This is a genomic window from Acinetobacter sp. YH12140, from assembly GCF_013418475.1.
GTDB lineage: Bacteria > Pseudomonadota > Gammaproteobacteria > Pseudomonadales > Moraxellaceae > Acinetobacter > Acinetobacter amyesii.
Map to the genome: position 1 here is coordinate 230,686 of NZ_VPBZ01000005.1, position 114,786 is coordinate 345,471.

Annotated in this window: 126 protein-coding genes and 4 pseudogenes (1 of these 130 only partly in view); 40 read left to right on the forward strand and 90 right to left on the reverse strand. The window is 37.8% G+C overall.

What is annotated here, in order from left to right; all coding sequences use genetic code 11:
• Window positions 1-61: 61 nt before the first annotated feature.
• The 12 genes from FTU75_RS08095 to FTU75_RS08150 form a co-directional block, all read right to left on the reverse strand.
• Complete coding sequence (locus FTU75_RS08095; RefSeq protein ID WP_180115663.1) at window positions 62-1,690, reverse strand: long-chain-fatty-acid--CoA ligase; 1,629 nt, start codon at window positions 1,688-1,690, stop codon at window positions 62-64.
• A 399-nt stretch (window positions 1,691-2,089) separates the two neighbouring features.
• Window positions 2,090-2,836: an OmpA family protein gene (locus tag FTU75_RS08100; protein WP_257223752.1), complete on the reverse strand. Its 747-nt coding sequence runs from the start codon at window positions 2,834-2,836 to the stop codon at window positions 2,090-2,092.
• A 20-nt stretch (window positions 2,837-2,856) separates the two neighbouring features.
• Entirely contained in the window at window positions 2,857-3,816 is a 960-nt protein-coding gene (tagF, locus tag FTU75_RS08105) for a type VI secretion system-associated protein TagF (protein WP_078190765.1), read from the reverse strand.
• A gap of 57 nt (window positions 3,817-3,873) precedes the next feature.
• Complete coding sequence (tssM, locus tag FTU75_RS08110) at window positions 3,874-7,704, reverse strand: type VI secretion system membrane subunit TssM (protein WP_180115665.1); 3,831 nt, start codon at window positions 7,702-7,704, stop codon at window positions 3,874-3,876.
• A gap of 28 nt (window positions 7,705-7,732) precedes the next feature.
• Window positions 7,733-9,178 (reverse strand): hypothetical protein, encoded by a 1,446-nt coding sequence (locus tag FTU75_RS08115; protein ID WP_180115666.1) that lies wholly within the window; start codon window positions 9,176-9,178, stop codon window positions 7,733-7,735.
• Window positions 9,179-9,180: 2 nt separating this feature from the next.
• Window positions 9,181-10,173 carry a type VI secretion system baseplate subunit TssG gene (tssG, locus tag FTU75_RS08120; protein WP_180005370.1) on the reverse strand — a complete coding sequence of 331 codons (993 nt, stop codon included), beginning with the start codon at window positions 10,171-10,173 and terminating at the stop codon, window positions 9,181-9,183.
• A complete protein-coding gene (gene tssF, locus FTU75_RS08125) occupies window positions 10,137-11,945 on the reverse strand; it encodes a type VI secretion system baseplate subunit TssF (protein ID WP_180115667.1) in 1,809 nt (602 codons plus the stop codon). The genes tssG and tssF overlap by 37 nt, the downstream gene beginning before the upstream one ends.
• A gap of 15 nt (window positions 11,946-11,960) precedes the next feature.
• Window positions 11,961-12,437, reverse strand: coding sequence for a type VI secretion system baseplate subunit TssE (gene tssE / locus FTU75_RS08130; RefSeq protein ID WP_078190770.1), 477 nt, complete (start codon window positions 12,435-12,437; stop codon window positions 11,961-11,963).
• Window positions 12,438-12,507: 70 nt separating this feature from the next.
• Window positions 12,508-13,011, reverse strand: coding sequence for a type VI secretion system tube protein Hcp (locus tag FTU75_RS08135; RefSeq protein ID WP_078190771.1), 504 nt, complete (start codon window positions 13,009-13,011; stop codon window positions 12,508-12,510).
• 48 nt (window positions 13,012-13,059) lie between these two features.
• On the reverse strand, window positions 13,060-14,544 hold the full coding sequence (tssC, locus tag FTU75_RS08140) for a type VI secretion system contractile sheath large subunit (RefSeq protein ID WP_180064163.1): 1,485 nt from the start codon (window positions 14,542-14,544) through the stop codon (window positions 13,060-13,062).
• Window positions 14,537-15,040: a type VI secretion system contractile sheath small subunit gene (gene tssB / locus FTU75_RS08145; RefSeq protein ID WP_078193364.1), complete on the reverse strand. Its 504-nt coding sequence runs from the start codon at window positions 15,038-15,040 to the stop codon at window positions 14,537-14,539. Before tssB ends, tssC begins: the two co-directional genes overlap by 8 nt.
• A 15-nt stretch (window positions 15,041-15,055) precedes the next feature.
• Entirely contained in the window at window positions 15,056-15,751 is a 696-nt protein-coding gene (locus tag FTU75_RS08150; protein WP_111885475.1) for a hypothetical protein, read from the reverse strand.
• Window positions 15,752-16,124: 373 nt separating this feature from the next.
• Between FTU75_RS08150 and tssH the strand changes: the two genes are divergently transcribed.
• From tssH to FTU75_RS08180, 6 genes are read left to right on the forward strand one after another with little or no spacing between them, the layout of a single operon-like run.
• Window positions 16,125-18,797 (forward strand): type VI secretion system ATPase TssH, encoded by a 2,673-nt coding sequence (tssH, locus tag FTU75_RS08155; RefSeq protein ID WP_180115668.1) that lies wholly within the window; start codon window positions 16,125-16,127, stop codon window positions 18,795-18,797.
• A gap of 19 nt (window positions 18,798-18,816) precedes the next feature.
• Window positions 18,817-19,947, forward strand: coding sequence for a type VI secretion system protein TssA (gene tssA / locus FTU75_RS08160; protein WP_111885477.1), 1,131 nt, complete (start codon window positions 18,817-18,819; stop codon window positions 19,945-19,947).
• Window positions 19,948-19,952: 5 nt separating this feature from the next.
• The gene (tssK, locus tag FTU75_RS08165; RefSeq protein ID WP_180115669.1) at window positions 19,953-21,317 is read left to right on the forward strand and encodes a type VI secretion system baseplate subunit TssK; all 1,365 of its coding nucleotides are present in this window, start codon (window positions 19,953-19,955) and stop codon (window positions 21,315-21,317) included.
• A 9-nt stretch (window positions 21,318-21,326) separates the two neighbouring features.
• Window positions 21,327-22,130 carry a type IVB secretion system protein IcmH/DotU gene (gene icmH / locus FTU75_RS08170; protein WP_078190778.1) on the forward strand — a complete coding sequence of 268 codons (804 nt, stop codon included), beginning with the start codon at window positions 21,327-21,329 and terminating at the stop codon, window positions 22,128-22,130.
• A 12-nt stretch (window positions 22,131-22,142) separates the two neighbouring features.
• Entirely contained in the window at window positions 22,143-22,814 is a 672-nt protein-coding gene (locus FTU75_RS08175) for a hypothetical protein (RefSeq protein WP_180102271.1), read from the forward strand.
• The gene (locus FTU75_RS08180) at window positions 22,811-23,767 is read left to right on the forward strand and encodes a M15 family metallopeptidase (RefSeq protein ID WP_078193371.1); all 957 of its coding nucleotides are present in this window, start codon (window positions 22,811-22,813) and stop codon (window positions 23,765-23,767) included. The genes FTU75_RS08175 and FTU75_RS08180 overlap by 4 nt, the downstream gene beginning before the upstream one ends.
• 43 nt (window positions 23,768-23,810) lie before the next feature.
• Here the strand turns inward: FTU75_RS08180 and FTU75_RS08185 are convergent, their stop codons facing one another.
• The 5 genes and pseudogenes from FTU75_RS08185 to FTU75_RS08205 all read right to left on the reverse strand — a co-directional run bounded on the left by FTU75_RS08185 (window position 23,811) and on the right by FTU75_RS08205 (window position 26,937).
• Window positions 23,811-24,572, reverse strand: a complete 762-nt coding sequence (locus tag FTU75_RS08185; RefSeq protein WP_180115670.1) for an alpha/beta fold hydrolase — start codon at window positions 24,570-24,572, stop codon at window positions 23,811-23,813.
• Window positions 24,573-24,748: 176 nt separating this feature from the next.
• Window positions 24,749-25,430 (reverse strand): annotated as a pseudogene (locus FTU75_RS08190) (MBL fold metallo-hydrolase); the annotation flags it as partial.
• 218 nt (window positions 25,431-25,648) lie between these two features.
• Entirely contained in the window at window positions 25,649-25,843 is a 195-nt protein-coding gene (locus FTU75_RS08195) for a hypothetical protein (RefSeq protein ID WP_180115671.1), read from the reverse strand.
• Between the two features lie 74 nt (window positions 25,844-25,917).
• A complete protein-coding gene (locus tag FTU75_RS08200; protein WP_257223739.1) occupies window positions 25,918-26,673 on the reverse strand; it encodes a zeta toxin in 756 nt (251 codons plus the stop codon).
• 3 nt (window positions 26,674-26,676) lie between these two features.
• Window positions 26,677-26,937 (reverse strand): hypothetical protein, encoded by a 261-nt coding sequence (locus tag FTU75_RS08205; protein WP_180023738.1) that lies wholly within the window; start codon window positions 26,935-26,937, stop codon window positions 26,677-26,679.
• A 167-nt stretch (window positions 26,938-27,104) separates the two neighbouring features.
• Between FTU75_RS08205 and FTU75_RS08210 the strand changes: the two genes are divergently transcribed.
• The gene (locus FTU75_RS08210; RefSeq protein WP_180023739.1) at window positions 27,105-27,296 is read left to right on the forward strand and encodes a hypothetical protein; all 192 of its coding nucleotides are present in this window, start codon (window positions 27,105-27,107) and stop codon (window positions 27,294-27,296) included.
• A 224-nt stretch (window positions 27,297-27,520) separates the two neighbouring features.
• Here FTU75_RS08210 and FTU75_RS08215 read toward each other — a convergent pair whose 3' ends face one another.
• Together FTU75_RS08215 and FTU75_RS08220 are read right to left on the reverse strand one after the other, a co-directional pair.
• Entirely contained in the window at window positions 27,521-27,913 is a 393-nt protein-coding gene (locus FTU75_RS08215; protein ID WP_180115672.1) for a hypothetical protein, read from the reverse strand.
• Window positions 27,914-27,916: 3 nt separating this feature from the next.
• On the reverse strand, window positions 27,917-28,285 hold the full coding sequence (locus FTU75_RS08220; RefSeq protein ID WP_078190788.1) for a hypothetical protein: 369 nt from the start codon (window positions 28,283-28,285) through the stop codon (window positions 27,917-27,919).
• Between the two features lie 1,118 nt (window positions 28,286-29,403).
• Here FTU75_RS08220 and aroQ point away from each other — a divergent pair.
• Genes aroQ through accC form a run of 3 tightly spaced genes read left to right on the forward strand, consistent with a single transcriptional unit; the run spans window position 29,404 to window position 31,670 of the window.
• The gene (gene aroQ / locus FTU75_RS08225) at window positions 29,404-29,859 is read left to right on the forward strand and encodes a type II 3-dehydroquinate dehydratase (protein WP_180022653.1); all 456 of its coding nucleotides are present in this window, start codon (window positions 29,404-29,406) and stop codon (window positions 29,857-29,859) included.
• A 15-nt stretch (window positions 29,860-29,874) separates the two neighbouring features.
• A complete protein-coding gene (accB, locus tag FTU75_RS08230; RefSeq protein WP_078190790.1) occupies window positions 29,875-30,291 on the forward strand; it encodes an acetyl-CoA carboxylase biotin carboxyl carrier protein in 417 nt (138 codons plus the stop codon).
• 17 nt (window positions 30,292-30,308) lie between these two features.
• Window positions 30,309-31,670: an acetyl-CoA carboxylase biotin carboxylase subunit gene (gene accC, locus FTU75_RS08235; RefSeq protein ID WP_111885487.1), complete on the forward strand. Its 1,362-nt coding sequence runs from the start codon at window positions 30,309-30,311 to the stop codon at window positions 31,668-31,670.
• A gap of 74 nt (window positions 31,671-31,744) precedes the next feature.
• Here the strand turns inward: accC and FTU75_RS08240 are convergent, their stop codons facing one another.
• On the reverse strand, window positions 31,745-32,227 hold the full coding sequence (locus tag FTU75_RS08240) for a hypothetical protein (RefSeq protein WP_168379494.1): 483 nt from the start codon (window positions 32,225-32,227) through the stop codon (window positions 31,745-31,747).
• Between the two features lie 251 nt (window positions 32,228-32,478).
• Here FTU75_RS08240 and FTU75_RS08245 point away from each other — a divergent pair, with 251 nt between their 5' ends.
• Entirely contained in the window at window positions 32,479-33,909 is a 1,431-nt protein-coding gene (locus FTU75_RS08245) for a GGDEF domain-containing protein (protein ID WP_180115673.1), read from the forward strand.
• Between the two features lie 24 nt (window positions 33,910-33,933).
• Here FTU75_RS08245 and FTU75_RS08250 read toward each other — a convergent pair whose 3' ends face one another.
• Together FTU75_RS08250 and FTU75_RS08255 are read right to left on the reverse strand one after the other, a co-directional pair.
• The gene (locus tag FTU75_RS08250) at window positions 33,934-35,094 is read right to left on the reverse strand and encodes an MFS transporter (protein WP_180115674.1); all 1,161 of its coding nucleotides are present in this window, start codon (window positions 35,092-35,094) and stop codon (window positions 33,934-33,936) included.
• Window positions 35,095-35,351: 257 nt separating this feature from the next.
• Window positions 35,352-36,155, reverse strand: a complete 804-nt coding sequence (locus FTU75_RS08255; RefSeq protein WP_257223740.1) for a Bro-N domain-containing protein — start codon at window positions 36,153-36,155, stop codon at window positions 35,352-35,354.
• Window positions 36,156-36,307: 152 nt separating this feature from the next.
• Between FTU75_RS08255 and FTU75_RS08260 the strand changes: the two genes are divergently transcribed.
• The 3 genes from FTU75_RS08260 to FTU75_RS08270 all read left to right on the forward strand — a co-directional run bounded on the left by FTU75_RS08260 (window position 36,308) and on the right by FTU75_RS08270 (window position 38,511).
• On the forward strand, window positions 36,308-36,757 hold the full coding sequence (locus FTU75_RS08260; protein WP_180115675.1) for an Arc family DNA-binding protein: 450 nt from the start codon (window positions 36,308-36,310) through the stop codon (window positions 36,755-36,757).
• Between the two features lie 123 nt (window positions 36,758-36,880).
• The gene (locus tag FTU75_RS08265; RefSeq protein WP_180115676.1) at window positions 36,881-37,558 is read left to right on the forward strand and encodes a hypothetical protein; all 678 of its coding nucleotides are present in this window, start codon (window positions 36,881-36,883) and stop codon (window positions 37,556-37,558) included.
• Between the two features lie 2 nt (window positions 37,559-37,560).
• On the forward strand, window positions 37,561-38,511 hold the full coding sequence (locus FTU75_RS08270) for a hypothetical protein (RefSeq protein ID WP_180115677.1): 951 nt from the start codon (window positions 37,561-37,563) through the stop codon (window positions 38,509-38,511).
• A 64-nt stretch (window positions 38,512-38,575) separates the two neighbouring features.
• Here FTU75_RS08270 and FTU75_RS08275 read toward each other — a convergent pair whose 3' ends face one another.
• Complete coding sequence (locus FTU75_RS08275) at window positions 38,576-39,235, reverse strand: hypothetical protein (protein WP_180115678.1); 660 nt, start codon at window positions 39,233-39,235, stop codon at window positions 38,576-38,578.
• A 187-nt stretch (window positions 39,236-39,422) separates the two neighbouring features.
• On the opposite strand from FTU75_RS08275, the gene FTU75_RS08280 reads away from it, so the two are divergent.
• Together FTU75_RS08280 and FTU75_RS08285 are read left to right on the forward strand one after the other, a co-directional pair.
• Complete coding sequence (locus FTU75_RS08280; RefSeq protein ID WP_180115679.1) at window positions 39,423-39,644, forward strand: excalibur calcium-binding domain-containing protein; 222 nt, start codon at window positions 39,423-39,425, stop codon at window positions 39,642-39,644.
• Entirely contained in the window at window positions 39,623-40,732 is a 1,110-nt protein-coding gene (locus tag FTU75_RS08285; protein ID WP_180115680.1) for a hypothetical protein, read from the forward strand. The genes FTU75_RS08280 and FTU75_RS08285 overlap by 22 nt, the downstream gene beginning before the upstream one ends.
• A gap of 34 nt (window positions 40,733-40,766) precedes the next feature.
• On the opposite strand, the gene FTU75_RS08290 is transcribed toward FTU75_RS08285, so the two are convergent.
• The 39 genes and pseudogenes from FTU75_RS08290 to FTU75_RS08480 all read right to left on the reverse strand — a co-directional run bounded on the left by FTU75_RS08290 (window position 40,767) and on the right by FTU75_RS08480 (window position 73,884).
• The gene (locus FTU75_RS08290; protein WP_180115681.1) at window positions 40,767-41,051 is read right to left on the reverse strand and encodes a HigA family addiction module antitoxin; all 285 of its coding nucleotides are present in this window, start codon (window positions 41,049-41,051) and stop codon (window positions 40,767-40,769) included.
• Window positions 41,052-41,075: 24 nt separating this feature from the next.
• Window positions 41,076-41,357, reverse strand: a complete 282-nt coding sequence (locus FTU75_RS08295) for a type II toxin-antitoxin system RelE/ParE family toxin (protein ID WP_120368046.1) — start codon at window positions 41,355-41,357, stop codon at window positions 41,076-41,078.
• 79 nt (window positions 41,358-41,436) lie between these two features.
• A complete protein-coding gene (locus FTU75_RS08300; protein ID WP_180089470.1) occupies window positions 41,437-42,024 on the reverse strand; it encodes an N-acetylmuramidase family protein in 588 nt (195 codons plus the stop codon).
• An 80-nt stretch (window positions 42,025-42,104) separates the two neighbouring features.
• A complete protein-coding gene (locus tag FTU75_RS08305; protein ID WP_180115682.1) occupies window positions 42,105-42,245 on the reverse strand; it encodes a hypothetical protein in 141 nt (46 codons plus the stop codon).
• Between the two features lie 738 nt (window positions 42,246-42,983).
• Complete coding sequence (locus FTU75_RS08310; protein ID WP_180115683.1) at window positions 42,984-43,382, reverse strand: hypothetical protein; 399 nt, start codon at window positions 43,380-43,382, stop codon at window positions 42,984-42,986.
• Between the two features lie 460 nt (window positions 43,383-43,842).
• Entirely contained in the window at window positions 43,843-44,016 is a 174-nt protein-coding gene (locus FTU75_RS08315; protein ID WP_180115528.1) for a hypothetical protein, read from the reverse strand.
• Between the two features lie 90 nt (window positions 44,017-44,106).
• Complete coding sequence (locus FTU75_RS08320) at window positions 44,107-44,493, reverse strand: hypothetical protein (RefSeq protein ID WP_078190808.1); 387 nt, start codon at window positions 44,491-44,493, stop codon at window positions 44,107-44,109.
• Window positions 44,494-44,779: 286 nt separating this feature from the next.
• The gene (locus FTU75_RS08325; protein WP_180115684.1) at window positions 44,780-46,798 is read right to left on the reverse strand and encodes a hypothetical protein; all 2,019 of its coding nucleotides are present in this window, start codon (window positions 46,796-46,798) and stop codon (window positions 44,780-44,782) included.
• 13 nt (window positions 46,799-46,811) lie between these two features.
• Window positions 46,812-47,207, reverse strand: coding sequence for a hypothetical protein (locus FTU75_RS08330; RefSeq protein ID WP_180115685.1), 396 nt, complete (start codon window positions 47,205-47,207; stop codon window positions 46,812-46,814).
• Entirely contained in the window at window positions 47,204-47,557 is a 354-nt protein-coding gene (locus FTU75_RS08335; protein ID WP_257223741.1) for a carboxypeptidase regulatory-like domain-containing protein, read from the reverse strand. The genes FTU75_RS08330 and FTU75_RS08335 overlap by 4 nt, the downstream gene beginning before the upstream one ends.
• Entirely contained in the window at window positions 47,550-48,770 is a 1,221-nt protein-coding gene (locus FTU75_RS08340; protein WP_257223742.1) for a hypothetical protein, read from the reverse strand. The genes FTU75_RS08335 and FTU75_RS08340 overlap by 8 nt, the downstream gene beginning before the upstream one ends.
• Window positions 48,771-48,830: 60 nt before the next feature.
• Window positions 48,831-50,447, reverse strand: coding sequence for a hypothetical protein (locus FTU75_RS08345; RefSeq protein WP_180115688.1), 1,617 nt, complete (start codon window positions 50,445-50,447; stop codon window positions 48,831-48,833).
• Window positions 50,448-50,456: 9 nt separating this feature from the next.
• Window positions 50,457-52,427 carry a hypothetical protein gene (locus FTU75_RS08350; RefSeq protein ID WP_180115689.1) on the reverse strand — a complete coding sequence of 657 codons (1,971 nt, stop codon included), beginning with the start codon at window positions 52,425-52,427 and terminating at the stop codon, window positions 50,457-50,459.
• Window positions 52,427-52,831, reverse strand: a complete 405-nt coding sequence (locus FTU75_RS08355) for a hypothetical protein (protein ID WP_180115690.1) — start codon at window positions 52,829-52,831, stop codon at window positions 52,427-52,429. The genes FTU75_RS08350 and FTU75_RS08355 overlap by 1 nt, the downstream gene beginning before the upstream one ends.
• A complete protein-coding gene (locus tag FTU75_RS18435) occupies window positions 52,828-56,385 on the reverse strand; it encodes a tape measure protein (protein WP_257223743.1) in 3,558 nt (1,185 codons plus the stop codon). The genes FTU75_RS08355 and FTU75_RS18435 overlap by 4 nt, the downstream gene beginning before the upstream one ends.
• Window positions 56,386-56,472: 87 nt before the next feature.
• Entirely contained in the window at window positions 56,473-57,039 is a 567-nt protein-coding gene (locus FTU75_RS08365; RefSeq protein WP_180115691.1) for a hypothetical protein, read from the reverse strand.
• 58 nt (window positions 57,040-57,097) lie between these two features.
• Entirely contained in the window at window positions 57,098-57,688 is a 591-nt protein-coding gene (locus tag FTU75_RS08370; protein WP_180115692.1) for a hypothetical protein, read from the reverse strand.
• A 72-nt stretch (window positions 57,689-57,760) separates the two neighbouring features.
• Window positions 57,761-58,495 (reverse strand): hypothetical protein, encoded by a 735-nt coding sequence (locus FTU75_RS08375; RefSeq protein WP_180115693.1) that lies wholly within the window; start codon window positions 58,493-58,495, stop codon window positions 57,761-57,763.
• Between the two features lie 4 nt (window positions 58,496-58,499).
• Window positions 58,500-58,658: a hypothetical protein gene (locus FTU75_RS08380; RefSeq protein ID WP_180115694.1), complete on the reverse strand. Its 159-nt coding sequence runs from the start codon at window positions 58,656-58,658 to the stop codon at window positions 58,500-58,502.
• A gap of 9 nt (window positions 58,659-58,667) precedes the next feature.
• A complete protein-coding gene (locus tag FTU75_RS08385) occupies window positions 58,668-59,090 on the reverse strand; it encodes a hypothetical protein (RefSeq protein WP_168377672.1) in 423 nt (140 codons plus the stop codon).
• Window positions 59,065-59,580 carry a phage virion morphogenesis protein gene (locus tag FTU75_RS08390; protein ID WP_078193407.1) on the reverse strand — a complete coding sequence of 172 codons (516 nt, stop codon included), beginning with the start codon at window positions 59,578-59,580 and terminating at the stop codon, window positions 59,065-59,067. The genes FTU75_RS08385 and FTU75_RS08390 overlap by 26 nt, the downstream gene beginning before the upstream one ends.
• Window positions 59,581-59,587: 7 nt before the next feature.
• On the reverse strand, window positions 59,588-60,028 hold the full coding sequence (locus FTU75_RS08395) for a gp436 family protein (RefSeq protein WP_180115695.1): 441 nt from the start codon (window positions 60,026-60,028) through the stop codon (window positions 59,588-59,590).
• Window positions 60,029-60,035: 7 nt separating this feature from the next.
• Window positions 60,036-60,392 (reverse strand): hypothetical protein, encoded by a 357-nt coding sequence (locus FTU75_RS08400; RefSeq protein WP_180115696.1) that lies wholly within the window; start codon window positions 60,390-60,392, stop codon window positions 60,036-60,038.
• 10 nt (window positions 60,393-60,402) lie between these two features.
• Complete coding sequence (locus FTU75_RS08405) at window positions 60,403-61,479, reverse strand: major capsid protein (RefSeq protein ID WP_180115697.1); 1,077 nt, start codon at window positions 61,477-61,479, stop codon at window positions 60,403-60,405.
• Between the two features lie 3 nt (window positions 61,480-61,482).
• The gene (locus FTU75_RS08410; RefSeq protein ID WP_180115698.1) at window positions 61,483-61,866 is read right to left on the reverse strand and encodes a hypothetical protein; all 384 of its coding nucleotides are present in this window, start codon (window positions 61,864-61,866) and stop codon (window positions 61,483-61,485) included.
• Entirely contained in the window at window positions 61,866-62,837 is a 972-nt protein-coding gene (locus FTU75_RS08415) for a hypothetical protein (RefSeq protein ID WP_180115699.1), read from the reverse strand. Before FTU75_RS08415 ends, FTU75_RS08410 begins: the two co-directional genes overlap by 1 nt.
• A 54-nt stretch (window positions 62,838-62,891) precedes the next feature.
• On the reverse strand, window positions 62,892-63,047 hold the full coding sequence (locus FTU75_RS08420) for a hypothetical protein (RefSeq protein WP_180115700.1): 156 nt from the start codon (window positions 63,045-63,047) through the stop codon (window positions 62,892-62,894).
• Window positions 63,048-63,520: 473 nt separating this feature from the next.
• On the reverse strand, window positions 63,521-64,372 hold the full coding sequence (locus FTU75_RS08425; RefSeq protein WP_180115701.1) for an ORF6N domain-containing protein: 852 nt from the start codon (window positions 64,370-64,372) through the stop codon (window positions 63,521-63,523).
• A 92-nt stretch (window positions 64,373-64,464) separates the two neighbouring features.
• Complete coding sequence (locus FTU75_RS08430; RefSeq protein ID WP_180115702.1) at window positions 64,465-64,719, reverse strand: hypothetical protein; 255 nt, start codon at window positions 64,717-64,719, stop codon at window positions 64,465-64,467.
• Between the two features lie 155 nt (window positions 64,720-64,874).
• On the reverse strand, window positions 64,875-65,636 hold the full coding sequence (locus FTU75_RS08435; RefSeq protein ID WP_180115703.1) for a hypothetical protein: 762 nt from the start codon (window positions 65,634-65,636) through the stop codon (window positions 64,875-64,877).
• A gap of 362 nt (window positions 65,637-65,998) precedes the next feature.
• Window positions 65,999-66,757, reverse strand: a pseudogene (locus tag FTU75_RS08440) (phage head morphogenesis protein); the annotation flags it as partial.
• A gap of 939 nt (window positions 66,758-67,696) precedes the next feature.
• Window positions 67,697-68,155 (reverse strand): annotated as a pseudogene (locus FTU75_RS08445) (phage minor head protein); the annotation flags it as partial.
• Window positions 68,156-69,616, reverse strand: a complete 1,461-nt coding sequence (locus tag FTU75_RS08450; protein ID WP_180115704.1) for a DUF935 family protein — start codon at window positions 69,614-69,616, stop codon at window positions 68,156-68,158.
• Between the two features lie 12 nt (window positions 69,617-69,628).
• On the reverse strand, window positions 69,629-71,305 hold the full coding sequence (locus tag FTU75_RS08455) for a terminase (protein ID WP_180115705.1): 1,677 nt from the start codon (window positions 71,303-71,305) through the stop codon (window positions 69,629-69,631).
• On the reverse strand, window positions 71,302-71,796 hold the full coding sequence (locus FTU75_RS08460; protein WP_078190830.1) for a DUF2280 domain-containing protein: 495 nt from the start codon (window positions 71,794-71,796) through the stop codon (window positions 71,302-71,304). Before FTU75_RS08460 ends, FTU75_RS08455 begins: the two co-directional genes overlap by 4 nt.
• Before the next feature lie 57 nt (window positions 71,797-71,853).
• Entirely contained in the window at window positions 71,854-72,495 is a 642-nt protein-coding gene (locus FTU75_RS08465) for a putative metallopeptidase (RefSeq protein ID WP_180115706.1), read from the reverse strand.
• A complete protein-coding gene (locus FTU75_RS08470) occupies window positions 72,464-72,892 on the reverse strand; it encodes a hypothetical protein (RefSeq protein ID WP_180115707.1) in 429 nt (142 codons plus the stop codon). Before FTU75_RS08470 ends, FTU75_RS08465 begins: the two co-directional genes overlap by 32 nt.
• Window positions 72,893-72,960: 68 nt before the next feature.
• Complete coding sequence (locus FTU75_RS08475; RefSeq protein WP_180115708.1) at window positions 72,961-73,623, reverse strand: hypothetical protein; 663 nt, start codon at window positions 73,621-73,623, stop codon at window positions 72,961-72,963.
• 75 nt (window positions 73,624-73,698) lie between these two features.
• Window positions 73,699-73,884 (reverse strand): hypothetical protein, encoded by a 186-nt coding sequence (locus FTU75_RS08480; protein ID WP_180115709.1) that lies wholly within the window; start codon window positions 73,882-73,884, stop codon window positions 73,699-73,701.
• A gap of 192 nt (window positions 73,885-74,076) precedes the next feature.
• On the opposite strand from FTU75_RS08480, the gene xseA reads away from it, so the two are divergent.
• From xseA to FTU75_RS08495, 3 genes are read left to right on the forward strand one after another with little or no spacing between them, the layout of a single operon-like run.
• Entirely contained in the window at window positions 74,077-75,339 is a 1,263-nt protein-coding gene (gene xseA, locus FTU75_RS08485) for an exodeoxyribonuclease VII large subunit (protein WP_180115818.1), read from the forward strand.
• On the forward strand, window positions 75,332-75,526 hold the full coding sequence (gene xseB, locus FTU75_RS08490; protein ID WP_180115710.1) for an exodeoxyribonuclease VII small subunit: 195 nt from the start codon (window positions 75,332-75,334) through the stop codon (window positions 75,524-75,526). The genes xseA and xseB overlap by 8 nt, the downstream gene beginning before the upstream one ends.
• Before the next feature lie 54 nt (window positions 75,527-75,580).
• Complete coding sequence (locus FTU75_RS08495) at window positions 75,581-76,636, forward strand: hypothetical protein (protein WP_180115711.1); 1,056 nt, start codon at window positions 75,581-75,583, stop codon at window positions 76,634-76,636.
• 53 nt (window positions 76,637-76,689) lie between these two features.
• Here FTU75_RS08495 and FTU75_RS08500 read toward each other — a convergent pair whose 3' ends face one another.
• From FTU75_RS08500 to FTU75_RS08540, 9 genes are read right to left on the reverse strand one after another with little or no spacing between them, the layout of a single operon-like run.
• Window positions 76,690-77,193, reverse strand: coding sequence for a hypothetical protein (locus FTU75_RS08500; RefSeq protein WP_180115712.1), 504 nt, complete (start codon window positions 77,191-77,193; stop codon window positions 76,690-76,692).
• Between the two features lie 29 nt (window positions 77,194-77,222).
• On the reverse strand, window positions 77,223-77,600 hold the full coding sequence (locus tag FTU75_RS08505; protein WP_180115713.1) for a hypothetical protein: 378 nt from the start codon (window positions 77,598-77,600) through the stop codon (window positions 77,223-77,225).
• On the reverse strand, window positions 77,600-77,842 hold the full coding sequence (locus FTU75_RS08510; RefSeq protein WP_180084044.1) for a hypothetical protein: 243 nt from the start codon (window positions 77,840-77,842) through the stop codon (window positions 77,600-77,602). The genes FTU75_RS08505 and FTU75_RS08510 overlap by 1 nt, the downstream gene beginning before the upstream one ends.
• A complete protein-coding gene (locus FTU75_RS08515) occupies window positions 77,839-78,609 on the reverse strand; it encodes a hypothetical protein (RefSeq protein ID WP_180102182.1) in 771 nt (256 codons plus the stop codon). The genes FTU75_RS08510 and FTU75_RS08515 overlap by 4 nt, the downstream gene beginning before the upstream one ends.
• Before the next feature lies 1 nt (window position 78,610).
• A complete protein-coding gene (locus FTU75_RS08520) occupies window positions 78,611-79,498 on the reverse strand; it encodes a replication protein (RefSeq protein ID WP_180115714.1) in 888 nt (295 codons plus the stop codon).
• On the reverse strand, window positions 79,495-79,803 hold the full coding sequence (locus tag FTU75_RS08525) for a hypothetical protein (protein ID WP_180115715.1): 309 nt from the start codon (window positions 79,801-79,803) through the stop codon (window positions 79,495-79,497). Before FTU75_RS08525 ends, FTU75_RS08520 begins: the two co-directional genes overlap by 4 nt.
• Window positions 79,800-80,057, reverse strand: a complete 258-nt coding sequence (locus FTU75_RS08530; protein ID WP_257223744.1) for a hypothetical protein — start codon at window positions 80,055-80,057, stop codon at window positions 79,800-79,802. Before FTU75_RS08530 ends, FTU75_RS08525 begins: the two co-directional genes overlap by 4 nt.
• 55 nt (window positions 80,058-80,112) lie before the next feature.
• Window positions 80,113-80,559: a phage regulatory CII family protein gene (locus FTU75_RS08535; protein WP_180089401.1), complete on the reverse strand. Its 447-nt coding sequence runs from the start codon at window positions 80,557-80,559 to the stop codon at window positions 80,113-80,115.
• 21 nt (window positions 80,560-80,580) lie between these two features.
• A complete protein-coding gene (locus FTU75_RS08540; protein WP_180109393.1) occupies window positions 80,581-80,784 on the reverse strand; it encodes a Cro/CI family transcriptional regulator in 204 nt (67 codons plus the stop codon).
• 100 nt (window positions 80,785-80,884) lie between these two features.
• Here FTU75_RS08540 and FTU75_RS08545 point away from each other — a divergent pair, with 100 nt between their 5' ends.
• Genes FTU75_RS08545 through FTU75_RS08565 form a run of 5 tightly spaced genes read left to right on the forward strand, consistent with a single transcriptional unit; the run spans window position 80,885 to window position 84,772 of the window.
• The gene (locus FTU75_RS08545; protein WP_180115716.1) at window positions 80,885-81,532 is read left to right on the forward strand and encodes a LexA family transcriptional regulator; all 648 of its coding nucleotides are present in this window, start codon (window positions 80,885-80,887) and stop codon (window positions 81,530-81,532) included.
• Window positions 81,533-81,549: 17 nt separating this feature from the next.
• On the forward strand, window positions 81,550-82,629 hold the full coding sequence (locus tag FTU75_RS08550) for a hypothetical protein (RefSeq protein ID WP_180115717.1): 1,080 nt from the start codon (window positions 81,550-81,552) through the stop codon (window positions 82,627-82,629).
• A 6-nt stretch (window positions 82,630-82,635) separates the two neighbouring features.
• Window positions 82,636-83,736 carry a hypothetical protein gene (locus tag FTU75_RS08555; protein WP_180115718.1) on the forward strand — a complete coding sequence of 367 codons (1,101 nt, stop codon included), beginning with the start codon at window positions 82,636-82,638 and terminating at the stop codon, window positions 83,734-83,736.
• Complete coding sequence (locus FTU75_RS08560; protein WP_180115719.1) at window positions 83,733-84,416, forward strand: hypothetical protein; 684 nt, start codon at window positions 83,733-83,735, stop codon at window positions 84,414-84,416. Before FTU75_RS08555 ends, FTU75_RS08560 begins: the two co-directional genes overlap by 4 nt.
• 26 nt (window positions 84,417-84,442) lie before the next feature.
• Window positions 84,443-84,772 (forward strand): hypothetical protein, encoded by a 330-nt coding sequence (locus FTU75_RS08565; RefSeq protein WP_180115720.1) that lies wholly within the window; start codon window positions 84,443-84,445, stop codon window positions 84,770-84,772.
• 3 nt (window positions 84,773-84,775) lie between these two features.
• Here the strand turns inward: FTU75_RS08565 and FTU75_RS08570 are convergent, their stop codons facing one another.
• The 3 genes from FTU75_RS08570 to FTU75_RS08580 form a co-directional block, all read right to left on the reverse strand.
• On the reverse strand, window positions 84,776-85,117 hold the full coding sequence (locus FTU75_RS08570; protein ID WP_180115721.1) for a hypothetical protein: 342 nt from the start codon (window positions 85,115-85,117) through the stop codon (window positions 84,776-84,778).
• A gap of 305 nt (window positions 85,118-85,422) precedes the next feature.
• Window positions 85,423-85,590 (reverse strand): hypothetical protein, encoded by a 168-nt coding sequence (locus tag FTU75_RS08575; RefSeq protein WP_180115722.1) that lies wholly within the window; start codon window positions 85,588-85,590, stop codon window positions 85,423-85,425.
• Window positions 85,591-85,650: 60 nt separating this feature from the next.
• Window positions 85,651-86,226, reverse strand: a complete 576-nt coding sequence (locus FTU75_RS08580; protein WP_180115723.1) for a hypothetical protein — start codon at window positions 86,224-86,226, stop codon at window positions 85,651-85,653.
• Between the two features lie 289 nt (window positions 86,227-86,515).
• On the opposite strand from FTU75_RS08580, the gene FTU75_RS08585 reads away from it, so the two are divergent.
• The 4 genes from FTU75_RS08585 (at window position 86,516) to FTU75_RS08600 (ending at window position 89,219) form a co-directional block, all read left to right on the forward strand.
• The gene (locus FTU75_RS08585; protein ID WP_180115724.1) at window positions 86,516-86,941 is read left to right on the forward strand and encodes a hypothetical protein; all 426 of its coding nucleotides are present in this window, start codon (window positions 86,516-86,518) and stop codon (window positions 86,939-86,941) included.
• Window positions 86,941-87,618 carry an ERF family protein gene (locus FTU75_RS08590; RefSeq protein WP_180115725.1) on the forward strand — a complete coding sequence of 226 codons (678 nt, stop codon included), beginning with the start codon at window positions 86,941-86,943 and terminating at the stop codon, window positions 87,616-87,618. Before FTU75_RS08585 ends, FTU75_RS08590 begins: the two co-directional genes overlap by 1 nt.
• A gap of 15 nt (window positions 87,619-87,633) precedes the next feature.
• Window positions 87,634-88,815: a hypothetical protein gene (locus tag FTU75_RS08595; protein ID WP_180115726.1), complete on the forward strand. Its 1,182-nt coding sequence runs from the start codon at window positions 87,634-87,636 to the stop codon at window positions 88,813-88,815.
• Window positions 88,816-88,955: 140 nt separating this feature from the next.
• Window positions 88,956-89,219, forward strand: coding sequence for a helix-turn-helix domain-containing protein (locus FTU75_RS08600; RefSeq protein ID WP_180115727.1), 264 nt, complete (start codon window positions 88,956-88,958; stop codon window positions 89,217-89,219).
• Between the two features lie 12 nt (window positions 89,220-89,231).
• Here the strand turns inward: FTU75_RS08600 and FTU75_RS08605 are convergent, their stop codons facing one another.
• Window positions 89,232-90,503, reverse strand: coding sequence for an integrase family protein (locus FTU75_RS08605; protein ID WP_180115820.1), 1,272 nt, complete (start codon window positions 90,501-90,503; stop codon window positions 89,232-89,234).
• A gap of 480 nt (window positions 90,504-90,983) precedes the next feature.
• Window positions 90,984-92,381, reverse strand: a complete 1,398-nt coding sequence (locus tag FTU75_RS08610; protein ID WP_180036229.1) for an iron-containing redox enzyme family protein — start codon at window positions 92,379-92,381, stop codon at window positions 90,984-90,986.
• A gap of 247 nt (window positions 92,382-92,628) precedes the next feature.
• Between FTU75_RS08610 and FTU75_RS08615 the strand changes: the two genes are divergently transcribed.
• The 5 genes from FTU75_RS08615 (at window position 92,629) to FTU75_RS08635 (ending at window position 96,955) form a co-directional block, all read left to right on the forward strand.
• Window positions 92,629-93,102, forward strand: a complete 474-nt coding sequence (locus tag FTU75_RS08615; protein WP_180036228.1) for a CinA family protein — start codon at window positions 92,629-92,631, stop codon at window positions 93,100-93,102.
• 189 nt (window positions 93,103-93,291) lie between these two features.
• On the forward strand, window positions 93,292-93,633 hold the full coding sequence (locus FTU75_RS08620; protein ID WP_180036227.1) for a hypothetical protein: 342 nt from the start codon (window positions 93,292-93,294) through the stop codon (window positions 93,631-93,633).
• 90 nt (window positions 93,634-93,723) lie between these two features.
• Window positions 93,724-94,014, forward strand: coding sequence for a hypothetical protein (locus tag FTU75_RS08625; RefSeq protein ID WP_218948340.1), 291 nt, complete (start codon window positions 93,724-93,726; stop codon window positions 94,012-94,014).
• A 40-nt stretch (window positions 94,015-94,054) separates the two neighbouring features.
• Window positions 94,055-94,750, forward strand: coding sequence for a DUF421 domain-containing protein (locus tag FTU75_RS08630; protein WP_180036226.1), 696 nt, complete (start codon window positions 94,055-94,057; stop codon window positions 94,748-94,750).
• 126 nt (window positions 94,751-94,876) lie between these two features.
• Window positions 94,877-96,955, forward strand: coding sequence for a catalase (locus tag FTU75_RS08635; RefSeq protein ID WP_180115728.1), 2,079 nt, complete (start codon window positions 94,877-94,879; stop codon window positions 96,953-96,955).
• A gap of 44 nt (window positions 96,956-96,999) precedes the next feature.
• On the opposite strand, the gene FTU75_RS08640 is transcribed toward FTU75_RS08635, so the two are convergent.
• Window positions 97,000-98,970: a choline BCCT transporter BetT gene (locus FTU75_RS08640; RefSeq protein ID WP_180036224.1), complete on the reverse strand. Its 1,971-nt coding sequence runs from the start codon at window positions 98,968-98,970 to the stop codon at window positions 97,000-97,002.
• A 585-nt stretch (window positions 98,971-99,555) separates the two neighbouring features.
• Here FTU75_RS08640 and FTU75_RS08645 point away from each other — a divergent pair.
• Together FTU75_RS08645 and FTU75_RS08650 are read left to right on the forward strand one after the other, a co-directional pair.
• Entirely contained in the window at window positions 99,556-100,080 is a 525-nt protein-coding gene (locus FTU75_RS08645) for a lipocalin family protein (protein ID WP_306669983.1), read from the forward strand.
• Window positions 100,081-100,255: 175 nt separating this feature from the next.
• Window positions 100,256-100,489 carry a DUF2171 domain-containing protein gene (locus FTU75_RS08650; RefSeq protein ID WP_078193451.1) on the forward strand — a complete coding sequence of 78 codons (234 nt, stop codon included), beginning with the start codon at window positions 100,256-100,258 and terminating at the stop codon, window positions 100,487-100,489.
• A gap of 770 nt (window positions 100,490-101,259) precedes the next feature.
• On the opposite strand, the gene FTU75_RS08655 is transcribed toward FTU75_RS08650, so the two are convergent.
• The 8 genes and pseudogenes from FTU75_RS08655 to FTU75_RS08690 form a co-directional block, all read right to left on the reverse strand.
• A complete protein-coding gene (locus FTU75_RS08655) occupies window positions 101,260-101,469 on the reverse strand; it encodes a cold-shock protein (RefSeq protein ID WP_180115730.1) in 210 nt (69 codons plus the stop codon).
• Window positions 101,470-101,836: 367 nt separating this feature from the next.
• Window positions 101,837-102,106, reverse strand: coding sequence for a hypothetical protein (locus FTU75_RS08660; protein WP_078193453.1), 270 nt, complete (start codon window positions 102,104-102,106; stop codon window positions 101,837-101,839).
• 142 nt (window positions 102,107-102,248) lie between these two features.
• A pseudogene (locus FTU75_RS08665) lies at window positions 102,249-102,622 on the reverse strand (hypothetical protein); the annotation flags it as partial.
• A 54-nt stretch (window positions 102,623-102,676) separates the two neighbouring features.
• The gene (locus FTU75_RS08670; protein ID WP_180115731.1) at window positions 102,677-102,889 is read right to left on the reverse strand and encodes a hypothetical protein; all 213 of its coding nucleotides are present in this window, start codon (window positions 102,887-102,889) and stop codon (window positions 102,677-102,679) included.
• Window positions 102,890-102,892: 3 nt separating this feature from the next.
• Window positions 102,893-103,108: a cold-shock protein gene (locus FTU75_RS08675; RefSeq protein ID WP_180023751.1), complete on the reverse strand. Its 216-nt coding sequence runs from the start codon at window positions 103,106-103,108 to the stop codon at window positions 102,893-102,895.
• 123 nt (window positions 103,109-103,231) lie between these two features.
• Entirely contained in the window at window positions 103,232-103,453 is a 222-nt protein-coding gene (locus FTU75_RS08680; protein WP_067766975.1) for a transposase, read from the reverse strand.
• Between the two features lie 932 nt (window positions 103,454-104,385).
• On the reverse strand, window positions 104,386-104,595 hold the full coding sequence (locus FTU75_RS08685; protein WP_111883693.1) for a cold-shock protein: 210 nt from the start codon (window positions 104,593-104,595) through the stop codon (window positions 104,386-104,388).
• Between the two features lie 1,192 nt (window positions 104,596-105,787).
• Complete coding sequence (locus FTU75_RS08690) at window positions 105,788-106,018, reverse strand: hypothetical protein (RefSeq protein ID WP_078190858.1); 231 nt, start codon at window positions 106,016-106,018, stop codon at window positions 105,788-105,790.
• Window positions 106,019-106,254: 236 nt separating this feature from the next.
• On the opposite strand from FTU75_RS08690, the gene FTU75_RS08695 reads away from it, so the two are divergent.
• Together FTU75_RS08695 and FTU75_RS08700 are read left to right on the forward strand one after the other, a co-directional pair.
• A complete protein-coding gene (locus FTU75_RS08695; protein WP_168379808.1) occupies window positions 106,255-106,731 on the forward strand; it encodes a CinA family protein in 477 nt (158 codons plus the stop codon).
• A 78-nt stretch (window positions 106,732-106,809) separates the two neighbouring features.
• Complete coding sequence (locus FTU75_RS08700; protein WP_180115732.1) at window positions 106,810-107,427, forward strand: aminotransferase; 618 nt, start codon at window positions 106,810-106,812, stop codon at window positions 107,425-107,427.
• A 65-nt stretch (window positions 107,428-107,492) separates the two neighbouring features.
• Here FTU75_RS08700 and prpC read toward each other — a convergent pair whose 3' ends face one another.
• Both prpC and prpB read right to left on the reverse strand, forming a co-directional pair.
• A complete protein-coding gene (gene prpC / locus FTU75_RS08705; RefSeq protein WP_111883699.1) occupies window positions 107,493-108,629 on the reverse strand; it encodes a 2-methylcitrate synthase in 1,137 nt (378 codons plus the stop codon).
• A gap of 2 nt (window positions 108,630-108,631) precedes the next feature.
• Complete coding sequence (gene prpB / locus FTU75_RS08710) at window positions 108,632-109,516, reverse strand: methylisocitrate lyase (protein WP_180034832.1); 885 nt, start codon at window positions 109,514-109,516, stop codon at window positions 108,632-108,634.
• A 239-nt stretch (window positions 109,517-109,755) separates the two neighbouring features.
• Between prpB and FTU75_RS08715 the strand changes: the two genes are divergently transcribed.
• The 3 genes from FTU75_RS08715 to FTU75_RS08725 all read left to right on the forward strand — a co-directional run bounded on the left by FTU75_RS08715 (window position 109,756) and on the right by FTU75_RS08725 (window position 112,009).
• Window positions 109,756-110,409: a TetR/AcrR family transcriptional regulator gene (locus tag FTU75_RS08715; protein ID WP_078188637.1), complete on the forward strand. Its 654-nt coding sequence runs from the start codon at window positions 109,756-109,758 to the stop codon at window positions 110,407-110,409.
• A 112-nt stretch (window positions 110,410-110,521) separates the two neighbouring features.
• On the forward strand, window positions 110,522-111,442 hold the full coding sequence (gene argF / locus FTU75_RS08720) for an ornithine carbamoyltransferase (protein WP_078193464.1): 921 nt from the start codon (window positions 110,522-110,524) through the stop codon (window positions 111,440-111,442).
• Window positions 111,443-111,532: 90 nt separating this feature from the next.
• A complete protein-coding gene (locus FTU75_RS08725; protein ID WP_180115733.1) occupies window positions 111,533-112,009 on the forward strand; it encodes a hypothetical protein in 477 nt (158 codons plus the stop codon).
• A 47-nt stretch (window positions 112,010-112,056) separates the two neighbouring features.
• Here FTU75_RS08725 and FTU75_RS08730 read toward each other — a convergent pair whose 3' ends face one another.
• The 3 genes from FTU75_RS08730 to clpS form a co-directional block, all read right to left on the reverse strand.
• A complete protein-coding gene (locus FTU75_RS08730; RefSeq protein WP_111883867.1) occupies window positions 112,057-112,410 on the reverse strand; it encodes a YnfA family protein in 354 nt (117 codons plus the stop codon).
• A 77-nt stretch (window positions 112,411-112,487) separates the two neighbouring features.
• Window positions 112,488-114,764 carry an ATP-dependent Clp protease ATP-binding subunit ClpA gene (clpA, locus tag FTU75_RS08735; protein ID WP_180005564.1) on the reverse strand — a complete coding sequence of 759 codons (2,277 nt, stop codon included), beginning with the start codon at window positions 114,762-114,764 and terminating at the stop codon, window positions 112,488-112,490.
• A gap of 12 nt (window positions 114,765-114,776) precedes the next feature.
• A protein-coding gene (gene clpS, locus FTU75_RS08740) for an ATP-dependent Clp protease adapter ClpS (protein ID WP_180115734.1) crosses the window boundary here: on the reverse strand, window positions 114,777-114,786 show its end. The gene runs 404 nt beyond the window's last position; only the last 10 of its 414 coding nucleotides appear in the window; its start codon lies off the right edge, out of view; it ends in the stop codon at window positions 114,777-114,779.

The following is a 114,786-nucleotide window of genomic DNA, read 5'->3' on the forward strand; positions in this document are numbered from 1 at the left end:
AAAGGCATGTTACCTTTACGTTTTGCTCCTTACCAACATTTAGTTAGTGACTTATATTAAGTTAGCTTTCTAGTAATACAGCACCAAATTGCTCACGCAGATCTTTTTTCAGCATTTTACCTGTTCCGCTCAAAGGAATAGCATCCACAAAAATCACTTTATCTGGCACCTGCCATTTAGCGACTTTATCTGCATAATAATCCAAAATTTCTGTATCAGATAAATCGACATCTGGCTTTTTAATTGCAATCAATACAGGACGCTCATCCCATTTCGGATGGGTCGCTGCAATCACTGCCGCCATAGCAATTTTAGGATGTCCCATAGCTAAATTTTCTAACTCAACGGAAGAAATCCATTCACCGCCCGATTTGATCAAATCTTTTGAACGGTCACTAATTTTTAAGAAACCATCTTCGTTCAGGGTTGCAATATCCCCGGTATCAAACCAACCATCTGAGGTTAATGCAGACTCTGTTTTGCCAAAGTAATTGCCAATAATCCAATGCCCTTGGATCTGTAAATTACCAGTCGTTTCGCCATCACGTGCAACTTCGTGTGTACCGTTTTCTTCATCGGTAATACGTAAATCGACCCCAAATGGCGGACGACCTTGAGACAATCTTACTTGTAATTGTTCTTCTTCAGATAATAATAAATGTTTGGCTTTAAACTGGTTTGAAGAACCTAATGGACTGGTTTCGGTCATTCCCCAAGCATGAATCGTTTCGCAGTTAAATTGTTCTTTAAACACTTTTAACATCGCAGGCGGGCACGCAGATCCACCAACCACATTACGCACTAAACTTTGGAGCTGACTACCCGCTTGCTGCGCAGCATTGATTAATCCCTGCCAAATCGTTGGAACACCCAATGCAACAGATACTTTATAATCATCAATCATTTGCGTCAGGCTCGCACCATCTAAACCTGGGCCTGGTAGCACTAAAGTGCAACCTACCATAGCCGCAGCATATGGCGTACCCCATGCATTGACATGGAACATCGGCACAACAGGCATCATAATATCTCGCGCTGAGATATTTAATGAATCCGGCATACAAATCGCATAACTGTGTAAGACTGTTGAACGATGACTATACAACACGCCTTTCGGATTGCCTGTGGTACCCGAGGTATAACATAACGAACTAGCCGATAATTCATCTAATTCTGGCCATGTATAGTCTGCAGATTGCGCCGCGATGAGTTCATCATAAAACTTCACATCGGGCACCGCTTCAACAATCGCTGCATCTGGTCCATCTAAACAAATAAAATGTTCAACAGATTTTAATAAAGGTTTTACTGCTTTGATTAAAGGCAAAAAGGTTTTATCAAATAACATCACGCGGTCTGCGGCATCATTGATGATAAAAATTAATTGTTCTGGAAATAAACGCGGATTAATGGTGTGACAAACATAGCCGCTACCTGAAATAGCGTACCAAGACTCTAAATGACGGTGGTTATTCCAAGCGATGGTCGCAACACGATCCCCTAAATTTAAACCGAGAGATGCAAGAACATTAGCAAATCGTTTTGAATTTTTATGGACATCACCCCAAGTGGTTTTCGTAATCGTCGTGTCTGTATTTTTTGAAATGACTAAACTATCCCCATGATAGCGACCCGCATGTTCAATCATGCTACTAATCAAAAGCGGTTTAAACATCATATTACCAAGCATTCTTTGCTCCCACATTCATCCATATTGAGTTGTTGTTTTTCCGCACTGTCCTGCAGATTTTTTAAAACTTTGCACCATGTCAAAAATGATTATTATTCATCGACAAGGTTAAAGCAGTAGATATGAAACGCATATCCAAAACTGATTCTTATGTTTTAACCTTAATTGATTTTAGAATCCACTGTTTTATTGCTCAAAATATGAATGCTTTAGTGGTATAAAATGCAAAAATTAATGCTTGAGCCCTATTCAAAATATAGTCTTATTTAGTTATAACACTGCTGCTTTAAAAAATGTCGTTTTCAGTTATCAAATAATCGACTGAGTCAATTAGCATAAAAAAACCCAGTCTAGATACACTGGGTTCATTCGTTGCATTAGCCGTTGTAGTTACAATAGTTACAGTACTTCAAACTCAATACGACGGTTTTTCTTACGACCTTCAGGCGTAGCATTGTCTGCTACAGGCTTGTTTGAGCCCATCCCTTCAGTACTTAAGTTCGCCGCTGCAATATTTTTTGAAATCAGGTAGTTTTTAACCGCATTAGCACGATCTTGGCTTAAACTTAAGTTTTTCTCAGGATTCCCTGAGCTGTCTGTGTGACCAATAATTCGTACTTTTTTCCCACCGACGCGATTCAGTGCGATAACCATTTCATCTAAGATCTGTACCCCAGATGGTGCTAAAATCGCGCTTCCAGATTCAAATTCAATAATACGATTACGTAAAGCCGCATCAATAATGGCCTGTTCAGCCTGATTGACAGAAAGCTGTGCATTGAAACGAAAAGGTGCTGTGACCAAAGACTGAAACTTGGTGGTCGTGGGTTGGATATCATCTTGATTTGACATCTTTCCACTTAAATCGACTTGCGTTCCGCGTACAGAGAGTTTCCCCTGTTTTACTTTTTTTAAGTCGTCATTAATCATTTGGCTTACGCTATTACCCCAACCATTAGGTGCTGTAACCGCTCGAACCTGAATTTTATCAACCACATTTGCCTGACCATAGGTCAAATAGGCTTTATTTAATATTTCTTGCTTGGTTGCTTCATTCGGTACAGCACCTTCAATCACAATAGGCTCTGCCCAAAGCAAAGTCGAACAACCTAAAATGCATACACTCGCAATAAATTTGGGCAACATTGGTAAGATTCTTTGCATCATTATTCTTCTATAAAAGTCTGTCTAAAAAGTTTAATGCCATGAATAAGGCTGATCTGACGCTCACTCAAAGACTGTTCCAAAACGGCTAAGCCTGCATTTTGTTCAAGATAAGGATCAATCCAACTGGCATCGATCAGGGAAACCCAATGATCACTTTGCATATTTTGGGTAAAAACATCACTGAGTGCAGTAATATCAGCACCTTGAAAACCAAACAGTAAAACAGGTGAATCACTGTGTAGGATGCCAATGAGTAACTCAGCATCTTGGTTTTCGACAAAACGACTAATTAAATTGACCCAAAAAGCCGCAATTTCATAGCAGTAACTAATATTATTGATTGGTAAGATCAGCACTTTATTCAACCGAGACGTACCCTGATGAATAATCGGTTGTAGCAGCAAACCGAGACCAATCATGCTTTGCGCCAACTGATAAGGCGTAAAATTCAATAAACGTGCAAATGAATGCAACGTATGATGCTCATAAAAAGAAGAGGTTTCTTCTGTCCCGAACACTTGAATTTCGTTATTCAGTTTGCCTAATTTATCGAGCAAAATATCGGGATCGCGAATAGAACGCATCACTCGGTTACGCTGATATAAGTCAATTAAGGTTTGTTTATAACGATATGGTGCATACAAAATATTATCGAAAGGATCATCGATTTCTAGCAGATGAGCGAGCACCATTGGAAATTGACGCTTTGAACTGTCTTCACTGCTAATCAAATTGGCAACCAAAAAACGCTTATCTTTTGGACTGGCAATAAAGAAATCTAATGAAGGCAGTGAGTTATACGCTGCATTAAAATTGTCTGAACGCATAGCGAACTCAAGCGCCTCCGTGATCCACTGATCGATTAACTGAATCAGTGAATATTGTTCACGGCTCTTTAAGAAGTCACCACGAGCTGGACATTTCCCATAATACAGCGGTGTCGTTCTCACTTCATACATCGTCACACTCCTTGTTCTTTTGCACGAATGCCACCGCTCTCATTTTTAAATTCATCATCATGGTGTTGCTGTTCCTTGTACAACACTCATCGGTGAAGTCGCTGGCGCTACAGGCGCTTGTCCTGCAGGCATCGTTTGCGCTGCGACGACACGAACACCTTTATTCGTCACCACTTGATCAACAAGAGTCATACCTGAATAGCCTGAACCTGTAGTTGGGCCAGATGCGTTACCACTAATTAAACGGAAATTCACTTTAACAAACACTTTTGGATTTTGTTTGCTACGCCACACCATTTCAAATGAATTACCATTTTGTGTACGCTGAGCGCCTTCAACCAATCGGTTAATACCATATTCACCCGGCTCATCAAAAATCGTATGCGTTTGACCTTCCAAGTCAATTGCAGTAATACGTGCACCTGGAATTGCCCCTTTATTTGGCCAAACGAAGTTCACCCATTGCTGAACACCGTTTTCATACACCATACGCTGACCATCAATATCAATGGTATATGAAAGCAACTGTGTATTTTCTAATGGGAAGAACTGGAAGTTCGATTGATTGGTTGCCGCAGGTGCTGCTTGACTCAATTCCCCTGTAGCAACGCCATTACTTGGCGCAACATAGCGTTGGAAATTCGCTACGAATTGTGGATTTAAACCAATGCCCAAATCTTTCCATGTTTTCGTGGTTAAGGTATAGCCACGACGAATCACCAATGGATCTAAATATTCTTTTACAAAGCGAGCGATACTTCCGTTTTCACCAAAAATTTGGCTAATTTCATTACTGGTCGCTTGTAAAGTAGCATTGCTATTAAATGGATATTTAGGCGCAAGATTGGTTGTAAATGGTTGATACGCCTGCATTGCCCACAACTTATTAATTTCGTTTTGCGCTGGGATCAAAAGAACTTCAAATGACTGTGTCACCGGCTGCATAAAGAGTTTTTGAATCAACTGTTGATCTAATTCATTCAGACCGACAGACATTTTTTCATCCACAAATTTTTGCGTGCTATTGAAGACAGAGCTTTGATCATTGATGGTTTGTTTCACCAATGTCATGCTTGCAGGTCCCATATCACCGCCACTCTTCAAGTCATTGAACTTGCTGCGCACTTGACTCAAAGACAGCATGTATTCATCTAAAATAGATTTGTTTTGCTGATCATCACGCTTACGAACCAATTGATAGAACACATCAAACTCTTTTGCAATAACACCTTGACCGGCTTTAGAAGCAACTTGCTGTGCCTGCTGCGCATCATCACGGCTGAGGACTTTACGTTTAAACCACGCAATAAAACCTTTCTGAGGCGCAGCCAGTTCTGCTTGAACAATTGGATTATCCCAACTGGTTTCTTTCGCAATACGGTCCACCACTTTACGAATTGGCGAATTCTCAGGTTCACCTAAAATATCGATAAAACGTGACTGCTGAGCAACATCTGCACCTTTTCCATAATGCACAGCATTTAAAAATTTACGCCATTCAGCGATATATTCCTGCTTATAAAGTTCGGTTAACTGTTTACTGATCTGGTCTGGACTACCACTAAACGTCAGGTCATCAGAACGATTGGAATTGAGTACCCAGTCTTGGGTATCCGTCGGATTATTCGCAGCTTGGTTAATCGCATCTTTTACATAATCATTCCAAGCTTGGTAAGTAAAGATACCCGGCAAGGCGTAACTACCCAACATGCTGTTTTGGCCTGTTTCACCTAATATTTGCTTCACTGTCACCGCAGGGAAACGTACCGAACCACGCATTTTAATTTCATTATAAACGCGGTCACGTGCAGGAATACCCATGGTAACAGCCGTCAATAATTGACGTGTTTGATCTACCAATAAAGGATCAGATTCCATTTGCGGAAACGCAGGATCAGCAGCTAAAGTCATCGCATAAGATAAAACTTGTTCGGCTTTTTGAATCATTTCCCCACGTGGCATTTGACCACGATTTGAATCTAACCACGAACGCCAGAAACGAGTAACTTGGTCACTCAAATGGCTCGATTCCATATATTTATGATTGCTCATCATCAAATACGCCTTCAGTGCATTGTAGGCATCCTGAGGATTAGTATCCGATGGTTCTAAATAGGGCTGATTTGATTTCACCGCTTGAGTGATTTGCACATTGACGTGATTTTCTTTCAACGTCGCTTCATTGGCTTTGACACGTTGTAAGTACTGCGCCATATTTTGCTGAGATGGTGCTAATACAATTTGTTGAATGCCACGTAAATACTCAACTTTGAGTTTTTCACGGATTTTATTCCCTTGGTATAAACCAAAACTATATTTCAATGGACGATCTTCATCAAAATGATCGAGCTGCTGTAAATGTCCTTGTAATATCAGCAATGCATCCAATTGAGTCGAAAGCTCACTTCCGCTACGGCTTTCCATTTGCACAACTTTGTCTAAGTCAGCTTGAACTTCCGCCACGAGTTGTTGGTTATTACGATACGACCAAACCCATAACCCAAGCACCACAGCAACCAATAACAATGCAGCAATAAATGCCATAAAGCGCTGACGTTTACGTGCAGGATTGATATGTTGTTTAACTAGATTTTTATCTTTTAAAATGACGGTTGAAAAGAGTCCTTTTAAGAAATAACCATGGTCTTGCGAAACAGAATTCGTAGGAATGCCAAACTCACTATCCGTACTTTTCACCAAATGAAAGTCTTCAGCGATTTGCTCGGTCATTGGACTTTCAATCACACCTTCTTGTAACGCACTGGTGAAATAGAACCCACGGAAAACTGGTTTAAACTGATAAGGGTTGTCTTGAAACAACGTACCAATAAAAGTTTTTAACACTGGCTTTAAACTTTTAAACTCAAGTGGAAATGTCATTACACTTGGAGAAATATTTTGCGAATGACGACGACTCAAGTGCGTAGTACTGACGCTCTTCAAACCATCGTATAAAATTGAATAATGCTTTTCGAACATCTCAACGGCATGCTCAGATGAGTCTGGATCATAAGGCAGTGTTGCACCCCAAACTTGATCAAATTCATCCTTATCATAACAATCAAAAAATTCAGTAAAGCCGGCAATCAAATCCATTTTTGAAAAAACGATATACACTGGCGCAAAAATTTCTAAACGTTCAGTCAAATCCTGTATACGTGCGCGTAAGTTTTTGGCTAATTTGATTGATTTTTCAGGGCTTTGACTGACAAGCTCAGCCACAGAAACAATCACGATTAAACCGTTAATTGGTGCTTTAGAACGGTTTTTTTTGAGAATATTTAAGAAACCTAACCATTCTGAATGGTCTTCGGCATAAACAGAATATCGACCTGCGGTATCGAGTAAGACACCATCTGTAGAGAAAAACCAATCGCAGTTACGAGTACCACTTAGACCTGCCGACACCATTTTCTGATGAGTTTCTTCAAATGGAAATCTAAGACCAGAATTATAAATCGCTGAACTTTTACCCGCTGCTGGGTTACCAATCACCATGTACCAAGGTAATTCATATAGGGCTGCATTACCCTTTTTGTCGCCGAGTTTTGATTTACGGATAAGTTGAATCGAGTCTTTCATTTGCTGATTGATCAGCGCAAGTTCTTCTTTATTCTTTTGTTTGCCGTATTCAGCTTCATTATCTTTGGCAATCGCCTCAGCTAGCTCTTCGCCTTGCTGTTTATGACGATAATGCTGCACTAATTCATAAATACCCCACAGAATTAATCCGAGAATATAAACAGCAACCACAATGTAAAAAGTCTTTTGCGGAATCGAATTATGCATGGCAACAATGGCCACAAAAAATGACAAAGCCACCATCGCTTTAGGATTGGTGACGTACTGCCAAACATAACCGAGGATCGTATAAAATAGTGTGTTCACAATGTTCTCAATTTCGTCTTAATTCTAATTAAACAGTTTCTTGTTCAAGTTCATCTTCCACTGAAAATGCTTGAATAAAAGCAAATGTCGATTCTTGGTCTGTGCTATAAATCATGGCAGTTAACTCTTCTGGCAAGTGCATACCCAACATGAATCCAAAAATTTTTGCCAATTGCTGGGTATTTCCAAGATTCTGTTTTGTATATAAAAAATGATAGGTTTCAATAGCTGTTTCATTAAATTTATGCTGTAATTTTTTCACCACTTTCATATCTGTAGCATCATCTAACATCAATAAAAAGGGTTGTTCTTGATCATACTGATCTAAATTATTCAGTGCTTTAAGCTCTAAATTACGTTTCAACTCAGGCTCATGTGCCACCACTTGTAGCACTTTATTTGGAGTTAAACCTCGAACTTGAACGTCTGAAGCAGCCAAACACCAACTCGATGCAAACTCTGCAGCAATGTATTTTTCTTGTAACCACATCTTTTCATCAATCCATTCTTGGTCGATTTCAGAGTCAGCATTGAGAATCAAACTGACTTCAAACTTTTGTTTTGAAATCATCTCTAAAATGCTTAACCATTCTGAATAAGCGACTTGAGTGCCGATAAAATGTGGCTCGATATTAATTTGTTCGGGAATGATCGAAAATCCGTCAGATAGATACTGCTGAATAATTTGAGCATAATCATCATTCCATTGATGAATCAAATTATCAGCAAGCAAAATATGGACATTTAAACGATTTAAACGTGAAACTTGCTGTGCATTGTTCGCCAAATGTTCTGGATGTTCATCTTGCGTATAATCTGGATCCACCCAACCCGGATGCATACGGTACTGATATGCCAATTCACTATCATAAAAGAGTGCTGATTGTTTCAGATGCTCAGCAATTAAAAATAGACTTTCAACGTGTTGCTCTAGTTGTTGCTGAATAAGTGACTGGATTCGTTTTTCACGCATGGTGATGGCACTATATTCATCATCTGCTTCTTCATTAGTGAGTTCATCCAAATCTTTGATTCGAAATGAAAGAACAGGCAAACCGTATGCATTGAATAATTTATCATCGAGTTCAGGACTTTTGAATTGCTGAATTTCTTGGATGATTTGTTCATTTTCACCAAAACTATGCCAAGCCGCTGAAGAATAAACATTTAAACGAAATTGCTGTACATCAATAGGCTTCGGTTTTGCTTGTTCAATGGCATCAAGTTGTTGTTGCTCAGCTTGTTCTTCTGCACGTTTTTCAGCTTCAAGTTTTTTTTCTTTTTGATGTTGAATGCCCTTATAAATCAAATAAGGCGATAAAATAATTGCACATAAAGCGACAGGAAGAAGTATAAAATAGGTGACCAGATCAAAAGCTGTAGGGTCATAGCCTGTATCTCGCCAGTAAAAAATCACGAAAGCAGTACACAAAACAAAAAGCGTACTAAAGGTTCCAATTATTAATTTCAGCATTATTATAAATTCCCCATTAAGGCATAACAGGTTTCTGTATTATCGACCTGTTTATTCGGCTGTAAAAATGCTCCCTGAGCTAGACCAATTCCGCTCAAAGAATTTAAACACACCGGTTTTATTTCTTCTTTTTGTAAAATTAAGCGCACATCCACCATTAATGTTGGACTGCACCAAGTTTGAATCATTTGTTTTAATTTTAGGCTGCGTGCCTGATTCGGTAAAAATGTTAAATAATCTTCATGATTTAAAGGTCCAATCACGATTTCAATTTTTTCGTCAATCTGTTGAATCTTCTCACCACAAAAAGTATTCAGCCCCAATAAGCTTGGCTGAGATCCACCTAAACATGTTCTCTGATCTTCTTCAAATACAAAAGTTTCAGGGATAAATTCTCGAATATCAAATTTCTGCTTAAAGATACAATTCAGCATGGTTTTTAATGCATAAGCTGTATTGTTTTGCCCCTGCATTAAACCTGAGAATTCAGCAAAATAATCATCTAAATCTGGCTGATCATGCTGGCTACGGATATAACCATTTAATGCATGTAAAATATCAAGATAGTGATTATCCTGCTCGATTTCATAACGAATAGGTAAATGATAATTTAAACTGGCATCAACATAATGTGCTGTTAATTTATGATTAAACAGCCCTAAAAACTTTTGTGTTTCGTGTCGCTGATGTCGCCCGCTGAGCTTAATCTTATTGGTATAGCTATAAGGTAATGCACCTTGAATACCCGTTAAACCCACCATTAAATTTGTCAGTTCAACTTTCTCATCGTTGAACTCTAAACTTTCAATTTCAGTGTTCGGGAAGTTCAAATTAAGTGAACTATTAAACTCAAAGTCATTGGCCCAATGGACCTGAGCTGCTCCATAAGGTGCATGTCTTAATAAACGAGTAGCTTGAACAAACTCGTAGGCTTTCGGTTCTTGGAAAAGTCCGTCAATTACAGAGCTTTCTTGCCACCAACGTTCTGCACGCATTGGTATAACTCCTGTTGACTATTTGCATCAAAAACCGAGACATCGACAAAGCTGTTCATATTGACTTTTAAATTAAAGATATGGGCTAGCAATTGACTAAATATATACAGGCTATGCCCTCTAAATATATCCGCATCGATATCGAGCTGTACTTTTAAACCTCTGACAAATAATGGAAACGGTTTACTATCCACAAGTTTCTGCGTGGTAGAAAATTGAATATTTTTTATAGAGTCGATAATAATTTGGTTTTCTTTCGATTTAGGTAAATTATACAATTCCAAAAGTTCTTTAATATGAGAGACCACATCGCCTTTCATTAAAGACATATTATTCAAAGATAAATGTGAAATGACCCGCCACTGTTCTTGTTTATTTTGCTCAAAATAATATGGAATCGATGGTCGTTTGAGCATCAGAGCACGACGGGCCAAATTACTATCATTCAGAGTTAAGGCATTCTGATCTTTATTATAACTTTCGTAAGGTAACTCACGATTACTACACAAAAGTTCAGTACTAATAAAATCGGACTGAGTACTATGTGGGTCTAAAGCACGAGATATGATTGAATAGTTTAATTCCTGATGTTTATTCTTCATCTGCTGCGGATTTAAACTATAAAAAAACTGGACTTTATCCTGATGATAATGACTCATTGCAAAAAAAGGCAGTACCGGATAATACACTTCATCTTGGTTACTTTTTTCACGCACCATATTCATTTTTAAAATGCTATAGGCTTGAAAATATTCAGGATGGTGTGCATCTGTCACCAATGGATATTCCATTCGCTTATGATTAATCTTTTGCGGCTCTGCTTGTTTATTGAAAAGATTAACAATTGGTGTAGCAAACAATTTAAAATTTGCCGCATTTAATTCTGAATAATTTCGAATCGCCGCTTGATCATTTAAATTGAGTTTAAAGTGCATTTGAACATCAAATTCACTATGTTCTAAACTTAAAAACTTAATGAAATCTAGATTTAGATTTAAAAAATTGAATTTTTCAGGAACACAAAAATATTCCATCAGTAAACGATATGCATGATGTGTATGTTGATCGATAGGTAGAACACTTTGAACTTCATCAAAGCCCATAATTTCAAATGGATTGGCAATATCAAAAATGTGCTGCCCCACACGAATCGAAAAACTTGTAGTCGATTTAAAAATACTATCTAAAACCTGCAAAGGAAAATTAGAAATAGCGTCTAAAAATATCGGCAAAGTTTCATTTTTGAGTAAAGCGTGCTTATTCGAAAAAATTTCAAATCCTAAGCTCAATGTAGCATTTTGATTTAAATGCATATGTGCCGATGGATGAGTTTTGAAATTGAGCTGTTTTAATTGAATCGGTAATAATGTGACTTCTTGTACCGTCTGATATTCACATTGAACACCGCGCGTACTTTTGGCTTTTAGACTGGTCGCCTTTGGAATAACGTGTCGATCTGTTAATTGCTTAATTTTATTTATATCTTCGAAGCTCACCACAGAACATGCAGGAAATGGTTTTAAATATTGAGGAAACATCACCTCAAAAATTGAACGGGTAAAAACGTCATAACTATCTGCAAGTTTTTTGTCAATCCGTGCAGAAATTAGAGAAAATGCTTGAATTAAACGCTCAATATGCGGGTCATCTATTTGTTCTTGGTTTAAAGACAAACGCTGGGCGATTTTGGGGTATTTACTGGCAAACTCACGGGACTGTTGTCCAAATTCCTGTAGTTGTTTTTCGTAATACGGTAACAGCTCTTCAATCACAGATAACCCACTTCATTAAGCTCTTGGAGAAATAACATATTGTTGTGTTGTTGGTTTTAATAAGGCATCAAAAATAACTGGCTCATATAAAGGATGAATATTTAAATATGCTTGAATACTTAAACATAGTGCCCCCATATTATGACCATCCATGAGCATTTCGACTCGAATCTGCTTTAAACGCGGTTCATGTGCAGCAATCGATTGTTCAATTGACTGACAAATTTTGTCACGATCCGATGGATTTGCAGTTGATAAGCCAACAAAATCGATAATGCCAAATTGCAAAATAGATTTTTTTGCTAATGGAAAGTCATCAATCAGTTCATCTAACTTTGCCACACGACTATTGAGGAGATCCTCTAAATCGGAAGCAACAGATTCACGAAGTTCTTGCAAAGACAGACCTTGAGTCTGCTGAGCATCTGCTGGTAATAAGCGGTCAAATAAAGTCGTTCTAAAACCATAAGGATAAAGCTGATCGAGATTCATATCTTCTTATAAATATTTAAAAAAATGAAAATAGAGGCTACCCAAGTAAGCCTCTATCTGAATCCATCTATTACGCTGCGTATGAAGCAGTGTTGTTAGATAATGACCACTTCTTAGTAACAGCACCTTTCGCAGTACCGTTAATATCTTGTTGGTTATATGTCCACTCTACTGCAGCATATTTCAAACCAAATGATTCGTGTGGAACACCTTCATCATTTACAGTTGGTGTCACGCTAGAAACCAACACATGTTTCAGTTTGATTTGAAGATATTTAATGCGTTTGTCGCCATTCGCACGGTAAAAATCAATTTGAACTTCATCAAATGTATAACCTGCTGAACATGCTTCCCAAAGTTTAGGGCTTGTCGCATCTAAATCTTTAACAAAAACCATATCAGAATGTTCTACACGTTCTGCAGTGTGACCACCCACACTGGAAGAAGTCGCAGATTTAGGTTGACGGATGTTATGCGTCCAAGAGTTAACTTCTAACCAACTCTTGTGCTCTGCATCACGAGATTCGCCGTCTACTTTGTACTTACCACGAAATTGAATGTATATATCTTTCATTGTTCTGAATACCTATTTATTTAAAGTTATTATAGTGTTGACCCAAAATTAATTTGAGGACTGAGGTAACTCGGTCACAAGTCGTAATGAAACAGACAACTCATCCAACTGGAAATGTGGTCTTAAGAAAACCACAGATTTGTAGTGACCAGGCAAAGCTGGATTTTCTACAACTTTTACAGAAGCTTCACGCAATGGATACTGAGCTTTAGCTTCTTGAGATGCACCATCATCAAGTAATACATATTGCGACAACCATTCATTTAAGAAGGTCTCAACATTACCCGCTGATGCAAAACTACCCACTTTGTCACGCATCATTGCTTTTAAATAATGTGCAATACGTGAAACTGCCATGATGTATTGGATCTGGCTAGACAATGCAGAGTTGGCATTTGCTGTATCGCTATCATATTTTTTAGGTTTTTGCGTCGATTGCGCACCGAAAAATGCTGCATAATCCGTATTTTTGCAGTGTACCAACGGAATAAAACCAAGGTCACTCAGTTCTTTTTCACGACGGTCAGTAATGGCAATTTCAGTTGGGCATTTAAAGACCACTTCGCCATCATTGGTTTTGAACGTATGGACAGGCAAGCCTTCAACTAAACCACCACCTTCTACACCACGAATCGCAGCACACCAACCATGCATATCAAATGCATTGGTTAAACGCGTACCAAAGGCATAAGCCGCGTTCATCCATAAATATTCATTATGATTTTCACCTGAAACTTCTTCAACGAAGTTAAATCCTTCAGTGGCAATGCCTTCTTTTGGATCATATGGCAAACGACCCAATACACGTGGCATTGTCAACGCAACATAACGCGCATCGTCACTTTCACGGAATGAACGCCATTGTACATATTCTGCTGTTTCAAAGATTTTAGACACATCGCGTGGACGATCAATATCTGTAAAAGATTCTAGACCCAACATATTTGGGCTTGCAGCCGAAATAAACGGTGCGTGTGCAGCCGCCGCGACATGTGAAATTTGCTCAAGCAAATACATATCAGAAGGTGTACGGTCAAACTCAAAATCACCAATCAGTGTTGCATAAGGTGCACCACCGAATGATCCATATTCTTCTTCATAGATTTTTTTGAACAATGTGCTTTGGTCAAAATCGGTCGCACCTTGGAAATCTTTAATCAGCTCTTTTTTCGTCGTATTTAACATACGAATTTTTGTTAAAGAATTTGAAGGTGTTTCTTGGCAGAAATAATACAAACCACGCCATGTCGATTCAATTTTTTGAAATTCAGCATGGTGCATGATTTTACTTAACTGAGATGAAATCAACGCATCAATTTCAGCAATACGCTTATCAATTGATAAAGTCATATTGTCCGAAACGGTGATGGTACCTGCCATGACTTCTTTGGCAAGTTCACCGATCAGACTTTTTGCACGATCATGTTCTTGATCTGTACGCGCAATACGACTTTGTTCAACAATTGAATCTAAAAGCGAATATTCTTCAGTTGCTTCAAGGTTTGCAGCAGTAGCAGTATTATAATTACTCATTTTCTGCCTCCACGCTCAACTTACGAATTTGATCAGTGTTATGTAACACTTCATCCAATAAATCTTCTAAGCGTTCATTATTTGAAATTTTATTACGCAAGTCAGACAGACGCTCGCGCGCAGCAACTAACTTTTGTAGTGGATCAACCTGTTGTACAACTTGCTCAGGAGTAAAATCGGCCATGCTCTTAAATGTAAGATCTACCGACATTTTTCCACCATCTTCAGTCAAGGTATTTTCAACTTGAAAATTAGCACGTGGCGCTAAAGACTCCATGACTTCATCAATATTATCTAAATCAACATTAATGAATTTCTTGTCTTTTAATTTGGTTTTCTCTACTTCAGATGCCGCTGAGAAATCACCTAACACCCCTACAACGAATGGTAATTCTTTAATTTCTTTACCGTCGCCAACTTCAACATCGTAAGTCAATTGAACACGAGGAGGACGAATTCGTTGAAGTTTTTTCTGTACACTTTCACGTTTTGCCATGAGTGCTTTTCCTTGTTATTTATTTTTTAATGTATCGAAAGGTGAACCACTGGCAGCAGGTTTTTTCGCTGTAGTCTGCGTTTTTGCTGTCGTGGTAGTTTTCTTTTTGCTTGCTGCTGTAGTCGTTTGTTTAGACTTGGTAGACGCTGTATTGGTTCGTTTTTTAGCTGGTGTTGTCTGTTTAGATTTCACATTGCTCGAAGATTCTGTACTTTTTTCACGAACATCTGCTGCAGCAGACGTAGATTTATCAATCGTCGGCTGAATATAACGAATATTATCCGACAACACTTTGGCAGGAGAATAGGTCTGTTCATCTAGAGTACGATTTTCATTACTCCGCATATGATTCAGCGCATTATAAGAAATAGCGATACCTGCTAAAAAAGTAACATCAGTAAGTTCAGGCGACTGATAGTTCTTTTCTCGCAGCAGATTGACCGCTTGCAATGCTTTTAAATTGTAACCATTAGCTTGATATTTTTTGGCAATATCTACAAAAATTTCATTTTTTAAGTTCTCATTTTTCTTATTTTTTTTGTCACATAATTGATTATAAAAACCAATAATCTCTGGATCTGTATCACCTACTGCCAGTGGATAATCCTTTAAACAGGATTTTTTCACAGATGCCGCTTTATCTTTTGCAAAAACGGTTTGTGTTAAACTGGCTGCTAAAATTATAGGTAATAAAACACTAAATTTATTCAAAATTGCCTCTGTATTTCTACGTGCTAAAACTTAATTTATGTGGAGAAATCACCACTTATTTTCCCGCGGGTTTTCTCTTCATTTATCAAAATTAAAAATATGCTGCAGATTTAACAAAAAATAAGCACATAGAGTCAATACAAAAATGTGCCAAATACTCCAAAGTTTGTTGACTATTTGTTTTTTTTTGTTTCATTTTATAAAAAAATCTTTTTCCTTTTTTTATTTAGTCTGTATTATATCGCCTAAAGCAAGACACTAATAATATATAAGGTGTTGATTTTAAAGTTTTTATTTTTATAGCAAGAAAAAAGAGATCACAGTCAAACTTGTAAAATTTTGTACTGTGGATTCTAAATTTGATGAGTTATTTATGAATAATTTAAAAGTTTTAATTACTAAACTTTCACCTCACGCCCGCATTTCACTCGAAAAGTCAGCCAATACATGTATTTCACAGCAAAATTATGAAATCGAAATTGAACATTTTTTACTCGAATTATTAACCTATAACAATAAAAATGACCTTCAAATACTCTTAGAAAAATACAAAGTTTCTGCAGATGGTTTGGCAGATGACCTCAAAGAAAGTATTGCTCAACTTCCAAAAGGAAATACGCGCACTCCTATTTTTGCCCAATCCATTGTGCGCTTACTTGAACAAGCTTGGTTATTAGCATCTGCTGAACAAGATCCACAAATTCGTAGTGGTCATTTACTTGTTGCGCTCCTTACCGCGCCAGATTTATACCAAATTGCAGCAAGAGCTTCTTCTCTTTTCGATTTATTACCTATCGATACGATTAAACATAAATTTTTAGATCTTTGCCTAAAGAGCATTGAAAATGAAGATTTAGCAACTGCATCACCAGATGAAAAATCAGCAGCACAAACGAATGCAACTACGCCAGTTAAAACACCAGCTCTAGACCAATACACCATTAATCTTACTGAAAAAGCTAAAAATGGTGGCATTGACCCTGTGATTGGTCGTGAGTTTGAAATCCGCTTAATGCTCGATATTTTGATGCGTCGTCGTCAAAACAATCCGATTTTAACGGGTGAGCCTGGTGTTGGTAAAACGGCCGTTGTTGAAGGTCTTGCATTAAAAATTGCAACCAACCAAGTTCCAGATGCTTTAAAAAATGTCAGCATTCATACTTTAGATATGGGCTTACTACAAGCAGGTGCCAGTGTTAAAGGTGAATTCGAAAATCGCTTAAAACAAGTCATTCATGAAGTTCAAGCCTCTGCACATCCAATCATTTTATTTATTGATGAAGCACACACGTTGATTGGTGCGGGTGGTCAAGCAGGTCAAAATGATGCAGCAAACCTGTTAAAACCGGCGCTTGCACGTGGTGAGTTAAGAACCATTGCCGCAACCACATGGGCTGAATATAAGCAGTATTTTGAAAAAGATGCCGCATTAAGCCGACGCTTCCAAGTAATTCAGGTTGAAGAACCGACTGAAGAAGTCGCAATCGATATGCTGCGTGCCATGATTCCAGTGATGGCAAAACATTTCAATTTACAAATTGACGATGAAGCTATCGTTACTGCAGTCCATGCTTCGCACCGTTATATCACTGGCCGTCAATTGCCTGATAAAGCGATTAGTGTCTTAGATACAGCTTCTGCGCGTGTTGCGTTAACGCAAAATGCACAACCAGTAAAATTGGATCAACTTCAAGCTCAATTACATAATTTGAAGCTTGAATTGGCGATTCTTGAAAATGAACACAAGAATATTCCGATTCACCACGAACGCATTGAAAGTGTAAAAACACAAATATCCGCGCTTGAACAAGAGATTCAGTCAACAGAAACGCAGTGGAAAAAAGAACTCGAAATCATTCAACAGATTAAAACGCTTGAACAAGAGTCCGAGCAAAAACCAGAAAATATTGAAACTTTAAGCAATATTCGTAACCAACTGGCAACTTTACAAGGTCAAACGCCGCTGGTTTTTGAACGTGTAAATGCTCAAATTATTAATGAAATCATTTCAGACTGGACCGGCATCCCCGTTGGTAAAATGGTGAATGATGAAATTCAGCAAATTTTGAAGCTTGAAGCACAGTTAGAACAACGTGTGATGGGTCAAGATTATGCACTGCATCAACTGGTACAAGGCATTAAAACCTCTAAGGCAAAATTGGAAGATCCAAATAAACCTCAAGGCGTTTTCATGCTGGTTGGCCCAAGTGGTGTGGGTAAAACCGAAACTGCACTTGCGTTAGCAAACGAGTTATATGGTGGTGAGTCTCATTTAATCACCATTAACATGTCTGAGTATCAAGAAGCACATACCGTCTCGTCTTTAAAAGGTGCTCCTCCAGGTTATGTCGGTTATGGCCAAGGTGGCGTACTGACAGAAGCAGTTCGCCGAAATCCATATAGTGTGGTTTTGCTCGATGAGATTGAAAAAGCACACAGCGATGTTCAAGAGCTATTCTACCAAGTATTCGATAAAGGTACTTTGGAAGATGGTGAAGGTCGTGTCATTGACTTTAAAAATACCACGATCTTATTGACTTCAAATGCAGGTTCAAGTGCCATTATGCAGGCTTGTTTAAATCAGCCAGTAGAAGAATGGCCGTCAGCAGAAGAACTTCTAGATGTATTAAAACCAGCTTTATATAAACAATTTAAGCCGGCATTTTTAGGTCGTATGCGTATCGTGCCGTATTTCCCATTGCACGATGATCTGCTCGTACGCATTATTCAGCATAAATTAGGCAAAATCACCACGCGTATTGAAAAACAATATGGTACGCAAACACGCTATACCGATGATTTAGTCGAATTATTATTAAGTCGCTGTACTGAGGTCGATAGTGGTGCGCGTAATGTCGACAACATTTTAAATGCGACGGTCTTACCTGCTTTAGCCACTGAATTGTTGATGGCGATGAGTGAACAAAAGATTCCATCAGTCATTGAAATCGATGTCAAAGACGATGAAATTATTTATGTTTTAGATCCTAAAAGTAAACCTGCGAAAAAACGCAGCAGCAAAAAGACTAAAACCTTAGAAGCATAAGTTAGGAACGATGTAGAATATGAGTTTAGAGCTCGACGCTTTATTGCAACCGATTACGGATGATTTACCTTGCGGTAGTGATTTTTCATTTTCAAATGATTTTCATGCAATTAAAAAAGCTAAAACACAAGATGACCCGCTCTTGGATCAAGGCGACTGGATCGCAGAACCAAAACAGGCAGATTGGGGCTTTGTGCACCAAAAATCGTCAGATCTACTTCGCGAACATACAAAAGATATTCGCTTATATGGTTGGTTGCTTGAAGCGTGGACTCACATTCATGGTTTCGAAGGGATTGCCAAAGGGATTGAACTTACACAAAAAAGTTTGCAAGACTTTTGGCTACAACTTCATCCTGAAATTGAAGATGATGACCTTGATCAACGTCTAGGTTTATTACAAGGGATAATTAATCAAATCCCAACATTAATTAAATCAGTTTCAATCGTTCATGGCGCGGTAGCTTATTCCCTATCCGACTATGATCGACTACTTCATGTTCAAAACCAAAGACGTAAATCCAACCATGAAGATGATGATCAAGAAGAGTCTTTTAATGGTATGGAACAGTTTGAACATGCCTTGTTCAATACGTCAAAATCAATTCAATACCAGTATTACCAACAGTTTTTAGATATTTTAAACCATTGGGAAAACTTAAAAACGACTCTTGATGATTTGATGGGTTTAGATGCGCCAAGCTTTGCTGGCATTGACTCTCAAATCGAAATGATTCACTTGAGCTTAAAAAAAATCTATAAAGCAGATGCTTTTATCAATTCATCGAGCGCTGAACAGGTTCAATCAAATTCTCCAATTGAAAGCCAAACACTTTCCACTGTAACTTCCGTGCAGAATGATATGCAAATAATACAACAACAGCATACACAGCAATTTAAACCTCAAGTGCAAAATCATCTTGAAAACCGTGAACAAGCCATGAAAGTCTTGCAAGATATTGCGGACTATTTCCAAGTGAATGAGCCGCATAGCCCTGTCAGTTATATGCTGCAAAAAACCATTAAATGGTCACAAATGCCACTGCATGAATGGTTAACTCATGTGATTAAGGATGAAAACCCTCTTGAAGCTGTACAAGAAATGTTAGGTGTTCAGCAACAAAGTAATGAATCGAATAGCGACTGGTAAAAACAATGTTTAAAGCAGAAAAAATTTTATGGGGTGAAGGATTATTTTTACGCCCGCAACACTTTCAATTACAAGATGCTTATCATGAACAGCGTTTAAACCATACGGTTCGCGCAACAATACCGTTCGCTTATGGTATTCAAAGTTTAATTTTTGATGAATCGCAACTCACTACCAACACATTAGCTTTGAATAAAGTCGAAATGATTTGGCAAGATGGTGAGATTTATCAAGCACCTGCACAAGACTTATTACCTGAGCCTGTACTACTTGATTCATTAAATTTACGCGGTGAAATGCAAATTTATTTAGCATTACCGATTGTTCAACCGAATAAACGAAACGTCAATTTTGAAGAAAATACCCAATCGAGTCGCTATCATTCACATTTGACTGAAACTCATGATTTGTTTACAGATGCGACGGCTGCTGAAATCACTTTATTACGCCGCCGTGCAGAGTTTAAAATCTTTGAATTAGGCCAAGAACCACAGCACAATCTTGATGGTTTTCTTTACATGCCTATAGGCCGAATTAAGCGCCAAAGTTCAGGTAATTTTGTTTTAGATTATCAATTTATCCCACCAATATTACATATTAGTTCGTGTGATTCACTGATTACTGGGCTTAAACGAACGCTCAATATTATCAAAGCTAAAATTAAAACTATTCAATCGAATAATCGTGAAAACGAACAAAAGTTAATTGAATTCCGTTCTGGTGATATCGTTTCATTTTGGTTGGTTAATGCGCTGAATACTGCACATGCGACCTTAAATCATTTATTGCAATATCCACTGATTCATCCTGAACGTTTGTATTTTGAATTATTGCGTCTGACAGGTTCTTTACTCACCTTCTCTACAGCTTATGAAGTAGATCAACTCCCACAGTATCAACATCATAATTTGCAAGAAAGTTTTGCTCAATTAGATGTGATTTTACGTGAGTTGCTCGATACGATTATTTCAAATCGATATATCAGTATTAACTTGAAAGAAACCCGTCAATCCTACTGGGTGGGCAGTCTTGAAAGTGACAAAATTACTCGCGATTCGCGCCTGTATTTAGCTGTTTCAAGTAGTGTGATGCCTACACATGACATTATTTCTTATGTACCACTGCGCTTTAAAGTCGGTAATACCGTTGATGTTGAACAGCGTGTCATGGCAGCATTACCTGCTGTTCCATTGCAACATATGATGCAAGTGCCAACAGCAATTCCAGTTCGTTCAGGTGTGAGTTATTTTGAAATTGAGCCAAATAATGATTTGTATCAGCGTATGCTTGATTCTGAATCGATCTGCGTTTACATACCAGCTGGCTTCCAAGATATCTCGATTGAACTTATTGCAGTGATGAATGGTTAAGGAGCAATCATGAATATTTCAAATAATGCCCCTTCACTTTTTGACGACGGTCAAATTGGATTAGGCTCTTCAAAACCAAGTGCTGAACCGAAAATCAACAGTTCAACCAATTTAGTTGATCTACTGCATGATGGTTTTTACATCGTATTCTTACTCAAAAATCAATATGTTCCATCCAGCCCTGAAAGTTTCAGGACAAAAATTATGGATCTATTAAACCGATTTGAAAGCCAAGCCCGTAAGCTTCAATTCAGCAATGAAGATATCACGGACGCAAAATATGCCTATTGCGCTTTATTAGATGAAACCATTGTCACCCAACAAGATGCACGTTTTTTTGATTTACAAAATAATTGGATGATGAATCCACTGCAATTAAGTCTTTTTGGTTCACAGCTAGCAGGTTATCGTTTTTTTGAAAATTTAGAGCAAATTCGTTCTAAGAATAAAGATCGCTTAGCAGCACTTGAAGTTTATCATTACTGCATGCTCCTTGGTTTTCATGGTAAATACCGACTTGAATCGATTGAAATGCTCAATTCACTCGTTGCACGTGTCGGTGATGAAATTGATTATATGAAAGGTAAAAAGGCGTTTTCGCCTTTCGCGGCACTGCCGGATCAAATTAAAAACATTATTCACCGTGAATTACCATTTTTTTGGATCATTATCTTTTGGGCATTGTTTGCTGTATTAGCATTTGGTGGACTGAAATATATGTTATCCAGTCAAAATAATCAGGCGTTATCACAATATCAAAATGTCATAACTGCACCATCGGAACAGGCTTATATCACCATTCATTTACCATAAGACTTAGACACCATGGCAAACGAAAAATCGAATAACGTTAGAATTTTACAGTCGACTCAAAAGAATAATTTACCGCCTTTAGCTCATGCTGCGATTGGCTTTCTTGTTGGTGCAGCGGTCATTATTGTTGCTGGCCTGGGATATTTTTATCTAAGTTCTGACGATCAGCCTGCAAATACAGAAATGACTACTTCTGCCCCAACTGAAGATAAAGCTGAAACTGAAGCAACCACTGCACCCCGTCAAAGTGAAAATGAGCAATCTTCAGCTGAAAAAGCACTGCAAAGCGTTCATGCTATGGACGAAAAAGATCAGGATAATGGTTTATATTCGAATGATTTAGCTACTGCTTTCAATCATGGCAATACGGCTAAAGTGACTCAGCCTGTTCAAGCTGTAGCGAATAACCGTTCGCCTTTTGAAATTACCCAACCGCAGCGCCCTGTTGTAGCTGCTACAACAACCGTTAAACAACATATTCCAACTACATTAGTAAAACCAAAAGCTGCGCCAACAACAGCTAAAGTGACCAAACCTACAGAGCCTTCTACGAAAGCAGCAAAAGAAGAAGAATACTTTGAAGAACCGATGGGTGGAACGCAAATTTCTGAAACCAAACGTCCGAAAGTGGTTGCTGCAACAAACACTGCTAATGCGACTGTGAGCGCTACAGTTTCCCCATGATCATCTTTTTGGTTAGTTGTTTCTTTGTCTTAGCACTGGTGACAGTGCTTTGTTTTTCTTATGAACTCAGAGTTAAAGTTCAGGATTTTTTCTTTCAAATCATTCCACAAAGTAAAAAAAGAATTCAGCACGCCAAAAATTTTGCTTATGAACTGAACTATGCAGCAGCACCACAACAAATTCAATCACACTGGCATTTACAACAATGGTGGATTTTATTTGCAGGCTTCTTACTGTTTGCCAGTATTTTATTATTTGCTTTTACTCGCCCGATTACTGCAAGTAAAGTGGAAGCTGATTATTTGCGTAAAGTCGACCCACAAATTTACGCCATGCTTGATGGACAGGTTTTAGATGCGCCTCCTGAGGTTGAAGAATATCTTGTTCAAGAAGCGATCGCTGAAGAAGCAGCAATGATTGAGCAGCCATCTGTTATGGCCTCAAGTTTCAATCCAGAAGTTCAAGATATACATACGCATTCATATTCTACAGATGTGCCTTCAGCAGATCGTAAATGGCATAAAATGAACCCTCGTTATAAGCAGCGCTTATTAATGGTATTTAAAATTATGCGTGAACAGCATGGTTATGAAATGGTTTTGCTTGAAGGTTATCGTAGTCCTGAACGTCAAAATAATTTAGCCACCAATAAAAATACCACTCGTGCCCGTGGTTTCCAAAGTTATCATCAGTTTGGTTTAGCAGCCGATGTTGCATTTAAACGCAATGGTAAAGTGGTCATTACTGAACGAGACCCTTGGGCTATGCGTGGTTATCAACTTTATGGTCAAGCCGCTGAGTCTGTCGGTTTAACATGGGGCGGACGCTGGAAATCTATTCAAGATTATGGTCATACAGAATATCGAATGCCAGGGCTGAAAAAAACAGCAGAGATGGCTGCATTACTCACGTCTGAAGGTCAACTTCAAGCCAATAATATTTCGATTGAATAATTTCGATGTTGTGCCTTCAGAATATCAGTGAAGGCGCACTGTATTATTCTAGATAATTTTGTATTTCTTCTACAACTTTAGCTGTTTTTTCAGCATGTAACCAATGGCCTGCGCCTTCTACCTCAACAATTTTCGCTTGTGGAAATTGGTGTTCTATAGCCTTAGTATGTTCCGCTTTTGAAATATAAGGTGACTCTCCACCTTTGATGAATAATACAGGCTGTTGCCAAATATTTCCGATATTTTCCCAACCAATAATTTGGTCATACTGTTGATACAACGCATCTACATTAAACAACCATTGTCCTTTACTAAACGACTTGAGTAGAAACTGTATCACCATATCCGAATGAATATACTCACGCATAATTTCAACCGCTTGTTGTCTAGATTGAATTTGCGCATTATTTACGGCGATCAATGCTTTAAAAATTTCATCATGATGACGTTCTTGATATGCAAAGGGCGCGATATCCAATACAACAAGTTGCTCTACCCGCTCTGAGATTAAAGCCAATTGCATTGCGACCTTGCCTCCCATGGAATGGCCAATCACTGAAAACTTATCGATGCCAATCGCATCTAATGTTTCGAGTACATCGTTTGCCATCTCACGATAATTCATTTCTGTACTTTGAGGTGATTTACCATGATTTCGTAAATCAAGCTGAATGACAGAATGTGAATTTTGAAAAGCTCTGGCAAGCATCCCTAAGTTACTGAGGCTGCCAAATAAACCGTGAATAAAGACTAGCGGGTACGTTTCGCCTTCTAATTTTTGATGATATTCGTAATTTAGGATCATTTTTGAATACTTTGCGATGTTGACATTATGATGCCTAGTTGATGGAATGAAATCAAATGACAGTTAAAATTTATTACCCTTACTTAGGCTATTTGTATGTGTCAAATATTTAAATTGCTTAGGCTATTTTTAAAAATGAAATAGCCAACCGCATTCAACCTAAAAGATCTTTGTCTTTAATTTGCAGATTTAAAGTGATTAAAAGGAATTTTTAAATAGCGGATACCATTCCCTTCTGGTTTTGGAAATTTACCTGCATCCATATTGATTTGTATGGTAGGTAAAATGAGTTTGGGCATAGCCAAATTTGCGTCACGCTGAGTTCGCATTGTAACAAAATCTTCTTTTTCGTATCAACGTGGATATGAATATTCTGCTGTTTTTGTGCATGCACACTGCTTTCGCAGCAGTATTTTGACCGGTTTTCTGGTAAATAGACATGACATAAAAACACGCGCATTTCAGGTGCTAACTGATAAATCTTTTGTACAGAGTCGAATAATTCTGCCGCACTACCCTTGGGAAAATCACAGCGTGTGTGCCATAATCAGGCATAAATAAGGTATCACCGACAAACACAGCATCACCAACAACCACATAGCTCAGACAAGCAGGTGTATGTCCAGGCGTTGGAATGTTATAGGCATTTAACTCACCGATTTTAAATGCCTCATGATCTGCAAATAAATAATCAAAAGACTGATGTGAATTAAAATATTTCACATCAAAATTATAAATGGCGCTGAATGTTTCCTGCACAATCTTGATGTTATGGCTCATCGCAATTTTACCACCAAGAACTTGTTTTAAATATTGAGAAGCGGTTAAGTGATCTGCGTGCACATGCGTTTCTAAAATCTATTATATACTTAGGCTATTTTATTGAAGTAACCAACTGCCGCCAGTCTAAATATTCATTCTGACATGCCTTTCCTGATTGAAAAATTCAACGTTTCAAGAGTGTTTGATTAATTTATTTAGAAATAATTTATAAACTTGAAAAATCACGAAATATATCCTCGGAGATTTTTCAATATAGGCTGTTTATTATGAAGTTAATTGAAATAATAGATAATTTATAGATCAATACTGATATCGCTGAGTGCATCGCTCACCCACATTAAAGCATCTGAACCCAATTCTATAATATTCGAACCAATTTCAGCTAAGTCAGTCAAATCTAGAGAAGATAAAGGATCAGATGATGTACTATTTTTTTGCTGTTCTTGTTCAACTTGCGGCTCAATGGCTTGATCAAGATGAGTTTGCATGTTGTTGTAATTTATAGTCGTTATTTTGCATAGGTTCATCCTGTTATTTTGTTTTATATTATATTCAGTTGATATTAATTTGGCTCAAACTCTTTAAGCACCTTATCTACAAACCACCACGGTAAACGCTGAATACCTGAATTCATCTTTAAAATTTCAGCCTGTTCAATTTCCGCAATGAAAGAAGCATGCTGTCCATCGGCAGAGTTATCAAATAAATAACTACGATCCGTTGCTTCTACCGCCTGCATTAACAGATCCATACTTCGATAATAACGTTCGCGAATTTTTTGTTCTGGCACACCATGTCCACCCGTTTTTACGCGGTACTGAACACGTGAAATATTGATAACAGGATCAATAGTGGAAACATAATATAGATAGGTTCTAAAGCCTTTTCTTTTTGCTTCGCGTAGAAATTCCACCTTGGAAATATGGGACATCACTGTTTCAAAGGTAAAACTAATTTTTAGTTCTAAAAACTGCAAACGAATGTAATCGATAATTCTTGCACAAAGATATGAGTCAATCTGGTCTGGATGAAACTCAATTTTCCACGGATCTAATATCTGAGGTTTACGTGCTAATAGCGGAATAAATTCTCCATTCGCGGGACGTTTTTTCGTATATAGAAAGTCAATTAATGCTTCGGATTTTAAAGCGGAATGGTAATCCAACAAATTGAGCCGGTGTGAATGTTTCAGTTGAGCTTCGAGTTCATCCGCATTTAAATATGCCCCAATATGATGGGGCAATAAATATTCTTTAACTGTGCTTTTACCTGAACCATTTGGACCCGCGAACATTCTAATGCGAGGTTGTGGAGGCATGTATTAAACAATTTCCTCTGTTTTCTTTTTACGTTTTAAGATTTTTGGTAGATCATCCACTTGTACAAAATCGGCTGATACATCTTTTAATTGTACTTCTTGACCATTTTGCAGACGTTGAACCAGTTGTAAACCTTTTACATAAACCACAGTGGATGACGCACTTGCTTGTTCAAAAGCATGGCGAAATGCATTGATAGCAAGGCTCGGGATCATATCGTCCTCATATTGGCTTGCTTTCATTACTGAAGTATAAGCTGTCATGTAAACAACTCCTCAAACATCAAAAATAATGTGTTCAATTATCTTATCATACTTGCAATATTTGTCTATTTATCCATCAGTCATACCGAGAGTGAAATGATAAAATACAAAGTGATTTAATCATTTGATTGTATTCCTCGAACCAAACTGCACATATGAGTCAATGTATGGGGATGCCACATCATGAAAAATTTAAATTTTATCCAAATTCGATTTATAATCTGATTAAGCATTTAATTTTTCACAAAAAAATAGCCACTTATTCAGTGGCTAAAAGAGAACGACATCAACAAGTTGATGTATTAGGACTGACCTATGCAACAGGACCAGGGATGTTTGTTGCATATAAATCGTTCTAACTTGATCATAATAATGTGATGGACTTATCATTTTAAGCATATTTCATATCATTTCCTGACAATCTGCATTTTCAATTTCTAATATTATTAGAAACTGCACCTATAGTGAATAATGCTGTAATAATTTTGAAATATTAGACCATTTCGAATTATGAAAAATAGAACAAAATGAAAGAAAGTTAGACGAGAGCCCAAAAGTTTAAGCAGAGAAATTTAAACCTAAATTATTTTGTAGGACTCGAACAAAATGCACTTTCGTTTAAGCCAGATGACTGCATACTCTGTTGCTGTTGTTGTAAATAGTGCTGTGAAGCCACTCGCATTAGATTGGCCATTTCAAGAGCTGAGTTTTGCTGAGAAATTTCTAAAATCTGTCGATATGCATTCAATCTTAAACAAAAAGCTTGAGTTTGCTGCTGACCCGTTGCAGTAGATGTAGGGTCATCTAAAATGGCTTTGGTTGAATTAATTTGCTCAGTATATGTATGTATCTGAGCATTATATTCAGCTTGAGTCAGTTGTGGAGTAACCGCTTCTTTCACATTTGCATGTATTACAGAAGCAGTAAACACAGAAAAAATAAAGACATAAGGTTTATACATCAATGGAGAATGCATAAATTAAGCCTCATCACCTTCTTTCCAGACATCTTCATAATCATCAGCATCGATCATAAAACGATAGCCCACATCCAAAGCTAAATACGGTAGCACTTCAGGCACAACATCTTGCAGTTTACGCACAGTCATTGTTTCAAAGTTATCTGCGCCTTCAAGCTCGCCGCCATAAATATACCAACTGACATTTTCATCACCTTCTGCAGGCTTACGAATACCAACAATTGGATCTTTATTTAAGGTATGGACAGCCACAGCAATTACATCATCGCCCTGCACTTCTACATATGCAGAACCCACTTCTTCACATAAAAGTTTTTGTTCTGCAATCAGTTCTGCCAAAGGTGATGAATTTTGCGTATGTTTTGCCATGTTTGTTCTCAGGCCATATAGGTTTCGGGCATTCTACCGTGAATTACACTTATATAGATAAATTTTTTCCGTGCGAAAGCATTCGTGCCTTGTTTTATTAATTCATTTATAGCAAAAGACTCAATGCAGTAGATTACACCTAAAAGTATAAACAAGAAGAAAGGAAACTAATTCAACACATATACCGCTAAAACAGAGAAATAGACGAAAAAAAAATAGAATCAACATTCAAACAGCAAGCTTCTTTACCACCACAGATTTAACTTTTGCCAATGCCTGTGCAAATTTGGACAAATACCCGATTTTCCAAACTTACATGATTTATGAAAGAAATCGTCAATGCCTTGCACGTTTCATAGATTCAAAACACTGACTAGAAAATACACAGGATGGTTAATACGCTTATATATAGGTCTATAAAGTATGACTTAGCTAGGCAATAAATGTTCATCATATCTAAAGCTGCCTACTTATAAGGAAATGCTCCCACAGAATATTTAATTCGCTAAGGCAAACAAAATATCTAGCTTGAGCCCTATCATCTATGAAAAAAATTTCATTGGCCTAGAAATATGCTTTATAAACCATAGAAAAAGTAACTATCTTTTAATTTTTATATACTTAGCACACAAACCTGATTTATTCTTTCAAATAACTCGATTGAAAACTGAGAACAATTTAGATTCCTTTACGCGTGAAATAAGTTAAACCTTAGAATTTTTAATACGCTGAATAAATACTATCTTTACGACTATGCATGCGTAGGCAGTTCAACTGACGATCTATAAGACAAATGTACAGGCCATCTCACCTTTCAGATCATTTGTACTGATTATTGCTAAACGTACGCACCACGATAAAGCAAGTTTACACAAAAGATATCAACAGTTTTAGCCAATTGGGTTTAAAATGATGTCCTACAATATAATGATAAAAATGTAATCTTTTAACATTGCCAATTCTCTGCAAAGTTCGCATTATATAGCCCATTCTCGGCACATGCTTTTCACGTCAATTCAAAGAAATTATAAAAAAAATGTGGAATTTTATGCCATAATGAGCAAACTTTGCAGGTATCTTGCAAAGTAAATTTGCAACTTTTTATTGGAGCAGGCTGAATGAGCTCGACCATTTTGGTCATTCATGGACCGAATCTCAACTTACTGGGAAAACGTGAACCCGAAGTTTATGGCTATCTAACACTTGATGATATCAACCAAAAACTGATTTCACAGGCTCAAAACGCTTCCATTTCTCTCGACACTTTCCAAAGTAATTGGGAAGGCGCTGTTGTCGACCGAATTCATCAAGCGCAACAAGAAGGCGTTCAATTCATCATTATTAATCCAGCAGCCCTAACACATACTTCGGTTGCTGTGCGTGATGCCCTTCTAGGTGTAGCCATTCCGTTTATCGAAGTACATCTATCAAATGTCCACGCTCGCGAAGCATTTAGACATCACTCCTATCTATCTGATAAAGCCGTTGGCGTTATTTGTGGTTTAGGTGCAAAAGGTTATGCCGCAGCACTAGACTTCGCCATCGAAAAAATTCAACCAACTTCTCAATCTTAATTAGGAATACTGTTCATGGATATCCGTAAAATCAAGAAACTCATCGATTTGATGATTGAATCTGACTTACAGGCGATTGAAGTTAAAGAAGGCGATCAATCGATTGCTCTAACTCGTCGCAATCCAGTAGTTGCTGCCGCTGCGCCTGCTATGGCTGCACCTGCCGCTGCGCCTGCTGCACCTCGTTCACCACGTGGTGCTGTTGAGCCGTCTCCTATGGTTGGTGTGTTCTATGCTGCGCCAAATCCAGGTGAAGCACCATTTGTTAAAGTTGGTCAAACTGTATCTGCTGGTGAAACACTCGGTATCATCGAAGCAATGAAAATCATGAACCCAATTGAAGCAACTCAAAGCGGTGTGATTGAAGAAATTTTGGTTAAAAATGGCGAAGTGATCCAATTCGGTCAACCATTATTCCGCTATCGCGCTTAAGACCACGGGGAATCACAATGTTGCAAAAAGTTTTAATTGCAAACCGTGGTGAGATTGCGCTCCGCATCACCCGCGCTTGCAAAACTTTAGGAATTAAAACCGTAGGGATTTATTCCGATGCCGACAAAGACCTAATGCACTTACGCTTCTGTGACGAAGCAGTGTGTATTGGACCAGGTGCCAGCAGCGAAAGTTATCTTAATATCCCTGCCATTATTACAGCAGCTGAAATCACCGGTGCAGATGCCATCCATCCAGGTTATGGTTTCTTATCTGAAAACGCTGAGTTTGCTGAAATTGTAGAAAACTCAGGTTTTATCTTTATCGGTCCGCGTCCTGAACACATTCGCTTAATGGGGAACAAAGTTTCTGCCATTATTGCCATGAAAAAAGCCGGCGTACCGACTGTTCCGGGTTGTGACCATGCTGTAACGATTCACAATGCATTGGCAGAAGCCAAAGAAATTGGCTTTCCATTGATTGTAAAAGCTGCCTCAGGTGGTGGTGGTCGTGGTATGCGTATCGTTGAACGTGTAGACACGCTACTCGAATCTGTACAAGCTGCTCAACGTGATGCGGAAATGTGGTTTGGTGACGACACCGTTTATATGGAACGTTTCCTTCAAAAGCCACGCCATGTCGAAGTGCAAGTTCTTGCAGATGGTAATGGCCATGCAATTCATCTTTATGATCGTGACTGTTCATTGCAACGTCGCCATCAAAAAGTGCTTGAAGAAGCGCCTGCACCGGGTTTACCTGAAGAAGCACGTGCGCATATTCTTGAAGCGTGTGTAAATGCTTGTAAATTAATGCAATACCGTGGTGCTGGTACATTCGAGTTCTTATTTGAAGAAGGTGAATTCTTCTTTATTGAAATGAATACTCGTGTACAAGTAGAACATCCTGTTACTGAGCAAGTGACTGGCGTAGATATTATCGAGCAACAATTACGCATTGCTGCCGGTTTAGGTTTGGATCTTCAACAAGAAGATATTCAACTTAAAGGTCATGCGATTGAATGTCGTATTAATGCGGAAGATCCATCTACATTTATGCCTTCACCGGGCAAAATCGATCATTTCTATGCACCGGGCGGCGCAGGTATCCGACTAGATTCTCATATCTATCAAGGATATAGTATCCCGCCATACTATGATTCAATGATTGCAAAACTCATTGCGCATGGTAAAGATCGTGAAACCTCTATTGCGCGCATGAAACAAGCTCTAGAAGAGATTATCTTAACTGGCGTGAAAACCAATATTCCGCTACATAAAGATTTGATTCTTCAAGATAAAAATTTCTGCGAACAAGCAATGGATATTCACTATCTTGAAAAGCATCTATTAAAGAAAGTCGAAGGACATGAAGATAAATAAATCTTCAACGTCAAAAAAACCACTCAAATGAGTGGTTTTTTATTTTTATAAGAAGAAATATCAATATGTCATACTTAAGGCAAAACTCGACGCAATGTCGCAAAACACTGCTGAGCCTGATCATTGGCACAGAAATTAATAACCGATGGACTTTTCCACTTTACAAAGTACTGTGAAATTTCGCCGGTTTGATCTTGAATATTGCCCGAACAATCCATCTGATTATTGTCATATTTTACTTGTAAAATCAGTGCTGGAATTTGCACATTCGGATCTTGCGCAGGTTGATAGTCATATACCCCAGATGACCACTCTTCACCACTTTTGATCACTACATCATTATTGCTCTTAAAATTATAATATTCGACGCACTTTTTGTTGGTCGGAATTTCCATGCCCCATAAGCCAACCAATTCAGAACGTGTTGTCACCCTAAAGCTATTTATAGCTTCAACTTGATTTTTAGCCTCTGAATTTTGAGTTGTATTCTTATTATCTGCCGCCATCACCAACGATGAACTCAACATGAGTAAAACTGTAAGATATGCTATTTTCATACATTTAATCAGTCATATAAATCATGCTCTTAAAGTAACACATTTTTTTACAAATCCGCGGTTTATCACATTTTCATAACAATCATTTTTCATCTTTATCCAGAAAATGAATCTCGGTTAACGAAACTACAAATCAGCTAAATGCCAAACAAATCACACTATTTACAATAAAATAATATAAAATCTTTTTTATCGTTTAATATACGAAAAAAACGAATTCTCCCATATTTAACTTAGGCTTACATAAGCTAATGAAACTGCATTCGAATAGTCTTGCTCCGCTTAATGCACGCCACAGCATGGCTTTTGTCATAGTCGCTGCAGTTATTCTTTGCTGCTGCTTAATCGGTATTTTCACCCGCCCATTAAGCTATTTAGCGATTTTTTGGCCTGCGAATGCAGTATTGTTAGCATTATTCTTAAGGTTTCCCAAACTCAGTAATCTAGGGGGATGGTTAGGTGCATTTACCGGTTATATGCTCGCAGATTTAGTGACGGGCAATTATTTCCAACTCACTTTATTTCTCACTTTTTCAAATTTAACCAACAGCATGGTATCGCTATTTTTTATGCGATATTTTCAGGTGAACTATCAAAACTATAATAAAGGTTTCACTTTTCTGACCATGATTGTCATCATCGCCTGCGGTGGATGCCTTGCGGGTGCTCTCTTTGCTATTTTCACCGTGCCTTATATTCCCAATACGTTTATGTCGACCGATCGATTGTCGATTGATTTTGGTATGTGGTGGATTACCGAAATATTGAATGCGCTGATTATATTACCGCTTATTTTGTCTTTTCCTAAACTGGCCGATCTTAAACTTCATTTCAAAGATCGACGCCATCAAAGCTTTCAGATCAATAAAATATTTCCGGCTATTGCTGTTGTCTTCTGCGTATTTTTAACAGCCGTTTCTACAGGTCCAGGGGCAATTCTCTACCCTTTGGCGGCTTTGATTTGGGCAGCATTAACCTATCGCTTATTTACCTTATCCCTAATTAATGCCGTGGTAATTTTAGCGACCTATTACAATTTAAATGCGTTCTACTTACACGATTCTTCATTAGCCTATTTATCGACAGCAATTTCGGTCCGTATTGGCCTAGCCATGCTGATTCTCTCGCCGTTGATTCTTTGTATTATTAGCCGAAATCGGCACGAACTATATAAAGAGGTTTTATACCTTGCAAATCATGATAGCTTGACTCATGCGATGAATCGTCGATATTTTTTCGAGCAAGGTGAGCTTTACCTACAAAACCAAATTCAACTTAACTTTTCCATTATCATGATAGATATTGATCATTTTAAAAAATTGAATGATCAATATGGGCATTATGTCGGTGACCAAGTTTTACAAGAATTTTCGAGCGTTGTGCGTAAGAATTTACGTGAAACAGATTTATTTGCACGTATTGGTGGTGAAGAGTTTAGTGTATTACTCACGAACATTGCAGCAGCTGAAGCTCAAGGTATTGCTGAGCGTATCCGAAAAGTCGTTGAAACTACGCCTATTTTCATTGATGAACAAAATACGATTTATATTACGGTGAGTATAGGTCTGATTCATCAGTCTTTGCCCAATGCTCCAAGTTTGCAAAGTATGATAAATCAAGCCGATCAGGCCTTATATCAAGCCAAAGAGCTCGGCCGTAATCAGGTGGTTTTAGTTCATTGAGATTTATCAAAATACTGAATTGTTTTAAGTTGGCTTTTGGATCGTTTTAGGCAAGCCCACGACCAAAAACATGGCAGGTATAACCGCCAGTCCTGCAATCATAAAAATAACGGGTCCCGAAAGCATGTCCCAATATCGACCTGCTAAAATACTGCCACTCGCAACACCTAAGCCCCACATGGTACTGTATAGCGCTTGACCACGCCCTTGTTGACTTGCGGTAAAATTTTGAAAAATGATTCGCATAGCGATTAAGTGGAATAATCCAAAACTAAAGGCATGAATCGTTTGCGCAGCAAATTGAGTGATAAACACCGTCGGATATAAGCCTACAATCAACCATCGCATCCCTGTTAGCCCCAAACAAATGAGCACTAAGTTACGCCAAGAATATCGTTTAAAAAAGACATTGGCATAGGCAAACATAATGATTTCCGCAATGACTCCGACAGACCATAAAAAACCGATTTGGCTCGTCGAAAAATCAGCCTGCTTAAGGTAATTGCTATAAAAACTATAAAACGGCGCATGCGAAAAAAGTAGAAAAAATTCAATGATAAAAAAACTAGCTACAACTGGTCGTTTTAAGATAGGCCAAAGTGGTTCAAGTTTTTTCTGTGAAGATGGTGCAGTAGCGGGCTCTTTAATCGTAAATGACCAAATGAATGCGAGAAATGCAATGCATAACAACATGATAGGCAGCATGGAAACAGGTATTATTTCTAGCAAAGCCCCTATTCCAAATACTCCAATAATGAAGCCAACTGATCCCCATTTTCTGACTTTTCCATAAAGTTCTGCACGCCGCTCAGCTAACCAAAATAAAGTTACTCCTTCAAACTGAGCCAATATAGCATTTTGAAAGAAACTAAAAACCAGCATGAGTAATGCAACAGATTGAAAACTGTTGGGAATTATAAAAATCAGAAACCAAATACAGGCTTCCATCCATGTTGCGATTCGAACTAAAAGCATGCGCTTGCCGGATTTATCTGCAATCCAACCCCAAATAAACGGTGCAAAAAAACGTGTGACAATTGCAATCGAAGATAAAATACCTATTTCTTGATAATTAAACCCTTGATCCTCTAGATACAAACTCCAATACGGCATGAATGTACCCACTATTGAATAATAGAAAAAGTAGAATCCACCAAGTTTTGTTTGGATTGGAATGTTAAGCATCAAGCTGTATTCCTTAGTATTTACAGTAGGTTATAAACTTTTCAGAGTTGTATGCTTTTGCATCTAAAAGGCTTAGTTAGGATATGGCGAGTATACAAATCAGTATACAAATTTATTTTAATTAAATTATTTCAAAATTTGTATACTTTTATCAAAAAATTATATCTTTTTAATATTTTTCTTATTAAACAATGTTTTATTTTTACTCGTTAAAATTCTCATATTTTAATAAAAAACCGCCCGAAGGCGGTCTATTTTTACTTGAGCAATCTATATCTGGCATGCGGTAGTGTCTGAAGTTCAAACATGTGGTCGTAATCATAATGTGGCATTTTGAATCCGCATTTTTTACTCACGTCTGAAATAGCACTGCTCATAGAGAACATATTGTCGTTGAGCATGCTCACCAGTAATGGATTGAGTTTGGCCAATGCTGGGCTATGTGTGGACCACCACGCTTGAAAGAAGCGAGCATGTACGCAGAGCATTTCTAGGGATTGTTTTTCATCTATATAGATACTCCCTTTTGACTTAACTTCTAGAGTTTCTAGATAATTCACAGCATCTTGGAAATGGATGGCCAATAGATCGCTATAACGAGTGATACGGAAGTGTTTGTTATGACGTGACCACATTTCTGCATGAAGTCTACGTTCACCTTGCGCACGTCGATCGACGATTTCTTTAAGTTCAGCTTGTTGCTCTGCGTTGATTTTTACTCGAGTTTCGATTTGTTGCTGTAGTGATTCTTTGTCCAGTACGTCGAGCACCCATTTGCGGAATTCTTTAGCTACTGGTGTTTTTGCAAACATAGCGATCAAATGACAACCGCGCAAAGAAAAGACTCTAACTTCACGTGTTTGACCCTGTAACGTCATTTTGACGTTACAGGTCATTCCATTAGAAAATTCATCTGCCTTTCTTTCAAATACTTTATTAACTGCATCTTCTCGCGCATAACCTAACATTTGACCAAGTTGACGCGAGCTAATCCATGGCTTTTGGTCATGCATAATTACATCGAGAGTTGTATCCCTAAAACAAAGTGATAAACTAGTCATATCAATATCCTTCATCTGGTGTTGGTAAATACCCCGTCTTCCGCCAAGAATGTTCGGGGTATTTTTTTATTTAAAATAATGTCCACTGGACATATTGCAAATATATATGTCCACTTGATACCATGTCAACTGAATTTTTTCAGGATGAAGTCATGGGTAAACATTTAGGTGTTGCATACAATTTACGCTTACCTCAAGAACTAAAAGATAAAATTGCAGAATCTGCTAAAGAGCTGAATCGCTCGATGAATGCTGATATTGTGGCGAGGCTGGAAGAAAGTTTTGTAGCATCATCAAGTATCACCAATTCCCAAGCTGATATAAGAATTATCCCATTACATGATGGGAAGAAGCGTGTGATTTACGGGAAGCTACTGAATACACTAGATTTGGACTACACCCAATCACTGAGTAATTTGAAGGTTGATATTGAGCTTGCACTTGAAACTTTAAGCCGCTCATCCATCTGGAAAGCTCTTCAATTTCTAACTAAAGATGTAATTGTCGCTCAAGGCAATAATCATCTAAACATCGTTGATAATGGTAAGAAAGGTTTAGGTTGGCTCGTTGTGGAAGATCATTATGTAGTTAGCGATAAATAAGTTTATAAATCTTAGCATTTTGGTCTTTATTAGGATTGAAATCTAATACCAAACCTAGTTAAAGTAACTCATTCTCTTTTCTTACTACTAGTTTGTAAAAGTCTTTAAAGTATGGAACAAAAAATGACCCTTTCAGATCTGCAATTTGCCTTCTTTTTTGCAAATCCACCTGTAAACTTTAAATTCGATGAATTTTCAGTTCATTTAAGAAAAAAAACTATTTTCACAAACAATAAGTTAGATTTACAAACATTTATATTTCCAATACCTAATGATGTTCCAGCAGAAATTCCGCGATGCCAAATCTCATCATCAGACCAAAGCTTTAACCTAACTGTATCTGGTGTTAGATGTGATATTAATTTCAAATACAGTCATCAAAACTCAGTACAAGTATTCAACGATATATTAATAGCAATTATGGAACTTTTTCAGCAAGAAAAAGTCGAAATTATTCGTGTTGGCTATGTAACAAGACATATTCTTAAGCATCCGAATCCAGATTCGGTAGTTAGAGAGAAATTTTTAAAAATTGATGAAACCAACTTGTGTGAACCCCTAATTCGTTTTGTTATTAAAACTGAAATTGGAGATATAACCTATAATGATGTTTACCAAATAGAAGTTGCTAAACAAAGAAATTTCTCAACTGGCAATGAAGACAACATTATATTGATTACTCAAGATTTCAACACTTTACCTGACGATACTGACATTATTACACTTAGTGATTTAAATACTTTTGTTCAGAACATCCCTAATAGTTATATTCAAAATTATATTCAAATGCTTAGTGAATAATAATGTCCGATAAAGAAATCAGAAAATCTCAAACAAAAAAATTAGAGGATGGAGAAGTTATATATCCATCTTCTAAATCTTCAATTACCTCAATAAAATCTAATAATACAACCACTTTTTCAATCCCAACCATTGAAGAATTAAATTATAAAAAAAAATCTACCAATACGTTTGAACAGCCTCCTATATCTCAAACTACTCCTAATATTAATTCACAAGGCCCTTTTTCTACTGCAACAGCAGCAATTACAAATGATACAAAATCATCTTCAACTAACTCACAAAAAAACAATAAAACACCAACAATGCATTTTGGTTTTCAAAATAATGAATTTGAAAAATTACGAAATTTAGAAGCAATTCTTGAAAGCAAGGCTGATGGTATAGAGAAAGCCTTGCTAAAAAAGCAAAATACAGCTCTAAAATCACTTAATACCTCTTTAGATAAAGCCCTTAAGGATATCGATGGACATAAAATTGAAACCAAAGAAGAATTAAAAGAAACTCGAAACTCAGTACTAGGTACTATCGCTTTATTTGCTGCTTTTTTTACATTTGTTTCAGTGAATGTTAATATTTTCACAAAAGCAGAAAATGTAATGCAATCTATTATTTTTATGCTGTCTTTTTGGTTATGTATTATTGGTTTTATATCTTTATTTTTTCTTTTTCTAAATAAGAATAAAGATACTATTATTTATAAAACCGCTGAATTTATAACAACTGTAAGTTGTATCCTACTATCAGCGGGTCTAATGTTTTTGTTGTTTAACAAATCTGATTCCGAATCTTATAAAAAAATTAATGATAAATTAGTTAAAATTCAAAAAGAAAATGATACTTTAAAGAAAGAAAATACAGAATTAAATGAGAAAATAAACAAAAATTTAAAAGCATTGGATGAACAAATCATTGAATTGCGAAAGAATCAATATCAATTGAATCAACAATAATTGGAGAAAAAAAGTGCCATTAGGCGCTTTCTTCTACTAGTTTAGGACGTATTGGAATTATAATCTATGTAACCTTATCTATTTCACCAATATCCTGTTCTTCAATATTCTCAACCCTAAAAGCATACTTATAAAAGTCATTCATGAAAATACCTGCATCAGCACACCTCTCAACATACTTAAGACATAAAATTGCAGCAGCTAAACAAATAGCATGTAATCCAACTATGACAAAAATACTTAAAAGCATCCCTTTGTCATAGTAACTTATGATCCAATCCATATACTTCTGGGCTTTATAAAAAGGGATCAATCCTACAAAAGCAAAAGCGATATACCCAAAAAGTGCTAGCACAATCGTGTACCACTTAGCCCTAGTTTTAAACTCTTTTAAACTCCCGTCAGCATCCCTTTCACGTTTCAGCCTATTCCTTACTTTTACGTATTCGCCTACCCACAGATCTGCATTTTCATACTTGGTAAAGAATTTAGCCTCACTATATGTAAGAGCTTCATTATTAAAAAGTGATTTAGCTAGCCTATCTTTATACAAAGTCGAACGCTTTTCTAATCCTGAGGATTCAAATTCATCTGCCAGCTTTAACGCTTCGGCCTTACTTTCTTTGGAATGCTTTAGGTGAGCTAATCTATTATTTAAAAATGCCAATATAATTGGCACAACGAGAACAGCCAATACCCCACCAATTTTTAATAATATTTCCATGACTATGTTTTTTATAAAATAAAAGTTTGATTTAGGACTATTTTTAAAATTTGTCAACCAACTTTTAGGACTCAAACTCGGATTTGTCAACCAAATTCACTTTTATACGACTTTCTAACTAGATTCATTGAGCAAACAAGCTGAGAGTTGCTAGACTTCGGCTAATGCTTTGACTTTAAAATAATTTATGAAATTTTTACTTATTTTCGCTCTGGGGTTCACTTCAATCCAAGTTTATGCAAAAAAGTGCGCTGACTTTTCTACGCAACAGCAAGCACAAAAATGGTATGAGCAAAGAAAGAAATCAGGACAAACAGGCTGGAAAGGTCTAGACCGCGACGGTGATGGCCAGGCCTGTGATTGCCTGCCGGGTGGAAATGGGAAGAAGTGCCCGAAGAAGAAAAGATAAACATACCGACTTTAAATTATCACTTTAAAGAATTGACCAACTTAATAACTAATGAGAACTCCATGAGTAGCTACCAAAATATTTTAAATGATTTTCTGGAGCATTGGCCTTTAGAAAAGGTTGAAGCAATATCTCTTGACCAATACGTCGATATACAGAACCGTGCCACATTTACACAGTGGGTTGAAAATAGAACTATTGAATTAGGTTCTATTAGTGGCTTGTTTGGATCTAGAATGTTTGGCATCTACAAACGAAAAAATTCAGATCCATTAGATGGATATGCAAATGATGAGCTTTACACATGGAATAAAAAATACGGAAATAACAGAAATGTAGCATTTTCAGAGATCAAGAAGCATTTAATCGATATCATTAATTATTCTTTAACTGGAAATTTTTCACAAATTGATGCTATCCCTATTCCTGATATTTTTAAGTGGAAAGTTGCTTACCTCTATTCTAATGAAAGACTCATTCCTATTTTCCAACGAGAAGTTTTAAAAGAAATCGGTACCCACTATGGCTTGTCTGTAAATAATAAAACGACTGTATCAGCTATTCAAAAAGTACTTATAGAGAATAAACCACTAGAGCTAAACACTCATGAATTTATGGTTGATCTTTGGGGTAAGTTTCGCCCACAAAAGAAAAAACCGAACGGTATAAGTGAGACCCAACAAGATCAAGGGAAAAAGAGTACAGATGATCAAGAACGTTCAGGAGCATCGTCTTATATTGCCAAGCAAACCCACAATAAAATACAGAATAAATTGCGTAATATGCTCATAGCTGAATATGGGGAAAGTTGTGTTGCTAGTGAAAAAAATTACGTAGATTTAACGCTAACTTATAATGATACTATCACCCTTTATGAGGTTAAATCCGATGCCTATGCTGCTGTATGCATACGACAAGCTTTAGGTCAAATTATTCAATATGCACATCGACTAGATCCTGCGAAGAAAGTAAAACTTTATATAGTTGGGCAATACCCCTTAAAAGATAATGAGAAACCCTATCTAGACTACATTCAGAAAAACTTTAAAGTCGATCTTAACTATATGAATATTGATCTTACAAAGTAGTTTTATCACGGTAGAGCGCCACACGGCGCTTTTCTTATACAAAATCCTGAACCAATTTCTTAATGACAGGTCGCTGACGCTGACTCGCAATCCATAAATCATGCTGCATCTGCAAATTCAACCAAAACTCTGGTGAAGTTTCCAAAGCCTCACTTAAACGGATAGCCATGTCTGCAGAAATACCTGTATGGCCATTCAAAATACGAGATAGATTTGCCCGCGTTACACCTAATGCAAGAGCAGCTTCAGTCACTGGGGTTTCACCAATATACTCGCGAAGCATTTCCCCTGGATGAGGTGCATTAAACATCATATTCATGATTAGTACTCCTGAGCTGAAAGCCTAGTGATAGTCCAGATAATCCACGATGTAGACATCACCATCTTCAAATTTAAAAATAACCCGCCAATTACCATTTACAGTTAACGACCATTGTTCTTGCAAATTCCCATTCAGCTTATGTAAGCGCCAATTGGGCGGTGTTCTTAGATCATTCACTGTAGATGCAGCATGCAATGCAGCAAGTATTAAACGTAATTTAGAAGAATGTGCTGCTTGAATACCTGCTGTTGTACCAGTTTGGAAGAAAGCCTGAAGACCTTTATGTTTAAAACTCTTAATCAAGCTTCAGCATCCATTCGTATAGCGTATATATACAATATACAACAAATTGGAAAATATGTATAGAAATCTAAAATGAGGTTTATTGAACCGACCACTTTTTGTAAGCATTGGCCAGTTTCACATCATAAGAGTTTTTAGCGTATGCGACCCCGTTATAGCCACGTGCAAAGGCTTTCCAATCTTTATTTTTTAATGCATTGACTAGGCCATTCACTTGAATGTATCGACACATGGCATCAAGTTGCGAGGCTTCATCTTTATACATGGCATTTATAAATGCTTGTAGAGATGCATATCCTAAAGCCTTCCAGTGATAGCCCATGACCTGCCCAATCCCCCAACTCGCCGACTCTAAGGCTGAAGCCCGATGATATTGTGCTGCAGCATTTAAGCGACCGTGTTGAGCTGAATACAGACCATATCCACCTGTACTTTTACTGCATAGATCCGGTCGCTTGACCATCATAAGTTCTACTGTCTTTGCTTGGCCATTGGCAATCAAGCGCTGCCGCATCACATGACGCTCAAATAGAATCACTGGTGTGTTGTCAGCATTAAAGCCTGATCCTTTACATTCAACTTCTATCACAGCCCGCAATGCTGCAGTTTCAACCCCTAGCAATTTTGCTTGGGTTGCAATTTGTGCTGTTGTTAATTTTTTACTCATTTCACTTTCCTTTAGGCATAAAAAAAGCGCCTTATGACGCATACACTGACAATAAAAAACCGACCTTGTATTGGGTCGGCTTAAGCTTTGATTGCTGATACCAATTCAGGGGATTTCCATGCCAGTATCATTAATATGATGATGAGTGTTACCTTCCAGAAACCATATTTATCCATGATTGCCTCTACAAATTTAATAATCACTGTTATACTTTCAGGCATACATCCTTTTCCTCTTTTCTCGCTCTGTGGATTGGGGAAAAACAAAACCCTGATGTTTGCCTCATCGGGGTTTTCTTTGGGTATAAAAAAGCGCCTTATGACGCATACACTGACAATAAAAAACCGACCTCTAAAAGAAGTCGGTTTAAGATTTGATAGCTAAAATAATTTCAGGCAATTTCCATAATAGAATTGGAATGGAAAATAATACCAAGAAGGCAAAAATAGTTTGCCATAATCCATGTTTTTCAATAGGCACTTTTATAAGCTCCACTATTGGTTTAGAATATTCGAACATAGATTGATCATGTCTCCTTTCCTTTGGGTTGATATGAAAAAAAACCCAGTGCTCTAACACTGGGGTTTTTCTTTAGGCATAAAAAAAGCACCTTTCGGTGCTTATGTAATAGAAATGGACTATCAGAGCCGATTTACATTCTCCAAATATATGTACAGACAATGATCGTGAAAATAATTGCTATAAATCGCCATGCTGACATTTTCCTTAACTCCATTAGACAGAAATTAGCCAATTTGATAACATCATCCATACGAAATGTTTCTCCTCTTACTTTTGTCGGTGGGTTGAGATTTAAAAAGCCCGTGATTGCCGTCATGGGCTTTTTGCTTTTCTAGGCCACTATATCGGCCCAAGCTCACACTTAAATGTGGAACTATTTCCTAAAATTCAGGCATAAAAAAACCACCTCAATGGGCGGTTTTTTGTATCGTTTAAAGTTAATCCATGCAGTCGATGTAAAACTGGCTTGCATACTCAGATGCGGCAGAAATTAACCCATCTTCGCTATACATAATTATTGGGTATTTGAAACTATCAACAATTATTGATTGCATAGCTTTTTTTACTGAAGGCTCATCCTTCTCACTAATTACAGAGAACATTTCCTCTGCGCTAGCACCACTTTGTCTTGCTTTAAAGGAGTTTTCCGCAAATCTAAAAACCGCAGAACATATTTTGTTTTTTAATCCTGGATCGCTCTCTACATCAGAATTGGTTGTTATTGGTTCTGGGTAGTACGCTCCCTCTTTAAGCACTTTAGTATGTTTATCTATTAAATCAGCATGAGCTATTGAGTAAGAAAATAAGGTTATAAAAACAAATAGTTTGGATTTCACACCCAACCCCCAATTTATAATTTAGAACAAGATACTAATATTGTGGGCAAAAAGAAACCACCACTTGAAGTCTGACTTTTATTTCAGGACTTCAACAAGTGTTGCAATTGCATTCAATATTGGTGCGGTCTGCCATACAATTAGGCCAAATACCACAAAACAAGCAATTATGTATGTCCAAATCCTTAGCGTTTTGCTTTCAGAAATTTTATTCACTGCTTTATCAACCTTTAAATCTAGGTTAAGATTCATATATGTTCTGATCCTCAAGTCTGCGTTGTGGGTTGGAATCAAAAGACCTCAGTGCTCTAACACTGGGTTTTTTGCTTTAGGCATAAAAAAAGCACCTTTCGGTGCGTATGTAATAAAACCAACCTCTCAGTAGCCGATTCACATTCTCGAAATAAATGTACAGACAATGATCGTGAAAAGAATTGCTATAAATCGCCATACTGCCATATCACACAAACCATTTCATTAATGCTGTTATGGCGACTATTGCGCCTGTAAGACTACCAACCACCAGTGAAATAGACTTACCCCACGCCATAATGATGGCTACTTTTCCTATATCTTTTTCGCTCATTTTTCCCTCTATGCTGATATCGGGTTTGGTGTTAAAATTATCTGACATGAATATTTTTCTGATCCTTTTATTAAAGTTTTGGAAATAAAAAAAGCCAAGAATTGCAGTTCTTGGCTTTTTACTTTTTAAAATTTTTGATTATTTTCTAAGATCATTTCTCGCATCTTTCAGCTCTTTCACAACTTCAATAATCGTCTTACCTTCCTGTTTATTGATGAAGTTAAATGTCCAACGCACGATAGCCCAACCGGGTAAACCACAGATAAAGAAGAAACCACCTAGGGCAATCATTCCCCATATATCAGTTACCCATTCATGTAAGCCCCATTTCACGATAATAAATGCACCGCCTGTAAGGCTGGATACCACAGTACAAATTAAGCCAACAGCCCATTCCTGTGGTGAACGCGGTAGACGCATCATAATGACGACTGTTGCAACCAAGCAGATGGCCAATGTGACTGCAACTGCAGCACCGTAAAATTTTAAAAAAGCTGCGAAACCACTTGTAGAGACAGGCTCCATTAAATTCCCCTAATTTTTAGGCATAAAAAAAGCACCTTTCGGTGCCATTGTTTAAATGATTCAGACTTCTATCTGACTGTGTTGACCTGATGGTGCTGGCCGTAAAATTTGTTGATTTGAAATGAACACACGTTGCCCTATGTTGTAGGCTGTCCCGCTAGTACAAAGTACTGGTCCAGATCCTCCATCCACTTGAACACGATATTCAGGATGGCGTGCAGAAGTAATTATTCCAATTAATTCTGTATGAGTTGGATTCAACAGTTTACGAAGTTCAAATAAAGGATTAGTCACGATGGATGCGCTCCACTTTGATGGATTCCGTCACTTTGCCATGACTAAATGAACCACTTACAGAATCAATGACTCCCCACCACTGTCCGTGGAATGCCACGGTTTTACCCGGCAGCATTTCTCCAATTTCTTGAGAGACCGGTAAACCTGACAAGGTGTGGAATTCTTGAATATTGGCTTTGATTAACTCCATCTTGCCAAAGCTTGCACCTGACACGACATCAAACATTGGACCACTCACAGCTTCAAGAGGAACATCACCTGCAGTATTGCGCTGTTTCACAGTCAGGCTGTCACCACTTCGACTATTCAGGACATTAATGGCATTGAAGTCGGCTATGTAATCCTTGTTTTGTTCAATGACTTGTTGAATCACGAAACTCTGTGAAATGAGGATATCGTAGTCATCCACAGTCATTGCGTCCCAATAGCCTTTTTTATAGCGCGGTAAAATTGAAAGCGTATTGCCTGATTTTTGGCTAAAGATGAAACCACCACCAGCCTCGACCACTTGTTTAATCGCGTCCATTGGTGCAAGTTCGGCATAGCTCAGACTCTCAACCGGCACGATCCAGCCGACGTCATCAATCAACTTCCAGTCCAGCTCGGTACCAGATTGTGCTCGATCAATTTCTGCTTGCACGAGCTGTACAGACGTTCGCTCATTGTCTTGAATGAATGATCGTTTAGCTGCGTAATCCGCTGCATTGAGTGCTGTGATACTTCGACCATCATAGGTATATGATTTATTTGCAAACTTAATTGTCTCTGTTTCAGACTCAAGTAACACATGATGTTCAAAACCATTGATCATCAATTTCAAAATCATCGGCTGATCATTGATTGGCTGTAGTTTTTCTTTCTCCGTATGTGCCACGGTAATTGAATAAGACCAACACCATGTACTACGGCTACAGTTGTATGTACCGCTAATCACTTTAATCGGCTCACCATTATCTAAGCGTTCCGCACTTAAATCATTCACGATATACCACCAGTTTTTCTTTGGTAGTGCTGGGATACAATCATCCGCACCAAAATTTAAAATGACATTGTGAGCATCTACTTCAGTGCATGAACAAATGAAGTTGAGATTTCCATCGCCCACATATTTGGGTAATTCAGGCTTTGGCCAAGGCTGAACCGGATGCTTGCGATAATGAATGGATTTGGCTTTATCCCAAGGCAATTCGTTCTTCGTAATAATCTCTAAGCCTTTATCCCATTCAAACGAAAAGAGTTTTTCAAATTGCTCAGCCACTTCATGTAAATATGTGAATTGCTTACGTCTGCGAATCATTTCTTGCCATTTTGATTCGCGGTTGTGTCGCAGCTTGATTGTGTCCTGATGTACATAACGTTGGTGAATAAAGCGCGCCACGCCTTGCTCCCAGACCATCTGCACATCAGCACTTAAACCAATTGCTTGCTCATGCAGTATGCGTACCGCTTTGCTCAGCAATGTCGCCTCATTAAATTCAACATTTGAAATGCTTGAGACCACTAAACTCTTATCAAAAAAAAGAGCCTCATTTGAGACTCTTAGTATTGGTTTTGACCATGAATAGTCTTGGGGTCTAGATCTTGTTGCTGCTTGTTCAAAGAGACTAATCAACGCTAGGCTCACACCCAGCTGATGGTTCATATTCAGTTTGAAATGTGCATCAGGTGAAATAGCGCAATCCACAATAAACTCAATCGTACCTAATTGATCAATGCCCACAACATTGAGTGCAGGATCAACAGATGTTAGCGCTATGAAATCAACTTGGGCTATTTGGCCAACCAGTGCTGTTACTTCAATATTTACTGCAGTATTAGTAACTACATCAATCTGATTAAACGAAGATTGGTGTGCAAATACTTCAGCCAAGATTCCAACATTAACTGTGAAATCAATTTGCGCTGATACCTGATCCTGATCACCAAAATTAAGGTTGCTATCACCAGGGATTAAATCTTCGAAATTCAGAATTACATGATGCGCATCCTGAGGGATGTAATTAGACACATAAATCCCCTCATTAAATTGATGGTCGGATCTTAAAGCTGTTAATCATTAAAGTACTTCCAAGGGGTAAATCTGGGTTCGCTAACGTTATATGAGTCCCAACTTCAAGATCTACATATACTTTGCCAGTACCACTATAAATACGAGCCCACGTCGCTACCCCTGCTTTAGTAACCAAAGCTGCATCAGTTTGATGAAGTTCGATAAAGTCCACTCCAATCGACTTAAAACATGGCTTAGGCAAAGTTAATGTTACCAATTTCGCAGATTGATTTATGGGATCTGTTACATCTGTAGGTTTTAGATCGTCAAAAAAGACAACGGTGGCATTTTGAGTACCACCATCGAGAAAATTTACGTGTGCCTGAATTGCGGCAAGCCCAGCTTCCAGAGAGGTATTTACACTCATTTCGCCACCACTTTGTCAGAGATTACGGCATTGTAGTTTTGCTCTGGATCTAAACCCACAACAAAGCATTCAAGTCCTGCTGCAATATTTCTAAATGCAAATGAACCATCTTGTTTAGATCGTACTGTCCACAAGTGAGTTTTATCACTACGTTTAAATGCCGAAACTTCAACGCCTGGGTAAATAACACCCTTTTTTTGGGTTACACCTTTAATTAGACCAAATCCCTGATCAGGTGAACTGATTGTCATTATTGGCTTTGTTAGCAGCATAACCTTATAGCCCATTGCAGCCAGCTTAATGTAGTTAGGGGTATAACCACCCCAAAATACACGAGAGATTTTAAGCAATTTTAATCTCCTCAATTGGAAATGCATAAAAAACTGCATATTGTGCTGAATTTCCTCCCGACAGTGAATGAACAAGGATATTTGAATTTAAGTCAATATCAGAAGTTAAAGATGGGGTTAAGGTTGGTGTGATTGACGGGGCATTGGTTGCAGCATATTTTAGCCGATAAGCTCCAGCAGCAATCATTCCTAAAAATTGGCCATTGTTGCGCATGTACAATGGAATTGGCTCTGCGGTTGTTGTGTTGAAGCCATCAAGAGCTGTTGACAGAAAAGAGTTAATTGCTTGTGGATAGGCATCTATATATGATGCTGTCCCACTAGTTGTACTTGTTACTTGAAAAATAACAGGTGTTGAGGCAATAAAAGCTTGAGCATATGTCAGTGTTGTTCCATTGTTGCCGGCACTTATCGACCCATAAGTGGAGCCAATCAATATCGGATACCTTAAAGAATCATAATCATGAGTAAGTGTGGGTAAAATGGCATTTATAGATCCGTAGCCTGCTAATGGACCAGTATTTGATAAAAAAGCAAGATGATATAGGCTCCCAACTACCTGTCCTTTACCATATGTACTATAGCCTTGCGCGTATGTATAGTCGTTATATATAGCACTTGCATGTACTTGAAATTCCCATTTAAATCCATTATCAGGCACCGTAATTGCTTTATTTTCATCAATCGCATTTAAATCAATAATAAACCCTGTTGCTGGATCAAATGACTTCCCAATGCACGGACTAAGGCAATTTCTCCGCGCACTTTGATTTTGAAAACAGACGCGCAAATAAATATCTGACTCATCAAGCTGTTTAAACTTATAAACTTGAATATTTGTCTTTTCATAAACCAACTCCCATCCCAAGGGCGCGACAATTGTTGTAAATCCTCCTGCTATTGAAATTGGCGCATCGTCAATTGTGACGGTCAACGAGGTTGCGGTAACACTATCAATTACAAACTCCCCACCGTGGATTGCCGCTAAAGGCCCAGAGCCAACCTTCAACACACGATCAGCGACATAACCATGGGAGACTCCATAGTTAAACGTCACTTGATTGCCAGCTACAGAAACACTTGCCACTGTTTGTGAGTTGTAACCCAGAGCCAACATGCGTTTAAAACGATCAGGAAATAAGTTTTTAGACCCTGCACAAAAATCTAATCCCACATCAGAAAAATCAAATAACTTAGTTTGTGTTTGCTTCATCACCATATTCTTTTACTCATAAAAAAGACCGCATAAAGCGGCCATATTTGAATTTATTTATTAAGCAACACGGTCAATATCACCGCGCAGCATGATCTGGAATGCATCAGATATTTCTGTAGGCTCAGACTGCTTCACCGTACGAATCACCCAGACTGGAAAATTACAAGCAATGGTGTTAAATCGAAGAACATTGCCATTAGCCCAACCACTAGCCCAGCCTTCTTTCTTAATTGTGAAATATGGTGCTGCAGTAGTTGGATTCATCGGACTGAAATCTGAATTAACATTTCCTGTCGCAATTTGACCTGTATATTCACCCACGCATTTAAAGTTCGTTGCATCAGTAAACTGCAAATACCAACGCTCTTGAATTGCACCTTTGTTCGTGACTTGAATCGGATACAGCGCATCATTGTAATTCGCACTGATTAACGTGCCTGTTGCCTCATCCAACCATTGATTCGACCAGGCCTGCTGCACGAATTTTCGAGTGTACCGTGCCTGCATGTCATTAATGACCAATGCTGATCCAACGATCGTATTGTCTGCATCGTAGCTGTGGGTTAATGGCTTGGTAAAAGTGACTTGGCCATTGATTTGAACATCACGGATCTGTCCCATATCTTGATAACGATATTTTGCTATTAATGGCTCAACCAAGTCCACCAGCGTAAAATCACCACCAAGCGTCACGCGACCATAATCATAGTCAACGGTGTACAAGTCATAACCCACTTTTACACCGTTTGCATCTTCAAGTTCACACCATGCAATACGCTGATCACTTAAATCGTATGTCGTACCGGCAATTGCACTCGGCAATTCCTGTGACTTAGTTGAGCTGACAATACCAATGCCACCAACTCGGAAGATTGGTACACGACCATCGATCGGCAAACGTGTTGCTGATAAACCTAATAACTCAGAATCAATCGGCAGATAAGTGTAAGCAATAGCGTTATAGCGAACGCTTGAAGCATCCACCCATACCGGCACATTGATATAGGATTTACCTGATTCTTCATATTCTAGTAGTGGATCATACCACTCATGTGCTTCTAACTCTGCACGATTAGCAGTTGTGATTTCGGTCTTGGTATAGAAATAAATCTGCACAAAACCGTTATCCCAATTCACTTTACCGTGAGCACGTGATGTCTCAATTACCCCGTTTTCATCGGCAGTAAGAGTGAGCTGACCATGTTTAAGCGTGCCCACAACCACAGTTAAAGACTGTACCCGAAGTGGAATAACCGGTGTGCGAAATGCAATCTTATTGACTGGTGGTAGATCCGTTGTCGTGGTCAAGGACTGCAATTGAATACTGTTGTCGGCATTCGGCGTCCAACTATTAATTTCAACAACACCTGTACCATACTGAATCAAACCTGACTGAATACCTGAATTAGTGGCAGGATCCACATTGCGATACAGCAAACCAGAACGATCTAAAAAAGTATCGCTCCCCACCTTGAAGCGAGCAGAACCCGTAAGGATCTGTTCATCAAAACCTGAGGACAAATCAACTTTGAGTTTGTCTGCAGTAAACGTATGTGTAGTTGAATTTGAACCCGTGGTATCGCGATACTTTACTTTCACATCAACAGTATTAAAGGCTTTTAAAGTGGTCTCACTACCAACAATACTAGATGTTTGTGGACTATAAAAAGTCATAGAAATCCCCTAAGCGGTAACATAAGTAACAGCTGCTTCAAATTTGGTAATAAACTGCTTGTAAACGGTTTGTGGTGTGACTTCGCATAAGCCAGTTGAATAGTTAATTGAACCTTGAACTACACCACGACTATTCACTAAATTACCCTGCGTGCTGGTTACCGGTACATCCGTTAGCAATACATGTGTTGCAAAGTTTCCTGTCTCAGTAGATACAGGAATTTCTAACTCAACACTATTCGGCTGAATGGCTGAACCTGTACCAATTGTGAATACCAACTTTTGACTCGAGTCCGGGATAACATCATTCTTGGTTTGTGTAATCGAAGTACCGAAGTTATAGATCACATTAAAAGTTGTCGATTTCTGTGGTAACTTATTTGGGATGATCTTGCCTGTGCCTAATGCATAATTAATTGAGCCCGTAGCATCACCAGTAAATTTTCCTTGAGCATTGGATGTTGCCGTTTTGGCTTCCCCTTCAAGCAACCAATTAATCGTCACGCCCGGTAATACCCCTAGATGACCTAGATCAAACTCAAAGGCAGCTTTTTCAACACTCAAATTTGAGCGTACAAAAGTCACAATCGGTGTACCCCAATTCAGCAGAATCACGCTATCCACATCAGGCAATGCACCTGCAGTTAAAAGCCATGATCCTGTCTCGTAATTAATCATCCCCGACCCAAAAGAACTGTTTGCCGCTTTTAGCTGACCAGAGCCATCATCTTTGAGCTCGTAAAACTTACCCTGAGCCATGTAAGAAATAGACAATGCACCGGGTGCAGGGATCGGAATCAATACGCCCGACCAGTTAGTACTTTGATTGTTTTGAGTCACTGGTATGGCACTACTCTGGTAATACTGATTCGGTGCGGCTGCCGGCTTAAAGGCAATGTTTAAACTCATGGTGCCGGTTGGTGCAGCAGAGGTCCATTTCACTAGACCTCGCTGATAGTCGATCGTACCGACTTGTGTACCAAGTGAGTTCTTTAAGAGCCCACCTTGGTCAGTAATAGATTGACCTTGCATGGTAAATGACACAGAACTTGGCATGACTGCAGAACCAATATATAAGTTCTGATTTTCACTCACGACTTGCGATGGATAATTCACAGTGATCAAACCATCACTACCTGGCACTAAAACAACGCTTTCACCTGCTGCATTGACATCAATAATCGGTGTTTCACTTTGTGCAGATGGTATCAGTTGGGTAAACATTGAATCCGCATTAACCGTGTATTCACCCACGTTTGCATCAGATGCCAGTTGAGTCGATGAATAATACAAACCAGTATCTGCTACAAGCGTATCGCGGAGAATAGTTTTAGACGGTGTATTACCTGCATACCACTGACGCGCCGACAGACCCACAAAATCACGCTCTAACGGATCGTTGATTTGGTAAGTAGCAACTTTGTATTCAACTGGTTTACCATCAACAACCATCACTGCCGTGCGGGTATCAACCTTAGTAATCCGCACATACTGTTCAAATTGAAGCGCTTTGCCTTCATCAGAAATCAATACAATCGTGTCACCGACACTGGATTCCGTTTCTTGTGGAAACATTATGACTTGCAGTGATGACATACCCTGCCAATGTGTGTCTAGAGGTGTACCGGCAGTCTGGCCACCTTTGGCTGAGTAATTTTCAACTCGGTTTTGTGCAGCCTGGCGTTCGTCGGTCCATGATTCAGTGCTGAACAATAATGCTGATACGTTTGAATCCTTAGGAAGCTCTGAGACGAATACTGTGGCACCCATAAGTAAATCTGTGTCATTGGTCGTGACAGCTGGGAAGATCTTACGCATCGATACATCACCAACTGTACGATCCAGTTCAGATATGTCATTGAACAAGTTATTACTTAATCCGTCTGCCACAATCTGACCGTTATATTTCCCACCACCATCGCTATTATCGGTGTCACGCTCAGCGTGATAGATCACTAAATCTTTAGTTTCAATTGGCATTACTCACTCCAAAATCTGAGCGTTAAGTTCATGTGGTCATCCAGTGATACTGGTGGAATACCTTTCACCGGTGTTGCCTCTAAAGCACCATCTACATGATTAAAAACCACGTTAAACTTCCGTGTGTCATGCGCCCACTCAAATTGCAGTTCAAACTTTTCATTCAACACTGACCAAGCTTGCAACTTACGGACGACACCTAATGAAGCCCACCCCATGCCACTGTCCGCCGGCTGCAAAGTTATTGGCTGACCTGAGAGTTTGGTGCCTTCCTGAATAATTGGCGTGCCATCCATGGCATATTCCAAAGATTGCTCCTTGGCTTTCCAGCTAAATTCATCAGACCAAAAAAAACCGTCTTCAATAGAGACGGTTTCTGATGTTGAGATGCGTTTTATTTTCATGTTGATTTACTCAATGTACCTAACTGCTTAAGCATCGCCTCAAGGCTTGATTGACTCTCAGGCGATCCTGTTAGTTGCACTGTTTCATTACCTAGTTTGAGTTCATATGAAATACTCTTTGATGAAGATCCTAAGCCACTAGCTTTGGTAGATACATTATTAGGCGCATATTGCTGCATACGCTCTAATTCTCGATTCACTTGCTCTACGTTGCTTAAACCACCAAAGAAACCGAAGCCTGATGATTTATAGCCATTCACACCTTTGGTACCTTCATAGATATCTTTTGCATACTGTTTAGCAGCCGCATCTGAATATCCCATGGCTTTAAGCTCAGCTTCGATATCCTCGGCATTTTTAGCCATCTTGCCTTTGGTACCTTTTCGAGTCTCATGCATACCACTCGAAGCAGCACTAACGGCTTCTTCCCACGCGCTTTTAACTGAATCCGCTTCATCTCGACCAGTTTGGCCAAGGTTGCGAAATCCATCTTCAGCGCTACTTGAAGCACGGCGCACGCGGTGAATGGTTTCTTCAAGCTCACCATAGCTTTTGACTGACGCTTTACCTGATGAATCAATTTGTACTTCTAGGCCAAGTGAAGCTGCTTTGGCTTGTGCTATTGCAATCTGAGCTTTATCGCCTGTAGCAATAGTTGCATTGAGCATTTGCGTATAAGCCTGTTTAATGGCATCTGCTGTAGCCTGACCACTTTTACTCACCACATCAAAATTACGCTGAGCACTTGTCGCAGCATCGTTTAATTGCTCTTTAGTTTGTATCCCAAGTGCACTAAAGGCTGCTTGAACTGGATTTAATGCTGCTAGCAATTGTCTGGCTTTTTGCTCTATCTTAGTTAAGCCAAGAGCAACCTGCTCGCCAGTAATTAAGCCTTGCTTTTCAAGTTCAATTAATTTACTTTTCGCATAATCCAATTCAGCACGTGTCTGTGCAGTATCAATTGCTCTATTTAGATTTGTGGATAATGCCAGGCCTGTATCAATACCCTTTTGTTTGTACTGTTCAAGGTTACCAATGATGATCTGAACATCATTAGCAGCAGATTGAAATGTTGCAGAAAATTTGCCTTTTAATTGTTCGGTGCTTAAACCTGTACGCTCTAAAGAGGCTTTCATCACTGCCTCAGTTAATGCGGCTGTTTTTTCTGCTTCTTTGGATGTGCCTGCAAATGCAGCTTTAGCATTAGTTTCAAAGACCAACAGATCCTTACCATCCAAGGCCTGGCTAAGCCTTAACTGAAGATCTTCACTGGTGATCTTTCCCTGTTCTTGCAGAACGATTAGCGCAGTTACCGAATCATTAATCCCTTTAGTTGAATCAAACTTCATAGCATTGGATATTTTTTCCAAAGCCTCTTTGATTGGTTCACCTTTTTTGATTAATTCATCAAATTCAGCAACTAATTTTTTAGATTCTTCTGTTAGTTGATAGGTTTTGTCTCGTGCCTTTTCAGCTGCAGCAGCCTGCTCCGCTTTAATTTCTGCTGATACTTTTGCTCTGGCAGTTTCTAACGCAGTTTGACGTTCAAGTTCTTCAAATGCTTTACCATACCCTTGAAGCTTAGCAATACCTTCGCCAATTGCTGTGCCAATAGGTACCGCTACAGTACCCACCAATACGCCTATAGCAGTCACAGCCACACCTAAAGCACCAAGTCGACTAATGAGAGTCATAACTGATCCGCCAGTAGCGGCCATCGATGTGCCTGCAGCTGCTGAATTGGTGGCAAGCTGGGTTTTGGCAGTTGCTGCACCCCGTGTAGCTGCAGCATTCGCAATTTGAGCTTGTGTATTTGCAATTACAGATGTTGTCTCCTGTGTAATTGCTGCTGATGCTGCTCTTACGCCAGCTGCTTTATCAAGGAACACGCTTGCAATATTCAATGCCTTATAAGCAATGAAAGCTTGACCAGCCAAAGTCAATGTAGAAACAATGGTATCTAAATTTTCTGCAACATATTTGATTGCACCGGCTACTTTTTCACTTGCTCCAGTTGCTGCATCAGCTTCACCAATATACACAGTCCATGCTGTTTTCAAGTTTTCAATGGAAGCACCTATCGTTGCAGGGAATTTGGCATATTCGGAACTAATCTTTTCCGATTGGCTCAGCAAGGCCTTAGTAACAACATCAGTAGTAAGCTGTCCTTCATTTGCCATTTCACGCAATTGACCAGTAGTCACACCAAGACCATCAGCCATTGCTTGTGTTAAACGAGGTGATTGTTCAACCATTGAATTAAACTCATCGCCACGAAGTACGCCTGAACCTAATGCTTGGTTTAACTGAGTAATTGCAGCCTCATTGGATGCTGCTGATCCACCTCCAACCTGAATTGCTTTATTAATGGTTTCAGTAAGAGCTAAAGCCTGCTCTTGGGGCCATTTCATATCCTGACCAATTTTAGTTAATCGAGAATACAAATCACCCGTAGCTGTTAAATTTGAATTTGTCGCAATAGCTGTATTTTTAACATCGTCCATGGCTTTTTGCAGATTGCCATGTTCACCAATCGCAATATTTATACGCCCAGATAGATTTTTATATTCATCGGCAGTCTGAGCAATTTCCATCGCAGATGTACCAATACCAAGAGCAGCAAGCGCACCGGTTAACGCCGTAAAGCCTGTTTTTAAACCTTGTATTTCATTTGATACGCGCTGAGATGCTGTTTCAGTTTCATTCAACTCTTGATTTGCATGACCAAGTGATTGATCCAAATTATCAACTACAGGAATGGCTTGTTGCGAAGCTTGGCTAAAGTCATGCATCGATGCTTCAGTTAATTCTAGCGCTTGCTCTAAAGCTAATACCTTTGTTTTCGCGGTAGTTAATTCTTCCAATGAAACATCATCTGATGAATCCGCCAAAGCCTTCCAGGCCACATTAGCCGCAGTTAATTCTTTTTGTAGTGCATCAATTGCCGTTACACCTAACTGCCCAATTCGCTCCACCTCTTTAGTTGAAACAACTGCGCCATCCCCCATACTGTCAATTGCACGAGTGGCGCTCTGAGCTTCAGAAACAATATTGGTTAAATCTACTGACGTAAATTTTTGAACTTCAGAAATAGTTTTATTTGCGGCTTTATCTACACCAACCATTGCATCGGTGGCAGTTGCTTCATAAATACCAAATGCAGCCTCAACACTTTGGATAGATGCTTTAAGGTCAGCAACGCGATTAACGGCATTTTGAATATCTGACGGCGTAGCTTTTGTTTGTGATAGTTCAACAAGCTCGGCCTGGGCAACTACAAGCTCAGTATTCAATGCTCCAATCATTTGTTGGCTTTGCGTCGACATATCACGAAGCTGACTTGCGCTAACTGTACTTTTATCGCCGAGGTTACCGATTTCTTTAGTGGCTTTATTGAGCTCACCAACCAATGCATCCACTTGAACATTCTTTGCTTCTGTTCTAATGGTTTCGAATACTTTCTTAGTAACATCTTCAGACTGCTTTGCAGCAGCTACCAAACCTTTGCTATCACCATCAAGGATTAATTTAAAAGTAAGATTTTTACCGGACATGGCAACCTCAAATTTTTGGCAATAAAAAACCCACTCAACGGTGGGTATATATCAAATATACAAAAAGCACCCTAGGGTGCTTTTTTATTATTGCAATATTGTGCAATTTTTCTTCTCTCTTTCAGCCATTTCCAACTGCTTACTGTAATCAGTCAATAGTGATGCCGCCTTAAATTCATATTCTTTACCCTTCATAAATTCAAGATATGCATCAATATTTGTGGTCATAGCATCAGCATAAAGTAAGCGCGTGGATTCTGCACATCCCTGAAACTTCATTATGGAAATATTTCTCTTAATTTCCTGAAGCTTTGCCACGGGCTGAGATAATGCAATTCTACTGGTGGCACCAGCTACAGTTGCTGCATCTGTCCACTCAAGAATAATTTTATTTAACTCTTGTGCTTGCTGTGGAGTAACCTCCACTGTTTTTTCCATCTTGGCATCAACAATCTTATTAATAGTTTCTTCTTTAATTGGGGAGCCACCATATTGCTCATTTAATTCCGCAGCTTTTTCCTTCTCCAGCTTCTGCTGATGTGCAACCTCGGCTTGTTTAAGCCTTTCAACATCCGCTTTATTGCTCTCATTTATGAAGTAAAACAGCCCACCAACAATCAATATAGCAGCCACAATCAAAACTTTTAAGTTCACCCCAACACCCTCAATATATATTTATTGAGCACATATTAAGTGAAAACAGTAACTTACATCAATGTTTACTTAGCTCATCTTGGAACGTTATAAAGCCTTTTTTATCTGCATGGTGTGCTGCCCGAATGATATTTGAATCAAACTTGCCTCGGTTTCGTTGATACTTTTCAGCCGCTCTTAAGTAGCCAATAAAAGCCCCATAGGACATTTGCAGAATATCGTCTTGTCTATGTCCATATGCTATCAAGTACTGGAATGAATCAAACCAAGTTTGTTCAACACCACCTTTCTTCTTACGAATTTTAGGGCCTGGCTTAACGTCTTCATTGAAATATGCACCATTTACTTCGATCACATGTTTAAGAAGATGGCTAAACTCCAACGGATCTGATTCAGCGAGATCTAATAGCGTCTCTATTTCAGTGTTTGTACACATTGAGCAAAGTTGAAATACATGCGCGCCATAATCTTTAACCAGGCCTGCGCCGATTAAATCTGAATAATCACTTTGCTTTAGTCTGTCACGAATAACTGATGCAATCGGTGACCAGATATCAAAGTTTTGCATCTGCAGCTGCTTCACTTCCACATCATTACCAAGCACCTTAATTGTGATCGAGCGATTATTCGCTAAAAAGAAATCATTCATGATTGAATCTCTAAAACTCAGGCACAAAAAAAGACGCTTATGCGCCGTGGAGTTCTTTGTGCCTGAATAGGTTTAAGCTTTCGGAATTGTCACAACGTGGCCATATAGACCGAGTGTTGCATCCGTTCCTTTGGTCACATCAGATAAGGCTTGACCTGAAATTTCATATTGGCCAAGGTCTTCATGAATTAATGGGAATGTAGTTTCTGGTGATTTTTTAGTACGCCATAAACGAATAGCCATACTGTCTCCAGTTGCATTGTTAATCCCTTTAAAGAACAATTCATATTCTTTATTGAAATCACTCGCAATGGTGGTGCGACTTACTGCACCAGTGGTGTAAGTGGCTGTGACTGGCTCTGCAATCGTTTCTTTAAAAATCACGGTACCAAACACAGCATCAAGCTCATATTTCGATTCATCAATAGCTGCAGATCCAGCTTTAAACGAAACTGTTGTAAGGCTATAGCCGTTGAGCTTAATTTCTTCACTGACTTTCACGGTACCCAGTGCTTGATCCGTCACTGTATCGCTAGCAACTTCTGACTTCATACCAGAAAGGATGTACTGAAGGTTGGCATCATCCACTTCTTCAAGTTGTCCTGAAAAGTTCACACCAGTGGTCTTTGTAAGCACAAAGTCTGTTGTACGCTGACCGGATGTGCTTTCTGTGTGCTCAACCTGATCAGTTGTAATTTCAAGCTCAAATTCAGGCACGTTACCAATATGGCGCATCGCACCTGCAACACCATTTGCAATCTCAGATAAATAGAATTTACCTTGGAGTGAAATATAATTTTTAGCCATCGGTTTATACCTCTTTAGCGGGTTTATTTGGAGCAGATGGCTTCACTTCTTCAATGATTTTATCTGCAAGTAATTTGCTGATTTGATTCTCTGTCAGCCCACCAACAATATCGCCGGCAGAAAAACGCCCGACGGGTTGCCGGGCTTTATATTGTTTTGCCATGAATGTCTCCTAAATAAATTTTTGTGATTCAAAAATAATAGTGATGTATGCAAACCCAGGACTATAACCATCACGCACAGAAATCAGGTCTAATTCATTGCGAGAAGACTGCGGCTTCCAACCTGAAAGAAGCTGAATTACTTTTTCAGTTAAAAGCCCCGCTTCATCGCTAACTGCTCGACCATCATTCTTCTGTGACTGGGCATTGCGACACGCCACAGTCACCGCCCACTGCTGACCAATCTGATTAATCCCCCCTTTACCTGCGCTTGCTTTCTTGTCTATGCGTACAAAGTTGATATGCGCCGATGGAGTGACCTGCGACATTTCTGTGACCACTACTGAATTTAGCGGGGTATAAATCTGCTTAAACTCTGAAATTTCTTTCAGTTTTTCTGCAATCTCATCACGTACCGCGAAGAAGGTACTCATCTATAAAACTTCCTACGATATTTAGGATCATTTCTTCATCTGCAGAATTGATACCTAATTGTGTCCTTGGAGGATTAACCACCTGTTTTACTTTTCTGTATTGACCACCAACAGCAAAGGTAATGTATTGGCTTGTCTTTGGCAGAATCGTAGCACCGAAGTGAAGGTATGGCGCATAAAAGACGTTTGTCCCAACCTCAACACCATTCGAAAGAACGTTGTATGTGTAAGAATTCATCAAGCGCCCAGTATCACGTAGCGTTTGACCACCTTGCATACCCTCTCTTCCCTGCATGCTTGCACGCCAAGATATCTTCCATGGGTTACCATCAACATCAAACCCACCAATGAATCTTTCTTGAACACTGGTTGTTAATGCCAGGCCAATGTCTTCATAAAGTCGAGCTTTTTCAGCATCAATATCCAGCAATTGACTCATTACCGCCTCAATTGCTGAACTATTTGAATCAATCTTGATTGCAAACGCCATAATTGCCTCACTTGATGCTAGGCATCATATTTAAGACATCATCACCAAATACCCCACCACGATAAGTACTACCAATAGGTAAAGTACTTGGCTTCTTTGTAGGCTCATCATCAATAATCTCGTCCGATTCCTTAGACTGGATCTGTAAATGCGCCTTGTTTTCAGCCACGCGCTTTAAGAATGAGATTGCATCCTCATAGCGCTTTCGGACTTCTTCCGTTGGTTGCTGGAAATACAAGCGATAGCGTGCAATATCACATGCCATACGTTTCAAGTTACTTGGCACGTTAGGTAGCGGCAAAGAATAACGGCCACCTATGTGACCGTTAATTTCCTCTGTCGCGTCCTGAATGGCATCATCTACAGCGGTGACATTGGGCAGCATCATTAACAGTTGTTCTAGCTCATCACCAAATCGCACCACCAAGTCAGATTTAGTCGCATACATGGATCACCTACTTGGCTTCTGTAGTAGCCTTCTTCGCTTCGGCAGTTGCCTTTTTCAGGGCAGTTTCAGATGCAGCTAATGCTTTTTCAAGCTCTGCAACCTTCGCTTTAAGCTCACCATTCTCCTGATCTGATTTGACCTTTTCATCAGTCATCAGCTTATTTGCTGTAAGAAGATCAGTATTGGCTTTTTCAAGCTCAACTAAGCGTGCGGCTGTACCATCAGCCTTGGGTTCTGCTGGAGCTTTTTCTTCTTCAATCGCCCCAGATGCTAAAAGGGCCTGAAGTTGTTTAGCTTCAAGCCCTGTGATTTCTTGGCCTGGACGAAAGTGTCCAAGCGACTGCTTTGCAATGTACTTCGTCATAATATTTTCCTTATACGAACCCGCGACCGCCTACCAGGCCATTCTTATTGTTTGGAATCGCCAGTGGAGATGATTCAGCAAGCATTTGAATGCTTGAAGGGTTCTTTTCTTGCCATTGGCTTAGATAGAACTCTAGAGCTTGGCCAAAAGCCTCTACGTTTTGGATAGCACAGTGAGCGATCCAACCATTAGCATCAGAGATCAGTCCAAAGAAGTCTTCTGGAATAAATCGTTCCGGTGTACCGCCACCAATACTGTGTTGAACGTCATACGTCCAAATTTCAATGTTGTCGACCGTACCACGGAACTGCGGTTTATCCATTTGATCAAAGGTTGGAGTCAAAGGAACACTAATACCCGCATATGGTGCAATGAACTTCTCTTTAAACTCTGGATCTTTGATTAACGTGTTGTACACCTTAGATGTTGTAAGCGCCATTATTGGAGAGGTACCAGAATGTTCTACTGATAGATCAATCATGGTCTGGATATCTTTAACCGCTGTTGCACCAACCTGCCCCCATTTGATCAATGGAGCAAATGTACAAGCTGCATTACGCTCATAATCTACTTCATACATTGGGAAGTCAGCAGAAGCGAAGGTTGTCTTGCCATATAGCAATACATCACGGGCAATCAGCAACTTTCGGTTTTCAATCGATTGACGTAAATATAAAGCCTTTTGTGCTTGGTCAATCAGCAATAGATCTGCATCACTTAAACGGTTTGAGCCTGTGGCAATCACACCAAATTTACGCAATTGGGTAATCAAAGCGGTATTTTGAACATCGCTTGGCATGACCGTCATCATCGGTTTTAAGTAAGCCGGTTTGACGAATTTAACGTTACCAGACTCACCAACTTTAATTTGGCGACCAGCAGCTGTAGGCGTTACAAATGGTGCAAGCGGTGTCGCTGTATTTAACTCACCTACAGGAACTTCTTTTTTGGTATACGAGACACGTTGAGGAAAGAAGCGATCCATTAACCACGTGTCTACCTTCTGAGTAGTATCCGTTAATAACACCAACTGAGGTACATCCAGTAATTCAACCGGTGCATTCTGAAATGTAAATTGTTGACTCATTAATTATTTCCCCACAACTTTACGAAGTTCGATTTTGTTGATTAAGGCCTGGGCACGTACCGCGTCATACTGCGCTTCTGTTAGTGGTGTACCATTTACAGTCACCACAGCAATATCAAAAGCACCCTGTACATAGATCGGCATTTCCAGGCCATTGGCTGCATGGTAAGTAGCCTGCTCTACAGTCATATCTGTATTTGCAATTGCATTCCAATCACCCACCACGCCTTCGGTGACTGCAGGATGGTCTGCTAAGTTATTTGCATCAACCTTTAACAAATCACCACGCTTATACGCTGTAGCTGTTTTTACTTTGGCGTTCTCTGTACGAACGCCATCACCCACTACAAGCTGTGTAGTCGTGATTGTTTGAGTAATTGTTCCCATTATTTTTGCTCCTGAGAGGCTGCGAACTTACTGAAAGCTTGGTCTAAGGCTGTACCCTGCTGATTACCTTGCCCTTGTTGCCCACTTTGATCACCTGTAGCTTGATGACTAAACAAGTGTGAAAATTGCGGTGGTACCGTATTGTTTTGCTGTTGCTGCTGACCAGCTGGTGGTTGATTACCTGCAGAAAATTGCTTTAACTGCTGTGCCATAAATGCAAATGCAGCATCATCCATATCGGTATAGGATTTCTTTTCTTCAGCACTGAATTGCTTATTCATTGCTGTTTCTAAGCTTTTAATGTCATCTTCACGCTTATCTGCTTTGAACTTTTTAAGTTCGGCTTGTGCAGCATCGCGGTCTGTTTCAGCCTGCTTTAATTTGGCCTGGGTTTGTTCTAATTCGGTCACGTTAGTGTCCTCTTGGGTTGGGGTAAACGTTTGTGGATTATGGCTTGCAGCTACAGCCATGGTGTTTTCATCTGCACCTAAAGCGCAAAATGAAACTTCGCGGATACGACCACCACGAAATACTGTGATTGGTCCTTGCAAAGTCTTGCCATTCACGATGACCGTCTGATCGGCTGCCACCTCTTCGGTTTTTGCAGGCTCAATTCGTACAGACATCTGCCATGGAAAGCCATCGTCAGAATCCTGAGCAACCTGAACACCAAACTCATTACTCATCAGATCACCCTGCACAACTAAACCATCTTGATGGCTAATCGTATGGTTATTGATTGCTCCTGCACGTTGTCGGGAGCTATGTTCAAGTAATGCAGGGATTCGACCTTTAATTTGCATGCTGTCCAAATCAAAGATGACGCGCGTCCAATACCAGTGATCTGTAATAACTTCACCGCTATATGCAATCCCTGAAAAGGTTCGCTTCTTTTTTCCTTCTTCAGCTGGATCAACACTTAAATCACCCAACCGAAAACAGTAGTGATCCTGTTTTTCATCTATTGGCATTTTCATGCTCCATAAAAAAACCGCCCGAAGGCGGTGCATAAATTGATGGACTGGCTACCACCATCGGCACGCTGCGATTAATGCAGCAAAACCAATTAAGACAACAAAAATAGTTACAGCATTAGCAAGTTTGTTACCAACCTTATCAGCGCCCTTTTCGCTCATTTTTCCATCTACCTTTAATTCAGATTTTGGTGTATGATTTTTCATATAGATATTTCTCCTTAACTTACCGGTTGAGTTGATTTAAAAAGCCCGTGATTGCCGTCATGGGCTTTTTGCTTTTCTAGACCACTATATCGGCCCAAGCTCACACTTAAATGTGGAACTATTTCCTAAAATTCAGGCATAAAAAAACCACCAATGATGGCGGCTTCACTTTCCCTTTCACCTAGGACGGCTTTCAGGCACGATTTGAGCTAAAATTCTTCCTAGATTGTTCTCTTATATGTGTAACTCTAAATTCCCATTTCCTCTAATACGGGCAATTATAAACTTCATGAAGCAAAATCAATAGCTTGAGTATTAGAATATTTTACCTCTTAAAACAAAAAACCACCTCGAAAGGTGGTTTAGAATTTCTTAACAGTTTGCATAGTTTTTCTATGAAAACTAAGTGTTTGCATAACTATTCAGTGTGGTAAAAATTACCCCAAAACTGCTTCAGCAGTCAAGAATTTAAATTAAGACTTAATTAAACTACATTCCAGTAGCGCCTTATACCCCAGCCCGCCCTTATGCCAGTCATGTCGTTGTGCCAAATCAAAGATAGGCATATAGACTTCTCGACCTACAATTTGCTTTGCATCTTCGGCAGCAAACTTAAAATGGTCATGTATGCCATGTCCCATCGTTGGACTCATCTTTCTAATTGATCCGCCAAACTCAGACCACCAATGATTCAGCCACAGCGCGTGTCTTGCTAATGACTCGATATGTTTAGATTCAAAATTCTGCTTTTTATCTGCGTTGCTATATAAAGCAATCAGGTGATGCACATATTCCACTGCTACAGGAATTGCATCAAATGGGATGTCTTCAAGATGCTGCACATTGAATCTTTGATGAACCAATTTATAGGCTTCACTAAAGTTTAGATGTTTAGTCTTCGCCACAAGCATGTTTACAGCGTTGGTTAACGGCTCACGTTCTGATTTGTGTGTTTTCGATAAAATTTCCTTGCGATGGAAATAGCAATCTTCCAGTTGTTCGAAAACATCCCAGGCCTGATCAGTATCGAGCATTTTGGCATGGCGAGCTGCGCCACGTTCTGTCCAAAGGACTAAATGTCTTGCATTTAGACTAACTATCTTTGAGCTAGTTAGTGCTTTCTTAAAACTTTTAAGCTCGTCGCCAACTACTTTAAAGAAATGCTTACCTTCGATAAAACGCTCTAAATTTCTCGAATAGTTCTGCTGAATACGTATGGTTTCAGTGCCATAAAAATCAGCAAGCATTTCAGTAGTTACAACAGGAATAGATTTGAAATTAATAATAGAAATTTCTGTATCGTTGATATTCGCAACAATGTTCATAACAAGCCACCTAGTGGTACATGACAGCGCCCTACTGCTCTGTCTTTAATCTTGTTATAATTATGTGCTCATTTTGGGCACAAAAGCAATAATCACTTATCTAAAATTTTCTCTAATTGCTTAACAGCATCTGCGACTTCAATTTCTCTACTTTTGGCATTTTCTAATAATTCGCTAGTTATTCCAGCAGGAATAGGACGATCTCCATCCAACCAATGGTTAATACGTCTACGATCAACACCTAAAAATTCTGCAAGTTGAATTTTATAGCCTGATCCATACAAAGCCTTGCCTATACTTTCAAGCTGTTCAGGCGTCATACGGTGAGCGTCAGTTGATTCAGACATACAGAGAAAATTCCAAAATATAAATAGGCTTATAGAAATTCTATAAGTTTGGCTATAAATTATAGGCAATTATAGCCAAACTTATGCTTTTACGCATATTTTTATAGTTATTTATACGTAAATGGAAATAAGTTAATATTGGAATTAAATAGTTTCTATTCAATTCCAGATAATTGCTGATGAATTCTTTTTATAACAATTCCATGTTTATCCTCGAATGGAATTAGGCTTGATGTAATTTGAGCGATTGTGTTTGGTTTTATTCTATTCAAATGGTGATTCTCTTTTGCTACTTTTAAAGTTGTTTCAACCTTTGCAAGTGCATCAGTAGTATTACTTTGAAAGTCATAGTCATCTACAGATAAATCTAATAAATTACAAACTACAACAAGTGCATTTGAATAATATTTCTTCTCCATATATTCGTTGTATTGCGACTCATATAATTGCCTTTTTATTTTTTTCAAATCTCTATCTATAGGTCTTAATTTATTATTAAGATCTCTTGCAAATAGGTTCTCTAAATCATTTTTTAAATTTTCTATCGCTGCATCTTGCTTTACTTTATTTTCTGACAAATGATCTAAAAATTTATTATTTAAAGTATTTGTAATATTGTTGAGCTCATTACTAATCATCTCTTTATGTAATGATGATTCTTTCTCTGCATTTCTATTATTAGTAAACCAGTTAAACCCAGCTAAAAATACAACAAGAGCTGCGACTGTGCCAAGTGACCAATACACAGTAGATAAAAACTTATCTTGATAGCTTTTCATCACATCTACTTGAGATTTCAATACTTCAATTTGAATGGTTGCAGCCTCCAAATTTTTCTTTAGCAAGGCATTATCAACTTCTGCCCCATAAACTGTTGCACAACAACATAAAAGTAAAGTTATTATAATTTTATACATTAAAGTGAGCCTACTCTAAGCCAATGTTATTGCAGACATTAATACACTAATTTACTAATAATTTCCACGTCTACCACCACCGCACAACTTCCAACAACCGAGCCAAAGCATAAATAAATGCAATCCAGACCATTGAGTAGAACATCATTCGTAACGATTTATATTTAGCAAACAATTCCATGACTTTATCCATTTTCAAATTTAGATTAAAATTCACTAATGTTCTCACTTATTCCGTTTAAATCTGTGGGAAACAAAAAAGCCAAGAATTGCAGTTCTTGGCTTTTTGCTATTTGTACAATGCAAAACGCCATGAGCTAATTAAAGGTCATGACATGTTCAGGTTTGTTGTGTAATAACGGCTAGTTTTTCAAAGCTCTTAAGGTATAAACCATCACACCCTCAACCATCTCTATCGAAACAACTTCAAAAGATATCCCCAAAGGTAGCAAGACCCCTTCACCAGCATTCAGCTTTTGAAGATCAATCCCCAGGCCATTAGCATTCTCAATCTGAATCATAATGTTTGACTGACCTGCTAAAAGTATTGGTGCATCCAATGTCACCACCTTGCCTACTTCGAGTGAAGCGGCATAAGCCAGCGTGGTTGTGCCAGTAACAACATTTGTGGTGTTCTTAGCCACTGTCTGAATCGCTGCCATATCCTGAACCAACCATTGCTTAAGTACTTGGTCAGCCTTGGATGAGGTTTTGCTATTCAAATAGCCTGTAATGGCCTGGTCATTGCCTTGTACGTAATCCAAGAAAGTACGAATAGCACTTGGTCGAATGCTTGGATCAAGTGGAATCACAGTATTGGCCACCGTATCGAATAGGTCCCGAGTCTTATCATCCATAGGAGCAAATAAACTCGTAAGCTTTTTCGATGCAGTCCATTCAGCCTTGATAACCTCCTTCTGCTCGAGGAGGTATTCCTTATCAAGCAATGACACATTGATCTTTTTATCAACCAATGCTTCCAGATCACCAAACTGCAATGGATGAGATGACCAGTCCAATGCCTCAGCAACTTCCGGCAACTTATCATCCGGTGTAATACCGTAATTGAGTGCCTGAGCCTCTGTGAGTGCGATAACAGTACACCGACAGTTATGTGCTATAATTCCATCTGCGGATAATAAACCACTATCACTTTGGAAATCATAAACATGACCGCTGAAAAAGTCCTCGATAACATCGATTACTGGATCGACTGCTACATGACTGGCATGAGCATTAACCAAATATCCAAACAGACCGCAATCGTCAGACATTCCGTGACTAGACAATTTCTCAAAAAGGGCGTTGTCTTGAGAACACAAAGCCAAGCCGAAGCGGTCAAGTGGAAGGTTATCAAACAGACCCCTGGCGGAATTCAGCGTCAATGCTCTGCTGCTTGGGATGCCTGCAGGGACTCCAATAGAAAGTTGGAGCTGGCTGTCCTTGATCTCTACCAATCTCAGAATATCGGCCAGCGTAAAGTCGCTGCAACTCTCAACACCTCCGAGGGAAATGTCTCCAGAATCCTGAGAAAGAATAACATTAGGAATGACAAACCTACTTTCAGGCGTGCTGCTGGTTTCAAAGCTCTCGAAACAGGTCCCATCATTTCTGATCACGAACACTCGCTGTTTGATGCCTTGACTGCCATTGGAATCAATCTTGATCGACAAACCATCATTCAGGATATCAATGTGGATTTCACTATCCGCGGTGAAAAGATTGCCATCGAACTTGAAAGAAGATGCTTCGCCGACAGCAAGAGCATGACCAATGAACGTCTTGAAAAGATTTTCAGCAGTGGGTACAAACTCATTGTTGTATATCTCCCTCGTCAAACCGTTAGCATCAAGACTTTCGACTGGTCTATCGTAAGCAATCAAATTGTCGCCTTGCTTAATGAGCTCAGCAATAATCCAGCCACGACTCGTAAGTATTGGGTGATTAGCCGTGACCCTCAGCTCGCGGCCAGACTTGGTGATAAGCTTTACGATCTTCCCGCTGTAAAATCTCTTTAGAGCACCATGTGAGGCACCATCAATTTTTGTATCAGGTAAGAAGCAACGGAATCCCAACGGCGGGTAATGAGTCAGCCAAAATGGATGATCAATCGGCAGCACAATTCGATTCAATGCCAAATGTGCTGGGCGTACACGACTATCATCGATCGCCGAATACATTAGGTAAGGACGTTTGGCTTTATTTCGATTCTGCTGCTGCCATCGCCCATGACCATAGGCACTTTGAATATTGGTACGAAATACTGTATCTAGATAATGCTTAGGTAGAATGATCTCTGATTCAGCAATCAGCTTTTGAAAGTCATTGAACGTTCCGCCATTGGCCAATGTTTTATTCAGTGACTTAATGACCGTCTCAACTTGCTCAAGACTCGAAAGAAAGCTCACCGTAGTCGCCATCTGCCTAGTCTTTAAGTCCAATGAGTAAAACTCATCAGGTAGCACAATCTTTTTGTCATGCGCGTACTGAAGCGCTTCAAGGAATGTGACTGGTTGCATCTATTTCCCCTTAGCAGCAGTCGCATACCCCAATACATCTGCAGCATACAAAGCCTGATCTAAATTGACCTTAAACTGAGATTCAGATACCGATGGAATTAACTGCATTAAATTGAATGCCAGGCCTTCAGGACTATTAGACTCAGCAATGAGCTGCTTAATCTGCTCATTACTTAAAAGCTGCAGATCCTTTTGGCCATCAGTTAATTCCTCGACTTCTTGCTGTTCAGCTGAAAGTTTATTGGCCTGGGCTTTAAAGCTAAATGCACGTTTAGGTATAGCTGAGAATAATTGCTGAGGCGCATCTATAGTGGGTTTTAGATCGCCTTCCTGTAGACCATATTCACGAATGAAGTACTGATCTGACAGATTTGCACCGGCATTTTTTAAATGTGTATCGCGCGTAGCCTGCTCGACGTTCAGTACTTTTTCTTTCTCACCTAACTTAATTTTGTGCGGTTCCCAATTATTCAAAACACACAAAGCATTTACTACAGCCTGAACCGTTGGAGTAACTAAACGAATATCAGATTTAAGCTTATCCAATCGCACATTTTCATGGACCTTACCCAGGCCATAACTCCCCTTACCATCAGTACCACTGGTAAGAGTTTGACCGAGTACAACTTTTTGAATCTGCTGTATCAATGTTTTATTAAACATCTCAAACGCAGATCCTGCGGTACCATTTGCACCCTGAGCAGATAGCACCTCAACGCTGTCTTTGGCATCGATCGATAGAATACTTTGAGCATGAGCATCTAACAGTGCACGACTCATTGCTTCGGTTGTGATCTTACTGCCTACCTTGCCCACCAAGATCGGTGTACCAAAGCGCTCTAAAAACTTGGCCCAAAACTTAAAGCCGTTTTGTTTAAAGAATGACAACCAATATAGGGTTGCCAACATGGCTTTACCGTATGGCTGCTCATATGTGGCTTTACGACGTGTAAGGAAAAACTTGAACACCTGATCAACGACGAGTTCTTGAGAATTTCCTTCCTTTCGCAAAATCAAACGTCCGTCGTTTTTTGGCTCAAACCATTGCATTGGCTTTTCACCAATCCACTGCAAACCAAAATAACCATCTGGTTTCAACTCATAGACTGCTTCTTGAACCGAGTACCCAAAGAACAAAGCATTCAGAGATGCAGCAGCAATTTCACAGTACCATTCGTCAAGTATGAGCTTTAACGTTTTAGAAGCTGCAGAATCACTAGGTTCCAACTGATATGGTGTTGAAAGCAATGCATCAATGCGTGTTTCAACGGCCTGGGCAATTTCATCGTCATCTAACAGTACACGTAGCTTGTGTCGAGAAATGCCAGCTTTACGAAGTACTTCATCGTTATCAGGCTGACGGCCGAAATTGGTTAGAAAATTAAAAACAGCTTCTTGAGAGTACAGACTCCCCTTGGACAAAGCCTTTTTAGATTCTTTGTCCTTTTTAGACTTTGCCATGTCAGCACCTAATTAAAAGATTCGATTACCAGCAACATAAGGTTGCTTAGTCTCTTGTTCTTGCACATCACTAAAGCAGATCATCACGCTATCCGCTCTGTTTGGTGAAGCCGCACCTGCAGGTTGTTTATTGACTAATATCTTCCCTGCACCATTTTTGGTGTAGGTCGGCTGAGATAATTCCACGGTCAACGCTTTCAGCTCTGACTCATTCAAATCATCAGAGCTAAGTGAAATGATTGCATCAGGATCGTATTCCATGCCATTCAATGCCCTGTATGTATTTTGGAAACGCATACGAAGCGACCACCACATTTGAGCTTTGAGGTTGGCAAAGAAATCAATATTCTTGCGAGCCTCTACCATTTCTTCATCAGGCTCATGAACTGAACCTGAACCTCTAAATGGATCAGTTTGAATCTCTGCAATACCTTGATCCTCATTGCGCTCATTAATGACACGTGCATCGCCACGGACACCTGCGCCCAGGCCATCTGCATCATAGAGAAATGCTCGAATATTCAGATCCAAACAGATATCAATTGCCTTCTGAGTCGTCCCAAAGATGTCATCACCCTTACCAGACCATGTGTCTAGATAATTCAAAACAACACCATGACGTCCTGCAAATGAGTTTTTATCCTTACCCTCATCTGCAACGTCTAAGCCACCAATTCGATCACCTGAAGGACGTATATCGAGTTTCTTATGAGCATCAATAGCAGATTGAACCCAAGCTGATGGGATCAAGACGCCTTCGACCGATGCCGCATAGTTAATATCTACTTCCTGAGCCAGTACCACATCATCTAAGGTGGCAACTTGCTTCTCGTACCATGGGTAGATCAACTTACCTCTCAACTCAACCTGCCAATTCTTATCTGGATTCAAGCGCCATGGCATGGTAAATACAGCATATCGACCACTGAAACGATCCTGATAAAAGCGATCACCAATACCATTCGGAGTAGATCCTTTGATATGTACGTTGGTGTTCTGCGAGATTGCAGCATCCACCGCTTCCTGACGTTCTACGAATGCCCATTCATCTAGAAAGTACATTGTGGTACGTCCACCACGACCAATGTTGTCACCGGCTTCACCTGTAACAGTTGAGCCATTATCAGGATTAATGATTCGAAGGTAGTTATCGTGGACTTTCGCCACAAAACCTTCAGGCTTCATCCAATCAGGGAGTTTTGAGAACATATCTCGGAATTTGTGCAATAGCGTCTTTGGATCGCCTTTCTTATCCACTAGATCCTCTTTACGACTTCCAACTCCACCGGCAAAGCCATCTACATACAGCCACCTGTGTAAATAGAATCCGAGTAGTACGTAACTCATTCCCTCATCACGCGACTTTTCAATCAGTCCATGGGTTTGGGTACTTTCACGCTCTAATAGCCAATGAACCAAATCGACCTGACCAGGCCGCAACACAAATGGGATGTTGGCAGGTAAACCAAATGGCATACCTCGCGGATCGTATGTCCAGACCCAATGATTAAACCAATGAATCGGATCTTGACTGCATTTGTATATTTCGGCCTGGCGACTTAATTCATTCTGTTCAATTAAAGCTCGGTAGTAATAGCGTCTGGTCATTTCAGCTATTACTTCGGGTAAACGAGTGTTTATGGTCCACTCTTTAATGAGCGGTGCTATTTCCTCAATTGAATAACTCATAATTTGCCATTAATTGCTAAACGCGAAAGCTCCTGAGCGCTCATTCCTGCCAGTTGCTCAGGTGTATAAGCCGGTAATGCATGTTTATGCTCAGTTTCAATCGGATTGCCACCTTTGCCAGTAATCTCTTGCTTAGTGATACGACCATCAGTTTCTTGGAATGCTTGCTTTAGAAGGTTTTGTTTCGCCCGTTTATTTCGACCTGAGTCTTCATACATCTTTTGAAGTTCCATGAGTCGAAAAGCCTTATTCGCAATCGCGATGTCTTCGATATTTTTCCTAAAATCTTCGCGAGTTCGCTTGAATAGATCCTTGAGTTTTTTACTTAGATTACGTCCAGCCACTTTAGTTGGGTCATAAAGAGCAACCTGTTGACGGGTAATTTCAATCTTATAATCCTGCTTTACAGCTTCTACTACTTGTTGAGGGGTTTCAAAGCATGCAAGAGACTGAACAATAAACATTTTTACAGGCTCTTTTAGTGCTGCCATAAACACCTCTTTGTATAGCTACGTATAGCAAGATAGGCAAAAAAAGAGCCTTTCGGCTCAGTTAATCACACAGTTCCCACAACACGCTGCAATGTTTGTCTCCGATACAAATGGAGCATTTTTAGCAATTTCCAATAATCGTTGTACTGAGCTATCGATTCCGTGCTGACGTATTTCACCAAAGAACACTTCAACATCATGGCCAGCTAAGTAGTGCTTAGGTAAGCCAGTCATATCGCTATAAATGATCTCACCATCTTCATCTCGCTCTACACCAATGTGATATAGCTCATGTTCAATCAAACGGCAGAATTCACGATCAGAGGTTTGCTCACAAAATGCAGCATCAATCGTAATTAAGTACTGAGGCACAAATCCAAACCAGTCACGCATTTGTTGCTCTTGACGGGCTTTCTTCCACCCGCCTTGGTTAAACATCACTTTTTCACATTGACCGAGTACCATACGCTTTTTAGCCATAGCCGCAGATGAAGCCCATGCAAATGCCAAGAACTCCTCATTGTCGTGAATCAGCTCTGCAATATGATCATGGTCTGGGTTATGAAGTTGTCCACCAATAGTCAAATAATTATCTTTCACCCAGGCCTTTAGATCTGGAGCTGGTGCAAGACGTATAGCGTCTTCTTCCTCGGCCTGATCTATAAGTTCAGTCGGTGGGAATGGTCTGATCTGTTCCATGTAATGCCTTTAATTGTCTGAGCCAGGCCGTTGCACGCCCCATATTGATATCTGCTAACTCAAATCTGTGAAATCGATAACCCATTTCTTCAGCATGGTCATATCGATCCACACTCCAAGCCTTTGTAGCAAGTTTGCCTTTTCGACCTCCAGACCATGGACCAGTTGCTATTTCAATTAGCATGCGATGTTCAATGAGGTGTAAGTCAAAACGCCAATGTTTGGTACTTTTGAAATGAAAGTACTCCTCATACTTCATTTCCATGCGGTCTAATATTTCTTTTAGTCGGTCGAATGCTTCCAAGTACCTTTCCGAAGCTTTAGGTAATGGCTTGGTGCGGAGTTTGAGCTTGTATGGCTTTTTATTGGTTAGAGCCTTGTATTTTTCAACGTCCATAATTTTGAGCTATAAAAAAACCTCCAGAAGGAGGCTGTATTAATTTTTTAGCTTAAGTTTTTCAATACTTAATCTACTAATTCTGCTTCCTGCGCTTCAACAATCCCATCATTTAATTCATTTTTTATATGATCAGGCATATCTGGGAAAAATTCGTTAAAATCATTATCTGTGATAAATCGATTAAACGCTAAAACACGCCACTTATTGTCATTGATATCTCGCACAAAAATATGATCAATTAGCATAGCTTCAACCACAACAGTTCCTGAAGTATTTAGACTTTCTCCTTCATCTACCTCCACCTCAAGAAATGCCTGAACTGGCACCACACAAATTTCACCAGACTTACTTAAAAGATTAGCTTTAGATGGTAACAACTCATGGATGTAAGGATTTGAAGAATCTTTGACATTGTGCTTAGCAATTTCTTTAATTCTTTTACTATATTCCCTTCTACTTATCCATTCATTGTTACTCCAGGAAGGTTTTGCAAAAGACAAATGCTTATCTACCCAAAATTGCTTATCTGAATGATTTTTACTAAATATGTATGTGTAATCATAATGCTGAATATAGTCATGTATATCATCTATACCACCAATGTTCTCAGCATCTGACTTTTTCTGAATTATTTCTTTAAATAATGGGTAACTGTTTTCACAATCTAAAGTTGTAGCATTGGCAAAAGCAGCTAAACAACTAACAAGACCAACTAATATTTTTTTCATAAATTTATAACTTATAATTTGCAGGTAAGAAATCAATGTACATCAATTTTTAAGCTTAAAATTTGTTCTGAGTTATTAATTAATATCGATATTGTCAACAATACTCGAAATAATATCTTTACTTGTATTAACAACAGACTTTCCTGCTTCTACCAAGACTTCGATCACATCCACCGGGTTTGCGTGACCTATAGTATCAACAATAGAGTTTGATTGATTATTTTCTTGCTGAGGGTTTTGTTCAAGCTCGTTGTTTTCCAAAATATTACACCCTTCTTTTAAAATTAAAGCCCACCATTTGGCGAGCTTTTAAATTAACTTCATGTATCAACGTACACTTCGGTCACTATAGCTGAAATATGCCATAACCCTTGTACAAGGTCAAACATTCATCATTGTCTTTGAACAATATGTTCGTTAGTATTTTTAGTAACCTCATCTCGCTGCTCAATGATGTCTGATTACAAGCTAACCTTAAGTGAATATTTATCCACTGTTCAAGAAGTTATACGGGTCACCTTTGATGAACCTGTTTGGGTCAAAGCAGAGATAAGAAATTTAAATATTAAAAGCGGACATTATTATCTTGAGCTGGCTGAAAAAGAGGAAGGTTCAGACAAAGTAATCGCAAGTTGTAAAGCGACTATTTGGAAGTCTTCTGCTCAAAAGATGGTTCTAAAGTTCGAACGTGAAAGTGGTATTGAGTTATCTCGAGATCTTAATGTTCTGATAAAAGTTAAAGCCAAGTTTGACCCTCAATATGGTTTCTCAGTTAATGTAGAAGATATTGATTCAAGCTTTACGTTAGGTGACATAGCACGGCGTTATCAGCAGACATTAGAAAAATTACAAACCGAAGGTCTTGCAGATAAAAATAAACAGCTACCTGCGCCGTTTGATATTCAAAATGTCCTGGTCATTGCACCTGAAAATGCTGCAGGTTTAGGCGATTTCAAAAAGGATGCTGACGCATTAGACAAAGCCGGTGTCTGCCATTTCGTTTATCACAGTGCCACTTTCCAAGGCAATACAGCTCCAACAAGTATCCGAGATTCTTTAATAACTGCCCTTAAGCAATGGGTCAAAGATTATGAAGTTGCCCCTGATCTCATCGTTCTTATACGCGGTGGTGGATCTGTAAATGATTTAGCATATTTAAATGATTTTGATTTGGCAGCTTTGCTTTGTAAGCGTTCCGTCCCTATCTGGGTCGGTATTGGCCATGAAAAAGACCGAACGATTTTAGATGAAATTGCACATCGATCTTTTGATACACCCAGTAAGGTCATTGGAGGTATACGTAATTTGATTGTAGAGCGTGTCCAAGATGTTTCTGATTCTCTGCAAACTATTAAGTTGTTATCTCAGCATCAGATCACGGCGTATCAAAGCCAGAATGATCAATACATAAAGTCAATCAAGACTCTGGCTAATAATCAAATTAGTTTAACTAATCGAAATTTAGACTTAATTAAAGAAACCACTCAATATTTAGCTCAGCAACAGGTTAAGCTGGCTTCTCAGCAAGTTGAATCTCTCATGCGCGAAACATTACTTCAGAATCCCAAAAATGTTATGGCCAAAGGTTTTGGTATCGTCCGTAGCCAAGGCAAAGCAATACGTTCTATTCAACAAATATCAGGTGATAGCATTCAAGTAGAATTACAGGATGGTATTATCAATGCCAATGTGACTCAGGTATCTAGCAATGATTAAGAAAGAATTAACGTTTAAAGAAGGCTATGAAATTCTCAAAAAGAACGCCGAGCTCCTTGAGTCTCAAGATGAACCAGATATTGATAATTTGATGACAATTGTTGAAGAATCGATGTCAGCATATAAAGCCTGTAAATCACGTGTAGACGCCATTCAACAAGCTTTGAATGAGACTTTTAGTCAATAAAATTAAAGATTTAATATAAATCGACTGACAAATAATTAATTATTGGGTACATAATTGAAATTAAAAGAGTTTGTTTTAGCATTTGGCATATCAAGTTTTTTAGGATATTTATATATTTCTGGTAGACTTGTTATTGATGGGTTAACTTATCCAACAGGTTATGATTATTCTAATTTAAATTTTGACTTTAATGATTATACATTTCAAGGCATACTTTCTAATTTGTATGTTTTTTCAAATAATATTAATTTATTTTTAATTTTAATGATTGTAATTATATGTATATATCTATTTATATTTATTTACAAGCCAGATTTTAATAAAATCAAGAATAGAGTTGAAGTTATCACTGAATATAAAACAACTATTTTTTATAAAAAAATTATCAAAAAAGAAAGTAATATTAATAAATTTTCATTACTCCTAAACATTTCAAGAAGATTAAAAAAAACATCTCAAGACCTCTTTCCAAAATATTTAATTTCAACTTATCTCCTATCTATTATTTCAATTTTATTAATATACATCACACTACTATTTTTATTTAAATTCAATCAGCAAGGCGTTGATATGTCTAAGATGAATATCATAGATAACACTAAGTACATTTTATATAATGAAAAAAAACTTTTTAAAATAAAGTGCGGCAAAACATTATGTATTTACGGAAACAAAGAATATACTTTCTTTAAGAAACTAAAAGAAGAGGATTTTGACACTAGAGTTTTGAATAGTATTAAAAGCAACCCTATGAGCAATGATTTTTATTTCTATGAATTATCTAGCAATAATATTAATAATTCAGATAAAATAATATTAGTTCAAATTAATTACAAAAAAAACTCAAAAATTAATTTAAAATCTAATCCATTGGAGTTTAGGCTTTATGTAAAAAATCCATTCCCACTAAAAAATCAGAATATGATCGAAAAAAATTGTTATAGAAATATTGTTACTGATGAAACAATTTTATTAAACAATATGATTACTAAAAAAGATTACAAAGGTCCATTTTTTATAGCTTTTAAAATACCCCAAAAAAACCAAGTTGATTTTATTAAAACGTTTAATCCTGGTATAAGCTTAAAGGATCTACAGGCCTGTAGGTAATTTCTTTTGACATTAAGATAAATTTTCATAACATACTATAAGCTTTAAAGCACCTAAGAGGTGCTTTTTTTATATCCAACAAACCCATACCGACTATGCAAAGCTGCTAAACCGCACTTAACATCAATTCGAGAATCAGCTTGAGTACGATTTTCACGTACCATTTCAGACCAAGAATTCCCATAAAAATAACGATCAATAACTGCATCCATCCAATCATCTAAAACTTCAGATTGTCCCTGCATATCTAATATTAAACGCTGTACGGCGCGTGCTTCATTATCATCAATCTGACACACAATTTTTGTCTGCTTTAATTTTGGTAATTGATAATCACCAGTCAGGAAATCAACAATGATTTTTGATTCCTGTAGATCGGTCAGTTTTTTCTGTTTTCTTTTCTTAGTGGCCTGATCCATTGCCACTGCAATAGGATTGACTGTTTTCCCACATGTCCCTGATACAGAGTTCATCCAGGCCCCAAACTGATATAACCACCCTTCCAAATCAAAACGTGTCCAATCAACCGACTGCATAATTGATACTGCTGCATTCATTCTAAATCCCCTACCATCTTCTCAATCTGCTAAATTGCTAAACCTGACTTCACTTGCTCTGTACTAAACCGTATAACCTGATAACCCAGCATCGTCGCCGCGTTATATTTCTCCATATCACCGATATACCCTTTACCCCTTGTATGCCTACCACCACTCCAAATACCACCTTCAACTTCAATCAGAATCATTCTTCCCTTTAGGTGGAAATCAGCCCTCCATTTGCGACTCTGGTGAAACTTAAATTCCTGTTCGAAATCTATCTTTAATGCTTTAAGCTCCAGCGCAAATTTCGCTTCAAACTCATTGGGTACCTTTTGACTTTTAACCTTAGGTCTTTTGGTACCTCGTTTAGGTTTGGCACCACCGATCATTTGTTTGTATTCAGCAATTGAGTAGCTGGTCACTACTTCACTCCAAATAACTGCTTTGTTTTTTCAGTAGCGGTATAAGCACGTTCTGCTTGCTTGCCATTACTCTGTAGATATCCAGCTTCAACAAGTTTCTTAAGATGTAAATTTAATTGGCAACGCCCCCAATCAGTCACGTTTTCCTCAAGCTCTAAAGCAGTCACCTCAGCAGTAGAAAATGCGATGTATACAAGTACGTTTTTAATCTCTTCAAATTTTTTAACGAATGAGGTGTTCATGAAGCACCTCCCAATACACGATTAAATCCATTCGCCATCATTGATTGATATTCACTTGGGTTTTCAAATGGATCTGGCCATTCGTTTTGAATCACTGCCTTTGCTTTATTTGCCTCTAATTTTTGGGGCTTCGGCACTTGGCGATTTCGAACATTTATTTTGGCTTTCAGATTGGCCAGCTGTTGTAGAGCTTCATCATTCGCAACCGGTACATGTTTTTTCTCAGATTCACTCCAGGCCAAACTTGGTCTTTCTTGATACCACTCTTGAAATCGCCCCTTGATCTGAGCTTCCAACACATAGGCCTCATACAAGCGAATAAATTCTTCTTTAGCTCGGTACATTTCACCATCATTGATGAGAAGCATGACTTGATCTAATGCGAACTTGGCCAAGGTCGTAATGTCTCGGTATTGAGAACTTCCATCTGCCAAAATAACCGGTTTAGGCTTCGTAATTTTTGTGTACTCACATGCTTTGATCCAAGCTTTTTGAGCATTCCACCAATCTTCGCCAATACACATTGTTCGGAAGTCAGCAAAGCTCGGCATGTACTTATTTCCACTGGTACTCAACAAGAGCAAACCACGTTGAAACTGTTCCGTAGTCACCCCAATCATGGCTTTAGCAACTCGGTCTTCAACAACTTGCATTGGGATTGAGTTCTTACCCTCTGCTGGGAAGTTTTTATTGAACTGTGATGCGTAGAGTGTTCGCAAAGTTGCAATCAACTCATGTACGTCGTCACGACAAACCAAGTGATTCATCTCAATATCCTCCCACCAAAGCGTAATCATCGGGTGTTACGTCGATAATGCTCGATCCACCTTGTTGATCAAAAGACTGAGCGAAATAACTCGGCTCCTGAATTCCAGTTAGATCTTGCTGCAGATTCTGCTGTTTTGGAGGGAAAACCCCTTGGTAGTTTCCAATGATTGAGTTTTCCAAGGATTGGTCTGCCAGAGATCCGTATGACTCGAGTTTTTTCAAAATGAGTTTTACAGCGTTTTCAGTGAGTGGCTTTTTAGCAGCTGTTCGCATATCCACAAATTGATTCCATAGATCCTGATTTACCAATCTTGGTAATTCACATGATTTCGGGTCATATGATTTTTGAGTTTCAACTTTTGGTTTTTCAGTCGAAGGTTGTTCTGAAACACGGGATCTTTTTTTATTTATTTTTTTATTTTGATTAGTGTCTTTTGATAGTGTTTTTTGTGTGTAAAAATTTTTTACTAGCAATGGTAAAAATTCTTTACTAGCGGGGTAAAATTTTTTTACTAGCAGTGGTAAAGAATCTTTACTAGCAACGGCTGCTTTTTCACCTAGTAAATTTTTTTTACTAGGGAATTTCACAGTCCAACCAACACTTGTTTCGTCACCAAGTTTGAAGGTATTTCCATAAATCGTGCTCGGCATTTCTACCAACAAACCAACCTGAATCAGCTCGTTTTTTGCTTTGATGACTGTTGGACGGCTCTTACCCGTAATTTCCTCTAACTGGCTTAGTGATATCGAATCCATCACTTTGTTCCATCCGCGTGTTTTACGGCACACCACAAGATAAATCTTGCATGCAGCATCCGAAATTTGGTTAAGCACTTCGTCCACAAATGCGTTAGGCACTTGAAAGCTATTGGGCGTAAATTGGCTCATTTTGAGTTCACCCCTTCATTAATCCATATAAAGCGTCCAAACATCAAAATCATTTCTGAACGCAGTAAGCTTGAGATAATTTCACCGGCATACCAGGCCGAGATCCGATGTTGATTGGTGAGCATTTCGATAAACTCATCACGTGTGACTGCAGCATTGGCTTCATCACGATTAATCTTGCGTAAGTTGGCCTTACGAATATCAATTAGTCCATTTAAGGTGCGAAGCGCTGGGTCATACCAACTCTGAACGCCTTGCAGGTGTTTATGCTCAGGCTGCTTTTTAATTGCCTTGTTGGTGATCATGGAACCTCCGCAAGCGCTTGTTCAGCAGTAGTCAATCGACGTTTAGCCAAGACCTCTGCAACTGTTGCCGGACGTACTAAATGGCTCAGTGCAAAGTTGTGATTTCCATCTAGCAATACGCCATCACCTTGGACTTTATGTACGGTCATTAGATGGCCTGGTTTGATTGGATCAGTGAAGACCACGACGTCGCCATTAAGAAACCCTTCGTTTGCCATGTCATTGTTTTGTGGTATATTTGGTTTCATATTCATTTGTGATTTGCCTCATAAATTGAATTGGAAGCCTGATGTTCGAGATCAGGCTTTTTTATTGCTCGACACATTTGTTTATTTGCATTTCTAGCTCTGCCAAAATTTCGTGCAGCATGTGAATGACCTTTGACATATCTATCGCTTCACCTCGGGTGATCCGACCGTCTGCCATCATTTCTTTGAACTGCGCACATATATCCCCACCGCCCATTCCAATACTCAACACTAAGTCTGTGAGCGCTGTATCACGGCATTCGGGTATGCATGGCAAGTTAATGGCCACTTTTCCGTGTTGAGCATTCAGTCTTTGCAGAATTCGGTAATCCCCTGTCAGCTCCATAAGTTTTGAAGCCTCAAGCAAGGTGATGTGGTGTGTTTCCGTATTGGGGTTCACTTTGCTGTTCAGTACCGCTGGGCTTTTAATGCCCATTCGTGGCGCTAATGCATTCGCTCCACCTTGGTAGTCGTGAACTGTGTTGTAAGCAGCATCCAATATGTTCATATCGGTGTCCTTTGAACGTGGTTATTGGAGGGCTGGGTTATTACTATTTTTAGTAGAACGCTTGATTGGAATTTGCCCTTTTGCTAAATCACGAATTTGATATTCACGCATTAAAGGAATCTTTGTTTCAGGCCATTGACTAATAGCCTGAGAACTTATTTCTAACTTCAAAGCCAAATCCGCGACATTACAATTCAAAAGCTTTAGAGCTTCTTGTTTTGTCATTAATTTTACTCACAAAGGTAACTTTTCTTACCTTATTAAACAGCATAAAACTTACCTAGTCAAATGGTAAGATTCCTTACATTGAATATGGGCTTAAATTATGGAAACTCTTGGTACACGCCTAAAAGCATTAAGAAAAACAAAAAAGATAACTCAGCAACAACTTGCTGACGCAATCGGCGTATCTAAAACTTCTGTAATTTATTGGGAAAAAGATGACAACCTTCCTAAACATGAAAGCTTGATGGCTTTATCTAAAGCACTAGCGGTAACGCCTGATTTCTTGCTCAGCGGTAAGGCACTTGGTGGCTTGGAATCAAATACTTCTGTGCCATTCCCACTTTCAGGCAGATTAGTACCAGTAATTTCATGGGTACAAGCTGGCTCATGGACCACTGTTGATTCTGTGCCAGCAGGTACGCAATTTGAGGAATGGTTACCGCCAAACCGTAAATGCGGAAAGAATGGCTATGGTTTGGAAGTAGTTGGTGAGTCAATGCTCCCCGACTTTCGGCCTGGCGATAAGATTTATGTAAATCCTGACTTTCAAATAACAGATTTAAAAACAGGTGATTTAGTTATTGTTTCTTGCCAAGGCGATAGTGAAGCGACTTTTAAGAAGCTTATTGTTGAGAGCGGAAATATGTATTTGCAACCTTTGAATCCTGACTGGCCTGAGAAAACTATTGCTTTAGAAGATGGTTGTAAGTTGGTTGGCAAGGTTGTTGGGCTGTATCGGGATGTTTAATAAAATACAGGTGAAATATGTCTGAGACCATAAGAATTGCTGATTTAGCTTCAAAAATATCTGATGAACTTTTTACCTTTTTTAAATGGTCAATGTGTTCTGAAAATGATTTAGATTTTACATGTAAGACACCATCTATACATTTTTCTAATGCCAAAGAAGATGCTAGCAAGACACATCCTACCGATGTTGTTTTTCATTATCATGATCCATACCTTAATAAAAAAATTTACTTCAATACGGATCTTAAAAGTTATGCCGATACTTCTATTAAATATAATGAGGTAAGAGATTGGTTAATATCTTTAGTCAAAGGAACTGAGTGCGCAAAAGGAAGTAGTGAGTGGAAGCAGAGATATGACATCACAGGTTCTACAGAAATTAGAGGTTTACTGTTTGTTTACAACCATGATGGGCTATTTAAAAAATCCGTATATGACTATATACATGATCTACCATTAAGAAACCATAATGAAGGTCAAACTAGGCTAAAAGGGTTTTACCTTAAAGATTTGAATATTCCTAAAGATATGAAGTTACATTTAGTCGAGCCTCTACTTATTGATTACATGCTAACAATAAAACATGATGTGTCAGTTCTTAAATCAGAAAATAAAATCCCAGGCCCCAAGAATTTACGATTTTTCTACCCCCCAAAACAACTTTATAAATCCGCCTTAGCTCCAAATGAGCGACCAGCAACAATCGAAATGATAGCAGGTCCATTTTTAATCATTACTTATGATGAGTTCAAATACCTTGATGATGATGAGATTACTCTCTCAGCACCACGAGGTAATATAATTTATTATAATGGTAAAGGCGAAACTCCTGAAGAATTTATGTTTTTAATAGAATCGCTCATGATGTTTGACCTCATAAACGAAAATGTTACAACAAGAGTTCGCCTTTACTCTAAGGAATTGCATAGTACTGCAATAGAAAATTTTAAGTCGGCAATCAGAAAATACTCTCAAACTTGGGGTTATAGTGCAAATATGCAAAGGATTATTAGCTCCATTGAAATTAATTCAATTCCACTCATGCAAAAAATCTTTTGTAATAAATCAATTAGCCGCTCTGAAAGCCCGGAATAATATGGTATGAATAATTCATTCAAGGTTCCTAATGATCATAACATTTATAGCGCCCTAAATACTGGGAAAGTTTCTGACTCTGCCATGACAGAGCTATTCTTAAATAGAGGAGTTTTGATTTCTCCAAAAACAGATAAAGAGCAACGTGCATTCTATTTTTCAAGCTTTATTCATGGTTTCAAGGACTATGAGATTATTTCCGCACAACATGCGAAAGGAAGTAGAACTGAATTTACAACGTCAGCTCAAATCAACTCCCAAATAGAATTTAGTGACATCCTCGCCGCATGTACGGGTTTTGAAAATCAAGTAGAAAAATTCTATCAAAACGCTCAAATTACTGAAATTGAAATTGATACTGTTAGTGCGAATAAGGTTAGCGTAAAAGTTAACTACCAAAAATTTCATCCAGATAAACAAATGTTTGCCCAATTTGAGCCTAAAATAGCAATATTAGAAGTAAATATTAGTGAATCTGGCGTATATATTGAATCTCCCGCAACGTTAGAAGCACATGAGTGGTTAGAATTATTAATTAGTAAATTGAGTGAAGCTAATGATAAATCTAAAGTAAAACTAATAGATTTAACGTACCTCACAGATCCTGAAGAATATTGGGATTTCTTTAATAATCTAACATCAAACTTATCTGGGTATGAGCGAACCGATGTATTGGCTGTTGAGCTTAAAAAACCAAAAGACTCTATAAATGATTTAGATGATGATGATGAATCCACACTTACCTATCGTATTGATAGTGCCTCATATAAAGGAGCTCAACTTCATCGTGCTGAAGAGTTTAAATTAAAAATTTCTGAAGGTTTTCAATTAAGTAAATTCTCATGGGATTGTAAAGAAAAAGGAAATGTTAACTCAGATATTTTTAAACTATGTGTAAAACTCAATGAATCTAAAAATAGAAAAATTCTTTCTTTTATTTCAAAGGGTTTTGTAAAATATAATATAGAAAAAGGCGAACATCTTAAAAATCCTCAACCGCTTCCGAGCATTATTGAGAAAAAATTTAATAGGATTATATTTGATACCGCATTAAATTTATTAAATCCCCCAAATGTGAAAGTTTCTATACCGGACAAGTCAGCATGATCAAGATATTCATCCAAGAGTTTCTTCTCAAGAATACTGATTTTAGCTCATTCTTAGAAAAATTCTTACAAAAAAACAGTAAGATTTCCTCAGATTCAGAGTCTCTCACAAACCTATCTTTTGATGATAACTTTTTAAAAGGAACATACTATAAAAAGATCCTTCAAAAAGAATCAACAAACAATCCTTTTGTTGCTGAAAACTATATTGAATTTGAATATTTCGTAAATCAACAATTTTATCTAATTCAAAATGAATCTAGATATTTCTTAGTTATTATAAATCCAACAAAATATACAAAAAACTTTTTCTCATATTTGGATGAGTTATCTGGTTTGAATTTAATCTTAAAAGACAAACATATTAACATTGAAAGTATGATTGAAAAGAACCTCACCAATATATCTTACCGTATTATTCGTGCTAAATTTAGTGCGGTAACACTATCAGAAACATCAAAAGCTACAATTGAAATTTCATCCACAACAAACGCTATTAACGATTTTATTAATACTTTTGGTAATATTTACCATATTATAAGTAAGGCAAAAATAATACTTTCAACCCAAAAACATACTGATCTTGATTTAGATATTTCTAAAACTGGGCTAATCCAAATATCAAAACTTAGTAGCTTAAATGAAAATGATATATTACATATAATTAATATAATATATTAAAATTTAATTATTCATTTCATAAACTTATGGAAACTATCTCATGTTTTTGTCTAATCACTTTCGGAATATTTGGCTGCTATGAGCCTGAGCTGCTAGATCCTGAGCGTGAACAATTACTATCGGAGTATAAAGAACTTGATTCAAAGTTTATGTGGTATCAAGCTCAATTGACTGGACCTGCAACAGAAAATGAGCTTCGTAAGCAAATTATTTGTAATGACTTCCCTGTCACTTACGAACAAGAATACAAACCTTTAATGATCAAACTTGAAGATACTCATGAAACCAACCATTCGACAGATCTAATGAATGCATTCGACTCATACAAATCGGAATATAATATTCAATGTAACTAAGGTTTAGAAGTTAACGTCATGTTGGACATTTCCGGTATCAGTTTTTTCTATCTTAGGATAAAGATCGCGTTCTGCAGCATCTAGTCTTGCTTTGGCATCAGCGATAACTTTTGCATAATACGCATCAGATGTTCTTGCTTTAACTGCATCACAATTTATTTTTTTCTGGCAATTGTTGTATTCTTGTTTGGCTATACTTGCTCTTTTCATAACATCATCATAATGCTTAACAGCCTCATACCATCTAACTTGCACATTTTCATCAAAAGTTGATTGGTCAGCATTCGCATGACACGTCATCACTGTTACACAGCCAATCATGATTAAAGTGTAAAATTTGAACATCTAAATACTCATATTTTTATTAGGGGTAGTGAGAGCTTAGCATAGCTTCATCTAACCCACCCCCAGCAGTGGTTTTTTATTATCGAATAAGTACACAAACAAACTTAGCTTAAAGAGCTTAATACAGCGATAGACGAATTCAGAAAAAAAGCAGATATTAGATGAAATAACTATTCGATTAAAAAAGGCATTCCTATGGAAAAAACAGTCATAGCCATAATTTTATCTATGATCGTCCTACTACTCATTTTTCTGTACTTCAAGAAAAAATAGCACCTTTTTATGCTCGCCCCTATACATTCTATTTAAAAAAAAGAAGCAACAAACATCACCAACACACCTGGCAACATACCTAAAAAACTTGCTGCTTTAGCATCCATTTGATTATTTACTTTTTTGTGTAATACATATGGTCCAATGAATATTCCAATAAAACTCATCAATAGACCAACGCATATTAGAAAATCAACCATGTATGACGACTCAATTCATATTAATTACGTAAAAAAGCCCATTTAATTATGGGCTTTTTATCATTTGTTTTGTTTTAGCAACACTTGATTGGTTACCTTCCAACCTTCCCCCATTGCATGCTTAACTGTGTATTTAAATGTGTTAGCTGGGAAATTATTTCCTTGATCTTTACCGCCATACTTTTCATCGGCATAGCTTCCAGCAACAATTTCAAAATGATCCTTACTAATTTGTTTAACGCTATCAATGAATCTAAAATTGATACCAATATCTTCACCAAAAGCTGCGTCATTTTGTACTAGAAATGGACGCGAATCCGACCATTTGCTAACTTCTGACATAAAGAAAGACATTGTTCCACTACCACCGTTACAGCCTTTATCACCACCCCAAAATACATAATATTCCCTTATGCCAGTTTCATTATCTGAATAAATGGGATACACATCTTTCAAAGTTGTTTTATTAAAATCACTTTTAGGGTCAAAAGAATGCCAGCAAGAAGTAGCTTCTACATATTTTTTCATCACGTTTAAAACTTGCGACTTTTCGCTTAATTCAGATGCGGCCAAAATTGTTGTTGAAGTACCAAGAATAAACATAATTGATAAAATTTTTGTCGAAATATTTTTCATCTTAACCTGTTAGATTTTATAAATTTTCTTCATTCTATACGATTCTTACTTAATCATAAATTATTTTATATTTAAATATTAGTTATTTGATTTAAAAGCCATAGCTATCTACTAGTTTATTAAATCCCACAATTGTCTTTCTATTATTTACTATAAAGAGAAAAGTAACTTTAATTACCAAATATGCTTGACTTAAAAAGTAAGTTATCTTACCTTTGTCTCACAGATAACAAAAAAGCACATCGACTCTTCTACCTTCCGATGTGCTTTGCAAACTTGCGAGATAAGTATGAACAAAACATTAAACCCTTTCAATAGCCTCAAGGTAACACTTGTCGCTGCAACCGTAACAATCGGTGCATTAGCATTCGCCTACAAGCCGGAAGCTACCAATACTCAAGCGCTTCACAAAAGCATTCCTGAAGTCACTACTGTCGCAGCAATGGAACTTACTTCCAAAACTTCTGGTAGTGCTGTTATCCGTTTAGACAACTTCACCCTAGACGTAAGCTTTGACTTTGAACCATTTGAAGACAGCTACGGCGTACCCGGTAGTGAATTTGATACGGCTGAAATTACCCAGCTATCTGTAGATCACATCACCGATGAATACGGCAACCCATTCCCTGACTTCACGGACTACAACGACCACCGCAACATCAATGAAATGTTGGTGCAGCACATGATTAAAAATCGTTTGTTAGGAGAAGTGTGATGAATGCCTTACAACAAATCCAGTTAGAACTGAAAGCGCCAAAAAGTAAGTACAACAATTTCGGTAAATTTCACTACCGTAGCTGCGAGGATATCCTTGAAGCTGTTAAACCACTACTCCAGGCCACAAACTCCACGTTAATTATCACTGATGAAGTTCAGCAAGTTGGTCCAGTGGTGGTGGTTACAGCAAAAGTAGTTTTTACTGATGCTGAGGGTAAAGAAACTGTTGTCACGGCACATGCTGGAGTGGAAATTGAAAAGAAAGGAATGGATGTAGCACAGACGTTTGGTACCTCAAGTTCGTATGCAAGGAAATATGCGCTTAACGGCATGTTCCTAATTGACGACACAAAAGACTATGACACTGATGAATATCATAACCAAGTAAACCAGCAGCCCAACCGAGGCCAATCCAATCAAGGTCAGCAGCGTCAATCGGCTCCGGTAAACACTGCACAGCAAAAGCCGTTAGATCAGCGCTATCAAGATGCTTTGGTATCTATTCGAAATGCGAAGAAGCCTGAAACTTTAGATAAAGCCATTAATACCTTTGGTAATACTAAATTCAACAATCAAATTCGTCAGGCTTGTCGTGCTCGTGCGGATCAGATGGGTTGGTCGGAAGCGCCTCCACAGCAAAATAATCATCAACAGCAAAGTAATGTTCGACATTAAGGGAGTGAACTAAAAATGAATAATATTATTACAAGCTCTCTCGCATACGAAGCTCTAATGGCAGGGAAACATGTTATGTGTCGCCCTGTTGGAGACATGCTAGATTTTAATGATTTGGATCAATTTCCAGCGACAATTTTTGCTAAAGAGGGTTATGAATTTTGCATCAAAATTGAAACTATAGAAGTTGCAGGCATCACCCTCACTAAACCTCTTAAGCTAGATGAAGTTCAGGTTGGTGATGATATTTTTGTTGTCCAGGCCTGCGGTGAAATTCATCACTATAAATATGTGGTATGCCATGAAATTTTGAATCAATCGATTGCTCGAGGTTTTGCCCAGCGTGATTTGGAAAATGCAAAGTTACAAGCCGAAGCTTTTTGTAAGCTATTTGATCGTGTATATCGTGCATCGAATGTTATTGAGATACCGGAGCAATCTAAAAAACGCACACGTAAATCTAAAATTGATGAGTCGGATAAGGTTCAAAATCCAACTTCAAATGATGTTAAAGAAAAAGTATCTGAGCAATCTGCAGTTGAAAAGATTGAAACAGATCCAGTGAAACTGGTTGAAAAGTTCACTATGCAAATTAATGCATGTACCACCAACGAAGCAGTCTTGGCATTACGTCCGGTGTTCATGGCAAATGGTCATTTAGAACGTGAACACACTCAGCACCTATATAAGTTAACTGAGGATAAGCTGCTTGAACTAGATCCTGAGCAATATACACCTAAGCCAGAACATACGACTGACAACTTATGTGTAGAAGAACTCAAACGTTTGCAGGTTGAGGCTGAAAAGTTAGTAGCAGAGAATAAGTTAGCTTGTGATTCAGCTGACGCTGACTATCAAAATCTTTTAAAAGATCTACTAAGCCGTGCTACAAATGCGAAAACACCAAGGGAAGCCACCGCCCTTACCGGCTATACACGCAACTGGACAGAAGTACAGCGTAAACCATTGTTGGATGCTATTCATAAGCGCCTACGTGAGCTTGCACCTGCAGAAGCTGAAATTAAAACTCCCCCTTCACTGATGGTTCAGATTCAGAATGCACCTGACTTAACTACATTAGATGCTTTGGAAATTGATGTTTCTGCACGTAGTCCTGAAATTCAACCAAAGTTAATGGACTACGTTAAAAAGCGCCGCTTCGAGCTTGAAAATCAAGCAAGTGAGGTTGTCCAATGAAATTCAACTACTCTTCTATGACTCGAATACTGACTGTATACGGGGCAAAAATGACTCACATATTTAACAATGTAGGCGCTGGTGAAATTGAAGAACTCATCATCGATGCAAAATTTAAGGAAGCTACTTGGAGATAAGGCATGACATTAAGAACATATTCAAAAGCATCAGACGATGAGAAAAATTTGGTCTTAGAACGTTTTTTAAATGCACATGAAGAACAGCTTTTCCCTCAGGAAGTCGTCGCACTATATCTCCAATGTTCTCCTTGGACTTTGGCCAAGATGCGCTGTGAAGACCAGTCACTTCCTTTTTCTAAGATTGGCAGTCGAATTGCCTATAAGAAAAAAGATGTGATGGCTTATCTTGAGTCAAAAACAGTGACGAATACGGCTCAATATTAATACTAAGGCGGGTTATCCCGCCTTTTTCAACTCACTTAACCGACTATTCCAAACATTTTCATAATTAAAACAATCAATTTTCTGCTGATAAACGCCTTCAATCATATTCATACATACGCGCAATTCCTCCAATGGGATTTGCACATAGCCACCTGTAACATCTACTCGAGGCTTTGCAGTATGGTTGAGTAGACGCTTAGTCACATAAATATTAAACCTTAATAAATTACACAATGTGGCGAACGTCCTTCGGAAGTCATGTGTAGACACATAAAATCCAACCTGATCACCTATTTCTTTTAATGTACGATCGATAGTCGTTGCGTGGATATTCCATGAAGTAGGCAATTTGGTCGCTGGGAAGACCCAATCATTTTCCTTAAGCAAAAATCTAGCTTTTAATATCGAAATGAGATGATCACCTAAAGGTAGCAAATGACTTTTACCATTTTTGGTATTGTTAAAAGAGACCACTCCTTTTTCTAGATCAACATTTTCCCAACGTAAGCTACAAGCTTCTACACGACGACAGCCGGTATACATGACAAATAAAATGATATCTCGATGTGTATTACTACGTGCAGTATCTTCTAAGTTGAGTTCATTAAAATAATTTATAACTGCTTGATAATATTTAAAGATTACATCTTTACTGAGGTAGCGCTCCCGAGGTGCAATGGTGTTCCACCCTATCGTCACTGAAATCACATCTACAGGATTAGATTTTAGAATTGGATTTTCATTGGTTGAATAAAGTACATGCATATATTTCCAAAGAGTACCAATCAAAGATACTGCACCATTGGCGCTTGAAGGACTAACCTCAGAAACATCTAAAAACTTATTCAGCAATTCATCTTTGGAAATTTCGAAAATTTTACGCTCTCTCCAACCCTTCAGGTACAGATCGATGTACTTGTTATATTGCCTCACTGTTTTCGGCTTAAAAGTTTTCTTGGTCAGGTAAATTTCAAGCGCTTCGCCTACTGTAATATTCAGTGGATTGAAACCGTCATCATTGCTTTTCATTTTATGTTCGTATTGGCCACTATAAATTTGAGCCAATATGATCTGTGCTTTCTTTCTCGCTCCGGCCACAGTAATATTTTCTAGATTACCAATGACGATTCTATATAGTTTATTGTTGAACTTTTTATCTACAATGAATGTTTTGCTATTGGATGTTACTCGAACACAAAAACCAGTAAGCTCACTGTCACGGTAAATCTTTTGGCCTGATGCAGTGAACTCTAATTCTTCTACGTATTGCTTATTAATTTTGATGCTCATAGACTTAACCCATCCCGCTAGAAACGAGAATTAAAATATTTTTCGGGAGAGTATACAAATCGTATACATCGGCAATTTTTTATAATTTTAATCGATAAAATATCAATTTAAGTATTTGTTTTTATTTATTATATTATTTTATGTAAGCCCACAATAGTGCTATAGAAAAAGTAGAATCCACCTAGTTTTGTTTGGATTGGAATTGATTGCATTTGGTTATATTCACTTGTATTTTCAAACACTTAAAAATTTTAATGGTTGTATAAGATTGCAGTCATTTGGCTATATTTGTAGCTCAACAGTCTACAAATGAGTCTACAAATTGCAAAAAAATATTTTTTTTGATTTTTTGTAGACTGCTTTAAAAACTCATTAATTTTCACTATTTTATCACTGTTTATCGCATAAAAGAAAAACCGCCCGAAGGCGGTTATTTTTGACGATGAAAGTTATAAATCTTTTGGAGTATTTATTTTATTGGCGGGCTAGAGATGGAAATAAACTCTCTACGATACGCTGGGTACTCCATAAACCAATTTCTTGATGATGCATATGAGGTGCTAAATACTTTAGAAGTTTGTTGATCTTGTATCCTGTATTCGTACTTCCATCAAATTGTTTCTTAAGCTCAGCCATTTTATGGTTCGCTAAATAACTAAATGAATTGGTCTCTAGGAAGTTTTTTACAAACTCATTATTTACTTGATTTTGTTTGGAATCTACTGATTTACCTGCAATCCAGCCATAAATAAAAGTTTTTTCAACAGCATTAAACACTCCAAACATTTTACCGTCTTCGTCGTGAATCATCTGCCAAAACCTACTCTCTTCAGGTGGTCGATTCAATTTTATCCAGCCCATACGGACAAGTTCAAAAATAAACTCTTCAACACTATCATCTTCAGACAGCCATTCATTCGTTGTTTTATTATTAAACATGCACTTATTGCTATGCATGTGTTTACCAACGATCGCCTTTTTCTTAAATATTTCTAGCACCATCTTTTCAGTGCTTAAATTTTTAATTATCTGAACTGAACTCATTCCTTTGTTATTTAGGAGATAGCCGATTTTGAGTTTACGAATGAACTCTTCTTTAGATCTGTACCTTGTAGAAAGTTTTTTAATGGCATTGGTCGCAAGCTGCGCATGCCCATTATCAAAATTATCTATCGTGATATGAACATTAAAATAGTGTGCATCAATTCCAAGTTCTTTTAACTCGTAATTGCTAATTAGCAAATGTAAAGGAAGTTGTTCATAGCCTAAATTAAAACCTGCTATCTCTGGTATAAACTCTGAAGGTGCATATGCAAGCGCAAGCTGTATTGCTGCCTGATGGTAATAGGCATCAGATAAGTTTAAAGATAGTTGATTCAAACCATGTGCCAGTAGTAGGTTGTCGTACATTCTCACGTGATTGGCTTTTTCTGAACCGAGACCAAGTTCCTCTAAATATATCTGAATAAAATCTCTAAATACTGGATCATTCCAATACTGAGTAAAGCTATATAGCCATGAACCATCCACTTTTTTTGTGGGTGCAACCTTGTATAAAAACTCATAAGCTTTACTAACTGATGAAAAATACTCTCTTCCTCCACCTTGCTTTCTTCTATCTAGGTATTCTTTATAATATTCACACTGTGTACGGTTATTATGATGAATCCAATCGACAAGATGGTCTATCTCATTTGGCATCTCATCAATGTGCTCGAGAGTTAGAATTTCATTTTCTAAAACCTTAAATGCCTTTAATTCTTTGGCTGAATTAGGTATTGAAGCATCTAAGAAGAACTCAACAATTTCGAAATATTTCTGATGATCTTTGGTTATTAAATTTAAGATTCTTTCTTTTACTGCTGTAGGCATTATAATTCTCACGCGGTAAATGATTCTTCTTAACCATAGTTCAGAAAATAAGTAGTATTTGTTAATTTTTTTTAATAAAATTTAACGCAATGTAATATTTTAAAAATTTTAATATATAAAACACACCTTTAGCATAATTTTTAACAAGTTTTTAAAAAGTAACATTTTTTTGATGTGACTTAATTCACATATTCATATTTAAATATCAATTATGATTCTTTTATAAAATATTCATAGGATAATTTATATGAAATCAATTTTTGACTTTATTTCTAAAAAATCCCTATCGATAACGCTATTTGAAAGTGCGAGTGCAGGTTATTTAGCATATAGAATTTCACAAGATAAAAACTCTGGAATACTTCTGGATGGTTCTATTGTTAGTTATGACTTACTATTCAAGAAGCGTATTTTAAATATAAAACAATCACTTATAGATAAATATACTGCTGAATCCCCAGAAGTAACCACTAAAATGATTGTAAATGGAAAAAAATTATTCAAATCAGATATTTATATATCTTGCACTGGACTTTTAAAGCGCGGAGGATCCGAAAACAAAAAGAAACCTGTAGGTACTTTTTTCTATTGCATTAATTTTAAGAAAAAATTTTATAATTTCAAAATTTTAACTAAAGGTAAGCCTATCAAAAAATTAAAAATACTATATAAAGCTCTATGCAAGTCACTCACTAAAATATTAAAAAATTATTATTGTTAGTTTCATGTAATTAAAAAATAACTATTTATGTATATAAAACAACCACCAAAGTATTACTTTTAAACAAAGTGAAACTTAATAAAGATTATGTAACATCTCTAATAATCATATTAGCAATATTCATGTTAATAATAAATGATCTACTGTAATTGAGTAGATTATCTAATTAATCTTTAAAGGAACAGTATTATGTCTAATTATAACCAAGATCAAAATAATGATACTCGCTTACAGCACCAACGTGGCGATACTCAAAAACCTCAAAACCAACAAAATCAGCAGTCTGATCAACAGCGTCAGCAGAATGATCAGCAACAACAGCAGCAACCCCAACATCAACAAAATCAACAATCTGATCAGCAGCGCCAGCAGAATGGTCAGCAACAGCAGCAGCAACCCCAACATCAACAAAATCAGCAGTCTGATCAACAGCGTCAGCAGAATGATCAGCAACAACAGCAGCAACCCCAACGCCAACAAAATCAGCAATCTGATCAACAGCGTCAGCAGAATGATCAGCAAGACCAATAGTCAGAGTAACAACATTAATTTTTATTTGCAGAAGTAGCCCAGGGATCACTACTTTTGCAATTTATTAAATAATTTATCGGAGTTATTACTATGAACGACCATCAAAATGAACATCCAATACATCATGACTGGCGCACGGATTACTCCAATAGACCGTACTATGGGGATCTGCAACGCGAAGTGCCAGATATAGATTACGACCGCGATCTAAGGTCAGCTTATGAGCTTGGTGAGCGCGAACGTCATTTATACGGTGAAAATGCGCGTTTCGAAGATTCTGAGCCGGATTTACAAACCAAATGGGAGGAGTTTAAAGCAGATTCTCGTTTGAAATGGGAACATGCTAAGCACGCGATTAAGGATGCTTGGGACAAGATGTAAACAACAACTTATAAACTAAAATTCAAAAAATGTATTAAGCATGGACTTCATAAAAATAATTCTGCATGACACTTCTTTTACTTTTGCATTGGAAATTATTTTCCGATGCATCATTATGTTTATCTTAATTATTATTTTTTTAAGATTTTCAGGGAAAAGAGGTGTCAGGCAACTTTCAGTATTTGAGTTAGCTATTATTTTAAGTTTGGGATCTGCAGCAGGCGATCCCATGTTTAATGATGATATCCCCATCATTCAAGCACTCATTGTATTTGCAGTCATTATTCTTCTCTATAGATTAACTACATACCTCATCATGAAATCAGATTCATTTGAAACCATGTTAGAAGGTAGGCCAATGTATATCGTTAAAGATGGCTTATTGATTGTTGAAGATATCAAACAGGAAAAGTATTCATATGACGAATTTTTTGCTGAGTTAAGGCAAAACAAAATAGAACACTTAGGGCAAGTCAAATCAGCCTTACTTGAAACAGATGGGTGTCTAAGTGTAATCCCTTATGCCAAGGATAATATTAAATGGGGACTACCAATTTTTCCTGATCACTACCAAAAAGCACAGCGTTTTGATTCCAAAAAATACTATTCGTGCATGCTGTGTGGTCAAACACAATTTATTAGTTCTCTAAATGCTCAGTGCCCCCGCTGCAAATGTGACCGCTGGGCTGAATCTGCTTTTTATTGTGAAAGTAGCTCCAATCAACCATCAGATTGAACATAAAATAGACAATTTTTTACTTTAATTTTGCCAAGCATCTTTATTGTCTATATTAGCTTTATGCAATAGCAAAACCTTATCTAGCACATGTACTAAATAACATCAGAAAAAGGGATGTAGCTCATGAAAAAATCAAATAATCCTAAAATTGATCAGTTTGAAAAAGAGGCATATGTATACCCTAAAGGTAAAACACTGACCTCATCTTTGGGTGTACCTGTAGCTGACAATCAAAATAGCTTAAAAATAAATCAGACTGGTCCTACTCTGTTAGAAGATTTTCTCTTACGAGATAAGTTAATTCACTTTGACCGTGAACGTATCCCTGAGCGTGTAGTGCATGCTCGTGGTGTTGGAGCGCATGGTTATTTTGAAGCTTATGAAGGCAACGAAAAATGGACTAAGGCTAAATTTTTGACTAATACTCAAAATCCAACACCAATCTTTGTCAGAATTTCTACAGTGCAAGGCGGACGCGGATCAGCTGATGTAGTCCGTGATGTACGCGGGTTTTCCATTAAGTTTTATACCGAAGATGGAAACTACGATTTAGTCGGTAATAACATTCCTGTATTTTTTATTCAGGACGCAATCAAGTTCCCTGACTTTGTCCACGCTGTAAAGCCTGAAGATCCGAATGAAGTTCCAACCGGTCAATCTGCGCATGATACTTTTTGGGATTTTATTTCTTTAAATACCGAAGCCTCTCATATGACAACCTGGGTGATGTCAGATCGTGCTATCCCACGGAATTTACGATCGATTCAAGGTTTTGGTGTACATACCTTCAGATTAATTAACAAAGATAATCAGGCGCATTTGGTTAAATTCCACTGGACACCGAAACAAGGTGTTGCCCAAGTCGTTTGGGATGAGGCCTTAAAGCTTAATGGTAAAGATCCCGACTTCCATCGTCGCGATCTATGGGATGCCATTGAACGTGGCAATTATCCTGAGTGGGAATTAGGGGCACAGATCTTTACTGAAGAAGAAGCGGCTCAATGGGACTTTGATGTTTTAGATGCTACAAAATTGGTACCTGAAGAGCTCGTACCTATTACTCCACTAGGTAAATTTACTCTAAATCGAAATACAGATGATTTCTTTGCTGAAACAGAGCAAGTTGCTTTCAGTCCAGCCAATATTGTTTCAGGAATTGATTTTAGTAATGACCCTTTATTACAAGGTCGTTTGTTCAGCTATACAGATACCCATTTGCACCGTTTAGGTACTGCAAACTTTAATCAAATTCCAATTAATAAACCAGTCTGCCCCTTCCATACTAATCGACGTGGCGGCTATGCAAACCATGAAGTTTATAAAGGTAAAGCGAATTATGAGCCTAACTCTGTAGATGAAAATTGGCCTAGAGAATCTAATAATGATCCGCATGCATTTCGGACCCATCCTGAAGAAATCCAAGGCAGCAAGTTAAGAATCCGACCAGAAAGCTTCGCAGATCATTTCTCGCAAGCGACCATGCATTACCAAAGTCTTGCTAAGCATGAACAACAGCATATAAAGAATGCCTATGCATTTGAACTCTCAAAAGTGAAAGCTGTTGAAATTAGGGAACGGGTCGTAAATGAGGTGCTTGCAAATATTGACTTGGATTTAGCGAAATTTGTAGCGAATGAATTGGGGTTAGATGCTCCAACTAAGCAAAGTAAATCGGTTAAGAAAGCTGCCATCGCTAAATCTGATCACTTAAGTACATTGGCATACCCTGCATCTGATATTAAGCAACGTAAAATTGCACTGTTGGTACACAACGGTGCTAATGCTTCCTCTATCGATGCAATTAAGACTTGGGGCGATTCAGAAAGCGCTGTAGTTGAAGTTTTAGCCCCTAATGCAGCGCCGGTGAAATCTAACAATGGTAAAGAAATTGCAGTTGATGGACGTCAGAATGGCGAACCTTCAGTCACCTACGATGCTGTCGTTGTTATTGATGGTAATAATTTAGATGAGTTCTTGAATGATGGTGTAGCTAAACACTATGTTTTAGAAACATTTAAGCATCTTAAACCTATAGTACTATTAGGTGATAAAGAGGCTTTAATTAAAGAGCTTAATCTGACTCAAGATGCTGCGCTTTTCACTTCACAAAGTTTCAAAGATGTCAGTGATCAATTTAAAACAGCGGTACAAAATCACCGTTATTGGGACCGTGAAGATAAGGTTGCTTCTATACCGGCCTAATTTAACTATGAATAAAAAAACCGCCCTTCTGGGCGGTTTTTTATCTATTGGTTCTTGGTTCTAACTAGATTTAAAAAATGTAGATGACGTTCGTATTGATCAATAACATCTTGCAAAATATCTTCTTGCGTCCATTCGATGATGTCATAATTTTGACCACCTTCCCTCAAAAACACTTCAGCTTGGTAATCTTGCGTAATTTCATCTGAATCAGTCATAAAACTTGGTGTATTTTTTTCTTGAACAACCACTTGGTAAATAAAGTTAATCTCATCTTGATGGTTTACACGTAGCTGCAAGCCATCATCTATCGTGTTTACTGTCACATCTAAATGACGACGCTTAAACTCTTTCTGTAGATTTGAAAATGCCTGACTTACCGTTTTTTCAATATAATCTTCAACTTCTTTACGTGTATGCGGATAATGCATAATCAATCCTAAACGTTGTTGCCAACTTCTTGGATTATGAATTGCTCTAGGTGTAATACGTGCATCCTGTAATGCTTGCATCTTGGTTGCATCTAAATGTAGAGCCTTGACTAACCCCCAGCAAATTAAAAGCATTACGAAGGTGAATGGTAATGCACTCAACATTGTTGCAGATTGCAAAGCTCCTAAACCTCCTGCAAACAACAAAACAATCGCAAGTACAGCCATTAACGTTGTCCAAAACAATCGTTGCCAGGTCGGAGAGTTTTCAGATTTTGCAGTTAGATAGTCTGTAACTAAAGCCCCAGAGTCTGCCGATGTCACAAAAAATAGCATAACCAGTATAGTCGCCACAAAACTCATCACGCCTGAGAATGGCAAGGTCCCTAAATATTCAAATAACGCAACGGATGAATCTCGTTGCACTGCAGAAATCAGCGAGGTGTTCGCTTCGTTTAAAATGCTATATAGTGCGGCGTTCCCCATGACTCCCATCCAGATCAGCGTAAAGCCTGTTGGAATAAGTAAAACACCTACAATAAACTCACGAATAGTACGTCCTTCAGACACACGGGCAATGAACATACCTACAAATGGTGACCATGAAATCCACCATGCCCAGTACATAATGGTCCAACCACCGATCCAACCATCAGACTGGTAGGCATATAAATTAAAGGTCATATTGAACAAATTTGAAATGTATTGCCCCGTGTTTTGGATAATCGTTTGCAATATAAAAATGCTTGAACTAGCAAAAAATACAAATAGCAACAGCACTAAAGCTAAGCCCAGATTAATCTCTGATAATCGTTTAATACCCTTGTCTAAGCCTATAAATACAGATAAAGATGCCATAGCTGTAACAATGACAATTAAAATAAGCTGCGTCGTCGTTGAATATTCAATTCCGAATAAATAATTTAAGCCAGAGTTAATTTGGGTTACACCAAAACCTAAAGTCGTTGCGACACCAAATACTGTACCGATCGTTGCAAAGGTATCTACACCATCACCAATTGGACCATAAATTTTCTTTCCAATAAGAGGATATAAAGCAGAGCGAATCTTAAGAGGTAGATTATGTCTATATGCAAAGTAAGCTAAAGCTAAGCCCACAATTGTGTAAATTGCCCAAGCATGAAGTCCCCAATGAAAGAATGTTACACGCATGGCTTGCTGCGCTGATTGAATTGTTTCAGGCTCACCAGTTGGAGGTGAAACATAGTGCATCACTGGTTCCGCGACACCGAAGAACATTAAGCCAATGCCCATACCAGCTGTAAATAGCATGGCGAACCAGGAGCTATTACTATATTTTGGCTGACTATGATCTAAACCAAGTTTAATTTTACCCATATTTGAACAGGCAATATAAATAAGCACTATTAGAAAAATGGCTACAGATAGCACATAGAACCAACTGAATGAGTTTGTAACCCATTGATTCAGTTGTTTAGTTATTAAATCAAAAGCATTGGGAGCTAAAAATACAATGGCAATAAAAATGCCGATAATAACAACTGTGCTAATAAACACATTTGGATTCACATTGGAATACCATGACGGTTTCAATGAAGACATACCTTCCCTATTCCGTTTTATTTGTAAGACAGATCTAAATTGATCAAAGAGATATCCGCTACTTGCGAAAGAAACAGGCTTGTATTGAAAAGTGCTGGCATTTTCATTTTCGTTTGAAAATTTAAAGCTGACTCGTTCAAAGCCGTTGTTTAGAGTTTGAGCATGTTATCATATTTTTAGATATATAATCCAATATTAAGTAGTAAAGCAAATTAAGACCATTACTAAACTATTTATTTCGTCAATTAATTTTCTTATTCAATACTCTCTTGAAGTGCTTTAGAAGTAAGTGAGTTCTTAGAAAGTAATTATAATTTTGCTTAATGTAAGCATTTTTTCACTTAGTTTTTGGGCTTATATAAGTAATATTATTTTATCTGTTAAAAATGGTAGTAAAAGGATTAATAAAACTTGAAAAGTTAAACAATGATTAAAGATCAAATACTTAATACATAAAAAAACAAAATTACCTTAAAAGCAATTTATAGTAATTAATTCACTTTCAAATTAAAGTAGGCTTATAACATGAATTCAAAAACCCGTAAGCTCCTTTTAGCTGGTGGTGCAGTACTTATAGCTGGTTCAATGCTCTCAACTGCAAATGCAAATGCAAATGCAAATGCAAATGCAAACACTACGGAAGTCCAAGCGGTATCAAAGGTAGATTTAAATAAATATCTTGGTACATGGCATGAAATTGCACGTAAGCCGCTATATTTCCAGAACAAATGTGATTACAACGTCACTGCTAAATATTCTTTAAATGAAAATGGTAACGTGAAAGTAGATAATAGTTGCTATAGTGCAGACGGCAAACTTAACCAATCAATTGGTGAAGCATATGTTCAGAATGCGCCAGCCAACTCGAAACTTAAAGTGAGCTTTTTACCAAAAGCAATTCGTTGGTTGCCAGTAGGCCGTGGTGATTATTGGGTTCTAAAAATTGATGATGACTATCAAACTGCATTAGTTGGGTCACCAAATAAAAAATATCTTTGGGTACTCAGCAGAACTGCTAACCCTGACCAGGCCACAGTTGATGAATACTTAGATTATGCAAAATCCATCGGTTTTGATTTATCAGATCTGATTGAGACTAAGCATAAGTAATAATCCAATAAGTCCCCATCATGGGGACTTATTTCTAAATAATACAATGTAATTTATCTGGCCATGAACGTAAGAATATAAGGCCCTTTGTATCCCTTCTATTTCAATCCCTGATATCAGCGTCTATTTACGATAGGCTGAATGCTCACTCACATTGAAATAGGATAATATTCTAATGACTACTATTAATGTTGAAAATATTAAGAGCCATGCAGATGTAATTGCTTCATGTGGGACTAAAGTTGGTGAAGTAGACCACTTGCAAGGTTCGGATCAAATTAAACTGACTAAGCATGGTGATGGTCATCACCACTTAATTCCAGTTTCATGGGTTGGTGAAATTACAGACAATAAAATTGTACTGACTAAAGACTCTCAAGAAGTTAAAGATAATTGGATTGAAGCTTAAAACCCTAATCCCAAAAAACCCTCTTAATGAGGGTTTTTTCATATCTGCTGTAATAATCATTGGAGGAAGTTAGTCTTTATCTAATGTATGAGGTGTTGTCGTCTCTTCATTTTCATTGCTGTCTTTTTGCTGGCAACCTACCAGCCCCAATACGAGTACCACGCTTATAATGGCTAACGTTTTCATACTTTAGGCCTATATATTTGTTAAAACTCTACACTAACAAAGCATGACGATTACTGTGTAAATTTATGAAAATCATTGATGAGATAAATAATAAGAAATTCTTTAAATAAAGTTTTTCATATATTAATGATTGTCTAGATTATGAAGTTATCCCTACATTTAAATAATTATCTTTCACCCAGGCCAATAATTCTTGTGCTGCTGCAAGACGTATGGCGTCTTCTTCCTCGGCCTGATCAATTAGATCTGAAGGAGGGAATGGTCTAAAGTATTCCAAGTTTAGCTCCTATTATTGAGCGTGACTTAATCCTGCTCTAGCTTCGACGATGATTTTTTGAATTTCTTCCCGTCGTTGTTTCTTCTTTTCATGGTAAATCCACACAGAAGAAATCAACACACTTATAATTAGTCCGCCAATCAGTACTTGTAGTCTTGTAAAGATCATTTTTATTGCTCTTATCATGAAGTTTTCATTTTAATTAAGCATTTAAATATTAAAACTTAATGGCAATTAATGACAAAAACCCGTCAATTATTGACGGGTCAAGACATGACATGTCATTACATGTTTAGTAAATATTTTTTTAGAGAATTTGGATATTGCTGGCTTGCTTGCCTTTCTTGCCATTTGTAATTTCAAACATTACGCGCTGACCTTCCTCTAGTATTTTATAGCCATCGATTCGTACTTCACTATAGTGTGCAAATAATTCTTCACCAGTATCGGAAGCAATAAATCCAAAACCTTTTGTACCGTTGAACCACTTCACTGTCCCGTTTGTTAAATTAGACATTCATATTTCCTTTAAGTAATTATAAGTTTAGAAATTGCTGTAAATATTGATTAATTAACAAGCATATTCAATATAACCAATAATCCTTAAATATGAGGATACAACTGTTAGATCTATGTGAATCAAGTTCTTGTTTTATTACGCAATTACGCACAAAAGTGATAAATTTCTCTCATATTAAGGTAATAATCAGATATAGATTGTAATATTCGATCATTCACACTTTCCATAAATTGAATGAAAAAAGCCCCACATATACATGTGGGGCTTCACCCAATTCATTTGCGCTGATATGAGCCAGTAAATTATAAAGCACTTTAATCAAAATATGTATTCAAAATATATCTTTAAAGCTAATTAATATAAACTATCGATTCAACTGCGTGTATGCCCATTTTAAAAATTTATCTTTATCATGAAAGTTTGGTACATTGATTAAGTGAATAAAACTCACTGCTCCAAATTTACCCGCAATCTTTTTAGGATCAACAATTTCAAAATCATTGTCATTACCTAAATTAAGTTCTTTGAAAAACTCCAGAACCTTGTTATGCAAACCTTGCTGTGAATGTTCAGTTCGCTCTATCAGAAAATCATAAATCTGGCTTAAAACATGTAATTCAAAATTTTTATTCATGACTTTCTTCTCATAATTGTTAAGGTTGGAATCCCAAACTAACGGTTATTATGAGAAAATTAAAGTAATCTAACATCCTGAAACAATATGCTTTAAAATATCTAATTTAAGATAACTCATGTTTTTTTTAAGCTTTTAGTCAGGCCTTTGCCCGCCCCATATTGATATCTGCAAGTTCAAATCTGTGAAATCGATACCCCAATTCTTCAGCATGGTCATAACGATCCATATTCCAAGCCTTCGTTGCAAGTTTGCCTTTACGACCTCCAGACCATGGACCAGTTGCTATTTCAATTAGCATGCGATGTTCAAGGAGGTGTAAAAGTAAAAACGCCAATGCTTCGTAATATTGAAATGAAAGTACTCCTCATACTTCATTTTCATTCGGTCTAATATTTATTTTAGTCGCTCGAGTGCTTCTCAGTATTTTTCACTGGCTTTAGGTAAAGGCCTGGTGCGTGGTTTCTTTTTGGGACGTATCTTTTTGGTTAGCGCGTTATATACATCAGGCTCCATATTTCACCCAATAAAAAACCTCCCGGAGGAGGTTAATTTAATTGCATGTAAAAATTAAAATAACTTAAATATTTTTCCAGTTTTATCACTGTAGAAATGCATATCAAAGCTAGGCTTAATTATTTCATCATCTATATTTAGATAACGGACGCAATCACCATAACTATTTGGCTCATCAGAGGATTTTTCGCACATAGCTTCAAGTGTATAAACAGCGCCATGTTGATCAACCACATCTAACATTACTTTGTTTAGTAAAGTATCCATGTATTATCCATCAATCCCAATGATTTCACTCGCTTGGAAACCACGTTGACCTTTTGATACGCTAAATTGTACACGCTGACCTTCAGCAAGTGATTTGAAACCACCTGAAATGATTTGAGAAAAATGAGCAAAAACTTCTTCGCCGTTATCAGCCGCGATGAAACCGAAGCCTTTAGTATCGTTAAACCACTTAACAGTGCCTGTAGTTAAATTTGACATAATAATTTCCTTTAATAATATTTAATTTAGAGTTCTTCAAAAATTAAGAAAATAAATAGTTAATCTATAAATAATTTAATTAAAAAATTTAGCTCTAAACTGTTTAGGTTTGAGAGTGAATGTTTAAAAATACAATTTATATAGTTTATTTAGTTCAGTATAAAAAGATTTACCATCAATATTTAAAGTTAGCTTTTGTCCTGACTCTAGGACAACTTGTTTAGCAACTTCAACTAAGGTTTTACCATTCAAATTGCTTTGAATTTTTTTTAACGGAATAATATTCACACGAATTTCATCGCCGTTAGTTGCTGAAGCAGTAGTCCAGCCGTTAGATATGTTCATTTATTGACTCATATAATGAGCTTTTGTAAACAGAATAGTATTAAAAATAAAACCAACTTTAATTTTGGAGATTGTTCACTTAAGAAAAATTTAAACTTATGATATTTACAGTAGCTGTGAAATTTAAGAAAAGATATAAAAATTAAATCATTATCTTAAAAATATGATTTAAGGAAAACCCACGGATAGCTGCAGGCTTCCCTTGATCGGCATGATGCGAATTCATGCTATGCGTTAACTGTTTGAATTTGATGCTTGAACATCAGAATGGAGGGAATACGCAATTCCGTTAACAACTCAAACACTACCGTTCCGCTTACGGATTCGATCGAACACACTATATCAGATATATTAATATTCACCTAACCTTATTTCAATTTTATTTATATTTGTGATTTTTTTATTCTCTTCCTGCTAGCTATCCAATATTTGTGTGATAATCATTGCAATACTTTATGTAAATTTCTAAGTCGTGTTTTGCCTGTACTTTGTCTGTCATATAGTCACCAAAAAAATCCCGCTACTTCCTAGCGGGATTTTCTGAAACTTTAAATTATTTTGAGTCGTTATTTCTTTACATTTAAACAACTCTGACAAAAAAATTAAATTTCCATCAAAGCACTTTCGTGTAACCATCTCACTATGTATACTAATCATACATTTTATAAGTTGTAACATTTTAATGGCCCTTGATATATTAAATTAATTATTTAAATTTAATAACATAAATATTATTTAACCAATCGTTTCATTTCACTTAACCTTATTTCCTTGTTTTCCGTATGAACTACAAAGCAAATAACGATTAAACTAAAGAAAAATATTGTAATAAGTATTTTGAAGCTTGTACCCATGTGCACAAAGCTCAAAAAAATTTTTACGGCTAAATTTTTATGTTTATTAACTGCGGTTAGCAACCCAACACAGTTGCCTTACATAACTGTGATATTGCTAGCTTGTCGGCCTTTTTTTCCTTGAGTAATTTCAAATTGTACACGCTGGCCTTCTTTAAGTGCTTTATAGCCGCTCATGTTTATTTCACTGTAGTGTGCAAATAAATCTTCACTACTATCAGATTGTATAAATCCAAATCCCTTACCTTCATTGAACCATTTCACTATACCACTGGCATTGTTAGTCATTTTTTATTCCTAATGTTTGAGTTTGTTATTTCATACTCTTTAGTAATACTTAGTAAGTTATTTAGTTAGTTTAGTTGCTCATAAGCCCATTTTAAGAACTTATCCTTTTCTCGAAATAAGGATACTAATCTAAGATTGATTTTAGATATGCTCCCAAATTTTCCATAAAGGATATTTGGCTCCGTTTGTATGACGTCCGATTGATCTCCTTGAGAAAGTTCTTTGAAAAACTCCATAGCTTGGTTATAGGGTGTTAATTTTTCGAATCCTTCCCGTTCGACTATAAAATCATAGATCTGCCTTAAAACATGATGATCATATAGATTGGGCATTTTGATTGCTCGATTTAGAATTGTTGTTCTATAAATCTAACTAAATTGTATAAATTTAAAAAGTGCGAAATAGAAAAAAAATAAAAAATTAATGTAAATTAAACATATTAATTTTATCCATTTTAAATATCTAGCTAAACCATTGTTAAGTTTAATTAAAATACATAACCTAAAAGTCTTAAAAGTTATTTTTTTACAATTTAAAAAACTAAAGTTTTTATATCGTTAAAGGCTTTGTTGCACAAACCTACCGGTAAAGTCTTATTCCACAATATAATTCCTAGATGAACAAACCTACGTCCAAAATCTTTCGTACGTGGCGCTTCTTCTTCCATAACATCTTGCATAGAAAAACTTTGCTATCGTTTTGGCTTTACCCATACACAAATGAATTAAAACCATCAGCTCTATTTTAAATTTACCTAAAATTTTATATCAATATTTTTGATATAAAAATTAATTATTTAGTTTTATTTACTAAGATCTTTATTTAAAGCCAAAGATGTTGGTAACCAACTTAGATCATTTTGGATTAATAAAATAGAAATACACAACTAAGCAAACTAGCGAAATCGTTGAAATTAAAAGATAAGTGCCCGTTGTATTAAAGCTTTTTAGAAATTTAAATAAGTCCATCATTTCTTCCCCCCCATGAAAAAACAGATAAATTATACTAAATAATATCTGGGGGATTAAATAGCTGTTAGTCGAATAGCGAAGACGACACGATCAAGCGGTCATTAAAAATACATATCTCCTTTAAATCTAGATTTATATATAAATTTGAGTCTGTCAAATACAAAAAAAACAGCTCCCAACTCAATGAGAACTGTATTTTTAATACTACAAATTGATCGAAATTAAACGGCAAGTACTTTCACAATAATGGTTTGCATGTCTTCATTTTCTTCCGCCAAATAAACACGCTTTAACTCTTTGCTTTTCACTTTGAATTGATGATTTTGATACTGAATTACAGCCGGAATTTGATCAAAATACAGGCTATCTGCGTCTAATTCTTCTTGAAAAAGTGGCGTGCCCAATTGATAGTCTAGGCTTTTTAATACTACATATTTAACAGTCGTTTTCATTGAAATAAACCTACTTTTGTTACGCTCTTTATTTTAAGTTTTAACATCGTTTTCCTTCCGAAGAAACCTTTATTTCATATTTTCGTACAGCTTCTAAACAATCACGCTATTTTCGTGAATTCCACAACACACACAGTACCAACTTAGACTTTTAGTGAAATTACAGGCGAGCGAAATCAATGCTAAAATTTTAAGAATACTAATGATCATTCATCATTCTACTTTGGGGTAAGCACATGCTTAAACAGTGTTGCGATGCTTTAGAACAAAAATCCATGACCATCGCGTTTATCGAGAGTGCAAGCTCTGGTTATTTATGTAGTCAATTTTCAATTTATAAGAATAGTGGTGCAGATATCTTATTAGGTGGACTAGTGAGCTATGATCCATCGATCAAACGTGAAATTTTAAAAGTAGATCCTTTACTAATAGAAAAATTTACGGCCGAATCCGCAGAAGTGACTCAAGCGATGGCTGAGCAAGGACAACAACTATTTTTACATGCGGACTTCGTGGTGGCCTGCACTGGATTACTCAAACCCGGTGGCAGTGCAACCGTAGAAAAACCCGAAGGAACATTTTATATTTCAATTTTACATGATGGTCGTATTTATAATTATCATTATTTTATTTTGGGTACGGCTTTAGAACGCTTAGATCAGTTAACTGAAAATGTTGCTCACAGTGTATTAGACATCTTAAATGCAGAATAAAACATACATAATCTTCATATTTAAATATCATTTTGCATCGCATACTGTATTGAGGAATTTACTTATCAGGACAAGAAAATGCAGCTACGTCATTTCAATGCATTCGCAATTAGCACCCTACTGTCCTGCTCTGCTTTCGCGACGGTAGGCGGCCCTCAAACCATTGAGGTTTTAGGTTTTGATAAAAAAGACCAAAAAATCTATTTAATGCGTCATTTTGAAGATGGTCGTGGTCGTTTACCACAATTATATTATTATCAATTAAATAGCCAAAAGCCGACGCAATTAATTACAGTGAAGTCTTTGTATATTAATCCAAAGACAAAACGGATTGATTACGATCAAGACAGCACCCAGTTTAATAAAGAAATCGCGAAAATAAAAAAACGTTTAGTCAAATTAACACCAGTAAATAACAATAATGCTCGAATACAGTTATTAACAACCATGAATGGCACTGCAAAATCATGGTATGACCCGAATGAAACCATTGATAAATGGACTTATCAATATCGTGTTAAAAATTCGCAGTATAAAAGCGCTGTACAAAAGGCTGAGACGTATAAAGAAGGTTTAAAAATCTCTAAAACTTATCGTGTAATGCAAAAGCCCTTTTATTTAGTGACTGTTAAATATCTAGGGATTCCATTTGAAACAGGATATAGGGTTGAAGATCCAGTTTTACTAACCAAATAGATTATTAACTTAAATAACAAATAATAAAAAAGCCTCTTTAGAGGCTTTTTTATTCCACTTTAAAATTATGCTGCAGAACGCTCTGCAATCGGCACAACTTTACGTAATTCCGGACCTGTATAGTCCGCACTTGGACGAATAATACGATTGTCCGCACGTTGTTCCATCACGTGTGCTGCCCAACCTGTTACACGCGACATCACGAAAATTGGCGTAAACAGTTTAGTTGCAATATCCATGAAATGATATGCAGATGCATGGAAGAAATCAGCATTACAGAATAATTTCTTCTCACGCCACATCACTTCTTCACAGCGCACTGATACAGGATAAAGTACAGTATCACCGACGTCTTTTGCTAGGCGTTCAGACCATTTCTTAATAATGCCATTACGTGGATCGTTATCTTTGTAAATCGCATGACCAAAGCCCATGATCTTTTCTTTACGCTCAAGTTTACCCAACATTTCACGCTCAGCTTCTTCTGGAGACGTCCAGTTTTCAATCATTTCCATTGCAGCTTCGTTTGCACCGCCATGTAATGGACCACGAAGTGAACCAATTGCACCTGTAATACAAGAATGCATATCAGACAATGTTGATGCACATACACGCGCTGTGAATGTAGAGGCATTAAATTCATGCTCTGCATATAGAATCAGTGACACGTTCATCACTTGCTCATGCAATTCATTTGGTTTTTCACCACGCAGTAAATGTAGGAATTGTGCGCCGATTGAATCATCATCAGTGTTTTCTTCTACACGTACGCCATCATGGCTGAAACGGTACCAATAGCAGATGATTGCCGGTAGTGTTGCCAAAATACGGTCTGCAACATCTTGTTGCTCTTCAAACGATTTTTCAGTTTCTAAATTTCCAAGCATTGAAACGCCTGTACGCATCACATCCATTGGGTGCGAGTCAGCAGGAATGCGTTCTAACACCTCTTTCAACGCCTGCGGTAATTGACGCAATGATTTGAGTTTGGCTTTGTATGCTGCAAGCTGTTCTGTTGTTGGTAATTCACCAAAGAAAATCAGGTACGCGACTTCTTCAAACTGACAGTTTTCTGCCAAGTCTTGAACGTCATAACCACGATAGGTTAAGCCCGCACCACTTTTGCCTACAGTTGACAATGCAGTTTTACCAGCTACTTGTCCGCGCAGTCCTGCGCCCGTGAGTACTTTTCCTTCAGCCATTTTTATTTTCCTTCAGTGAACAATTTATCTAAGGTGTTTTCAAAAGTGTGATAATCGAGGAATTGATAGAGTTCTTTTCGTTGTTGCATTTTATCCAGTACATTGACTTGTGTACCTTCATTGCGGATCGCATGCATTACTTCTAGTGCCGCTTTTTGCATTGCACGTGTTGGTGATAATGGGTAAAGCACCATTGCAATACCCTGCTCGCCTAGTTCTTCTTTGGTGTAGTAAGGGGTATCACCAAACTCTGTAATGTTTGCCAGTACAGGGACACCAACAGCATCGCAGACAGTTTTGTACATGGTAATATCAGTCATTGCTTCAGCAAAGATCGCATCTGCACCTGCTTCTACACAGGCACATGCACGGTCGATCACTGCTTGCAAACCTTCTTTTTGTAATGCATCTGTACGCGCCATCACCACAAAGTTTGAATCGGTTTTTGCATCAACAGCCGCTTTAATACGGTCAACCATTTCTTGTTGTGACACGATTTCTTTGTTCGGACGGTGACCACAACGCTTTTGTGCGACTTGGTCTTCGATATGAACCGCTGCTGCACCTGCTGCAATCATTTGCTTCACACTGCGGGCAATATTAAATGCACCGCCCCAACCTGTATCGATATCGACAAGTAATGGCGTATCTACACGTTCAGTAATACGACGAACATCTTCCAAAACATTGTCTAAACTGGTCATGCCTAAGTCAGGTAAACCATATGAATAGTTCGCAACACCTGCACCAGATAAATATATGGCTTTATAGCCAACTTCTTTTGCCATCATTGCTGCATAGGCATTTACTGTGCCAATGATTTGTAATGGTTTTTCGATTTCCAATGCTTGTCTAAATCTTAAGCCTGCAGACGTTTGTTGTGTCATATTCCTTTCCACGGCATTTACTTTAATTTTCGAAGTTTGAGTATATCCATATTTTTTTCCAACTCTATGGCTTTGTAGAATATTAACTCTAAAACTTTAGTCAAATATTTCACTTGTCACCTATCTGTTGTTATTCTTTAGTCAAAGATCTCTTATTTATGAGCAAAGCAGAAAAGTACTGAATTGTTTGCTATAATTATCGTCAAATCAGCCCTTTTTTTGTTAAATATTATCACTTTATGCAAGATTTAATACACATTGAACCTTTAACGCATGACCAGCCACAAACGCGGCGCGGACATGAACGATGTGTTGCGCTTTTAGAAAGTGCTACGGAGCTTTTTTTAAAACGTGGGTTTGATGCAGTTTCATTAGATGACATCGTGAATCATGCGGGTGGTTCAAAAGCGTCAATCTATAAATATTTTGGTAATAAAGACGGATTATTTAAGGCCATTTGTGACTATCGTCGCTGCTTATTTTTCAAAGATATTTGCCTACCATTTACAGTCAGCCCTGACACCGATATTCGTGCTTATCTCATCAATACTTTAAGTGACTTTCATCAGCATATCGTGATGCCTGAAAATGCGGCATTTATGCGGTTAGTCTTAGAACAAACAGGACGTAATCCTGAAATAGCACGTTATATTCATGAGCAAGGCCCAAAACAAATTCAGAACACCGTTGCAGAAATTTTAAATCAAGCGCATCAACACGGTTTGCTGTATTGTGAAAACCCGTTGTTTTCGGCTCAATTTTATTTTGGAATTTTGCGAAATTTAGAATGGCGCGTTCTCATGGGCATCACCATTGATGAAAATGATCAAGAAACCATCAATTACATCAGTTATTGCGTCGATCGTTTCCTAGACGGTCACCAAAAGCGCTAGATTTTTTGCATTTTACCTCTCTTATAGTATATTAATCGATTCCTTTTTCTCTAACCAACCAACAACTAATTGTTGTTTTGTTTTTTGATTCAGCAATTATTGTGGAGTAACAATGGCTCTACGTCACTTTCTAACTTTACGCGATTTATCGACTTTAGAACTTAATCAAATTGTACAGCGCGGTATCGAACTCAAGCGCAAACAGCATAACAATGAAGTTTTCCAACCTTTCGTTGGTAAAGTCATGGGCATGATTTTTGAGAAATCGAGCACCCGTACACGTGTATCGTTTGAAGCAGGAATGAGCCAATTTGGTGGTAGTGCAATTTTCCTTTCATCTCGCGACTCTCAATTAGGCCGTGGCGAGCCAGTAGAAGATTCTGCACGCGTGATTTCAAGCATGCTTGATATTGTGATGATTCGTACTTTTGGTCATGACATTGTTGAACGTTTTGCTTCTTATTCAAAAGTTCCTGTCATCAATGCATTAACAGATGATCACCACCCTTGCCAATTACTTGCCGATGTTCAAACATTCGTTGAACACCGTGGTTCTATTGAAGGTAAAACGGTTGCTTGGATTGGTGATGGCAACAATATGTGTAACTCATATATTGAAGCTGCTCATATGTGGGGCTTTAAATTAAAAATCGCTGCACCTAAGGGCTATGAACCTAAAGCAGAATTTCTATCTGAATTTGCACACTGTGTGGAACTTGTTGATTCTGCCGAAGATGCTGCAGTTAATGCAGATTTAATCGTTACAGATGTTTGGGCAAGTATGGGCCAAGAAGAAGAGCAAAAAATTCGTGAAAAAGCGTTTGCTGATTATCAAGTGAATGAACGCCTGATGGATCTTGCTCACGCTGACTGCCTATTTATGCACTGCTTACCTGCGCATCGTGGCGAAGAAATTTCTGAAAATATGCTTGACCACAAAAATGCTGTGGTTTGGGATGAAGCTGAAAATCGCTTACATGCACAAAAAGCACTTGTAGAATTTTTAATTAACGAAAATCTTAAAAAAGACTAAGGTTTTACTTAGATAAAAAAGCACCTTCGGGTGCTTTTTTTGTTTTTGCATGCTTTAATAAAACCATAACTTTTATAAGTGATTAAGATTATGCGTTTAAAAAATATTTGCTTATTGGCTCTTGGATTGAGCTTATCTACTTTTAGCTTTGCTGGTGAACCAAGTGAATTAGATCAATACTTGGTGAAAAATCAGATTTTAGATAGCAATTTTAAAATTAAAAATAAAACAGGTTTAAACGAAATACTCGCTGCCATTAGTGATGAAGATTCACGCACTCTTCCCTATCAAGTTGATCAGAATATGTTGATGGAAAAAATGGAAGTTTCAGCAGATAAGATTGAAATTGATGGTATTATCACCACCCCTGATTTTGCGCAATTTGAACAATCAGTCGGTGAACATAAGGTGAAGCAACTCATCAAGCATAATTCACTCCAAAACTGTGAATTACTATTCGAGCATCAATTTCAACGTGTTAATCCATATAAAATTGAAATGGATCTAAGCTCGGGTAGCAATCAATACGAAATTATCATTAAAAATACAGAGTGCAAATTTAAATAAATATCTAATTTCTTACAGCTCTTGGTTTAACTTTTGCATTGTTTAACTTAACGAATTAAACCTTGAGGCTGTAATACAATCACAGCTGCGCCCACCAACACAATGACGCCACCTAGCATATCCCAACGTGTTAGAACTACGTGATCGACAAAACGCAACCACAGCAATGCAGAGAAAATGTAGATTCCGCCATAGGCTGCATAGATACGACCCGAAGCTGCTGGATGCAACGTCAATAACCAAACAAATGCAGCCAATGCAAGCGCTGTTGGAATCCATAACCACTGCGATTTTTGCTGATTTAAAATCAAATATGGGAAGTAACAGCCTAAAATTTCCATCAGTGCTGTCAGTGCAAATAAACCAAATGTGGTCAGCACTTTTGTTAATGGTATGTCCATCATTGAGAAACCCAAATCTAGCGTCGAATAAATATAAAAAACCCGTGCAAGCACGGGTTTTTCGTTAATTAAATTACTTAAGCAGGTTCAGCGGTTTGGTCTTCAAACACTTCGAGTTTTAAGCCCACAGCTTTGCCATTTTCTTTCTTCACTGAAACACCAACATTACCACCATGTTCCGCAAGCTCGCCAAACAAAATCATTTCAGCAAGCGGTTTCTTCAAATGCTCTTGAATTAAACGCTGCATTGGACGAGCGCCCATCAAGCGATCGTATCCTTGCTCTGCCATCCATTCGCGTGCATCTTGGTCAACCTCAAGAACCACTTTTTTGTCATCTAACTGTGCCTGAAGCTCTGTTAAAAACTTATCAACCACACTTTCAATGACAGTTGTTGGCAATGCTTTAAATTGAATAACACCATCTAAGCGGTTACGGAACTCCGGAGAGAAGGCTTTTTTCATCGCGTCTTGGTTATCATTACTGTTATCTTGATCCATGAAACCAATGCTCACACGTGAAATTGATTCTGCACCAATATTGGTAGTCAGCACTAACACGACGTTACGGAAGTCAGACTTACGACCATTGTTGTCCGTTAATGAACCATGATCCATAATTTGAAGTAACAAATTAAAGACATCTGGATGTGCTTTCTCAATTTCGTCTAGTAAAAGTACGCAATGCGGATTTTTATGAATCGCGTCGGTCAACAAACCACCTTGATCAAAACCTACATAACCCGGAGGCGCACCAATTAAACGAGATACGGCATGACGTTCCATGTATTCCGACATATCGAAACGTACAAGTTCAACGCCTAACAATTTCGCCAATTGCTTAGTGACTTCAGTTTTACCCACACCTGTAGGACCAGCAAAGACAAAATTACCCACTGGCTTATCTGGTGCTTTTAGACCTGCACGAGATAATTTAATCGCAGATGCAAGCGCTTCAATCGCTTCATCCTGACCGAACACCACACGTTTCAGATCACGCTCAAGATTTTCAAGGACGCTCTTGTCATCTTTAGACACAGTTTTCGGTGGAATACGCGCAATTTTCGAAACGATATCTTCAATGTTTTCAACTGAAATGACCGTATCATCTTGCTCAGCTTTTAAACGACGCTGCGCACCAGCTTCATCAATCACATCAATGGCTTTATCAGGCAAGAAACGATCATTGATAAATTTCGCAGATAGTTCTACCGCAGAAACCAACGCTTGATCTTCGTATTTCACATGATGGAATTCTTCAAATTTGCCTTTTAAGCCACGCAGAATATCAATCGTTTCTGAAATAGATGGTTCATTGACATCAATTTTTTGGAAACGACGAGATAATGCATGATCTTTTTCAAAAACTTGACGGTATTCTTGGAAAGTCGTTGAACCGATACAACGTAAAGTACCATTCGCCAAAGCTGGTTTGATGAGGTTTGATGCATCCATCGTGCTGCCCATACTTGAGCCTGCACCGATGATCATATGAATTTCATCAATAAATAAAATAGCTTCGGGCTTTTTCTTCAATGCATTTAACAGTTGTTTTAAACGCTTTTCAAAATCACCACGGTATTTAGTTCCTGCAACTAAAGCACCAATGTCTAAACTAAATACTTCTGCATTTTCAAGCGGTTTAGGAGCTTTGCCATTTACAATGAGCCAAGCCAAACCTTCAGCAATCGAAGTTTTACCTACACCCGGATCACCCACCAAAAGAGGGTTATTTTTACGGCGTCGGCATAGAATTTGAGCTGTACGTTCAATCTCTTTTTCACGACCAATCAGTGGATCTGTTTTGCCTTTTTGAGCTTCAACATTGAGATTGGTCGTATAAAGCTCTAATGGGCCAGAATTTGAAGACGTAGTATTTTCACCATCGAGCTCTTCAATTTCTTCTTCGGCTTGGACTTCATCTTTACGTGTGCCATGTGACAAATACTGCGTTAATGTCAAACGGTTGATTTGATGGCGTTTAAGTAAATACACCGCAAATGAATCACGCTCTGAATACATCGCAACTAAAATGTCTGCACCTTCTACAGTGCGGTCATTACCACTCGATTGCACATGGAAAATTGCACGCTGCAAAATACGATCAAAACTTTCTGTAGGATGTGGCGCTTGATCGCTATTTTCGCCAAGCTTAGGGGTATGTTGTTCTACGTATTCTTCAAGTTCTTTGCGAAGCACAATAATGTCTGCGCCACATGCTTTCAATGCATTAACAGCGGAATCATTATCCAGTAAAGCCAATAATAAATGTTCTACCGTCAAAAATTCATGTCTCTTTTGACGAGCCATGCTGACAGCCAAACGTAGTGATACTTCTAATTGACGACTGAGCATGTAATCCCCTTATTAATCTTTT

What these genes read in the sequence shown, in the direction of transcription:
- FTU75_RS08185 (WP_180115670.1), bottom strand. Translation starts at nt 24,572, where the DNA reads ATGATCCTAAATTACGAATATCATCAAAAATTAGAAGGCGAAACGTAC.
- FTU75_RS08330 (WP_180115685.1), bottom strand. Translation starts at nt 47,207, where the DNA reads ATGAGTGTAAATACCTCTCTGGAAGCTGGGCTTGCCGCAATTCAGGCA.
- FTU75_RS08620 (WP_180036227.1), top strand. Translation starts at nt 93,292, where the DNA reads ATGTCTAATTATAACCAAGATCAAAATAATGATACTCGCTTACAGCAC.
- FTU75_RS08475 (WP_180115708.1), bottom strand. Translation starts at nt 73,623, where the DNA reads ATGAAAAAAATATTAGTTGGTCTTGTTAGTTGTTTAGCTGCTTTTGCC.
- FTU75_RS08455 (WP_180115705.1), bottom strand. Translation starts at nt 71,305, where the DNA reads ATGAGTTATTCAATTGAGGAAATAGCACCGCTCATTAAAGAGTGGACC.
- FTU75_RS08625 (WP_218948340.1), top strand. Translation starts at nt 93,724, where the DNA reads ATGAACGACCATCAAAATGAACATCCAATACATCATGACTGGCGCACG.
- FTU75_RS08500 (WP_180115712.1), bottom strand. Translation starts at nt 77,193, where the DNA reads ATGAATGCAGCAGTATCAATTATGCAGTCGGTTGATTGGACACGTTTT.
- FTU75_RS08380 (WP_180115694.1), bottom strand. Translation starts at nt 58,658, where the DNA reads ATGGCAAAACAATATAAAGCCCGGCAACCCGTCGGGCGTTTTTCTGCC.
- FTU75_RS08345 (WP_180115688.1), bottom strand. Translation starts at nt 50,447, where the DNA reads ATGACTTTTTATAGTCCACAAACATCTAGTATTGTTGGTAGTGAGACC.
- FTU75_RS08460 (WP_078190830.1), bottom strand. Translation starts at nt 71,796, where the DNA reads ATGGCAGCACTAAAAGAGCCTGTAAAAATGTTTATTGTTCAGTCTCTT.
- FTU75_RS08675 (WP_180023751.1), bottom strand. Translation starts at nt 103,108, where the DNA reads ATGTCAAATTTAACTACAGGCACTGTTAAGTGGTTTAACGATACTAAA.
- FTU75_RS08370 (WP_180115692.1), bottom strand. Translation starts at nt 57,688, where the DNA reads ATGAATGATTTCTTTTTAGCGAATAATCGCTCGATCACAATTAAGGTG.
- FTU75_RS08375 (WP_180115693.1), bottom strand. Translation starts at nt 58,495, where the DNA reads ATGGCTAAAAATTATATTTCACTCCAAGGTAAATTCTATTTATCTGAG.
- FTU75_RS08550 (WP_180115717.1), top strand. Translation starts at nt 81,550, where the DNA reads ATGTCTGAGACCATAAGAATTGCTGATTTAGCTTCAAAAATATCTGAT.
- accB (WP_078190790.1), top strand. Translation starts at nt 29,875, where the DNA reads ATGGATATCCGTAAAATCAAGAAACTCATCGATTTGATGATTGAATCT.
- FTU75_RS08450 (WP_180115704.1), bottom strand. Translation starts at nt 69,616, where the DNA reads ATGGCAAAGTCTAAAAAGGACAAAGAATCTAAAAAGGCTTTGTCCAAG.
- FTU75_RS18435 (WP_257223743.1), bottom strand. Translation starts at nt 56,385, where the DNA reads ATGTCCGGTAAAAATCTTACTTTTAAATTAATCCTTGATGGTGATAGC.
- FTU75_RS08615 (WP_180036228.1), top strand. Translation starts at nt 92,629, where the DNA reads ATGAAATCAATTTTTGACTTTATTTCTAAAAAATCCCTATCGATAACG.
- icmH (WP_078190778.1), top strand. Translation starts at nt 21,327, where the DNA reads ATGAATATTTCAAATAATGCCCCTTCACTTTTTGACGACGGTCAAATT.
- FTU75_RS08545 (WP_180115716.1), top strand. Translation starts at nt 80,885, where the DNA reads ATGGAAACTCTTGGTACACGCCTAAAAGCATTAAGAAAAACAAAAAAG.
- FTU75_RS08435 (WP_180115703.1), bottom strand. Translation starts at nt 65,636, where the DNA reads ATGTATAAAATTATAATAACTTTACTTTTATGTTGTTGTGCAACAGTT.
- FTU75_RS08535 (WP_180089401.1), bottom strand. Translation starts at nt 80,559, where the DNA reads ATGAACATATTGGATGCTGCTTACAACACAGTTCACGACTACCAAGGT.
- FTU75_RS08305 (WP_180115682.1), bottom strand. Translation starts at nt 42,245, where the DNA reads ATGCCTGAAAGTATAACAGTGATTATTAAATTTGTAGAGGCAATCATG.
- FTU75_RS08100 (WP_257223752.1), bottom strand. Translation starts at nt 2,836, where the DNA reads ATGTTGCCCAAATTTATTGCGAGTGTATGCATTTTAGGTTGTTCGACT.
- FTU75_RS08600 (WP_180115727.1), top strand. Translation starts at nt 88,956, where the DNA reads ATGACATTAAGAACATATTCAAAAGCATCAGACGATGAGAAAAATTTG.
- FTU75_RS08680 (WP_067766975.1), bottom strand. Translation starts at nt 103,453, where the DNA reads ATGAACATATCTAACGGCTGGACTACTGCTTCAGCAACTAACGGCGAT.
- FTU75_RS08575 (WP_180115722.1), bottom strand. Translation starts at nt 85,590, where the DNA reads ATGGTTGATTTTCTAATATGCGTTGGTCTATTGATGAGTTTTATTGGA.
- FTU75_RS08320 (WP_078190808.1), bottom strand. Translation starts at nt 44,493, where the DNA reads ATGGAGCCTGTCTCTACAAGTGGTTTCGCAGCTTTTTTAAAATTTTAC.
- FTU75_RS08690 (WP_078190858.1), bottom strand. Translation starts at nt 106,018, where the DNA reads ATGAAAACGACTGTTAAATATGTAGTATTAAAAAGCCTAGACTATCAA.
- FTU75_RS08640 (WP_180036224.1), bottom strand. Translation starts at nt 98,970, where the DNA reads ATGTCTTCATTGAAACCGTCATGGTATTCCAATGTGAATCCAAATGTG.
- FTU75_RS08715 (WP_078188637.1), top strand. Translation starts at nt 109,756, where the DNA reads ATGCAAGATTTAATACACATTGAACCTTTAACGCATGACCAGCCACAA.
- FTU75_RS08420 (WP_180115700.1), bottom strand. Translation starts at nt 63,047, where the DNA reads ATGAAAAATCATACACCAAAATCTGAATTAAAGGTAGATGGAAAAATG.
- FTU75_RS08655 (WP_180115730.1), bottom strand. Translation starts at nt 101,469, where the DNA reads ATGTCTAATTTAACAAACGGGACAGTGAAGTGGTTCAACGGTACAAAA.
- FTU75_RS08220 (WP_078190788.1), bottom strand. Translation starts at nt 28,285, where the DNA reads ATGGCAAAACATACGCAAAATTCATCACCTTTGGCAGAACTGATTGCA.
- FTU75_RS08195 (WP_180115671.1), bottom strand. Translation starts at nt 25,843, where the DNA reads ATGCAAACTCATCTTGATCAAGCCATTGAGCCGCAAGTTGAACAAGAA.
- xseA (WP_180115818.1), top strand. Translation starts at nt 74,077, where the DNA reads ATGTCTGATTACAAGCTAACCTTAAGTGAATATTTATCCACTGTTCAA.
- xseB (WP_180115710.1), top strand. Translation starts at nt 75,332, where the DNA reads ATGATTAAGAAAGAATTAACGTTTAAAGAAGGCTATGAAATTCTCAAA.
- FTU75_RS08245 (WP_180115673.1), top strand. Translation starts at nt 32,479, where the DNA reads ATGAAACTGCATTCGAATAGTCTTGCTCCGCTTAATGCACGCCACAGC.
- FTU75_RS08385 (WP_168377672.1), bottom strand. Translation starts at nt 59,090, where the DNA reads ATGAGTACCTTCTTCGCGGTACGTGATGAGATTGCAGAAAAACTGAAA.
- FTU75_RS08255 (WP_257223740.1), bottom strand. Translation starts at nt 36,155, where the DNA reads ATGACTAGTTTATCACTTTGTTTTAGGGATACAACTCTCGATGTAATT.
- FTU75_RS08565 (WP_180115720.1), top strand. Translation starts at nt 84,443, where the DNA reads ATGGAAACTATCTCATGTTTTTGTCTAATCACTTTCGGAATATTTGGC.
- FTU75_RS08595 (WP_180115726.1), top strand. Translation starts at nt 87,634, where the DNA reads ATGAATAATATTATTACAAGCTCTCTCGCATACGAAGCTCTAATGGCA.
- FTU75_RS08590 (WP_180115725.1), top strand. Translation starts at nt 86,941, where the DNA reads ATGAATGCCTTACAACAAATCCAGTTAGAACTGAAAGCGCCAAAAAGT.
- FTU75_RS08355 (WP_180115690.1), bottom strand. Translation starts at nt 52,831, where the DNA reads ATGAAAATAAAACGCATCTCAACATCAGAAACCGTCTCTATTGAAGAC.
- tssA (WP_111885477.1), top strand. Translation starts at nt 18,817, where the DNA reads ATGAGTTTAGAGCTCGACGCTTTATTGCAACCGATTACGGATGATTTA.
- tssH (WP_180115668.1), top strand. Translation starts at nt 16,125, where the DNA reads ATGAATAATTTAAAAGTTTTAATTACTAAACTTTCACCTCACGCCCGC.
- FTU75_RS08215 (WP_180115672.1), bottom strand. Translation starts at nt 27,913, where the DNA reads ATGCATTCTCCATTGATGTATAAACCTTATGTCTTTATTTTTTCTGTG.
- FTU75_RS08540 (WP_180109393.1), bottom strand. Translation starts at nt 80,784, where the DNA reads ATGACAAAACAAGAAGCTCTAAAGCTTTTGAATTGTAATGTCGCGGAT.
- FTU75_RS08135 (WP_078190771.1), bottom strand. Translation starts at nt 13,011, where the DNA reads ATGAAAGATATATACATTCAATTTCGTGGTAAGTACAAAGTAGACGGC.
- FTU75_RS08670 (WP_180115731.1), bottom strand. Translation starts at nt 102,889, where the DNA reads ATGGATACTTTACTAAACAAAGTAATGTTAGATGTGGTTGATCAACAT.
- tssG (WP_180005370.1), bottom strand. Translation starts at nt 10,173, where the DNA reads ATGCGTGCAGAACGTTGGTGGCAAGAAAGCTCTGTAATTGACGGACTT.
- FTU75_RS08390 (WP_078193407.1), bottom strand. Translation starts at nt 59,580, where the DNA reads ATGGCGTTTGCAATCAAGATTGATTCAAATAGTTCAGCAATTGAGGCG.
- FTU75_RS08630 (WP_180036226.1), top strand. Translation starts at nt 94,055, where the DNA reads ATGGACTTCATAAAAATAATTCTGCATGACACTTCTTTTACTTTTGCA.
- FTU75_RS08555 (WP_180115718.1), top strand. Translation starts at nt 82,636, where the DNA reads ATGAATAATTCATTCAAGGTTCCTAATGATCATAACATTTATAGCGCC.
- FTU75_RS08725 (WP_180115733.1), top strand. Translation starts at nt 111,533, where the DNA reads ATGCGTTTAAAAAATATTTGCTTATTGGCTCTTGGATTGAGCTTATCT.
- FTU75_RS08290 (WP_180115681.1), bottom strand. Translation starts at nt 41,051, where the DNA reads ATGAATATGATGTTTAATGCACCTCATCCAGGGGAAATGCTTCGCGAG.
- aroQ (WP_180022653.1), top strand. Translation starts at nt 29,404, where the DNA reads ATGAGCTCGACCATTTTGGTCATTCATGGACCGAATCTCAACTTACTG.
- FTU75_RS08645 (WP_306669983.1), top strand. Translation starts at nt 99,556, where the DNA reads ATGCTCTCAACTGCAAATGCAAATGCAAATGCAAATGCAAATGCAAAC.
- FTU75_RS08240 (WP_168379494.1), bottom strand. Translation starts at nt 32,227, where the DNA reads ATGAAAATAGCATATCTTACAGTTTTACTCATGTTGAGTTCATCGTTG.
- prpB (WP_180034832.1), bottom strand. Translation starts at nt 109,516, where the DNA reads ATGACACAACAAACGTCTGCAGGCTTAAGATTTAGACAAGCATTGGAA.
- FTU75_RS08525 (WP_180115715.1), bottom strand. Translation starts at nt 79,803, where the DNA reads ATGATCACCAACAAGGCAATTAAAAAGCAGCCTGAGCATAAACACCTG.
- FTU75_RS08465 (WP_180115706.1), bottom strand. Translation starts at nt 72,495, where the DNA reads ATGGAACAGATCAGACCATTCCCACCGACTGAACTTATAGATCAGGCC.
- tssB (WP_078193364.1), bottom strand. Translation starts at nt 15,040, where the DNA reads ATGGCAAAACGTGAAAGTGTACAGAAAAAACTTCAACGAATTCGTCCT.
- prpC (WP_111883699.1), bottom strand. Translation starts at nt 108,629, where the DNA reads ATGGCTGAAGGAAAAGTACTCACGGGCGCAGGACTGCGCGGACAAGTA.
- FTU75_RS08685 (WP_111883693.1), bottom strand. Translation starts at nt 104,595, where the DNA reads ATGACTAACAATGCCAGTGGTATAGTGAAATGGTTCAATGAAGGTAAG.
- FTU75_RS08270 (WP_180115677.1), top strand. Translation starts at nt 37,561, where the DNA reads ATGTCCGATAAAGAAATCAGAAAATCTCAAACAAAAAAATTAGAGGAT.
- FTU75_RS08695 (WP_168379808.1), top strand. Translation starts at nt 106,255, where the DNA reads ATGCTTAAACAGTGTTGCGATGCTTTAGAACAAAAATCCATGACCATC.
- FTU75_RS08570 (WP_180115721.1), bottom strand. Translation starts at nt 85,117, where the DNA reads ATGTTCAAATTTTACACTTTAATCATGATTGGCTGTGTAACAGTGATG.
- FTU75_RS08260 (WP_180115675.1), top strand. Translation starts at nt 36,308, where the DNA reads ATGGGTAAACATTTAGGTGTTGCATACAATTTACGCTTACCTCAAGAA.
- FTU75_RS08340 (WP_257223742.1), bottom strand. Translation starts at nt 48,770, where the DNA reads ATGAAGCAAACACAAACTAAGTTATTTGATTTTTCTGATGTGGGATTA.
- FTU75_RS08415 (WP_180115699.1), bottom strand. Translation starts at nt 62,837, where the DNA reads ATGCCAATAGATGAAAAACAGGATCACTACTGTTTTCGGTTGGGTGAT.
- FTU75_RS08610 (WP_180036229.1), bottom strand. Translation starts at nt 92,381, where the DNA reads ATGCCTACAGCAGTAAAAGAAAGAATCTTAAATTTAATAACCAAAGAT.
- tssC (WP_180064163.1), bottom strand. Translation starts at nt 14,544, where the DNA reads ATGAGTAATTATAATACTGCTACTGCTGCAAACCTTGAAGCAACTGAA.
- FTU75_RS08265 (WP_180115676.1), top strand. Translation starts at nt 36,881, where the DNA reads ATGACCCTTTCAGATCTGCAATTTGCCTTCTTTTTTGCAAATCCACCT.
- FTU75_RS08515 (WP_180102182.1), bottom strand. Translation starts at nt 78,609, where the DNA reads ATGAATCACTTGGTTTGTCGTGACGACGTACATGAGTTGATTGCAACT.
- FTU75_RS08175 (WP_180102271.1), top strand. Translation starts at nt 22,143, where the DNA reads ATGGCAAACGAAAAATCGAATAACGTTAGAATTTTACAGTCGACTCAA.
- FTU75_RS08635 (WP_180115728.1), top strand. Translation starts at nt 94,877, where the DNA reads ATGAAAAAATCAAATAATCCTAAAATTGATCAGTTTGAAAAAGAGGCA.
- FTU75_RS08300 (WP_180089470.1), bottom strand. Translation starts at nt 42,024, where the DNA reads ATGAGTAAAAAATTAACAACAGCACAAATTGCAACCCAAGCAAAATTG.
- FTU75_RS08730 (WP_111883867.1), bottom strand. Translation starts at nt 112,410, where the DNA reads ATGGACATACCATTAACAAAAGTGCTGACCACATTTGGTTTATTTGCA.
- tagF (WP_078190765.1), bottom strand. Translation starts at nt 3,816, where the DNA reads ATGTATGAAGTGAGAACGACACCGCTGTATTATGGGAAATGTCCAGCT.
- FTU75_RS08660 (WP_078193453.1), bottom strand. Translation starts at nt 102,106, where the DNA reads ATGAATAAAAATTTTGAATTACATGTTTTAAGCCAGATTTATGATTTT.
- FTU75_RS08180 (WP_078193371.1), top strand. Translation starts at nt 22,811, where the DNA reads ATGATCATCTTTTTGGTTAGTTGTTTCTTTGTCTTAGCACTGGTGACA.
- FTU75_RS08395 (WP_180115695.1), bottom strand. Translation starts at nt 60,028, where the DNA reads ATGTATGCGACTAAATCTGACTTGGTGGTGCGATTTGGTGATGAGCTA.
- accC (WP_111885487.1), top strand. Translation starts at nt 30,309, where the DNA reads ATGTTGCAAAAAGTTTTAATTGCAAACCGTGGTGAGATTGCGCTCCGC.
- FTU75_RS08410 (WP_180115698.1), bottom strand. Translation starts at nt 61,866, where the DNA reads ATGGGAACAATTACTCAAACAATCACGACTACACAGCTTGTAGTGGGT.
- FTU75_RS08580 (WP_180115723.1), bottom strand. Translation starts at nt 86,226, where the DNA reads ATGAAAAATATTTCGACAAAAATTTTATCAATTATGTTTATTCTTGGT.
- FTU75_RS08275 (WP_180115678.1), bottom strand. Translation starts at nt 39,235, where the DNA reads ATGGAAATATTATTAAAAATTGGTGGGGTATTGGCTGTTCTCGTTGTG.
- FTU75_RS08560 (WP_180115719.1), top strand. Translation starts at nt 83,733, where the DNA reads ATGATCAAGATATTCATCCAAGAGTTTCTTCTCAAGAATACTGATTTT.
- FTU75_RS08350 (WP_180115689.1), bottom strand. Translation starts at nt 52,427, where the DNA reads ATGCCAATTGAAACTAAAGATTTAGTGATCTATCACGCTGAGCGTGAC.
- clpA (WP_180005564.1), bottom strand. Translation starts at nt 114,764, where the DNA reads ATGCTCAGTCGTCAATTAGAAGTATCACTACGTTTGGCTGTCAGCATG.
- FTU75_RS08400 (WP_180115696.1), bottom strand. Translation starts at nt 60,392, where the DNA reads ATGACGAAGTACATTGCAAAGCAGTCGCTTGGACACTTTCGTCCAGGC.
- FTU75_RS08520 (WP_180115714.1), bottom strand. Translation starts at nt 79,498, where the DNA reads ATGAGCCAATTTACGCCCAATAGCTTTCAAGTGCCTAACGCATTTGTG.
- FTU75_RS08470 (WP_180115707.1), bottom strand. Translation starts at nt 72,892, where the DNA reads ATGGACGTTGAAAAATACAAGGCTCTAACCAATAAAAAGCCATACAAG.
- tssE (WP_078190770.1), bottom strand. Translation starts at nt 12,437, where the DNA reads ATGAATCTCGATCAGCTTTATCCTTATGGTTTTAGAACGACTTTATTT.
- tssK (WP_180115669.1), top strand. Translation starts at nt 19,953, where the DNA reads ATGTTTAAAGCAGAAAAAATTTTATGGGGTGAAGGATTATTTTTACGC.
- FTU75_RS08585 (WP_180115724.1), top strand. Translation starts at nt 86,516, where the DNA reads ATGAACAAAACATTAAACCCTTTCAATAGCCTCAAGGTAACACTTGTC.
- FTU75_RS08315 (WP_180115528.1), bottom strand. Translation starts at nt 44,016, where the DNA reads ATGTCAGATAATTTTAACACCAAACCCGATATCAGCATAGAGGGAAAA.
- FTU75_RS08405 (WP_180115697.1), bottom strand. Translation starts at nt 61,479, where the DNA reads ATGAGTCAACAATTTACATTTCAGAATGCACCGGTTGAATTACTGGAT.
- FTU75_RS08200 (WP_257223739.1), bottom strand. Translation starts at nt 26,673, where the DNA reads ATGCCTCCACAACCTCGCATTAGAATGTTCGCGGGTCCAAATGGTTCA.
- FTU75_RS08700 (WP_180115732.1), top strand. Translation starts at nt 106,810, where the DNA reads ATGCAGCTACGTCATTTCAATGCATTCGCAATTAGCACCCTACTGTCC.
- FTU75_RS08095 (WP_180115663.1), bottom strand. Translation starts at nt 1,690, where the DNA reads ATGCTTGGTAATATGATGTTTAAACCGCTTTTGATTAGTAGCATGATT.
- FTU75_RS08205 (WP_180023738.1), bottom strand. Translation starts at nt 26,937, where the DNA reads ATGACAGCTTATACTTCAGTAATGAAAGCAAGCCAATATGAGGACGAT.
- FTU75_RS08650 (WP_078193451.1), top strand. Translation starts at nt 100,256, where the DNA reads ATGACTACTATTAATGTTGAAAATATTAAGAGCCATGCAGATGTAATT.
- FTU75_RS08425 (WP_180115701.1), bottom strand. Translation starts at nt 64,372, where the DNA reads ATGAACATTGTTGCGAATATCAACGATACAGAAATTTCTATTATTAAT.
- FTU75_RS08115 (WP_180115666.1), bottom strand. Translation starts at nt 9,178, where the DNA reads ATGCTGAAATTAATAATTGGAACCTTTAGTACGCTTTTTGTTTTGTGT.
- FTU75_RS08430 (WP_180115702.1), bottom strand. Translation starts at nt 64,719, where the DNA reads ATGTCTGAATCAACTGACGCTCACCGTATGACGCCTGAACAGCTTGAA.
- FTU75_RS08250 (WP_180115674.1), bottom strand. Translation starts at nt 35,094, where the DNA reads ATGCTTAACATTCCAATCCAAACAAAACTTGGTGGATTCTACTTTTTC.
- FTU75_RS08280 (WP_180115679.1), top strand. Translation starts at nt 39,423, where the DNA reads ATGAAATTTTTACTTATTTTCGCTCTGGGGTTCACTTCAATCCAAGTT.
- FTU75_RS08510 (WP_180084044.1), bottom strand. Translation starts at nt 77,842, where the DNA reads ATGAACACCTCATTCGTTAAAAAATTTGAAGAGATTAAAAACGTACTT.
- FTU75_RS08210 (WP_180023739.1), top strand. Translation starts at nt 27,105, where the DNA reads ATGGGGATGCCACATCATGAAAAATTTAAATTTTATCCAAATTCGATT.
- FTU75_RS08530 (WP_257223744.1), bottom strand. Translation starts at nt 80,057, where the DNA reads ATGAATATGAAACCAAATATACCACAAAACAATGACATGGCAAACGAA.
- argF (WP_078193464.1), top strand. Translation starts at nt 110,522, where the DNA reads ATGGCTCTACGTCACTTTCTAACTTTACGCGATTTATCGACTTTAGAA.